The following is a 115,343-nucleotide window of genomic DNA, read 5'->3' as shown; positions in this document are numbered from 1 at the left end:
GAAGAGTGTTCCTTTTCAATTGAATGAGGGACAGCAACTGGCATTTGATAGAGTAAAAGAAGAATCTATCGATCCACATAACTCAAAAGTATATTTATTAGAAGGCGTTACTGGTTCTGGGAAAACGGAGGTTTATTTGCAATGGATTAGTGAAGTTATTGCAAAAGGGCAAAGTGCGATGATGCTTGTTCCTGAAATTGCTTTAACACCTCAGATGGTCGAACGATTTAAGTCTCGCTTTGGAGATAGGGTTGCTGTTCTACATAGTGGACTGAGCACAGGCGAAAAATTTGATGAATGGAGAAAAATCAAGAATAAAGAAGCAGATATTGTTGTTGGAGCACGTTCTTCTATTTTTGCTCCATTAGAAAATATTGGCATTATTATTTTAGATGAGGAACATGAAACCTCTTATAAACAGGATGAATCTCCTAGATATCACGCAAGAGATATCGCAATTTGGAGGGGTGAATTCCATCACTGTCCTGTAGTGTTAGGGAGTGCAACTCCTAGTTTAGAATCAAGAGCTCGAGCGCAAAAAGGAGTCTATACTCTTCTGAAACTAACCAAAAGAGCTAAAGAACAAATTCTTCCAGAAGTGCATTTAATTGATATGAGAAATGAATTTATTCATCAGAAAGGATCGTTTTCTCAAACCTTATTAAAAGCAATCGAAAATCGATTGGAAAAGAAAGAGCAAACGGTTTTGCTATTAAATCGAAGAGGCTATTCCTCTTTTGTATTATGCAGGGATTGCGGTTATGTTTTAGAATGTCCAAACTGCGATATTTCGTTAACACTTCATATGGATACGAAAACAATGAAGTGTCATTATTGTGGACATGAAGAGAGAATCCCAACTTTTTGTCCTAAGTGTCAAAGTCGACAAATTCGTTACTTTGGAACTGGAACTCAGAAAGTTCAAGAGGAATTGCAAGAGGTATTCCCAGACGCTCGTATTGTAAGAATGGATGTGGATACGACAAGACGTAAAGGACAGCATGAAGCGATTCTGAAACAGTTTGAGAATCAAGAAGCAGATATTTTAATTGGAACCCAAATGATTGCGAAAGGCCTAGACTATCCAAACGTAACGCTCGTTGGAGTGATTAATGCAGATACGGCACTAAATATACCTGATTTTAGAAGTTCGGAAAAAACATTCCAACTGCTCACACAAGTTTCAGGTCGTGCAGGACGTGGGGAGAAACCGGGTGAAGTATTTATTCAAACCTATAATCCAACACATTACGCGATTCAATTAGCACAAGGACATCATTATGAACGATTCTTCGAAACAGAAATGCGAATGCGTCATATGGCTAACTATCCACCATATTTCTTTACGACGATGATTACGTTTTCTAGTGAAGAAGAAGGAGTGGCGTTGAAGAAAGCTATCGAAGTTCATAAGTCATTGATGGCAAATGTGTCACCAAAAGCAGTTGTGTTAGGTCCAACTGCTAAATCGATTGCGAGAATGAACAACCGTTATTATTTCCAAATCATTGTGAAATACAAAAATGAGCCGCAGCTGCAAGAGTTTTTGGAGCAATTGATGATTGAAACGCAAGAGATTGGTTCGAAGAAAATACTTATGACAATTGATATGGAACCACAACATTTCTTATAGAGGTGAACAATGAAGAAAGTTATTTTTATGGGAACGCCGGAATTTTCTACAGGCGTTTTGAAACGATTAATTGAAGAGAAAACAGTTGAAGTGATTGCTGTTGTGACACAACCAGACCGTGCAGTTGGACGTAAGAAAATCATTACTCCGACTCCTGTGAAGGTAGTTGCATTAGAGCATGATATTCCTGTCTACCAACCAGAAAAATTAAGTGGATCACAGGAATTGGAAGAGTTAATGCAACTAGATGCAGATTTAATTGTAACGGCTGCATATGGTCAATTCTTGCCAACGAAGTTTTTAAACTTCCCACGTTTTGGTGCGGTGAACGTTCATGCGTCACTCTTACCAAAATATCGTGGTGGAGCTCCGATTCATTATGCGATTATGAATGGTGACAAAGAAACTGGCGTAACGATTATGCGCATGGTTGCGAAGATGGATGCCGGTGCGATTATTTCGCAACGTGCGATTCCAATTACTGGTGAAGATGACGTTGCAAGTATGTTTGAAAAATTAAGTGTCGTTGGAGCAGACTTACTAATCGAAACATTACCAGAGATATTTGCCGGAACGATTACTGAAGTGGAGCAAGATGAAGCATTAGTATCATTCTCTCCAAATATTTCAAGAGAGCAAGAGCAAATCGATTGGAATAAAACAGCGACTGAAGTAGATTGCTTTGTACGAGGCTTACGTCCATGGCCAACTTCATTTACGGTTTTAAATGGAAATCGTGTGAAGATGTGGGGAGTTTCTTTAACGGATAAACAAACCGCTAAAACTCCTGGAAGCTTATTTATAGATGGTGGACGTCTATATGTGGCTTGTGGTGGCGGAACAGTGCTTGAAATTACACGTCTTCAACCAGCAGGAAAAGCTCAAATGGACGCGAAGGCGTTTATCAATGGATTTTCTGAATGGTTGAAGAATGATGCGATTTTTGAGGGATTAAACCATGAGTAATGTACGTGATATTTGCGTAGAATTATTAACAAATGTAGAAAAAAATCAAGCGTACTCGACTGTCGCGTTTCAAAATGTGTTGCAAAAACATAAATTGGATGTAAGAGATAGAGGACTATTAACGGAATTGTTTTACGGTACGATTCAACGTAAATTGACATTAGACTTCTATTTAAAACCATTTATCGAGAAACAAAAGAAAATGGAACTATGGGTGCTAAGTTTACTGCGAATGACTGTATATCAAATGGCGTATCTTGACCGAGTCCCTGATCATGCTGCTATTTTTGAAGCTGTACAAATTGCTAAAAAACGTGGTCATCAAGGGATTGCGAAATTCGTCAATGGTGTTCTTAGAAATGTTCAACGTTCTGGATTCGATGGAGTTTCTTCTATTAAAGATGAACGTGAACGTTTGAGTGTTGAATTTAGCATGCCACGCTGGATTGTAGAATTATTATTTGAACAATACGGAGAAGTGGCAAGAGAGATTTTCCCAAGTTTAAATATTGCGCCGCATTTAAGTGCGCGTATTCAAAATCCAGAGATGTCAGTTGAAGAAGTGCAAACTCTTCTAAGAGAAGAAGGGGTAATGGTTCAAGAAAGTAAGTTATCTCCTCGAGCAGTGATTGTCAAAGAAGGAGATTTACTAGGGTCGAAAGCATTCAAAGATGGTATCGTTACGGTTCAAGACGAGTCATCCTCATTAGTGGCTCAAGTAGGAAAACTTCAACATGGAGATAAAGTGCTCGATACTTGTGCAGCTCCTGGAGGAAAAACTACTCATTTTGCAAGTTATCTTGTGGCTGAAGAGGGTGGACTTGTTGAGGCGTTGGATTTGCATGAGAATAAATTACGCAAAATTCATCAAAATGCAAAACGCCTTGGGGTAGAAGACAGAATTCATACTCATGCACTCGATGCTAGAAAAGTAGGAGAACTTTTTGAAAAAGAAAGTTTTGATGCAGTATTTGTAGATGCCCCATGTTCTGGTTTAGGCCTCATGCGCCGGAAACCAGATATAAAATACACAAAAAATAGTGAAGATTTAACAAAATTACAAATAATACAGTTGGAAATTTTAGCGTCAGTTGCTACAATGGTAAAGAACAGTGGAAAATTGATTTATTCAACTTGCACGATTAATAAAAGTGAGAATGAGGAAGTCGTTCTTAAATTTTTAGCCAATCATCCGGATTTTGAATTACAACCAATAGAAGAGTTTGGGTGTACTAATGAAAATCCGATGCTTACCATATTGCCACATGAATATCACACAGATGGTTTTTTCATTGCAAGAATGGTAAGAAAATAGATTCGCAACAGGAGGGAAAATATGGAGATAGCCATCAAGAGTGACGTTGGGCAAAGACGTACCTTAAACGAAGATGCTGCCGGATATTTTTTGAATACTCAAAATATGCCACTTATCGTTGTTTGCGATGGGATTGGCGGGCATAATGCTGGGGATGTAGCTAGTGCTATGGCATTATCTCATTTGGGAAAACGTTGGGAAGAAGAAAGTATTACGGATACAGAAGCGGCCTACCAATGGCTGGTTAAAAATATTCAGGCTGAAAATGATCGTGTCTTTCAGAAAGCAAACCAATATCGTGAATTGGATGGGATGGGGACGACAATTGTTGCAGCAGTAATCATTGATTCTGAATTATTAGTAGCAAATGTTGGAGACAGTCGAGCTTATTTATATCGCAATTTTCAAATTAAGCAATTAACGGAAGATCATACACTCGTACAAGAATTAGTGAAATCTGGAGAGATTACTGAAGAGGAAGCAAAAAGACATCCTCAAAGAAATATTGTTACTCAGTCTTTGGGAATTACTTTGAATGTCCAAATAGATTTTGTACGTGTGACTTTAAAAAATGAGGATACGATTTTACTTTGTTCAGACGGATTGTCTAACATGTTAGAAGATCAATATATAAAAGAAATATTAGGTAATTATTCTGATGTAAATACACAAGCTCAAAAAGCGGTCTTAGCTGCTAACGAAGCAGGCGGACGGGATAATATTACCGTAGCGATTGCTAAATATTTGGTGAGAGAGGAGGTAGCATAATGTTTGAATCGGGGAAGACAATCGGAGGTCGATATAAGATTCAGTCTCATGTGGGAACTGGTGGTATGGCCACAGTTTACTTGGCAAGAGATTTAATTTTAGAGCGACCTGTTGCTGTGAAAGTACTTAGATTTGATTTTCACTCAAATGAAGCAGCAATGAGACGTTTTCAAAGAGAGGCACAATCAGCAACTCAATTAGTTCATCCTAATATTGTAGGAGTCTATGATGTAGGAGAAGAAAATGGAACCCATTATATTGTGATGGAATACGTCGAAGGAACCGATTTGAAAGAATATATTCGAGAAAGAGGGCCTCTACCACCACGAGAAGCAGTACGTATTATGACACAAATTGTTTCTGCTATAGAGGTGGCTCATCAAAATAGAATTATTCATCGCGACATTAAACCTCAAAATATTTTGATTGATAAACATGGTGATGTTAAAATTACGGATTTTGGGATTGCGATTGCATTATCGGAGACTTCACTTACTCAAACAAATACGTTATTAGGATCTGTTCATTATTTATCTCCGGAACAAGCTAGAGGCGGAATGGCTACGATTCGAAGTGATATATATGCTCTTGGAATAGTTCTGTATGAATTGTTAGTTGGTGAGGTTCCTTTTGAAGGGGAGTCTGCTGTATCAATTGCCCTAAAGCATTTTCAAGAACCACTTCCACGAATTTCATTAATGTTACCAACAGTTCCTCAAAGCTTAGAAAATGTCGTTCTTAAAGCAACTGCAAAAGAACCTTTGGACCGTTATAATAGTTGTGAAGAGATGCTGGAGGATTTACAAACGTGTTTAAATCCTGAAAGGCTTAATGAACCGATGTTTAAACCCACTACATTGAATCAGGAAACAAAAGTTTTACAACCGATTGCTACAGAAGCCATACCTCGAAAAATCCCAACTTCGAGTAAAGAAGTTCCTGAAATTCAATTTGATGAAGAAAAGAAGCCTATTACTCAAGAGCCGAAGAAAAAAAGAAAAAAATGGCCTTGGATTTTACTACTTCTTATAACCCTTATTGGGGCAGCTGCCATTTTTGCATATATTCAATCTGCGCCAAAAGAGGTTACTATTCCAGATTTGAGTAAGTACACGGAAGCTGAAGCAAAAGTAAAATTAGCAGATTTGAATCTGGAAATCTCTGATGTTCAAAAAGTTAAATCAGATACCGTGGAAGAAGGAAAAGTGGTCGAAACTAATCCTAAAGCCGGAAGTAAAGTTAGAGAAAAATCAAAAGTAGTTTTAAAAGTTAGTGCCGGGAAAGATACGGTGACGATAGGAAACTACGTTGGTAATACATTCGATAAAGCAAAAGATGAACTTCAAAAATTAGGGATTGCTGTAGAGAAGAAAGAAATCTATTCTGATACAGTCGAAGCTGGTAAAGTTACAGAACAAAGTATCGCAAAGGATCAAAAGGTTGTTGCGAAGGAAACAAAGATGATTTTGACAGTTTCGAAAGGCAAAGAACCAGTGACCTTAGTCAACTTAAAAGGCTACACTCGTTCAGGAGTTCAAGAATACGCTAAACAGAATGGACTAAAACTTCAAATTACTGAAGAAAATAGTAATGAGACAGAAGATACAGTTATTAAACAGTCTCCAGCAGAAGGAGCCACTTTAAAACAAGGAGATACATTAACGGTTGTTATTTCAAAAGGAAAAGGGGAAAGAGTCGTTAGTCGTAAGTTTACGATTCCTTATGAAGAAAAGAAACAAGCGAATAATGGAAATGGAAACCATACTTCAACTCAAGAGAAACAACCGAATACGGTCGAAGTATTTATTCAGGATGCTAATAATAATATAAATACGGCTTATCGATCGTTCAAAATAACGGAAACAACAACAATTAGTATTGATTTCACCTTTAATAATCAAGTGAATAGTGGTAAATACATCATTAAAAAAGATGGAGTAACGATTGATACCGGTGTTGTTCAGTAAGAGGTTATCATAGAGACAGAGTCTACGTTTTTAATAGTTAGACTCTGTTTTCTTTTCTAATAAAAATATATTAAAAAATTCATGTCCATTTTAGTTGCAAACCAAATCTGAATATGATAAATTAATATCACTGTGAAGCGAACGTTCGCTTTTAAAACAGTTCCAAAAAACTTTGAAAAAGTTGAATAAAAACTGTTGACAGTAAAAATGTCCTATGATAGGATATAGAAGTTGTTGCAAAACAACGATTGACCTTTGAAAACTGAACAAAGAAGACGAACCAAATGTGTAGGGACTTCATTCAATTGAATGAAGAAACAACAATTTCTTATCTCTTAAAGAGATACAATAAGTCAGTAATTAAAATGAGCTTTTCAAAGCTCATGAAAATTCAAATTTTTCATGAGAGTTTGATCCTGGCTCAGGACGAACGCTGGCGGCGTGCCTAATACATGCAAGTCGAACGAGAGCGACCGGTGCTTGCACTGGTCAATCTAGTGGCGAACGGGTGAGTAACACGTGGGTAACCTGCCCATCAGAGGGGGATAACATCCGGAAACGGATGCTAAAACCGCATAGGTCTTCGAATCGCATGGTTTGAAGAGGAAAAGAGGCGCAAGCTTCTGCTGATGGATGGACCCGCGGTGCATTAGCTAGTTGGTGAGGTAACGGCTCACCAAGGCCGTGATGCATAGCCGACCTGAGAGGGTGATCGGCCACATTGGGACTGAGACACGGCCCAAACTCCTACGGGAGGCAGCAGTAGGGAATCTTCCGCAATGGACGCAAGTCTGACGGAGCAACGCCGCGTGAGTGAAGAAGGTTTTCGGATCGTAAAACTCTGTTGTTAGAGAAGAACAAGTGCTAGAGTAACTGTTAGCGCCTTGACGGTATCTAACCAGAAAGCCACGGCTAACTACGTGCCAGCAGCCGCGGTAATACGTAGGTGGCAAGCGTTGTCCGGATTTATTGGGCGTAAAGCGAGCGCAGGCGGTTCCTTAAGTCTGATGTGAAAGCCCCCGGCTCAACCGGGGAGGGTCATTGGAAACTGGGGAACTTGAGTGCAGAAGAGGAGAGTGGAATTCCATGTGTAGCGGTGAAATGCGTAGATATATGGAGGAACACCAGTGGCGAAGGCGACTCTCTGGTCTGTAACTGACGCTGAGGCTCGAAAGCGTGGGTAGCAAACAGGATTAGATACCCTGGTAGTCCACGCCGTAAACGATGAGTGCTAAGTGTTGGAGGGTTTCCGCCCTTCAGTGCTGCAGTTAACGCATTAAGCACTCCGCCTGGGGAGTACGACCGCAAGGTTGAAACTCAAAGGAATTGACGGGGACCCGCACAAGCGGTGGAGCATGTGGTTTAATTCGAAGCAACGCGAAGAACCTTACCAAGTCTTGACATCCTTTGACCACTCTAGAGATAGAGCTTTCCCTTCGGGGACAAAGTGACAGGTGGTGCATGGTTGTCGTCAGCTCGTGTCGTGAGATGTTGGGTTAAGTCCCGCAACGAGCGCAACCCTTATTACTAGTTGCCAGCATTCGGTTGGGCACTCTAGTGAGACTGCCGGTGACAAACCGGAGGAAGGTGGGGATGACGTCAAATCATCATGCCCCTTATGACTTGGGCTACACACGTGCTACAATGGATGGTACAACGAGCAGCGAACTCGCGAGGGTAAGCGAATCTCTTAAAGCCATTCTCAGTTCGGATTGTAGGCTGCAACTCGCCTACATGAAGCCGGAATCGCTAGTAATCGCGGATCAGCACGCCGCGGTGAATACGTTCCCGGGTCTTGTACACACCGCCCGTCACACCACGAGAGTTTGTAACACCCAAAGTCGGTGAGGTAACCATTTGGAGCCAGCCGCCTAAGGTGGGATAGATGATTGGGGTGAAGTCGTAACAAGGTAGCCGTATCGGAAGGTGCGGCTGGATCACCTCCTTTCTAAGGATAAACCTCAGTGCCGTAAGGTATTGAAGGTAATACGGAACCCTACAGGGTTTAGACTTCTTTGTTTAGTTTTGAGAGGTTCATCTCTCAATTTTGTTCTTTGAAAACTGAATACTATATCACAACAAATAACCAATTAATTTACCGAGAGTTAGAGTAAGATCTAACGAAAAGAGTTTTTTAACAAAACGCAACGCTATGCGACATTTAACCAACGGTTAAGTGAATAAGGGCGCACGGTGGATGCCTTGGTACTAGGAGCCGAAGAAGGACGGAACTAACACCGATATGCTTTGGGGAGCTGTAAGTAAGCTAAGATCCAAAGATTTCCGAATGGGGGAACCCAGCACCTTTCATAGGGTGTTACCAATGAGTGAATACATAGCTCATTAGGAGGTACACGCAGGGAACTGAAACATCTCATTACCTGCAGGAAGAGAAAGAAAAATCGATTCCCTGAGTAGCGGCGAGCGAAACGGGAGGAGCCCAAACCAACGAGCTTGCTTGTTGGGGTTGTAGGACTAGAACGTGAGAAGACATCAAGATAGCAGAAGTGGTCTGGAAAGGCCCATCACAGAAGGTGACAATCCTGTACGCGACATCTTGACGAACTCTACTAGCATCCTGAGTACGGCGGGACACGAGGAATCCCGTCGGAATCCGCCAGGACCATCTGGCAAGGCTAAATACTACCTAGTGACCGATAGTGAACCAGTACCGTGAGGGAAAGGTGAAAAGAACCCCGGGAGGGGAGTGAAAGAGTACCTGAAACCGTGTGCTTACAAGTAGTCAGAGCCCGTTAATGGGTGATGGCGTGCCTTTTGTAGAATGAACCGGCGAGTTACGTTTACATGCGAGGTTAAGATGAAGAGTCGGAGCCGTAGCGAAAGCGAGTCTGAATAGGGCGCATGAAGTATGTGGACGTAGACCCGAAACCAAGTGATCTACCCATGTCCAGGTTGAAGGTGCGGTAAAACGCACTGGAGGACCGAACCAGGGCACGTTGAAAAGTGCTTGGATGAGGTGTGGGTAGCGGAGAAATTCCAATCGAACTTGGAGATAGCTGGTTCTCTCCGAAATAGCTTTAGGGCTAGCCTCGGAAGTGAGAATCGTGGAGGTAGAGCACTGTTTGGACTAGGGGCCCATCTCGGGTTACCGAATTCAGATAAACTCCGAATGCCATGTATTTATATCCGGGAGTCAGACTGCGAGTGATAAGATCCGTAGTCGAAAGGGAAACAGCCCAGACCACCAGCTAAGGTCCCAAAATATCTGTTAAGTGGAAAAGGATGTGGGGTTGCACAGACAACTAGGATGTTGGCTTAGAAGCAGCCATCATTCAAAGAGTGCGTAATAGCTCACTAGTCGAGTGACCCTGCGCCGAAAATGTAACGGGGCTAAACAGATTACCGAAGCTGTGGATTGGACCTTATGGTCCAGTGGTAGGAGAGCGTTCTAAGGGCGGAGAAGCATGATCGTAAGGACATGTGGAGCGCTTAGAAGTGAGAATGCCGGTATGAGTAGCGAAAGACGGGTGAGAATCCCGTCCACCGAATAACTAAGGTTTCCTGGGGAAGGCTCGTCCTCCCAGGGTTAGTCGGGACCTAAGGCGAGGCCGATAGGCGTAGTCGATGGACAACAGGTTGATATTCCTGTACTTCTATAAATCGTTTGAGCAATGGAGGGACGCAGGAGGCTAAGAAAAGCGTACGACTGGAAGTGTACGCCCAAGCAGTGAGTCGGCTGATGAGTCAAATGCTTATCACAGATGCGACAAGCTGTAACGGGGAGGGAAGTTTAGTACCGAAGTTTCTGATGTCACACTGCCGAGAAAAGCTTCTAGCAAGATTTATAGGACCCGTACCGCAAACCGACACAGGTAGTTGAGGAGAGAATCCTAAGGTGAGCGAGCGAACTCTCGTTAAGGAACTCGGCAAAATGACCCCGTAACTTCGGGAGAAGGGGTGCTGGTAGCAATACCAGCCGCAGTGAATAGGCCCAGGCGACTGTTTATCAAAAACACAGGTCTCTGCAAAATCGAAAGATGACGTATAGGGGCTGACGCCTGCCCGGTGCTGGAAGGTTAAGAGGAGAGGTTAGCGCAAGCGAAGCTTTGAATTGAAGCCCCAGTAAACGGCGGCCGTAACTATAACGGTCCTAAGGTAGCGAAATTCCTTGTCGGGTAAGTTCCGACCCGCACGAAAGGCGTAACGATCTGGGCACTGTCTCAACGAGAGACTCGGTGAAATTATAGTACCTGTGAAGATGCAGGTTACCCGCGACAGGACGGAAAGACCCCATGGAGCTTTACTGTAGTTTGATATTGAGTGTTTGTGTCACATGTACAGGATAGGTAGGAGCTGAAGAATCCGGGACGCCAGTTTCGGAGGAGGCAACGGTGGGATACTACCCTTGTGACATGACCACTCTAACCCGCACCCCTTACCGGGGTGGGAGACAGTGTCAGACGGGCAGTTTGACTGGGGCGGTCGCCTCCTAAAGTGTAACGGAGGCGCCCAAAGGTTCCCTCAGAATGGTTGGAAATCATTCGAAGAGTGTAAAGGCAGAAGGGAGCTTGACTGCGAGACCTACAAGTCGAGCAGGGACGAAAGTCGGGCTTAGTGATCCGGTGGTTCCGTATGGAAGGGCCATCGCTCAACGGATAAAAGCTACCCTGGGGATAACAGGCTTATCTCCCCCAAGAGTTCACATCGACGGGGAGGTTTGGCACCTCGATGTCGGCTCATCGCATCCTGGGGCTGAAGTCGGTCCCAAGGGTTGGGCTGTTCGCCCATTAAAGCGGTACGCGAGCTGGGTTCAGAACGTCGTGAGACAGTTCGGTCCCTATCCGTCGCGGGCGTTGGAAATTTGAGAGGAGCTGTCCTTAGTACGAGAGGACCGGGATGGACACACCGCTGGTGTACCAGTTGTTCTGCCAAGAGCATCGCTGGGTAGCTATGTGTGGACGGGATAAACGCTGAAAGCATCTAAGCGTGAAGCCCCCCTCGAGATGAGATTTCCCATCACATCAAGTGAGTAAGACCCCTGAGAGACGATCAGGTAGATAGGCTAGAAGTGGAAGTGCCGCGAGGCATGGAGTGGACTAGTACTAATCGGTCGAGGACTTAACCACGAGTTGTATAGCTGGTAGATTGATGGAGTTGGATATAGATTCAGTTTTGAAAGAACGAAAGTTTTTTCAGAAATAAAGTGTGGTGACGATGGCAAGAAGGATACACCTGTTCCCATCTCGAACACAGAAGTTAAGCTTCTTAGCGCCGATAGTAGTTGGGGGTTTCTCCCTGCGAGGGTAGGACGTTGCCACGCTTTATTAATTTTCCGCCATAGCTCAGTTGGTAGTAGCGCATGACTGTTAATCATGATGTCGTAGGTTCGAGTCCTACTGGCGGAGTTCATTCATATAAATGTTTGGAAACTCGGAGAGTTGTCCGAGCTGGCCGAAGGAGCACGATTGGAAATCGTGTAGACGGTTAACCCTGTCTCAAGGGTTCGAATCCCTTACTCTCCATTTGTATGATTGTTTTTGTTACTATGGCCCGTTGGTCAAGCGGTTAAGACACCGCCCTTTCACGGCGGTAACACGGGTTCGAGTCCCGTACGGGTCATTATTTTTTTATGGAGGATTACCCAAGTCCGGCTGAAGGGAACGGTCTTGAAAACCGTCAGGCGTGTAAAAGCGTGCAAGGGTTCGAATCCCTTATCCTCCTTAATATTATCGCGGGGTGGAGCAGTTGGCAGCTCGTCGGGCTCATAACCCGAAGGTCGTAGGTTCGAGTCCTACTCCCGCAATTAGGTTCCGTGGTGTAGGGGTTAACATGCCTGCCTGTCACGCAGGAGATCGCGGGTTCGATTCCCGTCGGGACCGTTAGATGAATATAATATTCGCTAGGCTCGGTAGCTCAGTTGGTAGAGCACTTGATTGAAGCTCAAGGTGTCGGCAGTTCGATTCTGTCCCGAGCCATATGGAGGGGTAGCGAAGTGGCTAAACGCGGCGGACTGTAAATCCGCTCCTTCGGGTTCGGCAGTTCGAATCTGCCCCCCTCCATTTTTTGGAGTTGAATTTCAAACTATTTAGGGGTATAGTTTAAAGGTAGAACAGCGGTCTCCAAAACCGTTAGTGTGGGTTCGATTCCTGCTACCCCTGTTACTTTAATATTATGGCGACCGTGGCGAAGTGGTTAACGCATCGGTTTGTGGCACCGACATTCGGGGGTTCGATTCCCCTCGGTCGCCTATCTTGGGGTATAGCCAAGCGGTAAGGCAACGGACTTTGACTCCGTCATTCGTTGGTTCGAATCCAGCTACCCCAGTTTTTTTATAGTTTGATGGCGGTATAGCCAAGTGGTAAGGCAGAGGTCTGCAAAACCTTCATCACCGGTTCAAATCCGGTTACCGCCTTCCTGATATGCCGGCGTGGCGGAATTGGCAGACGCGCTGGACTCAAAATCCAGTGCCCGCGAGGGCGTGCCGGTTCGACCCCGGCCGCCGGTATATGTGTAAAGACAAGGTTTCTAAGACCTTGTCTTTTTTTGTTTTAATGATGAGTATAACCATTTAAACTCATTTTGTATAGTGGCATAAGTTGATGTGAAGTCTGCTTTGTTTTACTATTGAATCAGATATTCTAATTTTGAGAAGGGTAGTTTACCAGTTCTATGTTCGAAATAACATACTATACATTTATTTCGTTACTTCTTTATTTTATAATCCTTTTTTTCTCGCAAGTGCTATATTCTGTTTTGAAAAGAAAGAAGACTTCATTAGAACTTTTAAAGATTATAAGAGATCTTTTTAAAACAATTGTTTTCATAGTGCTACTAATATATGCAAATATTTTGAATTTATTGTCTTTATCAGTAAACTTTGTATCTCTTTTCTTTTTCGGATTGTTTACTCTCTTATTTATTTTTTTATTTACAAAAAAGGATAATAGTCATTATCCTTTGCATACAAAAGTTTCAGCGATTCTTCTTTCACCTATTATTGAAGAAGTGATTTGTAGAGAAATTGCTTATAATTCTGATTATGTTTTGGTTTCTTATATACTGGGAACGATCATCTTTATCTTTTTCCATTTTGCTTTTGACTTTAAGAGCATCATTTATTTTCTATGTATGTCGAGTTTGCTTTTCCTTTTAAGGGAACAATCTGGTTCAGTTCTAAATTCTATTCTTCTTCATATGATGATGAATATAACCGTTATTTATAGAAAATAATCATCTTAGATATGTTTTTAATTTATGAAACACGAAAGCCCAACGAAAAAGTATCGTTGGGCTTTTTAGACTGTACTATTTTTTATTAAAGGCATTTAGTAATTTAAAACAGAGGGCTAGATTGAGAAGAATAATAAGTAGTGTGAGGATGGAAGAAAAGTAGAGTTGGAAAGGGTTTTGTAATAGTTGATGAATCCATATTGAACAACATAATCCTGTTACGATTCCACTCAAAAGACCAGGTACATATCTTTTTAGATAAAGACTTTGGAGTACATGGATTACAATGTGATAGTTATATGCGATGATGATTGTTTGATAAATTGTAAAATCACCCACATAAAAACTATAGGCTAGAAAAGCTAAAAGAATTAGAAATTCCTCTAAGACGATTAGGTTAAACTTAAAAGGAGAATAGAGTTCCTTGAAATTTTTAAATTTTGGATGTTCAACCATAGAGGACATAAATGAGGGCATAAGAAGAATCTCTTCCATTTCGTGAATCATAAATAAGCTAGGAAAAAGTAAATAGAACGCGATTGAATCCATAATGTGAACCTTCTTTATTAAAAGTTTGTTTTATGTTGAATATTATACCAAGAAATGGAACCTGTTATGAAATATTGACATTTTCTACTACTTAAAATGGTTAATTTATCAGCTATTAGTGACACTATTGTTTGTATCGTTTATAATAGAAGAGATAGTAGAAATATTTATATTTCAAATTTAAGGAGGTAAGTATGCGAGTCGGTATATTTACAGATACGTACTTTCCACAAGTGAGTGGGGTTGCTACTTCAATTCGAGTACTAAAAGAAGATTTAGAAAGACAAGGGCATAAGGTCATTATTTTTACAACTACTGATCCAAAAGTGACTGAGCCAGAAGAAAATATTGTACGATTAGGTAGTGTTCCTTTTTTTGCGTTCAAGGATCGTCGAGTTGCGATTCAAGGGCTGGGGAAGGCTTATCGAATTGCGAAAGAAAATGAATTGGATATCATTCATACGCAAACTGAGTTTAGCCTTGGGTTAGCAGGCAAACTAATTGCTGCTATGTTGAAGATTCCAACGATTCATACGTACCATACAATGTATGAAAAATATTTACACTACATTGCAAAAGGTAAAGTGCTACGTCCAAGTCATGTGGCGTATATCTCTAAAGCGTTTTGTAATCAAACAAGTGGAGTAGTTGCTCCTAGTCAAATGACAAAAGATAAGCTACTTGAATATGGAGTGCTTCAGGAAGTTCGAGTGATTCCAACTGGAGTCGTTGTTCCTCCGCAAGAACCAGATATAGCGAAAACTTTAAGAAGTGAGCTGGGGTATTCAGATGATGAAGTGGTATTACTATCACTCAGTCGTTTGTCTCAAGAGAAGAATATCGCTGCAGTGATTGCTGCGTTACCAGCTATCATAGCAAGTAAGCCAAATGTACGCTTATGTATTGCTGGTGGCGGACCTGAAAGAGAGAAGCTCGAAGCGCAAGTGGCGGAACTTGGCATGAACGATTTTGTTCAATTTGTGGGCGAAATAAAAAACGAAATGGTCTATAAGTATTATCAAATGGCAGATCTTTACGTGAATGCTTCTGAATCAGAAAGTCAAGGATTAACGTACCTAGAGGCACTTGTTAACCGTGTTCCAGTAATCGCTAAGAAGAATGATTATTTAAGCAGCCTTATTACAGCAGATGCTTTAGGAATGTTATTTGAAACAGACGCAGATATTGCGAATTGTGTCTTAGAGTATATAGAAACTCAACTAGGTAATGAAGCGGAAGTATCAGTATTACAAGACCAATTATTATCGGAAATTTCTTCTGAAACATTTGGAGAAAGAATTGTAGATTTCTACGAAGCTGCGATTAACGGCTATCAATGGAATCAAGAACATTCGCATAACATTATGAATCTGATGAAATTTTTACGTTTATCAACAAGTGAGTTAAAGGATGAAGAAAATGAAAATTAATACAGTAGGCTTTGTTGGCACTGGCGTGATGGGGAAATCCATGATTCGCCATTTGCTAAAAAAATATAATGTTGTAGTGTACAATCGTACGAAAGAAAGAGCATTAGACCTTCTTGAAGAAGGAGCGATTTGGGCTGATACACCTACTGAAGTTGCTAATCAATCGGATGTGGTTTTAACAATTGTAGGCTATCCAAAAGATGTAGAAGAAGTGTACTTCGGTGAACAAGGAATCTTCAAGTCTACGAAGGAGCATCTTGTTGTAGTAGATCTTACAACAAGTACCCCAACTCTTGCTAAACGCATCGCAGAAGAAGCTACTAGTCGTTCGTGGGAGGCTCTAGACGCACCTGTTTCAGGTGGAGATCTTGGTGCAAAAAACGGAACTCTTTCTATAATGGTTGGTGGGACAGAGGAAACATTAGAAAAAGTATATCCAGTATTGGATTGCTTCTCTAAGACGATTACGTTGCAAGGAACTGCAGGTGCTGGGCAACATACAAAAATGGCTAATCAAATTATGATTGCAGGAACGATGACAGGTTTAACAGAGATGCTCGTTTATGCAAAAGCTGCAGGACTTGATTTGGATAAGGTATTACAAACAGTTGGTGCAGGAAGTGCGGCCAACTGGTCACTCTCAAATTATGGACCTCGCATTTTAAAAGAAGATTATTCTCCAGGATTCTTTGCAAAACATTTCCTTAAAGATTTAGGAATTGCACTTGATGAAGCAGAGAGAATGCGTCTATTTTTACCAGCTACTTTACAAGCAAAAAAACTCTACGAAACGCTCTGTGATGATGGCTTTGCAGATGATGGTACCCAAGCTTTAATCAAATTATATTGGAATTTACCAACTGAATAAAATTCTCTTAAAAGAATGGTTATTCTTACTATCAAAGATGGGTTTTATGGTAGAATAATGGAAGAAAGTTTGAAAGGGGTAGTAATTATATGAAACCTTCACAATTGGTGGCAATTGTTCAACGTCTGCAAACAATGGCAGCACAAGATTCTGAGATTGAGGTGCGTCGTTTTGAAAAGGATGGCGTTGAGAAAGCTATCGTTACTTTTAATCATGAAGCAAATAGTTTTGAATTAGAAGACGTAGAAACAAATCAAACATTCCAATTTGATGATATTGATTTAGTGACAATTGAAATCTTTGAAATGTTACAAGATTAAAAATTAACTGTGAGTAAAGCCACGGCGCAGAGTGTCTGTGCTGTGGCTTTTCAATATAAAAGGTAAGGATGAACAAATGAAAATTGCATTATTAGGATTTGGCACTGTTGGTAGCGGTGTTTATAATATTTTGAAAACAAATGTAGCAAAATTAGAGCGAGTACTTCCAGAGAAAATCGAGATTAAGACGGCTTTAGTTCGTGAACCAGAGTTGATGCAACAAACAGATGTTGTATTTACAAACAATATTAACGATATCACTAAGGATCCAGAAATCGAATTAGTAGTTGAAGTGATGGGCGGAATCACAACCGCATATGATTATGTGAAAGCCTGCTTATTAGCGAAAAAATCAGTTGTAACAGCCAATAAAAATTTAATTGCTGTTCATGGAGTTGAATTGACAACACTCGCTAAATTAGAAGATGTGTACTTGTACTATGAATCAAGTGTTGGCGGTGGAATTCCAGTTCTTCGTCCGATGGTGCAACATTTTGAAACGAATGATGTGGAATCGATTGTTGGTATCGTCAACGGGACAACAAACTTCATTTTAAGTTCTATGGAAAAAGAAGGACTCAGCTACGAAGAAGCATTAAAGATTGCTCAAGAAAAAGGCTTTGCTGAAGCGGATCCAACAAGCGACGTGGAAGGGCATGATGCAGCTTATAAATTAATGATTTTGACTCGTTTAGCTTTTGGCGTAAATGTTGCTTTTGATGAAGTAGCTAAAACCGGAATTTCTGGAGTCACAACTTCTCATATGAAGATGGCTTCTGAGAATGGGTATGCAATCAAACTTCTAGCAAAAGCTCTTAGCGATGGCGAAAAAGTTTCGCTTGAGGTAGCACCAACTTTTGTACCAGCAAATCATTTACTAGCGCAAGTTCATTATGAAAACAATGCGATTTCTGTAACAGGAAATGCAGTCGATGAAGTTTTATTCTACGGAAAAGGAGCAGGCTCCCTTCCAACAGCAACAAGTGTCTTAGCAGACGTAGTGGAAGTACTTCGTCGCAAAGGTAACGGTAGTGCGGTGGAAACTTTTGGCCGTGTAGAAAGCCCATTAGTGGAATTCAGTCCAGAGGCTGCGACAAGTTCTTATTTCGTATATGGAAAAGGAAACTTGGAAGAAGCTCCGTTCAATGGAGAAATTGTATCAAACAGCCAAGGTGAATTCGGAGTTCGCTATACAGCTTTAACAGCTAGTGAGTTAGCTAAAGTAAAAGAAGCTTTTGCTCAACTAAATGAAGTCGCTATTTATCCAATCTTGGAGGAAGCATAATGGCATTAACAATTAAAGTTCCAGCAACTTCAGCCAATATCGGACTAGGATTCGATTCACTTGGGATTGCAGTGAATTTATATTTGACGCTTCACGTAGAAGAACCTTCTAGCGAATGGGTAATTACACATCCGTTTGGAGAAGAAATTCCCACAAATGAAGAAAACTTAATTATCGAGACTGCTTTAAAAGTTTGCCCAACATTAGCACCGCATAAACTCGTATGCGAAAGCGAGATTCCTTTAACAAGAGGCCTTGGAAGTAGTTCGAGCGCGATTGTTGCCGGAATCGAATTAGCCAATGTATTAGGCAACTTACAGTTAACTAACGACGAAAAAGTCAAATGGGCAACCCTTTTCGAAGGGCATCCTGACAATGTGGCACCAGCTATCTTAGGAGGCGTCGTTGTCGCTACTTATGATACTCACACGAAAGAAGTGTTGACGGTTCATAAAAATGTAGAAGCATCGATTGCAATGGTCGCTGTGATTCCAAACGTTCAATTATCAACGAAGAAGAGCCGTGGCGTACTGCCAAGTTCGCTAGCATACGGTGAGGCAGTAGAAGCAAGTAGCCGTAGTAATGTATTAGTAGCTGGATTGATGGTCGAAGATTGGAAAGTCATTTCATCAATTGTAGAAAAAGATTTGTTCCATGAAACGTATCGTTCAACGCTTGTTCCTTGGATGGAAGAGGTTCGTACGATTACAAAAAATGAAGGTCTTGATACATGCGGGACTTACTTAAGTGGGGCAGGCCCAACGGTGATGACGTTTGTTCATAAAGAACAAGTCGATCGTTTTGTAAAAACATTAGAAAAGTATTTAGAAACAACGCTGAAAGATTGCACAATTCGTGTGCTTGAAATTGATGCGCAAGGCGTTTACGTAAAGTAGAAGGAGAACTATGGCACTATTCAAACCAACGTGGTTTAAAAAGACCTTTCAAGAGATTACCGTTCCTTTCTTACAGGAGAATGGAATCGAAGTTGTCTTAACCGATTTAGATAATACACTGATTGGCTGGGACGAAAAAGAAATCGATGAAAACTTACTTGACTGGGTACGTTCATTAAAAGAAGCAGGCATCAAGATTGTTCTTGTATCGAATAATAATGAACATCGTATCAAAGATGCTGCTGAAAAGTTGGATGTCCCATATGTGTATCCTGGCTTGAAACCACTGCACAAAGGGTTCAAAGAGGCACAACAATTACTGGAGTTTGATAAATCAAAAACAGTCATGGTTGGCGACCAATTATTGACAGATATTCTAGGGGCGAATACTTTTGGAGTTAGAACCATTATCGTAAAACCTAGAAAAGAGAGCGATGCTTGGAAAACAAAAATCAATCGTTTCTTTGAAAAAGGAATTTTTGTAGTAACACAAGGTGCGTCCTATCATAAGAAATGGGAGGAGGATTAATCATGGAACAGTATGTATGTATTGGATGTGGAGCAACAATCCAAACGGAAGATCCAAAAGGAACGGGATACACACCTCAAAGTGCATTAAATAAAATGCTGGAAAGTGAATGCCCTCTCTATTGCCAACGTTGTTTTAGACTCCGTAATTATAATGAGTTGCAACCGGCATCTTTAACAGACGATGATTTCTTGAAGATGTTAAGTAGTATCGCCGATGAAGATGCGCTAGTTGTGTTTGTGGTTGATTTATTCGACTTATACGGAAGTATGATCTCAGGATTGAAACGCTTTGTGGGCGATAATCCAATTTTATTTGTAGCCAACAAGGTGGACTTATATCCAAAATCGGTAAACCGTAATCGTCTGAAAGCATGGATTGAACGCCATGCAAAAGAGTACGGCATTAAACCAGTCGATACCCTTCTTGTGAGCGGTCATAAACGGATTCAAATTGACGAATTGCTAGAGAAGATTAACGAATACCGTAAAGGTAAGGATGCGTATGTCGTAGGAGTAACGAATGTAGGAAAATCAACACTCATTAATAAGTTGATTCAAAGTATTGGTGAAACAGGAGAAGTGATTACAACCTCTCAATATCCAGGAACAACGCTTGGACAAATTGATATTCCATTTGATGAACATTCTTCATTAGTGGATACACCGGGGATTATTCACCGTCATCAAATTACTCACTACTTAGCGGAAAAAGAAATGAAGAAAGTCTTACCGCAAAAAGAGTTACAACCAAAGACATTCCAATTAAATAGCGAGCAAACGATTTTTATCGGTGGTTTGATTCGTGTCGATTACGAACAAGGAGAACGAAACTCATTTACCTTCTATACACCGCAAACAATCGATTTGCATCGCACGAAGTTGGAGAAGGCGACTGAGTTTTATGCAAAACATGCAGGAACACTTCTAACGCCGCCAACAGGAGACAATATGAAATTGTATCCAAAACTAGTGAAGAAGACATTTACGATTAAAGAGAAAACGGACTTAGTGATTGCAGGGCTTGGCTGGGTAACGATTCAAAAACCAGGTACGGTATCTGTATGGAGTCCAAAAGAAGTTGACGTGATTCAACGTCAATCTATTATTTAGAGAAAGGAGAGCTTTCATGGAATTAAAAGGGAAAGAAAGACAGTTCTTCAAAAAAGAAGCACATTCGTTGAAGCCAATTTTCCAAATCGGGAAAGGCGGACTTAGCGAAGAGATGATTCATCAAATTCAAAACGCTGTTGAGAAACGCGAATTGATTAAAGTGACTTTATTGCAAAATACATTAGAGGAGCCCCAAGAAGCTGCCGAAACAATTGCAGAAGCGACTGGGAGTACCATTATTCAAGTGATTGGCCATACGATTGTGTTATATAAAGAAGCACGAAATCCAAAACATAGAGATCTTTCAGTACGATTTGCAGAATTCAAAAAAAGAGGTCGATAGACAATGGTTGCTGAACTCAATATTTTTTCTGAGACATTAAACAAAACTGAAAAATTCGGTGAAGAAATGCCGGTAGAACGCGTAGGGCTTATCGGAGGTAGTTTCAATCCGCCACATATTGCACATTTAATTATGGCTGAACAAGCACGTGTGCAATTAGGCTTAGACAAGGTGTACTTTTTACCAAGTCATATTCCGCCACATGTGGATGAGAAAAAGACCATTGATGCAAGTACCCGTGTGGAAATGACACGCCTTGCGATTCAAGATAATATTTATTTTGATATTGAGACAATTGAACTCGAGCGTAATGAGAAGAGTTATACGTATGACACGATTCAACTCTTAAAGAGACAAAATCCGAATACGGAATATTACTTTATTATTGGTGGAGATATGGTGGATTATTTACCGACATGGCATAGAGTGGATGAATTAGTTCATGAAGTACAATTTGTCGGGGTTGAACGTCCAGGATATGAAAAAGAAACGCCATATCCAGTCCTATGGATTACAGCACCGAAGATGGATATTAGTTCAACACAAATTCGAAAAAATGTCTTATTCCAACAAAGCATTAAATATTTGGTGCCAGAATTAGTGGAAGCCTATATTGCCGAAAAGGGGTTGTATTTAGAATGAGCGAAGTAAAGAGCTTTGAACCTTATACAACGATGACAAGAGAAGAGTTGTTGTCTCATGTCCAGTCAAATATGAGCGACAAGAGATATCAACACTGCCTGCGTGTCGAACGAAAAATATTGGAATTAGCAAAGCTTTACGGCGTCGATGAGAAGGCTGCTGCGTTTGTGGGATTAGCGCATGATTATGCTAAAGAAATCCCAGTGGAAAAACAGCAAGCTCTTGCCAAAGAAATTGGACTTCCTGAAATGTATCATCATGAAGGTTCTGAAATTCTACACGGGCCGATTGGAGCGTATTTGATTTCAAACCTATGCGGAGTAAAGGCTGAAGAATTACTTGATGCCATTCGTGAGCATACAATTGGAGGGCTTCAAATGAGTCTTCTTTCTAAGTGTCTCTTTGTGGCAGATGCAATCGAAGACGGAAGAGATTATCCAGGTGTGGATGTTGCAAGAGAAATCGCTGCGAAGAATATTGATGATGCGGTCTTTTATTTATTGAAGCATACATTGGAATTTTTATTGGAAAAAGAAGTTAGTATTTTTCCAAAAACAATAGAAGTTTATAATCATTATTTGAAACAAAGAAAAGGAGAATAGAATGGAACATACCAGTAAAAAATTATTACAAGTTGTTTTAGATGCTTGTGAAGACAAGTTAGCACAAGAAGTGGTTGCACTAGATGTAGCAAGTCTTACACCAGTTGCAGAATATTTCGTGATTACACACGGTAAAAACGAAAAACAAGTACAAGCGATTGTCGATGCTGTAGAAGAAGCGGTTGAAAAAGAAGGCTTCGAAGTAAGAAGTATCGAAGGTAAAGATGGTGGTAAATGGATCTTGATGGACTTAAATGATGTCATTGTCCATGTATTCTATTATGCTGATCGCGAATTCTATAATTTAGAAAAATTATGGAGCGATGCACCAATCGTGAATATTGTGAGTGAAAACTAATGAACTATCAAAAATTTGCTCATGTATATGACCAAGTGATGGATCAACAACTCTACGATGAATGGACGGACTATGCAGTTCGTTCTTTTTCGCATAGTGCCAAAAGACCGGTTCGTAAAGTGATGGAACTTGCTTGCGGGACAGGAGAAGTATCTATGCGTCTTGACGATAAAGGATACGAAGTCATTGGCGTTGATTTATCCAAAAATATGTTAGAGATTGCTGAAAAGAAAGCGCAAGGTAGACATATCAAATGGCTTCAAGCGGATATGCGAGTATTGGAAGAGGTACCGACAACCGATGCAGTAACGCTGTTTTCAGATTCACTCTGTTATTTAACAGACTTTGAAGATGTCGTTTCGGTATTTGAAGCGGTATACGACCACTTAGAAGAGGGTGGAATTTTCCTCTTCGATGTTCATTCACTGCATCAAATGCAAGAAGTTTTCCCAGGATACCAATATCATTTTGTGGAAGATGATTTTGCGTTTCTATGGCAAAGCTATGAGTTAGACGAGCCAGGTAGCGTGGAACACGTCATCGATATGTATATTAAACAAGAAGATGGCAACTTGTATGAGCATTTCCAAGAAGTGCATGAAGAGCAAACTTTCCCTATTGAAATGGTTAAAGCCGCACTAGAGATGGTGGGTTTTACCGATATTATGGTGACGGCTGACTTTGGAAGAAGCCAAGTCCAAGAAACGAGTCCGCGTTGGTTCTTCCAAGCGGTGAAATGAGGCTTATGTATGAAAGTATGTGGAGTAATTGCTGAATTTAATCCATTTCATCAAGGCCATGCTTATCTGTTAGAACAAGCACGCGAAAAAACGGGTGCGGATGTTATTGTTGTCGTGATGAGCGGTAACTGGGTGCAACGTGGTGAACCTGCTATCGAACAGAAATGGAGTCGTGCAGAAGTCGCGCTTCAAAACGGGGCGGATGTTGTGATTGAGATGCCGACTGCGGTCAGCTGCCAAGCAACAGACCTCTTCGCAAGAGGCGCAGTAGAAATCTTGCAAAAGGTAGGGTGCCACTTCTTAGCTTTTGGTTGTGAAAGTGGAGATGCGGCTTTTTTTGAAGTAGCGGTATCTCAACGAAATACCATTGAAAAAGAAATTAGTCGTTTTGTAGAAGAGAACCGTTCACTAACTTTTGCTAGCCAATTAACACAGCTCGCTGTGAAAGAGTTTGGAGAAGCCAGTGCACTCGCAGAAGCCTTACAGTCTCCAAATCAACAGTTGGGACTAGCTTACGCCGTTGAAAATGCTAAGAGTGAACATCCAATGCAGATCGTTCCAATTACAAGAGTAGGAAGTGGACATTTGGATGATGCGTTAGACAAAACTGCTTTTGCCAGTGGAACAGCCTTACGAAAAGCGCTGAAGGGGAATCGCGTTGAGAAAGTATTACGAGAACAATTGTCTTATGTACAGTTTGATGAAGAAGAGTACAAAAACGATTGGAGTTCTTATTGGGCAATCTTGAAGAGTATCGTCTTAAGAAGTACTGACGAAGAACTACGTGCCATTTATCAAATGGAAGAAGGAATCGAGAATCGCTTGAAGGAAGCTGTTCGAACAACCTTGACTATTGAGGAGTGTCTCCAACATCTCAAAAACAAACGGTGGAGCTGGGCAAGGTTGCAACGACTCCTTGTTTATGTTTTACTTGGAATAACCAAAATGGAAATGGAAGACTATTGGAATGCACCGATTCATCAAGGTAAAGTTCTGGGGTTTACATTAAAGGGCCAAAAGTGGTTGAAGAATATGCGGGAAGTAGAGTCGTTCAATTTAATAACTAATTACGCAGCCTATAAAGATGAACGCCAAGAAAGTTGGGATTTATTGTATGATTTTTGGAATCCATCCAAGCAAATTTCTGCTACGGTCTTTAAGCCGATTCAAGTGAATAAGGAGATAGGATTTTAATCTCTGTATTTTCAAGCTTGTAAAGTAAAAAGCTTTGACAAACTTTCAATAAACTAGTATAATTCAGTATGTTGCTTTAGGGGTGAAAATTGTGAAAATATCAGTTAAACAACTTCAGGATTCTCAAGGGACTCCAACTTACTTTGATACAGAAATTAATGTGGAAGAGGCTTTAAAACAACGAGATGATTCCATTCTTGCTGTTTCGCCAGCATACATCAAAGGATTTCTTGTTTATCAAAGCCAATCAGTTGTAGCGCAATTTACTTGCGATGTTGATATCACACTTCCTTCATCCAGGTCTTTAGAGCCAGTGGTAGTTCCACTCCACATAGATATTGTGGAAAGATACATTCCGTCCCATCTCTCGGTTGATGAGAAAGAGCTAACAGAAATTGTAATGCCTCTTGATGGTGATTGGGTTGACCTTGAACCCGCTGTGGAAGATCATATTTTACTTTCAATTCCTTTACAAGTCTTATCGCAAGAGGAATTGAGTGAAGATAAAATGCCTTCAGGAAATGATTGGGAGGTTGTAACGCAAGAAGCTCTTGAAGAGCGACGCAAACAACAAAAAGAACAATCGGTTGATCCAAGGCTAGCGTCTTTACAGTCTTTCTTCGAAAAGGATGAGACTGAGAAGTAAAAAGCATTATGTAAAGAAGATTGATTAGGAGGTGTACAAAAATGGCAGTACCAAAACGTAAAACATCAAAAGCGAGAAAAGCAAAACGTCGTACTCACTTCAAATTAGAAGTTCCAGGATTGAGCGCATGCCCATCATGTGGAGCATTAAGAAAGAGCCATCACGTTTGTCCTGAGTGTGGTTCATACGACGGAAAAGAAGTTGTTTCTAAAGAAGCATAATCATAAACGTTACAAAACCTTAGACAGTTGTCTAAGGTTTTTTCTTTTTATAGTTAAGAAGCAAGATGTATCAAAAATGATCTGTATCATTTTTGATACATTTAAAAATATTATGAGTTTTAAGAAATCTATTGTAAACTAGTAGTAATGGAGGTGGGTCAATGTTATTTTTTGAAATCGTACTTTGGTTAGTATTTATTTTAAGTTTTGTGGGCTTCACGGTCGTTTTTGGAAATCGAATCTTCTATAATGAGACTCGCTTCATAACTATTCGTGAAATTATGACACCAATGCTGTTGTTGGTATTACATACCACAAGTGTGAATGTTTATGGTTATTCTTGGTTTAGTTATGCTACATTAGGTTTTGCTCTTATTGGGTTAGCATTACTATATTTCAAATTAAAAAGAGGGAAACTAGTTCTTAGACCTTTCCTCCACCAATTATTTTCTATTTCGTTTTTATTTTTTGGATTGCTTGTCCTATTAGTACAAGTTGGAAGATTCTTCAAATAATTGTATAAAATCAATAGTTCTAAGCTCTTTACGCGGAAAGTGTAAAGAGCTTTTTTTTGCATTAAAACAGCCTATATGGGGAGAGAAAACTTTTTTTAAACTTTTTTAGTAAAAAAGTGGTGAAAAGTGGTGGATTGTGGTAAACTATGGTTACTATATTATTGGAATGGAGGAGTCTGCATGTTAATCGGTGAATATCAACATACAATTGATGCAAAAGGACGTATGATCGTGCCTGCTAAATTTCGTGAAGATTTAGGATTCACCTTTATCGTGACACGTGGACTTGATGGCTGTTTATACGGTTATCCTCTCGAACAATGGGAGCTCATTCAAAATAAATTGAGAGACTTACCACAGTCTAAAAAAGATGCACGTGCTTTTACACGTTTTATGAACTCTGCTGCGATTGAAGTAGAATTTGACAAGCAAGGTCGTGTGAATATCTCTCAAACGTTACGCGCGTATGCGGGATTAGAAAAGAATTGTCGTGTTATCGGAAACAATGATCGTATTGAGATTTGGAATGAAGAACGTTGGCAAGAATATATTGCTGAAACAGAAGAGAATTTTGAGGAATTGGCCGAAAATATGATTGATTTTGGCTTTTAGAAAGGGAAGGGACCATGTTTAAACATATCACTGTATTGCTACATGAAACGGTAGATGCATTATCCATTAAGCCAGACGGAATCTACGTAGACTGTACACTGGGTGGTGCGGGACATAGTCAATACTTACTTAGCCAATTAACGACAGGGCATCTTTATTGCTTTGATCAAGATATGCAAGCCATTCAACATGCAAAGGCTCGTCTTGCTAAAGAAGTTTCTGAAGGAAAAGTAACTTTTATTCACGCAAACTTCCGTCAATTAAAGATAGAACTTGGTAAACTAGGTGTTTCTAAAGTGGACGGAATCCTATACGATTTAGGAGTGTCTTCACCACAACTTGATCAGATTGAACGAGGATTTAGTTATCATCAAAATGCAAAGCTCGATATGCGAATGGATCAAAGTGCTCCGTTAACGGCAGAAGAGATTGTAAATGAATGGAGCTATGACGAATTAGTTCGTATTTTCTATCGTTATGGAGAAGAGAAGTTCTCGAAACAAATTGCTCGTAATATTGAACGTATTCGTGCTCAACACAGAATTGAAACAACTGGAGAATTAGTGGATATCATTCGAGATAGTATTCCTGCTGCTGCAAGAAGAAAAGGAGGACATCCTGCAAAAAGAATTTTCCAAGCGATTCGTATTGCTGTGAATGATGAATTAGCAGCGATAGAAGATTCCTTGGAGCAAGCCTTCGAAGTAGTTTCAGTTGGCGGAAGAATTAGTGTTATCTCTTTTCACTCATTGGAAGATAGAATCGTGAAAACAATGTTTAAACAACAAAGTACGGTTGAAAAAGCTCCGAAGAACTTACCGATTTTACCAACGGAAGAAGAAAAAGCTCCGTTTCAATTGGTGAATAAAAAACCAATTTTACCAAGTTTAGAAGAAATAACAGAAAACTCTCGTTCGCAAAGTGCGAAGTTAAGAGTCATTGAGAAAATTAAAGGATAATTTAGAAAGAAGGGATTACTAGTGGCATTAGCAGAAAAATATGTAGACACGTTGAATGTGAGCGTACCTAAGCAAACGCCTCTAGTTCGTAAGGGTCAAGAGGTTACTTCAATTCCTGAAGAAAAACAAAAAGCAAACTTAATGCAAGTTTTAATTCTTTCAGGAGTGGTTTTAGCGTTCTTAGCAACAATGACAATTGTCGCTAGCATGATTGTTGCTAATAAAAATAGACAATTACAGGACATTGAATCACAAACAACACTTATTCAACGTGAAAATAATACTTTACTTCAATCAACACAAGAATTGTCTCAATACGACCGTGTCAATCGTATCGCAAATGAACAAGGCTTGAAGATGAATGAAGATAATGTTAGGAATGTTGGACGATGAAAAAAACGAATAACAATAACATTGCGAGAAATAGGCGTCGAGCGAGCTTTATTTTAATGGGACTCGCTAGTGTCTTATTTCTCATTTTTTCTGTACGTTTCTTTAGAATTATGGTTTTAGGGAATATTCATAATGTAGATTTACGAGCAGAAATTAATGATAAAATTCATCAAAAAAGAACTTTAGCGGCTAAACGTGGAACAATCTATGATGCCAGTGGAAGTCCTATTGCGGTAGATGCAACGAATTATTCTATTTATGCAGTCTTGACCAATCAATGGAGTAAAAATGCAGAAACCCCAGATTATGTAACGGATATTAATAAAACAGCCGAGGCGTTGTCGAAACATATTTCTCTTTCTAAAGAGGAGATTGTAAAGATTTTAAATCAGAAGGATGTTTCTCAAGTCGAATTTGGAAATGCTGGAAAAAATCTTTCGGTTCAAGTGAAAGATAAGATTGAAGCGGAGAAGCTTCCAGGAATTAAGTTTTCAGAGAGTCCAGCGAGATATTATCCAAATGGGATTTTTGCTTCTCATTTAATCGGATATACGGATTCTGTTGAGGAAACAGTTGACCACAAGACGACTATTTCTTTAGTTGGAAAGACTGGATTAGAAGGCCTTTATAATGAACAACTAACTGGAACGGCAGGAGAAGTAGAATATACGGTTGATGGGAATGGATATGTGATTTCAGATACTGAGAAAGTGACCAAACAACCAAAAGACGGAAAAGATATTACTTTAACATTGGATAAGAGACTTCAAACTTACCTAGAATCTTTAGTCAGCGCGGCAGATAAGCAGTATCAACCTGTTCAGATGACTGCAATGCTAGTGGATCCAAAAAGTGGAAATATTGTAGCGGCTACACAACGCCCAACTTATAACTCTACGACGAAAGAGGGAATTGATGTTCAGTGGAACAACCTTCTAACAGATCAAGCTTATGAGCCTGGATCAACCATGAAAGTTTTAGCTTTAGCTGCAGCAATTAATGAAGGGGTCTTTGATCCAAATGAAAGATATCAATCAGGAAGTGTAAAGATTTATACGGACTTAGTTAGGGATTATAATAAAGTAGGGTGGGGAAATATAACTTATTTAGAAGGCTTAGCCCATTCTAGTAACGTGGCCTTTGTTCATGTTATTCAAAAGATAGGTGCCGAAAAATGGAAACAATATTTAGAAGCATTTGGATTTAGTAAATCTACTAATTCAGGATTTGCAAATGAAATATCTGGTTCAAATCCATTTAATTCCTACTTACAACAATTATCTACTGGTTTTGGACAAGGGATTACGGTTACGGTGTATCAAATGATGCAAGCTTTTACTGCGATTGCTAATGGTGGACAAATGCAAAAATTACGTTTAGTGGATCATTTTACAGAGCCTAATACCGATAAAGAAACACCAAATCCAGTAAACTCATTAGGAAAAGTCATTTCACCAGAGGCGGCTAAAAAAACACTCGAATATTTATATCAAGCAACTCGAATGAAAAATGGGACGGCTTATGAATTTAATATCGACGGAGAAGAAATAGCAGCTAAGACAGGGACTGCTGAAATTATTAATCCAGAGACAGGTAAATACTATTCAAATGGAAATAACTATATTTTTTCTGTAGTTGGATTTGCCCCTTATAATGATCCAAAATATATTTTATATGTTACCGTTAAACAACCTCGGGTGGCTGTAACTGGAAATACAATTCTTAAAGAAATTTTCAATCCATTAATGAAGAGAAGTTTAGAATATTCAAGACTCTCTGAGTAAAAAGAAGGAGGAAGAACATGTTTGCGAAAGAACTAGCGGATTTATTAGTCATTAAACGAGTGGAAGGCTCTTTAGAAAATATCGTTGTAGATAAATTAGCTCAAGATTCGCGTAAAGTTGTGCCCAATACAATGTTTTTCTGTATCGAAGGAGTAACAGTAGATGGTCACCTTTTTGCAGGAAAAGCAAAGGAGTTAGGAGCTAATGTATTTGTTGCTTCCAAACCGATTAAAGAACAAGTTGGAGATTCCCCTGTGATTTATGTAAAAGATGTGACTCGAGTAATGACGCTATTTGCGAATCATTTCTATGGTTATCCTTCAGAGAATCTAAATATGATTGGGGTTACAGGAACAAATGGAAAAACGACTGTAACCCATATGGTGGACTATTTATTAGAAGAATTAGGAAAACCAACAGCATTGATTGGAACGATGTATCGTAAAATCGGTGAGGAACGCATTGAAACAAGAAATACAACACCAGAAATATTAACCGTGCATGAAACATTGCAAAAGGTTAAGGAAATTGGTGGAGATACCTGTATTATGGAGGTTTCTTCTCATGCTCTTCAATTGGGGCGTGTATGGGGGATTGACTATAATGTGGCGGTATTTACAAACCTTACGCATGAACATTTAGATTTGCATAAAACAATGGAAAATTATGCGCATGCTAAGAGCTTACTATTCTCACAATTAGGAAATCATTCTAAAAACGAGAAGCCACGGGTAGCTATCCTAAATCGTGACCAAGAATATTTTGGGCAATTTGCATATTCTACATCAGCTGAAATTATTTCCTATGGCTTTAGTGAAGAAGCAGATATTCGAGCTACTGAAATTGAGAGCAATGGAGCGATGACAACTTTTGTAGTAACCGTGAATGGTGAAAAAATTCCTGTAATGGTTCCAATGATTGGATTATTTAATGTTTACAATGTGTTGGCGGCGTTTGGAGTAGCGATGGTTAATGGAATTCCTTTACGAAAGGCGATTGAAAAAATTGCCAAGTTCCCTGGTGTAGGTGGACGAATGCAATTAATCCAAAAAGGCCAGCCATTCCAAGTCATTATTGACTTCGCTCACACCCCAGATGGGTTAGAAAACGTGTTGTCAACGCTCGAAGAAGTAAAAATAAATCGTGTAATCACAATTATGGGACATAGTGGAGGAAATCGGGATTCAAGTATGAGGCCAGAACTTGGAGAGATTGCTTTTGAAAAATCGGATTATGTGATTTTAACGGCAGACAATCCTAGACAGGAGTCTTTAGAAAAAATTTACTCTGAAATCGTATCAGGTAGAAAAAACGAAAATACTCCATATGAATGTGTAGATGATAGAAAACAAGCAATAGAACGAGCCTTAGAACTCGCGCAAGAAGGAGATATCTTGTTATTTGCGGGTAAAGGTGTTGAACCTTACCAAGTGATTGGCGAAGAATATATTCCTTACAATGAAGTTGAGACGGTGGTTCAAGCGCTTGAAAAACTAGGGTACAAGAACTAGGGTAGAAAAAGGAGAGTATTATGATTGAAATCATTTTAGCAGTCGGGTTATCGTTTCTAGCAACGGTAATTGCCGAACCACATTTTATTCAATTTATGAAAATGAAACAGTTAGGACAAACGACTTTAGATGAAGGGCCATCTTGGCATAAAGCTAAAAGCGGAACACCAACGATGGGTGGACTAGTTTTTCTTTGTATGATTAGTTTATCTAGTTTAATTATGGGGGCCGTTTTTGGTCATTTCAATTTTGTATTATTAAGTGGAGTTATCGGCTTTGCTTTCTTTGGTTCTATCGGATTTCTTGACGATTATATTAAAGTGTTTAAGAAACAAAATGAAGGATTAAAGAGTCACGAAAAATTTGCTCTTCAATTATTGGGAGCTGCAATTTTTGTGGCACTGTATCTTTTTAGTGGAAACCAACCTCTTATTTACCTTCCGTTGTTTGGAGAAGTAAATAGTATTATTGTTTTTGCGTTATTCACAATTATTTGGATTGCAGGTTTTTCAAATGCAGTGAATTTAACAGATGGTTTAGATGGATTAGCCACTTCAACAAATATTATTGCATATGCAACTTACGGAATTATCGCAACTCATGCAGGTCAAAATTCAATTGCTGTATTTTGTTTCTGTGTAGTAGGGGGATTAGCAGGCTTCTTATTATTCAACTGGAAACCGGCGAAAGTCTTCATGGGTGATGTTGGTTCATTAGCTCTTGGAGCAGGACTTGCAATTATTTCTATTATGCTTCATAAAGAATGGACCTTACTTCTTGTTGGGATTATTTTCGTTTTTGAAACTCTTAGCGTTATCCTGCAAGTAGGGTCGTTTAAATTAACAGGAAAACGAATTTTTAAAATGAGTCCTATTCATCATCATTTTGAAATGAGTGGATGGAAAGAAGTGAAAATCGTTTCAGTCTTTAGTGCTGTCGGTTTCGTTGCGGGGCTAATTGTTGCAATTATTTTCTAAGAGAATTAACATATTTTAACGGAGAGCTGGCCATTTTTGTCCAGCCTTTCTCCATATACATATTAAAAAGAGAAAATTGGAGGAATCATTGTGCGGAATACACATGCATTTGAAAATAAAAAAGTACTAGTCATTGGACTTGCTAAAAGTGGAGTGAATGTAGCGAAATTGCTATACCATTTAGGAGCAGATGTGACGGTGAACGACCGAACACCACTTGAAGAAAGTGTTGACGCACAAGGGTTAGTTGCTGAAGGGGTTAAAGTGGTTTCTGGGGGGCATCCACTAGAGTTACTTGATGGAGACGTGGATTTCGTTGTTAAAAACCCAGGGATTCCTTATTCAAATCCTTTAGTAGCCAAAGCTGTTGATAAAGGGTTACCAGTTTATACTGAAATTGAAATTGCACAACGTGTCATGGAAGGAACCGTTCTTGGGATTACAGGTTCTAATGGAAAAACCACGACAACTACATTAACAAACTTAATGCTACATGAATCCTTCCCTGAAAGAAGAACTTTTGCTTGCGGAAATATCGGAGTCCCTTTATCGCAACTGGCAGAAGATTCAAAAGAAACAGATATTTATGTCACTGAATTATCAAGTTTTCAATTAATGGGAATTGAAGCGTTTCGACCTAAAGTAGCGTGTATCGTGAATATCTTTAGTGCGCATTTGGACTATCATGGATCTCGCGAAGAGTATGTAAAAGCGAAATTACAAATCACTAAAAATCAAACAGAAGAGGATTTCCTTGTTTACAATGCGGATTTCCCAGAATTATATGAGTTTATTAAAGGCCATACAAAAGCAACCTTAGTACCTTTCAGCCGCAAATCGGTCTTGGAACACGGCGCTTATACGGATGAAACTTCGATTTACTTTAATGGGGAAGCCGTAATGCCAATTGAAGCCATTCAAGTACCTGGCGTTCAAAATGTGGAAAACGTGTTGGCCGCAGTCGCGATTTGCAAATTACAAGGAGCAACCAATGAAGGAATCGAAAAAGCAGTTCGTTCATTCCATGGAGTAAAACACCGTACACAATATGTGAAAACCATTGAAGGTCGTAAATTCTACAACGATTCAAAAGCAACAAATATCATTGCGACACAAACAGCCTTAAGAAGTTTTACAAATCAATCTGTTGTATTGATTGCTGGTGGACTAGATCGTGGGAATGGTTTTGAAGAATTAGAATCATCACTTGGAAATGTCCGTGAAATGGTCGTTTACGGAGAAACAAAAGAGAAGTTGAAAGCGACTGCTGAAAAATTATCGATTCCAGTAACTGTAGTAGAAACATTAGAAGAAGCTGTGCCAAAAGCGTATGCAGCTAGTCGTGAGGGAGAAATTGTATTGCTTTCACCTGCATGCGCAAGTTGGGATCAATTCGCTAACTTTGAAGTTCGCGGTGATTGTTTCATTGAAGCAGTAGAGAAACTGTAATATATAGGAGAAAAAAGATGAGAGTATTAGTTTCAGGAGGAGGAACGGGTGGACATATTTATCCAGCACTTTCCTTAATGAATTATTTGAAAGAACAGGACCCTTCAACAGAGTTTCTTTATGTAGGGACTGAACGCGGATTAGAAAGTACCATCGTTCCAAAAGCGGGATATGATTTTAAAACGATTAAGATTCAAGGAATCGTTCGTTCATTATCGTTAGAAAACTTTAAGACATTATGGTATTTCTGTACAAGCTATTTTAAAGCAAAAGAAATCGTAAAAGAGTTCAAACCAGATATTGTAATTGGTACTGGAGGATATGTATGCGCGCCAGTATTATACGCAGCAGCAAACATGGGAATTCCAACGATTATTCATGAGCAAAACAGTTTAGCAGGAATCACCAATAAATTCTTAGCAAGAAAAGTGTCTAAGATTGCAATTTGCTTCGATGCGGTTCGTAAAGATTTTGCAAAATACGAAGATAAAGTTGTCATGACAGGAAATCCTCGTGGACAAGAGCTAGCAAATGCTGTTCGTGATGATGCTTATCTAGATTTACTTGGAATCAAAAAAGAAAAACCGATTGTATTAATCTTTGGGGGAAGCCGAGGCTCATTACGAATGAACGAATCATTCTTAGAAGCTTTAGAGGAATTAGAAGCAAAAGATTATCAAGTGGTCATGGTGACCGGGCAAGTGCATTATGACAAAATCAACAATCATATTACAAGTTTGAAAAAACCATTGCAAAATGTCACAGTTTTACCATATATTAATAATATGGTGCAAATGTTCCAAAACACAGATTTAGTAGTTTGTCGTAGTGGAGCAACAACATTGATTGAATTAACAGCTCTAGGATTACCAAGCGTTTTAATTCCAAGTCCGTATGTGACTGAAAATCACCAAGAAGCCAATGCAATGTCATTAGTAGAAAAAGATGCAGCGACTATGATTTTAGAGAAAGATTTAAATGGACAAAGTTTAGTTGCAGAAATTGATCGTATAATGGAAGATGAACCAAAACGTCTACAAATGGCCAGCAATTCCAAAGCTTTGGGTATTACCGATGCTTCAACGAGACTTGAAACAATTATTCATTCTCTAGTGAAATAAAGATAGAAGGAGGAGAATATGTTTAATCGAAAGACACCAAAAAAAGCTCCTCCGCGTGAATTAACACCTTGGGAGTTAGCGCAGCAAAACTCACCTACTTCTAGAGTAGAAGAGACAGTTCCAAAAGAGGATGTACGACCTCCAAAAAGAGAACCCAAACCTAAAAAGAAAAAGCCTGAATCAAAAGGAATTACGAATGCAACACTGTTAAAAGGAATTTTTATTGTGTGTTTAGCTTGGAGTATTTATTTTATTTCTCCACTATCAAAAGTTTCTGAGATTGAGGTAGTAGGATTAAGCCAAGTTCCTGCTGAACTAGTTCAAGAGAAAGATGGAATTGTCAAAGGGCAAAGTATTTGGACGATTTTAGCCAATCGTACACGTACCGCAACACTTTTAAAAGCTGCCAGTCCAAAAATTAAAGATGCTTCTATTGAATTAGTAGCATGGAATAAAATACGTTTGAATATTGAAGAAAATCCTGCTATTGGTTATTTTAAAACGGAAGAGAAAACATTTGAACTTCTTGCTGATGGTCAAACAATCGAAGTGGAAGCAACTCTTTCTACAGAAGAATATCCAGAATTAGTAGATTTTACTGAAGAAACTCAATATAAAACTCTAGCGAAACAATTAGAAAAAGTTTCTAGTAGTATTATTCGAGAGATAAAAGAAATTCAATATCCAAACGATATTAAAAATCACCAAAAAATTTATTTGAAGATGAAAGATGGAAATCGAGTCATCGGAAATTTGAAGGATATTGGGGATAAATTAGTGTATTATCCATCAATTGCAAAACAGTTGAATGGTAAAAAGGGAACCGTTGATATGGAAGTGGGAATATACTTTACACCGGATACAACGATTCGATAAAAAAGTCTTAAAACTCGCTCATATGTTTTTTGTAGTGAACGTAATTGTGTTAAAATATAAGGAGTATCACTAACAAAATTAACATTAAAAAATGAATTATGAATAATCGTATAGGAGGTTTCAATAAACGTGAAAAATCAGGGAATTTATGTGAGTTTAGATATTGGAACCACTTCAATAAAAGTTGTAGTAGCTGAGTATGTCAGAGGACAATTAAATATTATTGGAGTCGGCAATGAAAAATCAGAAGGATTGAGCCGTGGAGTCATCGTAGATATTGATGAAACAGTTGAATCCATTCGAAAAGCAGTACGACAAGCAGAACAAAAATCAAATATTCAAATCAAGGACGTTATCGTTGGAATTCCAAGTAATCAAATTTCAATCGAACCTTGTCATGGAATGATTGCTGTATCAAGTGAAAATAGAGAAATTACAGATGTGGATGTATATAATGTGATTTCCGCTGCAAAAGTTCGTTCAGTTGCACCTGAACGCGAAATTATTTCTGTTATTCCAGAAGAGTTCATCGTGGATGGATTTGACGGGATTAAAGATCCTCGTGGAATGATTGGCGTTCGCTTAGAATTATTTGCGAGCATGATTACAGGACCTAAGACGATTGTTCATAATATTAAACGTTGTATTGACAAAGCCGGATTAAATATTGAAGAAATGGTGATTCAACCATTAGCGATTAGTCAAGTAGCATTAACTCCAGGTGAAAGAGAATTTGGAACAATTTTAATTGACATGGGTGGTGGACAAACTAGTGCTTCTGTTATGCATGACAATCAGTTGAAATTTTCATTTGTGGATCAAGAGGGTGGAGATTTCGTATCAAAAGACATCTCAATCATCTTGAATGCAAGCTTTGAAAATGCTGAACGCATTAAACGTGAATATGGATATGCAATCTCATCAGAAACGAGTGCAGATGAATTTTTCCCAGTTGAAACGATTGGAAAGAAAGATCCAATAAAAGTAGATGAACATTACTTATCAGAAATTATTGAAGCTCGTGTCGTTCAAACTTTTGAAACGGTAAAACGTGCTCTAGACCAAGTGGAAGCATTAAAACTTCCAGGAGGAATCGTGTTAACGGGTGGAGCTTCTTCACTTGCAGGAGTTCAAGAGTTAGCACAAGAAATTTTTGGAGTACAAGTGAAAACTTATATTCCTGAGCAAATGGGAATGAGAAATCCTATTTATGCAACTAGTATGGGGTTAATTCAATATGCTGCAAGCTTAGATGATGTTCACCGTATCGCACAAAAAGGGAAACCTGGTGTAGAACAACGTCCAGTACAAAGCACTCCAAAAAGTGCACCTGTACAAGTTCAACCAACAGCTCCAGTTCAACAACCACAAGATGTTGAACAAGAAGCAAGTGGTGAAGAACAAGGGTTTGGAGCAAAAGTGAAGAACTTCTTTAAAATGTTTATTGACGAAAATTAAGAAGAGAACCAAGGAGGAAATATAATGGATTTCGAATTCGATACAAATTTAGATGGCGCAGTTATTAAAGTCATTGGTGTTGGTGGTGCTGGTAACAACGCTGTTAACCGTATGATTGCAGAAGGAGTACAAGGTGTAGAGTTCATCGTAGCAAACACTGATACTCAAGCTTTAAGAAACTCAGAAGCTGAAACTAAAATTCAATTAGGACCAAAATTAACAAAAGGTTTAGGTGCTGGATCATTACCTGATATCGGTCTAAAAGCTGCAGAAGAAAGTGAAGAACAAATTCGCGAAGCTTTAGTTGGCGCAGACTTAATCTTCGTTACTGCTGGTATGGGTGGAGGTACTGGTACAGGTGCTGCACCAGTTGTTGCTCGTATTGCGAAAGAGTTAGGCGCATTAACAGTGGGGGTTGTTACACGTCCATTTAGCTTTGAAGGACCAAAACGTGGTCGCTTCGCTGCAGAAGGTGTTGCACAATTAAAAGCAAACGTAGATACATTAGTAACGATTTCAAATAACCGCTTATTAGAAATCGTTGATAAAAAGACTCCTATGTTAGAAGCTTTCCGTGAAGCTGATAATGTATTACGTCAAGGGGTACAAGGAATCTCTGATTTAATTACTGCACCTGGTTACGTTAACTTGGACTTCGCTGATGTGAAGACAGTGATGAAAGATCAAGGTTCAGCATTAATGGGGATTGGTGTTGCTAGTGGTGAAAACCGTACGGCAGAAGCTACGAAGAAAGCTATTTCTTCACCATTATTAGAAGTATCTATCGATGGAGCAGAACAAATCCTATTAAACATCACTGGTGGTGCAGACTTAACATTATTTGAAGCACAAGACGCTTCTGATATCGTTGCAGCAGCTTCAACAAGTGAAGTAAACATTATCTTCGGTACTTCAATCAATGAAAACCTAGGAGATGAAGTCATTGTTACTGTTATCGCAACAGGAATTGACGAGGAGCGTAAACATGAAAAAAAGTCAGTAACTCGCGCTAACCGTTCTCCATTTACAAGCAGTACTTCAACTCGTAAAGATTTAGGGAATAACCCTCAAACTTTCCAAGAGAAACAAGTACCTTCAAAACCACAAGTTGTTGAAGAAAAGAAAGCAGAAAAAGACTTGTTTGGTGACTGGGATATCCGTCGTGAAACTACAGTGCGTGATACTTCTTCATCAACTGATGCAGATTCACCATTTGCGCAAAGCAATTTTGTAGAAGCTCCTTCTGAGCCAAAACAAGCTGAAAATGATGGATTAGATACTCCGCCATTTTTCAGAAAAAGAAATAGAAATTAATGAGTATCATTAAACAGAATGTAAGTCGTATTATGAACTTGGTTGCATCTTCTTGTAACCAAGTTCATAGACTATCTACGGAAGTTTGTCCTATTGTTGTGACGAAAAATCGATCTCAGGATGAAGTTCAAGAGATGTATGATTTGGGTTTTCGACATTTTGCGGAGAATCGTGTTGAAAAACTACTTGAACGGCAGGAACAATTTCCCCAAGAGGATATTATCTGGCATTTAATCGGTCCTTTGCAAAAGCGGAAAGTAAAACAAGTTATTAATCACATTGATTTATTCCACGCTCTTGATAGACTCTCTATTATGAGTGAGATTGATAAACGTCTCGAGCAACCTTTGGACTGTCTGTTAGAAATAAATGTCTCTGGTGAAGAAACGAAACATGGTTTTTCACCTGAAGAGGCTTTTAGCGCATATAAAGAGAGTAAACAGTATGAAAAAATTCATGTTGCTGGGCTAATGACGATGGCGCCTTTTGAAGCAAGCGATGAAGAAATTCGCTTCTTTTTTTCGCGTTTAGCACAACTAGCTAAAAAGATTGAAGAAAAGGAAAAATTATCACAACCGCTCCAGTTAAGTATGGGGATGAGTGGAGATTTTCCAATCGCTATCCAGTGTGGCGCAACATATATTCGAATTGGCACAAGCTGGTTTGAAACGGAGGAAGAATAATGGGATTCATGAATCGTGTTAAAAACTTTTTAAGTCCTGAAGATGACTACTATGAAGAAGATGATCAGTTTGAATATGTGGAAGAGACTGAGGAAAATACTCAGACTCCACTTTGTTCTAGATCGAACGCTTCGAATGTCGTTCCTTTCCAAAGCCCAGGAGTAAAGAAAACATCTAAAATTTATGTGATGGAGCCTAGCGTTTATTCTGAAGCGGAACGCATAGCAGATGCTCTCTTAAAAGGGGAAGCAGTACTCATTAACTTTAAACGGATGGAACCAAAAGATGCAAAACGTGTCATTGATTTTGTAGTAGGAGTGGCGTATGCTATTAATGGTGATGTTCAAAAAGTAAGAGATGAAATTTTTATCTGCTCACCGGCGAATTTTCAAGTACAAGGAAACTTTGACGAGGAAGCAGGAGATGCTTTTCGACGTCCTGAGTTTTAGAGGAGAATGATGATGGCAAGTTTACTAATTGAATGGTCTACTTATATTGCGTCAGTTTATACATTATTTTTAATTGCATATGGGTTAAATATTTATTGGAATCTGTATCTTCCGATGTTTATTGAAGAATTGTTAGATAAAGCATGTAGACCTTTTGTAAGTCTTTTTAAAGATGTGAGAATTGGTAATTATAGTTTAGCATTGGTGACGGCTATGGTCGTTGTATTTTTTATCAATTTAGTGTTTGTTAGTTTCATACGTTTGATTTTTTAATAAGGTGAAGAATTATGGGCAGTGGAGTTGAGCAACATTTTAGAAAAGAGGAAATCTCTTTTCTAAAGCAAGTGGAAGAATGGGTAGAAGAAGTACGTTTGCAGTACGCGCCTGTATTGACGAATTATCTTGATCCACGCCAACAGTTTATTGTGGAGGCGATCGTGGGTCAGTATGATGATGTTCGTTACTACTTTGATGGCGGGTATATTGATGCTGAACGAAAACGTTGTATGATTTGTCCGGATTATTATGAGCCAACTTTAGAGGATTTCGAAAATGCTCTTTTTCATATTCAATATCCGAAGAAATTCGCAACACTGGGGCATGGTAAGATTCTTGGGTCACTGATGAGCCTTGGGTTTGACCGTAGTCTGATTGGCGATATTATTTCTAACGGAGAAGACTGGCAATTATTCTGTGCTCAAAATATGAAAGAATATATCAAACAACAGCTAGAAAAAATTGGGAAAGTTGCTGTAAGGCTTGAAGAAGTCGACTATACGAAATTAATTGTTCCAGTGGATCATTGGACAAATATTCAAACAGTTGTAAGTTCTCTTCGTTTAGATACAGTGATTGCTTCCGTATTTAATGTGTCAAGACAGCGTTCAAAAGAAATGATAGAAAGTGGTAAAGTAAAGGTGAATTGGACCGAAGAGAATCGCCCGGACTTTTTGCTGGAAATTTTAGATATTGTATCCATTCGCGGATATGGACGCCTTCAAATTCAAAAAATCGAAGGGCGAACAAAAAAAGATAAAATTAAAATCGAACTTGGTCTTTTAGAAAAAAATAAAAAATAAAGGGGAGTTATTTATGTCAATTACACCAAACGATATTCATAATAAAGATTTTTCAACAAAATTCAAAGGCTTCGATCCAGAAGAAGTTAATGAGTTTTTGGATGAAGTAAAAAAAGAATTAGAACATTTAATTCGTGAAAATAAAGATTTAGAAAAACGTGTGAAATTTAATGAAGAAAAAGTAGAATACTTTACTTCTATTCAAGAAACTTTGAATAAATCTATTATTGTAGCTCAAGAAGCAGCAGACAGACTACGTGAAAATGCGCGTAAAGATGCGGAAATCATTATTTTTGAAGCAGAAAAAACAGCTGAGGAATTATTAAAAGAGGCAGCTGAAAAAGCGACTCAAATTAATCGTGAAACAGACGCAATTAAGAAGGAAACGCGTATTTTCCGTCAACGTCTTCAAATCTTAAGTCAAACACAATTAGAAATGATTAAAAATGAAGAGTGGGATATGGTGTTAAATACACCTTCACAAATTGAAGTGACACCACCGACAATTGATTCAATTATCGAAAAACGTGCTAAAAGAACTGAGCACCTTACTGAAGAAGAACAACAATAATCAATTTAGAAGGGGACCAAAAGGAGGTCTCCTTTTTCGATAGAAAGAGAGAAAACGATGGAAATTTGGTTTAGTGAAACAGCTAAAGATAAACTATTAAAATTAATGAATGAAAAAGGATTAACAGATGTTTTTTTCGTTATGGATTATGCTGATGGAGATAGTCCTTTCTACGACGAAGGCGGAGGGTGTCATTGCCAAGTTAATGAGAAGTATCATTTAGTCATTTTAAAGAAAGAAGAGGAGTCTACTTTACATCGAAAGTTCGACAAGTTATTAGAGACTAATTTGGGAAAAGTTTATGTCTCTAGTCGCTATGAAATGATGTTTGACCAGAAAAATGTAGTCGATTATAGTGTGGATAAATATGGGTTTTACTTAAAGAGTGAGGCAGGTATCTTATCCATGAGACTCAATATTGATTTTATAGCGTAAAAAGATGAGCATTTGCTCATCTTTTTTTGTATTTAAGGATTTTTTTACTTTAAAAGGCTTGTACCTTCATTGAATACATAGTATACTGTTTTTGTTCACGAAAACAAAAGAGGTGAATTTTATGAACAAAGTTAATTTAGATTTGTTGAAATTAATCAAAAAGAACGCTATTCATAATCAACGAGAATTGGCAGATTTATCAGGTTATTCTCTGGGACTGGTGAATCGTGAAATTAAAAAATTAAGAGAATTAAAGCTAGTCGATGAAGAATTTCGAATGACTAGTAAGGCAAAAACGTTATTCAAAAAAAATAAACCTAAAAATGCAGTAATCTTGGCAGCTGGCTTTGGGATGCGAATGGTTCCCATCAATACAGAAACGCCAAAAGGACTTCTAGAAGTCAAAAATGAACCACTTATTGAGCGATTGATTAAACAATTACAAGAAGTGGGAGTATCAGATATCACTGTGGTCGTAGGCTTTATGAAAGAACAGTACGAGTATTTAATTGATGATTTTCAAGTAAAATTAGCAGTGAATCCAGATTATGCTACGAAAAATAATTTTTATTCATTACAACGAGTTGCTGGAATCTTAGGAAACACGTATATTGTCCCTTGTGACTTGTGGTGTGAGGAGAGTCCCTTTGAAGAGGATGAATTATACTCTTGGTATTTAATGGGACATGAGGAAGTGGAACAAAGCTATTTTAGAGTGAATAAAAAGCAAGAAATCATCACGAGTGAGAAAAGAAGAAAAGGAAACCGCCCATACGGAATTTGCTATCTTGCTGAAAAAGAAGCTAAAGTGGTGACCAAACAATTAAATATAGCTGCTGAAGAAAAAAGGCATGAAAAATCTTTCTGGGAAGTTACTTTAGAGGATAAAGATAAAAAGTACATTGTATATCCAAAAATGATTGATGATAAAAAGATTGCTGAAATTAATACTTACGAGCAGTTACGTGAAATCGACCATTCCTCCAGTCATTTAGAAACAGATGCTTTAATCAACATTTCAAAAGCATTAGGAGTACCTTTAGAGGAAATTGTAAATATTGAAGTATTAAAAAAAGGAATGACGAATCGTAGCTTCTTATTTACTTGTAAAGAACAAAAATACATTATGCGTATTCCAGGAGAAGGAACGGATCATCTCATCAATCGTAAGGAAGAAGCTGATGTATACCGCGTGTTAGAAGGCAAAAAAATCTGTGACGATGTTGTATATATGAATCCTGAGAATGGATATAAGATTACAGCCTATCTAGATGGAGCACGCTCTTGTGATAGTGAAAATAAAGAAGATTTGAAACGTTGTATGGCAAAACTTCGTGAGTTCCATGCGTCTAAACTGAAAGTCGCTCATACATTTGATCCATTTAAACAAATCGTGTTTTATCAAAGTTTATGGAACGGTCAAGCGTCTTACTATAAAGATCATGAAAAAACGCAAAATGAAATATTAAGCTTAAAGAGTTTTGTAGAAAAGTATAAAAAGGAGCCAGTTCTAAGCCATATAGATTCAGTCTACGATAATTTTCTTTTCACGAAAGAAGGAGATATTCGACTGATTGACTGGGAATATGCAGGAATGCAAGATCCACATATCGATATTGCAATGTTTTGTATTTATGCTGGATATGACCGTAAACAAGCAGACGAATTAATGGACCTTTATTTTGAAGGAAAATGCGAAAAGATAACGCGTATTAAAATTTATGCGTATATGGCCGTTAGCGGAATGCTTTGGAGCAACTGGTGCGAATATAAACGCACACTAGGTGTTGATTTTGGTGAATATTCACTCATGCAATATCGTTATGCCAAAGACTTCTATCGCATTGTGCAAGAAGAATTAGCAAAAGAGGAAAAATAATGACACATACGATTAAACGAGCAATTATAATGGCAGCGGGAAAAGGGACACGAATGCGTCCAATAACTAATGAAATCCCAAAACCATTAGTAAAAGTAAATGGGAAAAGAATGATTGATACGGTAATCGATGCCTTATATGAACAAGGAATTCAAGAGATTTACGTGGTTGTCGGTTATTTAAAGGAAAAATTTTCTGAGTTAAAAGCAGATTATCCAAATATTACCATTGTAGAAAATCCTTATTTTGATACTGCCAACAATATCTCTTCTCTTTATGCTGTCAGAGATCATTTAGAAGAAGCTATTATTTTAGATGGTGACCAATTGATTTTTAACAGTGACATCTTACATCCAGAGTTTACACGCTCAGGTTACGCTTGTATTCCTGTAGAAAATGGAACGGATGAATGGCTCATGCAAGTGAATACGGATGGAGTTGTTACCAGCTGTAGTCGTACTGGTGGAGAAAAGGGATGGCAATTATATAGCATTTCTCGTTGGACGAAAGAAGACGGACAAAAGTTAAAACATCATTTGGAAATCGAGTTTGAAGAAAAGAAACATCATGACATTTATTGGGATGATGTAGCGATGTTTTGTTACCCCACAGAATATGAAATGGGCATCTACCCAATGCAACAGGGAGATATCGTAGAAATCGATAGCTTGGAAGAATTGGTAACAATGGATGCATCGTATCAAACTTTATTAGAGGAGGCTCATTATGAATAATGAATTGGAGAAAAAATCGTTAAGAGATGAAATTGACTGGATTGCTACACTAGTACCATTATTTGGAGTATTATTTCTAGGACTATTATTTTTGATATTCCCGGATTCTAGTTCTGCAGTACTTGAAGGAGTTCGAGGTTTTCTAGGAGACCAATTCAGTATTTATTATGCCATGTTAGGAGTTGGTGTATTCCTGTGTAGTATGTATGTAGCTTTCTCTAAATATGGACGTATCGTATTAGGTGGGAATGAATCTAAAGTAGAATATTCAAATTTCCAATGGGGAGTGATGATTTTTACTTCTACGATGGCAGCAGATATTGTGTTCTATGCCATGATTGAGTGGGCACTCTATGCGCAAGAGTCTTATCTTGGAGAGCTTGGTAGCATTCAAAAATGGGCTTCGACATTCCCGTTATTCCACTGGGGACCTATTGCCTGGGGATTCTACATTATGTTAGCCGTCGCTTTTGGATTTATGTTACATAATCGAAAAGTAGAAAAACAAAAATTTTCAGAAGCTTGTCGTCCTCTTTTAGGAGATAAAGTAGACGGATGGATGGGAAAAGTCATTGACTTAATCGCTATCTTTGCCTTAATAGCAGGGACAGCAACAACGTTCTCACTAGCGACCCCACTTCTTTCAGCGGCCATGAGCCAAGTATTTGGAATTCAAAATTCGAAACTAATTACGATTGTTGTATTATTATTAATTGCAGTAGTCTATACAAGCACTGTTATGTTAGGAATGGAAGCTGTCTCAAAATTAGCAGCCATTTGTACGTACTTATTCTTTGCACTTCTTGCTTATTTCCTATTCCTAGGAGGAGAGACCGTTTATATTTTAGAAACAGGATTTAGCGCAATTGGAAATCTTGTTCAAAACTTTATCGGAATGTCCACATGGTTAGATCCACTTCGCGAGACAAGTTTCCCTCAAAAATGGACGATTTACTACTGGTCTTATTGGATGGTATGGTGTGTAGCGACGCCATTCTTTATCGGTAGTATTTCAAAAGGCCGTACTGTTAAAAATACGGTTCTAGGTGGATATGCATGGGGAATCGCAGGAACATTTACAGCATTTATTATTCTTGGGAACTACGGACTTGCGCAACAATTAAAGCATGGCTTAGATATTACAGGAATTTTAAATACAAATGCGGATTATGCTGCAGCCATTCTTAAAATTTTTGAGACAATGCCATTAGCGAATATTGGATTGCTACTTCTGGCTGTTACAATGATTGCTTTCTACGCGACGACGTTCGATGCATTAACACTCGTAGTTTCTGCTTATTCTTATAAAGAATTAACGCATACGCATGATAGTGATAAGCGTGTTCGTATGTTTTGGTCATTAGTACTGATTTTATTCCCAATCGCATTGATTTTCTCTGAAAATTCAATGTATAATCTTCAGTCGGTAGCCATTATTGCAGCCTTCCCAATTGGGATTATTATCATTATGATTATTGCAAGCTTCTTTAAAGATGCGAAGGACTATTTGAAATCGTAGTTGGCAATGACTATGAATCTATGACGGATATAGGAATAGTAGTTGTAATGGGATACCGGTGCAAGCCTTGGTCTTGCACCTTTAAAGCCTCAAAGAGGGAGTAAGGAATAAATTCCTAACTCCCTCTTATTCGTTTTAATATCCTTCCCATTACTGTTACTATTAAATCCGTAAGATTCATAGTCATTTAGCGAGAATTTTAAATAGTGCAAATTGGAATAAATTGAAAATAAAAATAACCTATTGTTTAAAGTCATTATGGCTTTAAGCAATAGGTTTTTATGTTAGTGATGGTGATGGCAATTACATTGCCCAGGTAAGCAGTTGCACGCAACAGAAGTAGGAGCGGTGGCAGCTTTCTCTTTTAAGGCATTCACTAATACTTGAATGTCATCTTGGCTTAAGGTGGCTTTATTGATTAGAGTATGGAGTAAATTTCCATTTTGTTTGTGGCATACTTGTTCAAGAAGTGCATCCGTCTCTTGGTCGAGTTGCTCTTTTTCCAAAATCGTAGCAGAATAGTGGAAGGGTTTCTTTCGATTATCGATTTGAATATAGCCTTTCTTTGTGAGGCGAATAATAAGCGTTTTTACAGTTGATTCACTCCAAGGGAATGATTTCTGCAGTTGTTCGATGATAAATCCACTTGTACTACTTGGGTTTGCCCATAATACGCGCATGACTTGGCGTTCTGATGGGCTCATTGGTTGAAATTCAGTCATAGTATAGAACTCCTTTCGCTTTTAGTCTACAATCGTCGACTGATTCTGTCAAATATGCGATAAATGACCTGAATACTAAATGTCGAAAAACATCGATTTCACCAACTATATTTTGTGTTGTCTAAAAAGAATGATACAAAATGTTGTAAAAAAATTGCAAAAAAGAACTAGACTAGATATAATTAATTTCGTGAGTTTCAAGTGAGATTGGAATGCATTTTCTTGTATTTCTATTTCGGAATGGAGATATTGTGAAAGTCGTTTATTTATCACTAACTGGAAAAACAAGACAATTCGTAAAAAAATTGGGTTGGGATTTTATTGAAATTTCTAAGAAAAATCCTACATTACAAATGAAAGAGCCTTATATCGTCATTACACCAACTTATGGAGATCAAGTGGCGAATTTTTTTTACGAATTTATTGATTTTGAAGAGAACAGAAAGCTGTTAATGGGAGTTGCTGGTTCAGGGAATCGCAATTTTAACACGAGTTTTTGTTCGAATTCCAAAGAGTTAGCGAGAAGATATGATGTTCCTTTACTTCATCGTTTTGAAAACCAAGGTACAGATAAAGATGTACAAATACTAATAGAAAAGGTGAGAGAGATTGGATAGTCCAAAATTAATGAACAAGACTCAAGAAGTTACATACTTCGCATTAAACAATGAGTTAAACCGTCCAGTTGATGGGAAAATTCCATTGCATAAAGATCGTGAAGCGGTTCGTGCATTCTTCTTAGAACACGTAAACCCAAATACAGTTTTCTTCTATACATTAGATGAAAAACTAGATTACTTAATCGAACACGATTATTTAGAAGCAGAATTTTTAGGAAAATACAACCGTAAATTCGTTAAGAAATTAATGAAAGAAACGTACAAGAAAAAATTCCGTTTCCGTTCATTCATGTCAGCGTTCAAATTCTACAAACAATATGCAATGAAGACAAACGATGGTCAACGTTACTTAGAACGTTTTGAAGATCGTATTGTATTTAACGCTCTTTTCTTAGCGGATGGCGATGAGCAATTAGCACATGATTTAGCAGAAGAAATGATTACACAACGTTACCAACCAGCAACACCAACATTCTTGAATGCCGGAAGAAAACGTCGTGGAGAACTCGTTTCATGCTTCTTAATTCAAACAACAGACGATATGAACAGTATCGGTCGTACCATCAACTCAGCTCTCCAATTATCAAGAATTGGGGGAGGAGTAGGGGTAAGCTTGTCCAACGTTCGTGCAGCAGGTGACCCAATCAAGAAAATTGAGAATGCATCAAGCGGTGTTGTTCCAATTATGAAATTATTAGAAGATAGTTTCAGTTACTCTAACCAATTAGGTCAACGTAACGGTGCCGGTGCGGTTTACTTAAACGTATTCCATCCAGATATCGTATCGTTCCTATCTACGAAAAAAGAAAATGCAGACGAAAAAGTGCGTGTGAAGACATTATCACTTGGACTTGTTGTCCCAGATAAATTCTACGAATTAATCAAAAACGACGACATTATGTACTTATTCAGCCCATACGATGTAGAACGTATTTATGGCGTACCATTCTCATATGTGGACATTACCAAAGAATATGACAACATGGTGAACAATCCTGAAATCCGTAAATCTAAATTACGTGCGCGTGACTTAGAAAACGAAATTAGTAAATTACAACAAGAATCTGGATATCCATATGTGGTGAACATCGATACAGCAAACCGTGTAAACCCAATCGATGGAAAGATTATCATGAGTAATTTATGTTCTGAAATCCTACAAGTGCAAGAACCTTCAGTGATTAACAACGCTCAAGAGTATGAACACTTAGGAACAGATATCAGCTGTAACTTAGGTTCAACAAACATCGTGAACTTAATGAAATCACCTGACTTCGACCGCTCTGTAGATGTAGCCGTTCGTGCGTTAACATTCGTAACAGACCACTCAAGTATCGATGCGGTTCCAACGGTTAAAAACGGAAACAGCAAAGCACATACTATCGGTCTTGGGGCGATGGGCTTACACACATTCTTTGCATTAAATCAAATGGAATACGGTTCACCTGAGTCTATCGAAGCCACTGATTTATACTTCAGAATGTTGAACTTCTACACATTGAAAGCAAGTAACAAGATTGCCAAAGAACGCGGTAAATCGTTCGAAGGTTTCGAACGTTCTAAATACGCAACAGGTGAATATTTCGACAGCTACATTGCTGAAGAGGTACAAATTCAATCTGATAAAGTGAAGAAAATCTTTGCGAAACTTCCAATTCCAACTGTAGAAGATTGGAAACAATTGAAAGAAGAAGTAATGAGCGGTGGATTATATCACCAAAACCGTTTAGCAATTGCGCCAACTGGTTCAATCAGCTACGTAAACGAAACAAGTGCTTCATTACACCCAATCACTCGTTTAATTGAAGAACGTCAAGAGAAGAAGACTGGTAAGACTTATTATCCAGCTCCATTCTTATCAAACGATACTTTACCATTCTACAAATCAGCATACGATATCGATATGCGTAAAGTAATCGACGTATACGCAGCAGCTCAAAAACATATTGACCAAGGGATGAGTTTGACATTATTCATGCGTTCAGAACTTCCTGAAGGATTATATGAATGGAAAGAAGGACGTACAAACAAGATGACAACCCGTGACTTAAACATTTTACGTAACTATGCGTGGAATAAAGGCATCAAGTCAATCTACTATGTACGTACATTTACAGAAAACAACGATGAAATCGGAAGTAATGCTTGCGAAAGCTGTAGCATTTAATGGGAATACGAAAGAAAGGACAAAAGCTCATGAGTACAAAACGATATTTTAATGAGATTCTTTCTCAAAATTCTACACAACCAGTAGAGTACTATAAAGCGATTGACTGGAACCAAGTGGAAGACATGATCGATAAATTAACTTGGGAAAAACTAACAGAGCAATTCTGGTTAGATACACGTATTCCAGTATCAAACGACTTAGACGACTGGAGAACTTTATCACCTGCAGAAAAAGATGTTGTGGGTAAAGTGTTCGGTGGATTAACATTATTAGATACGCTTCAATCAGAAGAAGGTGCAAGCTTAATGAAAGATTACGTGCGCACGCAACACGAAGAAGCCGTATGGAATAACATTCAATTTATGGAATCTGTTCACGCGAAAAGTTACTCAACTATCTTCAGTACTTTGCATACAAAAGCAGAAATCGAAGATATTTTCGAATGGACAAATAATAATGAATACTTACAATTCAAAGCGAAAAAGATTAATGAAATCTATCAAAGTAAAGATGCTTTGAAGATGAAAGTGGCTTCTACTATGCTTGAAACTTTCCTATTCTACAGTGGATTCTTTACACCACTTTACTACTTAGGAAACAACAAACTTGCTAACGTGGCTGAAATCATCAAGTTAATCATTCGTGACGAGTCGGTTCACGGAACTTACACTGGTTACAAGTTCCAACAAGGCTACAACGAATTGTCAGAACAAGAACAAGAAGAAATGAAGATGTGGGTATACAACTTATGCTTGGAACTTTACCAAAACGAAGTGAAGTATACACAATCTATTTATGACCAAGTTGGTTGGACTGAAAAGGTGAAAGTGTTCATTCGTTATAATGCGAATAAGGCACTTCAAAACTTAGGGTTTGATCCATTGTTCCCGGATACTGCTGAAGATGTGGATCCAATTGTAATGAACGGGATTTCAACAGGTACAAGTAACCATGACTTCTTCTCGCAAGTTGGGAATGGGTACTTACTCGGTAGTGTTGAAGCGATGGATGATGAAGACTATTCAAAATGGATGTAATTTCTATCCAAACAGGTTCCTGAAAAGGAGCCTGTTTTTTGTTGACGCAAAGGTAAAACACATAGAGCCTTCGGCTACGTTCAATAATTATAAGAATAACTGTACCGCCTCAAGCCGAGGTCTTGAGGCTACCAAGCTTCAAACACTCTCTAGAAAATGAATTTTCAAGAGAGTGTAATTCACATTGATTACGCACGTTATTCTTATGATTATTGGTATCCGAGGCTCTTTGTGATTTACAGTAAAAAGTTGGGTGCATTAGGAACATGTTTATTGAAAATAGGCCCATTTGACGGACACATCCATGTTTTCATCGGCCTCGCAAATGAACCGGAGCTTGGACAGAGTATGTGCTCCTCACCGATTGAGTCTGGGGTTGAGCTTCAAAGGGACTCTACGAAATAAATTTCGAAGATTCCCTAATTCACATCAGTTGTGGTCGCTATTGTTACCACTATAGACTCCGAAATCACTTCGTATTTTTGATTACCAAATATGGTAATTTAGGAATCAGTTTTGTGAAATAAGTTTATTGGTGTATTCATATCCAAACTTCAACACTCTTGTAAATGGAGAAGTGCAGGGATAAATTATCTGCTTCTTATAGAGTTTTTAAAACATATTGAGCTTTCGGCTACACTTAATAATTATAAGAATAACTGTATCGCCTCAAGCCAAGGTCTTGAGGCTACCAAGATTCAAACACTCTCTAGAAAATAAATTTTCAAGAGAGTGTAATTCAAATTGGTTACGCACGTTATTCTTATGATTATTGGTATCCGAGGCTCTTTATGTTTTACCTTAAAAGCAGCGTGCTTTGGAAACTGGTTTAGTGAAGTTAGCTTATTTGATTGGATACGTCCATCGTTTCAACACCCTCGTCAATGGAGAGATGCTATGACAGAGAGTGTGCTACTCACAGGATTGAGTCTCGGTCTCAAGCCTACTGAGCTTCGTGTTTTTGGACATCAAATAAGAAGTTTTAGAAACTTGTTTGGTGAAATTAGATAAATGGTGTGTTCATGTCCAAACTTCGACTCCCTCGAAATAGTGAGGTGCGGGAAGAAAGTATCTGCTCCTTATGGAACTCTTAAAACACACCGTACTTTGGGCTATGTTCAATAATTATAAGAATAACTGTATCATTTTAAGAGGAGTTCTTAAGTTTAGAAAAATGATTTAGATTTGTATTAAGTTTTATTGCAAAAAGAGGGAGAATTCAATAAAATGAGAGGAGATGTTTTAAGGGGAAAAATAATGAAAAAAATAATCAAATTAGTTTGCGTCTTGTTTTTATTGATGATGGGAGTTATCGGTACAATATCCACAGTGAACGCACAAGAATCTATTTTAAAAGTAGTTAAAGATGAAGGGTATGAGATTAGCTCTTCAGATACACCGAAAGCTTCACTAGTTGTGAGTATAGCGAATGGTGAAATACTATGGCAGGAAAATCCTGATAGGGCGGTAGATCCTGCTAGCTTAAGTAAATTAATGACGATTTTTATCGTTTATGATGCGATTAAAGAAGGGAAAATAAGCTTAAGTGATAAAGTAGTCCCAACCGCAACAGATGAAGCTATTTCTAAAATTACAGCCTTAAGTAATGTTCCGCTAACTGCTGGAGTCGAGTATCCAGTGGAGGAACTTGTAAAAATGGCACTCCTTCCTTCTTCTAACGCGGCTACGATTCTTTTGTCACATCTGGTGAATGATAATTCGGATGAATTTGTAGACTTAATGAATCAAAAGGCCAAAGAATTAGGAATGACGAATACTAAATTCGAAGGTGCTACTGGTGCGGTGGCGGAAGATTTCCAAGGTCATTATACAGTTAAAAGACATTCAATGAATCAACCCAACCAAACGACTGCTAGAGACCTAGCCAAAATGGTGATAGCATTATATAAATCACACCCAGAAATCACTCAGTATACGAGAAATAGCACACTTACGGTTATGAGTGGAACACCGTATGCACAAACGATTAAAAACACCAATCATTCGGTTCAAGGGGATTTATTAGCGTATCCTGGTATTATTGGTTTAAAAACGGGAACTAGTGAAAGAGATGGATTTAACTATATTGGGATTTATCAAAAAGACGGAGTGGAACTATTAGATATTGTTTTAGGTGTGAGTGAGTGGACTAGTGCTGCTGGAGAGTATAATCGTCATAAAATCGGAAATGCTTTGTTGAGTTATGTCTTAAAGCAATATGAGGCACAAACTTTATTCAATCCTGGGATTCAAACCATTCAAGGCCAAAAAGTGAAATTAGATCATGCAGTGAAGGTTTTTACTGAAAAAGGAAAGACTGCAACCTATCAAATTGAGGGGAATCACTTAAAAGTTGCAACACCTCAAGGGACGATTTATGAACAGGAATTAACTTTTTCTGTTGAGAAAGAGCCAGATGAAGCTGTTGAATCTACTTATGAAGAAACAACAACTGAGGCTAGTCAATGGATTCCTAAAATTATTTGGAATAAGACTGTTCATTTTATAAAGAAACTTCCACTTCTGTTTTGGGTATTCTTTTTTGGGATTGTACTTGTGTTTTACGTCCTTAGAAAATTTTTGAAAACAAGTTCCAAAAGAGACCGTCGTAGATAGAAAAATCAAATAAAATCAAGCATAAAACAGCATTATTTATTTTCTGAAAATAAATAATGCTGTTTTATTTTATTCATATTTTCAATCATAAATTTTTAGATAGGAAAAATGAATGAGAAAAGATCATAATTCACAAACAAATTATGAGTTTTCATAGTTGGAAAATGATGTAATGTATGATAAAATCTGTGGTTAGGTAGTGGTGAAAAAAGGGATGTTATCAATAAATTTCACAATATAAAAAAGATAGAGAAAAGAAAGAGGAAGGATATGTTTAGTTCAAAGAATGTTCAAATGAATGAACGCAAGAAACGTTCAAAAGTAACACGATATGCTATTAAAAAATTATCCGTAGGGACGGCTTCTGTTGTTGTTGCCTTAGGATTTATGTTCGTACAAGGTCAAACAACAGTACATGCTGATACTGTAGAAAGTACAGCGGTTTCGACACAAGAAGCTACTAAAGAAAGTCCGAAAAAAGACTCTACTGAAGCAGAAAAGGCTGTAAAAGAAGCTACACAAAAAGTAGAACCGACTGCTGAGACGACAACAACAACTTCTCAACCAAAAGAGGAAAATGAGAAAACAACGAAAGAAACTTCTGAAAAAGAAGCAGCATTACCTGACAAAGCTGAAGAAACAACGGCTGCTGCTGAAGTAAAAGAAGAAACAACAGTAGCACCAGAAAATAAACCTCGTACGCGTTCAAAACGTGAAACTCCAGCGACTTCAAGCGATAAAATCGGTGATGACGTTGTCGATGCTACATCTGAACCCAAAGTAGAAAAACCAGGTTTAACTCCACAAATCTTAGCGGATCAAGTTTTAAAACAAGTTTCTTGGTTGGATTTTGGGGATACTGCAAACTGGACTGGCACAACCAGAACAGCTGATGGTAAATTAGCACTTCAAGTCGGAGCAAGCTATACGAAAGAGGTAATGCCGGGTTATAAAGTTAAATTAACAATTAAGTCTTTAAGACCTTTCCAAGCAACAGAAATCTATAGAAAACGTATGGAGAGTCAAGGAGCTACTCCTGAAGAAAAAGCTACTTATGATCCAAATGCCAAAAATGGGTATATTAGTTCTTCTGGAAATCCAAAAGGAAGAGCAGCTTATCAAGCAGGTGAAGAAGCAAAAGTTATCGCTGAAGCACAAAATGAGTGGACAGAGATTCGTAAAGAAGGGATTGATACTGGGAAAAAGAAAACAGTTATCACTTCCGAATTTGATGGTGGGAATTTCGGTATTCAATTTGAAGTTACTGGGACATACAATGGTAAACCAGTAAAACCATCTATCGTTATGGCCGATGCAGAATCAGCAAACCCTGGTGAATTAGTAATGTTTACTACAAACGGAACAGGGTGGCAACATATTGGTGAATGGACTAAAAAAGGAGTTCCAAATACTCGTACTTACGTCCCACAAAATACAAAGGATACTTTTGATCCAGCTAAAAATTATAATGGCAGAAAGCCTGTAAATGTGGATGGGGTAAATTTACCTGGTCAAAATGCAAGTCAAATCTTAAATGCTGAGGGCGTAGGGTCAAAAGGTAAAACAGTTGCCTGGAAGTACTTTGGAAGTCCTGATTTGAAGACAGGTGGTTTAGGAACAGGAGTGTTTGGTTCAAACTATTCTGCAGGTCCGTTTTCAGTACCGCTTGTAATGACTCGAGGAGCTTCAGAAGTTGGAATTTATGTCATGGCTGCAGGGAAACAAGCAGCGATGATTGGATTCTTACCGTTTGATGAAAGTGATGCTCCGGAATCATATGGTCTTGCGACACACGCAGTTAACCAAGTGAATGGAGTTACTGGAGCAAAAGTAAATCAACCATACTTAGGGGATACTCGTCCGGATATGGATGAAAATCTAGATCGTTCTGATTGGAAAGGGGACGATAAAGACGGTTCTGGAGACGAAGGCATTAATCAAATCTTGCCAGCAGAATTAAAAGGCAAAACGAATGAAATGATTTCGATTGAACGTACTCGTCCTGGAAACTATACGTTAACTGTTCAAGCACATACGGGTGGAAGTCCAGAAGCCTATCTTTATGGATGGATTGATTTCAACCGCAATGGTAAATTTGATGAAAATGAACGCTCTGAAAAAACAACGATTACTTCAGATGGAAATGCAGTTTTAACGTTTAATAACGGACCCGTTTTAAATGATTTAGAATTGCATAAACTTGGGGTACGTGTTCGTATTTCAACACATGCGCCAGATATTGAAAGTCCAACTGGAATGTCTATGTCCGGAGAAGTTGAAGATTTTGAAACACAAGTTATTTTCCCACTAAAAGGTAGTAAGACAGAGACAGAAGGAGTTCAAGGGGTTACTCAAAAAGGAACCGTTGAATTCACTGCCCAAGGAAAACAAAGATATTCAAAAACAGAAGATGCTGTTATCGATGAAACCGTTGCTCCATATATCGTAGATGAAAATGGAAATAAAGTGACGCTTGATTCAGAAGGTTATTATGCAGTTTCTGGTGAAGGTAAATATAAAGTTACAGGTACAGGGAAAGATGTTGTAGTTGAATTTGTGCCTGAAGCTGGATTTGTTGGAGTTGGTAAAGGAATTACGATTCGTCGTCATGACAATAATGGAGTTGATTCAGGCTGGAATACGAAAGATAATTCCGCTGCAACGATTAGTGACCAAGCGAATACAATGGATGGTCGCTACATTCCTAAGGTGATTCCACTTTCAGACGCTGCCACTTCAGAAGAGTTGCAAGGGTTAGAACATGATAAAACCTTGAAATTTACGAATGCAGCTGGTCCAGTTACTCCTTCTAGTGAAAATCCAATGCAAATTGTAGATCCTAAGACAGGAAACCCTATTGGAAATAGTGCACCTGCGATGAAAGATGGACAAGTAGTTGGAACATACGAAATTGAACCTACAACTGGAAAAGTGAAGTTTACGCCAAATAAAGATTTTAGAGGGACACCAGAACCAATTGTAGTCCAAGTAGTTGAAGCAAATACAGGTAGAGTCCTTGCTGGAGTGAAGTACATTCCAACCGTATTACCTGTTCAACCAGTCGCTGAAGATAAAACGACAACAGGAAAACAAGGTCAAGTTCAATCTGAAACGATTACGTTTAAACAACAAGATGGAGCTGAAGAAATAATTCCAATGGTTGTGAATGCTTCAAACCCAGTGAAGTTTGTGGATCCAACAACGAATGAGCCAACAGATAAGACAGAATTACCAGCGATGAAAGATGGTAAACAAGTGGGAACGTATAAACTAAATCCAACTACAGGAGAAATTACGTTTACGCCAAATAAAGATTTTGTTGGAACACCAGAAGGAATTTCCGTTCAAGCAAAAGATGCCAACGGCACTCCAGCGACAGCGAAGTACACGCCAACCGTAACGGAAGTAACACCAAGAGGTGAAGATAAAACATCAACTGGAAAACAAGGAAAAGAACAAAAAGAAACACCGCAATTTACAGCGGGAGATCCAGAAGTTCCACTTACGATTGATGCTTCAAACCCAGTGAAGTTTATAGATCCAACAACGAAAGAACCGACAGATAAGACAGAATTACCAGCGATGAAAGATGGTAAACAAGTGGGAACGTATAAACTAAATCCAACCACAGGAGAAATTACGTTTACGCCGAATAAAGATTTTGTTGGAACACCAGAAGGAATTTCCGTTCAAGCAAAAGATGCCAACGGCACTCCAGCGACAGCGAAGTACACGCCAACCGTAACGGAAGTAACACCAAGAGGTGAAGATAAAACATCAACTGGAAAACAAGGGAAAGAACAAAAAGAAACACCGCAATTTACAGCGGGAGATCCAGAAGTTCCACTTACGATTGATGCTTCAAACCCAGTGAAGTTTATAGATCCAACAACGAAAGAACCGACAGATAAGACAGAATTACCAGCGATGAAAGATGGTAAACAAGTGGGAACGTATAAACTAAATCCGACAACTGGAGAAATTACGTTTACGCCAAATAAAGATTTTGTTGGTACACCAGAAGGAATTTCCGTTCAAGCAAAAGATGCCAACGGCACGCCTGCAACGGCGAAGTACACACCAACCGTAACGGAAGTAACACCAAGAGGTGAAGATAAAACATCAACTGGAAAACAAGGGAAAGAACAAAAAGAAACACCGCAATTTACAGCGGGAGATCCAGAAGTTCCAATGAAAATCGATGGTGATCAACCAGCGAAATTCATCGACCCAGAAACAGGAGAACCAACTGACAAGACAGAATTACCAGCGATGAAAGATGGTAAACAAGTGGGAACGTATAAACTAAATCCAACTACAGGAGAAATTACGTTTACGCCGAATAAAGACTTTGTTGGAACACCAGAAGGTGTCACTGTCCAAGCTAAAGATGCTAACGGCACTCCAGCGACGGCGAAGTACACACCAACCGTAACGGAAGTAACGCCAAGCGGTGAAGATAAAACATCAACTGGAAAACAAGGGAAAGAACAAAAAGAAACACCGCAATTTACAGCGGGAGATCCAGATGTTCCACTTACGATTGATGCTTCAAACCCAGTGAAGTTTGTAGATCCAACAACGAAAGAACCGACAGATAAGACAGAATTACCAGCGATGAAAGATGGTAAACAAGTGGGAACGTATAAACTAAATCCAACCACAGGAGAAATTACGTTTACGCCGAATAAAGACTTTGTTGGAACACCAGAAGGTGTCACTGTCCAAGCAAAAGATGCCAACGGCACTCCAGCAACAGCGAAGTACACACCAACCGTAACGGAAGTAACGCCAAGCGGTGAAGATAAAACATCAACTGGAAAACAAGGGAAAGAACAAAAAGAAACACCGCAATTTACAGCGGGAGATCCAGATGTTCCACTTACGATAGATGCTTCAAACCCAGTGAAGTTTGTAGATCCAACAACGAATGAACCAACAGACAAAACAGAATTACCAGCAATGAAAGATGGTAAACAAGTGGGAACGTACAAATTAAATCCAACTACAGGAGAAGTAACGTTCACTCCAAATAAAGACTTTGTTGGAACACCAGAAGGTGTCACTGTTCAAGCTAAAGATGCCAACGGCACTCCAGCGACAGCGAAGTACACACCAACCGTAACGGAAGTAACGCCAAGCGGTGAAGATAAAACATCAACTGGAAAACAAGGGAAAGAACAAAAAGAAACACCGCAATTTACAGCGGGAGATCCAGAAGTTCCAATGAAAATCGATGATGATCAACCAGCGAAATTCATCGACCCAGAAACAGGAGAACCAACTGACAAGACAGAATTACCAGCAATGAAAGATGGTAAACAAGTAGGAACGTACAAATTAAATCCAACTACAGGAGAAGTAACGTTCACTCCAAATAAAGACTTTGTTGGAACACCAGAAGGTGTCACTGTTCAAGCTAAAGATGCCAACGGCACTCCAGCGACAGCGAAGTACACGCCAACCGTAACGGAAGTAACACCAAGAGGTGAAGATAAAACATCAACTGGAAAACAAGGGAAAAAACAAAAAGAAACACCGCAATTCACAGCGGGAGATCCAGAAGTTCCACTTACGATTGATGCTTCAAACCCAGTGAAGTTTATAGATCCAACAACGAATGAACCAACAGACAAAACAGAATTACCAGCAATGAAAGATGGTAAACAAGTCGGAACGTACAAATTAAATCCAACTACAGGAGAAGTAACGTTCACTCCAAATAAAGACTTTGTTGGAACACCAGAAGGTGTCACTGTACAAGCTAAAGATGCCAACGGCACTCCAGCTACAGCGAAGTACACACCAACTGTGACGAAAGTAACACCAATAGGTGAAGATAGAACATCGACTGGAAAACAAGGGAAAGAACAAAAGGAAACACCGCAATTTACAGCAGGAGATCCCGAAGTTCCAATGAAAATCGATGGTGACCAACCAGCGAAATTCATTGACCCAGAAACAGGAGACCCAACAGATAAGACAGAATTACCAGCGATGAAAGATGGCAAAGAAGTGGGAACGTACAAATTAAATCCAACTACCGGAGAAGTAACGTTCACGCCGAATAAAGATTTTGTTGGAACACCAGAAGGTGTCACTGTACAAGCTAAAGATGCCAACGGCACTCCGGCAACAGCGAAGTACACACCAACCGTAACGGAAGTAACGCCAAGAGGTGAAGATAAAACATCGAGTGGAAAACAAGGGAAAGAACAAAAGGAAACACTGCAATTTACAGCGGGAGATCCAGACGTTCCAATGAAAATCGATGGTGATCAACCAGCGAAATTCATCGACCCAGAAACAGGAGAACCAACAGACAAGACAGAATTACCAGCGATGAAAGATGGTAAACAAGTCGGAACGTATAAATTAAATCCAAAGACAGGAGAAGTAACGTTCACTCCGAATAAAGACTTTGTTGGAACACCAGAAGGTGTCACTGTCCAAGCTAAAGATGCCAATGGTACTCCAGTAACTGCGAAATATACGCCAACTGTAACTTCTGTTACTCCTTCTTCTAAGGATGAAGTGACAACGGATGTTCAAGGCAAAACGCAAACTGCAAAACCTAAGTTTGAAGCAGGGGATCCAGAGGTCCCTCTAGATGATTCAGTTCCAGCAACCTTTGAAGATGGAACAACGACTAAAGTGATTCCTGGAGTTGGAACCTTCACTGTTGCTCCAGACGGAATGATTACTTTTGTTCCGGAAGCTGGCTTTACAGGGGTAGCTCCAACCGTAACGATTCAACGTGTAGACGTAAATGGAACAGTAGTAAAAGCAAATTACACTGCAACGGTTACGCCAGCACCAGTTATGCCAATTGAACAACATCCACAGGCTTCTCAACCAGAATTACCAAATACTGGTACTGGTGATGAATTTGGATTGTTTAGTGCAGCAGCATTAAGTATTCTAGCTTCTGTTGGATTAGTAGCGTCTTCTCGTAAAAAAGACGACGAACAAGAAGCATAACCAATCAATCAAATGAAGCGTGAGACTAGAAAAGATAGTCTCGCGCTTTTTGTTTGCCGTTGCAAAACTTTCTTTATAAGAGTAGACTGAAAGAGTACACGCGCAAAAGGAGTGATAATATGAAGAAAATCGAACAAAAAGATCTATTTGAATTAAAAAACGTAGCTCAACCGGTTGTGGCTGGAGGGGACATCTTCTTTACAGAAACGAAGATGAATGAAAAGAAGAATACTTATGAAACAGCTATTTATAAGTACACTAACGAAGGAAAAGTACCTTACGGAGATGATGGAACGGTCAATTCATCGCTTCAAGTATCGCCGGATGGGAAGTGGATTAGTTTTGTCAGTAATGAAGGAGAAGATAAAACTCCTCAATTGAAGATTCAAGCTGTAACAGGTGGGAAAGCCATCGCTCTGACACAGGAGAAAAAAGGTGTTTCCGTATATGTTTGGGGAAAGGATAGTCAGTCTATATATTATCAAACGACTAAAGCTGATGAAGAAGAAAAGAAAGAAGAATTCCCTCAACCGATCATCGTTGAAAAAACAACGTATCGATTCGATGGAGGAAGCTTCTTACCGAATAAAGAAACAACCCAAATTAAACAGGTAGAAGTAGCTACTAAAGAAGTGAAGACACTTTTTGAAACTGAAGATTCTATATTGTTCAGGGATGTGTTACATGATGGAGGAAGCCTTGTTGTAGACCGTGATTTATCTAATATTCGTTGGACATTAGATAGTGCAGAGGCTTGCTATGTGGATGTGGCCACTGGGGATATTCATCCTATTCTTGAAGCTGGAACAGATGAGTCTTACCGCTATATGTTGGATTCAAAAGAAGGAGTTATTTTAGCTTATAATTCAGGGGAACACGGTTTTGTTACACAAGTAGACATCGTATTCAATAAAGAAGGTCAACCAGGTTCAGAAGGAAGTATTTTAAATTTAACGTCTGGATTAGATGTGGAATGGGGAGACTGGCTAGTTGCTGACTTCCAACAATCGGTTACTGGAGTTGAACCTCAATGGATGGATGAGGAAAGCTTCCTTGTAAGTGCGAGTGTGGAAGGGAAAATCGTCTTATACCGTCTCTTCTTAGATGGAAGAAATGAAGTTCTTTTTGATAAAGAGGTTCATATTACAGGAGCCAAAATCATCTCAGAAAAAGAGCTGGTTATCACTTATTCAACGACGACACTTCCAAGCGCGTTAGCAAAATTGGATTTAACCACTGGAGAAATTACAAACCTTTATAATCCAAATGAAGCATACTTGGCGGAACATATCGTTACAACGCCTGAACGCTTTACGTATAAAGGTTACGACAACTGGGATATCCACGGATGGTATATGCCACCAGTCGAAAAGAAAGATAAGCACGCGGCAATTCTCTATGTACATGGTGGACCGCAAGTGGCTTACGGAGAAAGTTTCTTCCATGAAATGCAAGCACTTGCTGCTAAAGGCTACGGAGTCATCATGATTAACCCACGCGGAAGTAATACTTACGGACAGAACTTCGTGAAGAGTATTCTTGGCGACTACGGGAACCATGATTTCGACGACTTAATGATGGGGGTAGACTATATCTTAGAAACACATCCTGAAGTCGATGCGGACCAATTATATGTTGCTGGAGGAAGTTATGGCGGATTCATGACAAACTGGATTGTAACGCATACGGACCGCTTCCGTGCAGCCGTCACACAACGTTCTATCAGCAACTGGATTAGCTTCTACGGCACAAGTGATATTGGACCATTCTTCGTGGAAAAACAATTGCTTGATGACATTCATAATCCTAAACGCCTATGGGAAATGTCACCAGTAGCTCATGCCAAAAACGCAAAAACTCCATTGCTTGTTTTACACGGACAAAGTGACTTACGTTGCCCACAAGAGCAAGGGGAGCAAATGTATATGGCCATGCGTAAAAACAATGTGCCTACAAAAATGATTCTCTTCCCACAGTCTAGTCATGGACTCTCTCGTCAAGGATTACCAAATCTTCGTCAAGAACGTCTAAAAGCTATTACGGACTGGTTTGAGGAGTATTCAAAATAACCATTGAATAGAAAAAGAGTCGTATTTCATATCGAAATACGACTCTTTATTTTATTGAAATAGTTGTTGTTCGAGTGCACGACGTTGGACTTTCATCGTGGCAGTTCGTGGGAATTCGTCAAACGGTAGGATAATCGGTTCGTTTAAGTGGGGAAGGTTCACGAGTGTTTTCCACCATGCATCCCATAGGAATTCGCCATCACCTTTCACCGCCACAACTGGTTGAGGATAGCCATTTGGATCTTTTACAATGACGATTTCTTCAATCCAATCGTGAGTATCGAGCAAGAAGTCTTCGATGGCAAGCGTACTTGGTAGAGATTCGACTAAATCAACTTGACGGTCTTGCAAGATGAGTTCTCCCGATTCGTTGATATATCCATAGTCACCAGTATCCCACCAGTCGCCGTAGACATTCGCATTGAATCGGTCTTCCTCTTTATAGTAAGTCACAGCACGTCCTTTGGAAAACAAATGGATATTTCCTGGAGTGTTTACTGGAAGAGGAGTCCCGTGTTCATTTGCAATTCGCGCTTTTGTGAAATCAAGATAACCAACGCCCATATTTCGAACATCTGTAGTAGGAAGACTTTCAAGGGTATGTTTCCGCACAATCGCTGGCCCACATTCACTTTGACCGTAGATTTGTAAGTAAATACCATTGCCTTCTTTATTGGTTCGTAAGAAAGTAGCCATTATTTCTTTATTAATTGCGTCAAAAGTAGAGTGATAGTAACGTGTATTTTCAAATAAATGAGGTTTCTCTTTTGCAAGGTGAGCCCACTGGACAAAATTATTCGGATGTGTCTCAATTGCAAGAGGAGAGTGATGCTGTAAAACCTTCTCTACATTTTGAACACTTGGATCAGCAATATAGAAATAAGGATAGCCAAGATTCATGAGCGAAGACATACCAATATTAAAGCGGGAATGAACGGGTGAAATATGGAAAGCCAATAAATCAACACGGTCCATTTTCTCCATGATGCTTTGTTGGAAGGCAATTCGCCACCCCATACTAATTGCAGAATGAGCAATGAGTTTGGGCACGCCAGTCGTTCCACTAGTATGCGTCATGTAACTAATCTCGGTGTCTGGTAGTGGATTAAAATCAACATCCGCTTCATCGGCCTGGAGGACATCACTAACTGAGAACGCACGTTTTTTCACCTCTTCAGGTAAAGGGGTAATTCTTTCAGCAGTAACGTCGTCAAACAGAATCCATGGCTTTTCTAAGCGCTCAGAGAAAATCTCAATAACTTCACTAGAAAGATGAAATGAAGTCATCACTGGAATAGCGCCAAGATAGCATACACTAACTGCAAGCCAGTACGTATCTACAGAGGAACTCTTATAGAGGAGAACTTTATCGCCTTGTCGAACCCCAAGAGTTGCTAATTGACGGGCGCGCTTGACAATCGATGCATGAGTGGCTTCATACGTTGTTTGGGTACCTAATTCTGGAAAAGCAGATGTTTTAGTATCTACAAAAATAGAGCAGTCAGGAAATTTTTCGCAAGCTTCTTTATAGTTTTTATAGAGTTGCAGTGGTTTAAATGACATAACAAAACTCCTTTCATTGATATTTATTATATCAGTCACAAAAAGGGAAAACAATGTGACTAAAAATATTGACAAAAGCAAGCTAGAAAGGTATATTATTAAAAGTTAATCGATAGGTTGCCAGTAAAGAGATATGTATTGACAGATTCTCTATTATTTGGTAGACTATTGGAGTTGAGAAAACAAGCAGAAGCATCCCGCTTCTCGCCTAAGTTGACAAGGGTCCTTGGGCTGATAGGAAATGTTCAAGTTTTAAAAAGACATTGGCAGCGGGAGTATTCGATTACTTCCGTTGCTTTTTTGCTTTTTTTCTCTCAAATATTCTTGGAGGTGAATATCATAGCAAAAGATATGATGGTCAATGATGGAATTCGCGCTCGTGAGTTACGTGTTATTGACAATAACGGTGAACAAATTGGTGTTCAAACGAAAAATGATGCTTTACGTTTAGCAGAACAAGCTGGACTTGATCTAGTATTAGTTTCGCCAAACGCAAAACCGCCAGTTGCCAGAATCATGGATTATGGTAAATATCGTTTTGAACAGCAGAAAAAAGAACGAGAAGCTCGCAAAAACCAAAAAGTCATCAATATCAAAGAAGTGCGTCTAAGCCCTACAATTGATGAGAACGACTTTAATACGAAGTTAAAAGCGGCGATCAAGTTCCTTGAAAAAGGTGATAAAGTCAAAGCAAGCATTCGCTTCAAAGGTCGTGCCATTACTCATAAAGAGATTGGCCAAAAAGTTCTCGAGCGTTTAGCAGAACAAGTTTCTGAAATCGCAACAGTTGAACAAAAGGCTAAAATGGACGGACGAAGCATGTTCTTGATGTTAGCACCTAAGAATGATAAGTAAAAAAGTAACAGGAGGAAAGTCTCATGCCAAAACAAAAAACACACCGTGGTTCAGCTAAACGTTTCAAACGTACAGGTGGTGGAGGATTAAAACGTTCTCAAGCCTTCACAAGCCACCGTTTCCATGGCAAAACTAAAAAACAACGTCGTCACTTGCGTAAACAAACAATGGTTCACGCTACTGACATCAAACGTATTAAACAACAATTAAGTCAAATGCGTTAATTCAGCACGCAAACTATTACATTTTCAAGCCAGTCGCAAGAGACTGATAGACCAAGGAGGAATTAATTATGCCACGTGTTAAAGGTGGAACAGTTACTCGTCGTCGTCGTAACCGCGTTTTAAAATTAGCAAAAGGTTACTACGGAGCGAAATCAAAATTATTTAAAACAGCTAAACAAGCAGTCATGAAATCATATATGTATGCTTACCGTGACCGTCGTCAAAAGAAACGTGACTTCCGTAAATTATGGATCGCACGTATCAATGCGGCAGCTCGTTTAAACGGATTAAGCTACAGCAAATTAATGCACGGCTTAAAATTAGCTGGTATCGAAATGAACCGCAAAATGTTAGCTGACTTAGCAGTTAACGATGCAGCTGCATTCACAGTATTAGCAGACAAAGCTAAAGAAGCATTAGCAAAATAATTTTATTTTCTAGATAATAGATCCACATTTGAGCCCCGTTAAACTCAATGTGAAGAATACCAAGAAAGAAATTGGAGGAAACAATCGTGCGTACAACATACATGGCTAAAGCTAGCACTACAGAACGTAACTGGGTTGTTATCGACGCTACTGATGTGCCATTAGGACGTCTTTCAGCTGTTGCAGCAAGCATTTTACGTGGAAAAAACAAACCAACATTTACACCTAACGTTGATACAGGTGATTTCGTAATCATCATCAACGCTGACAAAGTTGCCTTAACAGGTAAAAAAGCAACTGATAAAGTTTACTATCACCACTCAAACCACCCTGGTGGATTGACTGCTCGTACAGCTGGTGAATTACGTGCTAACAACTCTCGTAAATTAGTTGAATTATCAATCAAAGGCATGTTACCTAAGAACTCATTAGGTCGTCGTCAATTTACTAAATTACATGTTTACGGTGGAGCTGAACATCCACATGCTGCACAACAACCAGTAGCAGTAGACATCCAATCACTAATCTAAGGAGGAAAAAGCATTGGCTCAAGCACAATACCGCGGCACTGGACGCCGTAAAAACTCAACTGCCCGTGTTATCTTAGTACCAGGGACAGGAAACATTACAATTAACAAAAAATCAATCGAAGAATATATCCCATTTGCTTACTTACACGAAGTAATCAAACAACCTTTAAACTTAACTGAAACTTTAGGTTCATACGACGTTTTAGTGAACGTTAACGGTGGTGGATTCACAGGTCAATCAGGAGCTATCCGTCACGGAATCGCTCGTGCATTATTAACAGTTGACCCTGACTTCCGTGGAGTGTTAAAAGCTGCTGGCTTATTAACACGTGACCCACGTATGAAAGAACGTAAAAAACCAGGTCTTAAGAAAGCTCGTAAAGCGAGTCAGTTCTCAAAACGTTAATTTTTTACAAGTATTTATTACAAACTCAAAGCACTCTGTATATACAGGGTGCTTTTTTTGTTGAGAACTGACGAACGCAATTCACATGGGTGTTGTTGCTTTAGCAACTTACAGCCATGGGTGCGACGGGCGGAGCCCTAGCCTCAAAACGTTAATCAACACGATTATATCAACGTTTACAGACATTCAAGAATTTTCTCTTGGATGTCTTTTTTTGTTCAAAAAACTAAAGTTCACCCCAAAATTCACCCCAAGTTCACCCTATTGCTTTTTGAGACTTCTAAAGGCTATTTCTCCTGCTGTTTGATTTACTGTTTCTGTAGTATTAACATAAGTCTTCGTTATTTGGATGTCACTATGAGTAAGTGCTTCTGAAATAGCATTTAATGATGTTCCAGCCCGTCTTGCCAAAGTTGCTCCAGTGTGTCTTAATTTGTGAGGAGATGCTGGAGGAAGTTCCGGATGTCTTCTTCGAATAGTATTCATTCGATGATTAAGATAATCAATATGAAGTGGAACGTTAATACCGTTTTTTCTATTGTTGTATGTGAAAACGAATTGCTTTTCATTCTGTCTGATTCCAAATAGCTTTAGTTGCTTTTTTTGTTCTATTTTCCATAAAAAAGATTGATGAAATTCTAAAAAATGACAATAAAAGATTGATTTTTTGACTATGGTTGCGATCTGGTGATTCTTCTTGACTAAGGAAGTCTCTGCGATGGCTATTTTTCTACAGTCTTTACAGCGGAAACGGCGTTTTCTCAATCGAATGAGAGTCTTGTAGCCAGCACAATCGAGGTAGGGGATTTTGGATTCTTTTTGAAAGGCATATTTAGTCATTTGTCCTTGAAGTTGTGACATTTAGAGGGAGGATAATCGAGCTTAGCAATGACTTCTTTATGCGTTCCAGCATCAAGATAAACTAAGATAATAATGTTTTTGTCATTAATTCCAAGTATGTTTGTGATAAAATTTAATTGTTCCATAAGATTCTTTCTAATGAGGGTTTGGTCACTTTTTCATTATAGGTCTTATGAGGCTTTTTTCTACAACAAAATAGACTCCATAATTCCTACAGTGGTTTTACCCACTACAGAAATTATAGAGCCTGAAACCAACGTTTCTGGGCTTTTTTCTTGCTTAAACTATTCTTCTGGCTGAATTTTGTCTGATTGAAAAAAGATTAGAAAATATCTTTTGATTTAATACTTGTATTCTCTTTTTTAATGTGATATAATTATAACGTAGAGGTGAGATATTTATAACAAATGCTACAGTCACCAATCTTTTCTTACAAGAAAATCTGCCATTAGGCACAAGCCTAAAAATTTTACTGTTCAATGTGAACTATTTCTAACAAAGGAGGAATACATCATGTTTAAATCACAAAAAATAGGGCTCATCATTTCGACACTAATGACTAATCTTTTCGTTATTAGCTACGTTTTTCTAGCTACAAACCTCAGTCTTTTGGCTAAAATATTGATTAGCCTTACACCAATTATCGGTAGTGCCATTGGATTTTCTGCCTTCTACTTTAAAGACAGGAAAGAAGAATAAGATGAAACACATCAAAAAATGGTTAATTTGGACTTGGTTACCTGTTATGCTACTACTGTGGCTATTAACTCCGCCAAGTAATTCCCCCTGGGTAAAACACACTGTTTTTCTAGTCACGATTACCATGCAAGGACTTATTTTCTGGCTTGTTTCCAAGGCACAATCTCAAGAAGACGAGGAAAAGTATTTTGGACTGACAGAGAAGTTGTATGGTATGACCTTATTTTCCGCTATGGCCATTTACACTAAAGGTATCTGGATAATCACACCAGCTACTAGTCCTATCTGGCTGAAACACCTTTTTCTAGGTTCTGGCTTGTTTGTCCTCATTCTTTGCTTTCTCTATTTTGCATTAAAAAAAGTTGATGAACAAGCAGACGAGCGTTTCTATATGAACTTGGCAAAGGCAGCCTGCACAACCCTGGTACTGATAGTTCTATCTCTGATAGTGTTGAGCATAGTAACATTTTTCCTTCCCTTCACCCTAAGAACAGGCATGGTTTTGATTTTTACTGCATCCATGATTGTGTTTTTTGACCTGTTTTTCCTCATATTTGAAAAGAGGGGTTAGATATGGGAAAAATTCTAACAAACTTAAAAGCCATCCGAGAAGACTCCCGCATGACCCAGCAAGAATTGGCGGATAAGATTGGTGTACGACGGGAAACTATTCTCCACTTGGAGAATAATCGATATAACCCTTCGCTTGAAATGGCGCTTAAAATCGCACGTGTCTTTGGCATGTCCGTTGAAGATATTTTCCGCTTAAATGAGGAGGTCTAGTCATGAAAAAACAAATTTGTACCCACTGCGGTGCTGACCAATTTGTCGTAAAAAAACAACTGAAAGGTTATGCAGGATTAGTCAGTGAAGAGGCTAAATTCGTTTCAGGAGGTATTGCCCTCTATCATGAAATTTGTCAAAATTGTGGTACTGTTCATAGAAGTTTTGTGAAGGATGTTGAAAAATTATAAGCGATTCTAATTGTGGTTTTAAATATGCTAAAAAGGCCTAGAAAATCGGCTCTTTGTCAACTGTAGTGGGTTGATAAAAAGTTACAACCTGGAGAGGACCAAATTGGTTCTCTCCTTTTTGATATTCAAAGCAATGAGAATTCTCGTTTTAAAATTTTCAAAGTTCCGGAAGCCAAAAGCATTTCGCTTAATGACTTTGATGAGGATATTTGTGGCCTCAAGTTTTGCGTTTGAGTAGGGAAGTACAAGTGCATTAATAATCTTATCCTGATCTCTCAAAAAGGTCCTAAAAATGGTCTGGAAGATTGGATTGACAGAAGAAATAGTTTCCTTGATTAATTCAAAGAAATAATCAGCGTGCTTCTCTTGAAAATGAAACAGTAAGAGTTGATAGAGTTCATAGTGATCTCTAAGATCTTGAGAGTAAGAGAGAAGTTTTTCGAGAATCTCTTTATTGGTTAAATGCGACTGAAATATTGGACGATAAAATCGTTTACTGCTCAGCGTATAGTTATCCTGTTGAATGAGTTTCCAGTAACGTTTCAGTGCTTTATATTCGTGCGATCTTCTATCAAACTGATTCATAATTTGGATGCGTACGCGATTCATTGCTCGACTGAGATGCTGGATAATATGAAAGCAATCGAGAACGATTTTAGCATTTGGAAAAAATTTTCTAGCAATATCGTAGTAGGAACTAAACATGTCTATGGTAATGACTTTCACGCGACTTCTTACCTGTCTAGAATACCGAAGGAAATGATTGCGAATAGTTGCTTGAGTCCGTCCATCTAAGATAGCTAGGATCTTTCTTGTATCGTAGTCCTGTGCAATAAAGCTCATCTTTCCTTTCTTGAAGCTATATTCATCCCAACTCAAGTGTTCTGGAAGGTGAACTGCACCCCAAAAGTTAGATTTTTTGTGTCTAACTTTTGGGGTGCAGTTCAATATTTGAGATGGGGGACTAGTCTATTTTATGGTGTTAATTGGTGTCAATTTTATCCAAATTGTATGATATTTATCTTAATTAGCATTGCTAATTTGTATGATTAGTTTCTTTTTCTCGAAACTTTTAGGAAAGAGTACATGCCTGGGGTTTGATGAGTTCAGAAATCTATAAAAAAACTTAAAGTGTCATCAATAATAGTATTTTAAGTATAAAAGAGCTTATTAGAAAATTGTTCTCGTAGATTCATTACAACATATGCGTATACGATTGTAATTTATATAAAAATGTTTTGTAGACAATTCATTTCAGTAGTACAATATTAGTAAGAAGGAGGTTGTACTATGACTGCACATGATATTTTAAACAATCCTTTCCTTAATAAGGGAACTGCCTTTACCTTAGAGGAGCGAAAGGAACTAGGCCTTATTGGTTTACTGCCACCTTATATTCAAACGATTGAAGAACAAGCGGCGCAAACTTATGCACAAATGCAAACAAAAGCCAATGATTTGGAAAAACGTCTTTTCTTAATGGAAATTTTTAATACCAACCGGACTCTTTTCTATTACCTTTTTTCTCAACATTTAGAAGAATTCAATCCAATTGTATATGACCCAACCATTGCAGATACGATTGAAGGCTATAGTGATCTCTTTGTAGATCCACAATATGCGGGATATCTTGATATTAATCATCCTGAAAATATTGAAGCCACTTTGAAAAATGCTGCCGGGAGTCGCGAGATTCGACTCATTGTTGTAACAGATGCAGAAGGAATCCTTGGAATTGGAGACTGGGGAACAAATGGTGTCGATATTTCTGTTGGGAAATTGATGGTCTATACGGGTGCTGCTGGAATCGATCCTTCGATGGTCCTTCCTTTAGTCATTGATGCAGGGACTAACCGTGAAGAACTTCGTAACAATCCTAATTACTTAGGAAATCGTCACGAACGGGTCCGCGGAGATCGTTACTACGACTTCATTGACCAATTCGTTCAAACAGCAGAACGTCTCTTTCCTAAACTCTACCTTCACTGGGAAGACTTCGGTCGCTTGAATGCTGCGAATATTCTTGAAAAGTACCGGAAACAAATTCCGACCTTTAATGATGATATTCAAGGTACAGGAATCGTTACCTTGGGTGGAATCTTTGGTTCGCTGGATATTAGTGGTGAAAAATTAACAGATCAAGTTTATCTCTGCTATGGTGGTGGTACTGCGGGTGCAGGAATTGCCTCTCGTGTTCTTCGTGAAATGGTGAGTGAAGGTCTCTCCGAAGAAGAAGCTTATAAACGTTTCTTTATGGTTGATAAACAAGGTCTTCTCTTTGATGACATGGATGACTTGACACCAGAGCAAAAACCATTTGCTAAGAAACGTGCTGACTTTAGTAACGCAGACAAGTTGACTGACTTGCTTGAAGTAGTGAAGACTGTGAAGCCAACCATTCTTGTAGGAACTTCAACTCAACCTAATACCTTCACTAAAGAAATAGTAGAAGCTATGTGCGAAAACACAGAACGTCCAATGATCTTCCCCTTGTCAAATCCAACCAAATTGGCAGAAGCTAGTGCCAAAGATTTGATTGAATGGTCAGATGGAAAAGCTTTTGTCGCAACAGGAATTCCTGCTGATACGGTTTCTTATAAAGGTGTAGACTATGTGATTGGTCAAGCAAATAATGCCTTGATTTACCCAGGTCTTGGTCTAGGTATGCTGGCTTCTGAAGCAAGTCTTTTGACGGATGAAATGATTGGAGCAGCGGCTCATTCATTGAGTGGGATTGTCAATCCAGGCCAACCAGGAGCTCCTGTATTGCCACCATTCAAGTATGTAGCAGATGTTTCTATTAAAGTAGCTGAAGCAGTCGCTAAAAAAGCACAAGAGCAAGGTCTTGCGCGTGCTAAGGAAACAGATATGGCCAAAGCAGTTCGTGATTTGAAGTGGTATCCAGAGTATAAATAATTCATTTCTGCTGTCTACCGATAGAGCAGAAAAAACCAGCAACTTTTTTTATGAAGTTGCTGGTTTTGTTTATATCATTTTTATAAAGAAGTAATAAAAGTTAAACCGCCTAATATCACACCAGCTGCATTGGGAATGATAAGGATCCAGTCTTTTTTAGGTTCTTTTGTCCAACCATAGATTACCCAAATTAAACAAGAAGCAGCTGCGAATAGTGGTTGGAATGGTTGAGCTTTTGCTCCTTGTAAGTTAGCGATAATTTGTGGAATATATGCAATAAAGACAAGGACACCAACAAAAGCTCCAATAGATCCGACAAAGCGATTAATTTTTTGTTTAGACATACAATCCCTCCTGAGGTTTTATTATATCAGTAAGGAAAAGATACAGCCAATATTAAGATAAGAAGGAAGAGGATAGAATTGAAAGTTTTGCGTTAAGAAATTTCCCTATTTTAGATACATCTATTCTTATTTTATTGAAATCGAAATCAGAAGAAACTCTTCTGACGGTTGCTATTAAGTGATTTTAAGCTGTCCTAAAAACAAGACTGTTCAAACCAGGTCTTAAGAAACCTCGTAAAGCTAGTCAATTCACATGGGTGTTGTTGCTTTAGCAACTTACAGCCATGGGTGCGACGGGCGGGAGCCCTAGCCTCAAAATGTTAATATCGTTCTATTGCGAAGACGTATTCAAAGCATCCCATAGTTGAAGTATTTTTTCTTATAATCATATTCAAAAACACTATTCTAGAAAGGTACTTTAGAATTCGATTTTAATGATTATTATTTTTTATATATCGTCTATACGATTTTATTTTACAAAAAAAAATTAGTTTATATAGCATAGTATTTGATAAATCAAAATAGAACCATTATAATGTTATGGAATAAATTATGATTATATTTTGATAATCTATATCATTTTGGAGGATGTATGAAATTGAAACAAACTTACGGTTATCGTAAAAGTAAAATTTGTAAATCACTGTGTGGTGCAGTTCTAGGAGTAGTAGCAACAATCTCTGTAGCAGGACAAAATGTCTTTGCTGACGAAGCAACAACTGTGAGTGGAGTAGATACTTCTACTGCGACGGGAAATCCCGCAACGAATCTACCAGAGGCTCAAGCAAATCCTAGTAATGAAGCTATTGAAAGTCAAGCACAGGCTGGTCAAACAACGGGTTCAATCCCAGTTGAAGTACCAACAACAGATGTTGATCAAGCTGTTGAAAATGCTAAAAATGCTGGTGTAAAAGTTGAAAAAGATGAGACTGTTGACAAAGGAACAGTAAAAACTGCTGAAGAAGCTGATCAAAAAGAGACAGAAATCAAAGACGATTATGCAAAGCAAACAGAAGAAATCAAGAAAGTAACTGAACAATACAAGGCTGACGTAGCTTCTAATCAAAAAGAGACTGATCGTATCAATGCGGAAAATAAGGCAATAAAAGATCAGTATGAAAAAGATATGGCTGCACACAAGGCTGAGGTCGAACGTATTACCAATGCTAATGCAGCTGCCAAAGCGGAGTATGATGCAAAATTAGCACAGTATCAAAAAGATTTAGCTGATGTCCAAAAAGCTAATGCAGATGCTCAAGCTTCCTATGAGGCTGCCAAAGAAGCCTATGATAAAGAGTTAGCGGCTATTCAAAAAGCAAATGCTGACAATGATGCGGACTACCAAGCTAAATTAGATGCTTATAATGCTGAATTGGCACGTGTGAAAAAGGAAAATGCAGATGCTAAAGCTGCTTATGAGAAAGCTCTTGCTGAAAATACCGCTAAAAATAATGAAATCAAAGCTGAGAACGAAGCAATCAAACAACGTAACGCACAAGCTAAGGCTGACTATGCAGCTAAGTTACTCAAGTATCAGTCCGCTCTTGCTAAATATCAAAAAGATTTAGCAGATTATCCAAGAAAATTGCAAGAGTATAAAGACGAACAAGCTGCCATCAAGGCTGCTCTTGCAGAACTTCAAAATCATAAAAACGAAGATGGTAACTTGACAGAGCCGTCTGCTCAAAATTTAGTTTATGATTCAGAGCCAAATGCCCAGTTATCATTGACAACTAATGGAAAAATGCTGAAAGCTTCTGCAGTTGATGAGGCCTTCAGTCATGATACAGCTCAATATTCTAAAAAAGTTCTTCAGCCTGATAATCTTAATGTTAGTTACCTTCAACAAGCCGATGACGTGGCTTCATCCATGGAACTTTACGGCAATTTCGGGGATAAGGCTGGCTGGACAACCACTGTCGGCAATAGCACAGAGGTAAAATTTGCATCTGTCCTCTTGGAACGCGGACAAAGCGTGACAGCTACCTATACAAATCTTGAAAAATCTTACTATAATGGTAAAAAGATTTCTAAGGTCGTCTTCAAGTATACACTTGATCCTGATTCAAAATTCAAAAATGTTGACAAGGCTTGGTTAGGTATCTTTACCGATCCAACTCTAGGTGTCTTTGCCTCTGCTTATAGTGGTGTAGCTGAAAAGGACACGTCCATCTTTATTAAAAATGAATTCACCTTCTATGATGAAGATGGTAAACCGATTGATTTTGACAATGCTCTTCTATCCGTTGCTTCCCTCAACCGTGAGCATAACTCCATTGAGATGGCAAAGGACTATACTGGAACTTTTGTTAAGATTTCAGGTTCTTCCATTGGAGAAAAGGATGGCAAGATTTACGCAACGGATACCCTCAACTTCAGGAAAGGTCAGGGTGGTGCCCGCTGGACGATGTATAAGCGAGGCGGTGAAGACGGATCAGGTTGGGACAGTTCTGATGCACCTAACTCTTGGTATGGAGCTGGTGCCATTCGTATGTCTGGTCCAAACAATAGCGTAACAGTAGGGGCTATCTCTTCTACTTTAGTAATGCCTGAATCTCAAATGCCAGTTGTTCCTGGAAGAGATAATACGGAAGCTAAAAGACCAAACATTTGGTATTCACTAAACGGTAAGATTCGTGCGGTCAATGTGCCTAGGGTTACCAAGGAAAAACCAGAACCACCAGTAGCGCCAACAGCTCCAGTAGAACCAACTTATGAAGTAGAAAGTCCGTTGAAACCAACTCCGGTTGAACCAACGTATAAGGCTGATCCAAAGCCACCTACTAAGACGCCAAATAAGCCAGAGCCAACTCCACCGACTCCGCCGACCCCACAATCGGAGCCTAATAAACCAGTTGAGCCAACTTATAAAGAGGTTCCAACGCCACCAGCTGATCCTGTTTATCAAAATCTTCCAACACCACCAGCTGTGCCAACTGTTCATTTCCATTACTTTAAATTAGCAGTTCAACCTCAAGTAAATAAGGAAATCAGAAATAAGGATGATATTGACATCGATAGAACCTTAGTGGCTAAGCAATCTGTTGTGAAATTTCAATTGAAAACAAATGATTTGCCTGCTGGTCGTGATGAGACAACTTCCTTTGTCTTGGTTGACCCGCTACCATCTGGTTACCAATTTGATATGGAGGCGACTAAAGATGCCAGTCCGGGATTTGATGTCACTTATGTTGAAGCAAGTCATACGGTAATTTTCAAAGCGACAGCTGAAACCTTGGATAAGTTCAATGCTGACTTGACCAAGTCTGTGCCAACGCTTTACCCGACAGTAGTAGGGAAGGTTCTTAATGATGGGGCAACCTATACTAATAACTTCACCTTGACTATTAATGAAGCTTACGGTATCAAATCTAATATTGTTCGTGTCACCACACCAGGTAAACCGAATGATCCTGATAATCCAAACAACAATTATATTAAACCACACAAGATTAACAAGAATGAAAATGGTGTTGTAATTGATAATAAGAATGTTCTTGCAGGATCAATGAACTACTATAACTTGACTTGGGATTTAGATCAGTACAAGGGAGACAAGTCTTCCGCTGAAACTATCGCAAAAGGGTTCTTCTATGTGGATGATTATCCAGAAGAAGCACTGGACGCGAATCTAGATTTGGTTAAAATTAAGGATGCCAATGATAGAGAAGTCACTGGGATTACAGTCAAAAACGTTAAGGATATCTCAGAATTAGATCCTCATATCCAAGATTTGTTGAAAAAAGCTGGTATCAAACCAAAGGGTGCCTTCCAATTATTCTTAGCAGATAATCCACAATCCTTCTATGATACTTATGTGTCTAAGGGTATTGACTTGACCATTATTAGCCCAATGAGGGTTAAGGATGAGATGGGCAAGATTGGTGGTAAATATGAAAATAAAGTCTACCAAATTGATTTTGGTAACGGTTATGAGTCTAATGTTGTTGTCAATAATGTGCCTAAGGTAGATCCTAAGAAGGATGTCACTTTTACTTTGGATTCTACTGACAACAGCAGTGTGGATGGTCAAACCATTGGGTTGAAAAAGATTTTCAATTATCGTTTAGTTGGTGGTCTCATTCCAGACAACCACTCAAATGAACTCTTTGAGTACAACTTCTATGATGATTATGATCAAACAGGAGATCAATACACTGGTCAATATAAGGTCTTTGCTAAAGTTGATTTTACTCTTAAAGACGGAAAAGTCATCAAGGCGGGTACCGAACTGACTCAATACACAACATCAGAAGTTGATGAGGTTAAGGGAGCTATTGCCATTAAGTTCAATGAAGACTTCTTGCGTTCTGTTTCAATTGATTCAGCCTTTCAAGCTGAAAGCTATATCCAAATGAACCGTATTGCGGTTGGCACTTTTGAAAATACTTATATCAATACTGTCAATGGAGTAACTTACACTTCAAATACGGTTAAGACAACAACTCCTAATGATCCATCGACTCCAAAAGCTAACGGTTCTCAACCAAGTTCTAGCCAAGAAGCTCTCCCAAATACAGGCGTTACAGACAATGCCTATATGCCATTGGTCGGTCTTATCAGTGCAATGACAAGTTTTGGCTTACTTAGATGGAAACCTAAAAACAATGATAGTAAAAAGAAAAGCAAATAGCACAAAAAGTGTACTAACTCTCAAAAGTTAGACGATTAATTTAAGCAAAGGATTTAGTTCTGTATTTTATAGAACTAAGTCCTTTTTGTTTTAGCTAAACCTTTTTGTTATTAAAATAATCCTGTTTCTAAAATGATAATAGTTCTTAAAGCCGTAGACATTTCTTTTGAGTACTTTGCAGTTTATAGAGTGCTTTTTTCGTTGAGAAGAAATGGACGGATGTGGCTGCAAGAATAAAAATATAGAGAGCAACTCATGACGAAAACAATAGTTAGGAACCGATTTATATTGAATTTTTGTAGACAGTTTTAGGATAAGGTTTGAAAAAAAGGTTGTAAAAATTTAATTCCATGATACTATAGGAAAAAGGAGGAGAAATATGTCAGAACAAAAAAAATCCATTACGATGAAAGATGTTGCCATTGAGGCAGGCGTAAGTGTTGGTACTGTTTCTCGTGTTATTAATAAGGAAAGTGGAATTAAAGAAGTAACGCTTAAAAAAGTTGAACAAGCGATTAAAACTTTAAATTACGTTCCAGATTTATACGCTAGAGGAATGAAGAGAAATCGTACTGAGACTATCGCACTGATTGTGCCTAGTATTTGGCATCCGTTCTTTTCAGAGTTTGCGATGCATGTAGAAAATGAAGTATATAAAAGACAAAACAAGCTGCTTTTATGCTCGATTAATGGGACAGATAGAGAACAAGATTATCTTGATATGTTGCGTCATAATAAAGTAGATGGGATAGTGGCAATTACTTATAGTCCAATCGAAAACTACTTAACTTCAGGAATCCCGTTTGTGAGTATTGACCGTATGTATTCGAATATTGAGATTGCTTGTGTGTCTTCGGATAATGAAGCAGGAGGTCGTGAAGCAGCAAAACAACTAATCCGTAGAGGGTGTAAGCATTTAGCCTTTGTGGGCGGGCATAATACTACTATCAATGAAACTAAACGTCGTAGAATAGCTTTCGAAAATTATGTTCGGGAACACCAGTATCCTTTCAGCGTCTTTGACTTAGATGAGACAGAAGAAGATTATAATGTTAAATTGGAAAAATTTTTATCAAAGAATCCTGATGTGGATGGGATTTTTACAATTAATGACTTATTTGCCCTAGACGTCATCAAAATCTTACAAAATAAGGGAAAGAAGATTCCTGAAGATGTACAAATTATTGGTTATGACGGTATTAAGATGGCAGGGGATAAAGATTATTTATTGTCAACGATTGCCCAACCTTTGGAGGAAATGGCTAGGGAAGCTGTTCGAATCTTATTTGATATTATTGATGGAAAAGCTGTTAATATGCAGACAATGTTACCGATAACATTTATCGAAGGAAATACAACAAAATTTGTTGACAGAAAACGCTAACACTGTTAAAATTAACTCAAATTTAAAAACATTATTTTTTAATTCAAAATTGAAACGTTTCAAATAAAAAAGAAGTTGCGCTGTGCGCTCCTTTTTCTAGGCAAGAATTGAAACGTTTCAAAAAAGGAGATTGTTATGATTAAAACAGTAAAACAAGTGACCTTATGGGAACGAATTAAAAAACAAAAACTTTTGTTATTAATGACAGTTCCTGGATTGGTATTAACATTCGTCTTTAAGTACATTCCTATGTATGGTGTTTTAATAGCTTTTAAAGATTACAATCCTTTAAAAGGTATTTTAGGAAGTGAATGGGTTGGATTCGATGAATTCATTAAATTCTTATCTTCTCCTAACTTTGGAATATTGTTATCGAACACTCTAAAATTGAGCGTTTATGGCTTGTTGCTTGGATTCTTGCCTCCAATCATACTTGCAATTATGTTAAATCAGTTGTTAAGTGAGAAAGCTAAGAAACGCATTCAATTGATTTTATATGCTCCAAACTTTATCTCAGTCGTAGTAATTGTCGGGATGATTTTCCTCTTCTTCTCAGTAGGAGGTCCAATCAATGGTTTCCTTTCGATGTTTGGAATAAAAATCGATTTTCTAACAGATCCTGATTTCTTCCGTCCGTTGTACATTTTAAGCGGTATATGGCAAGGAATGGGGTGGGCTTCTACTCTATATACAGCCACATTGGTGAATGTAGATCCATCATTAATTGAAGCTGCTCGATTAGACGGGGCGAATATCTTCCAACGAATTTGGCATATCGACATCCCAGCGTTAAAACCAATCATGGTCATTCAGTTCATTTTAGCTGCGGGTGGAATTATGAACGTTGGTTATGAGAAAGCATTCTTGATGCAAACATCTCTTAACTTACCGGCATCTGAAATCATTTCAACTTATGTATATAAGATTGGTCTTGTGTCGGGAGATTACTCATACTCAACTGCTGTAGGGTTATTCAATGCAGTTATTAACGTAGTTTTACTAATCTCAGTAAATCAAATTGTAAAACGTATGAATAATGGTGAAGGGATTTAGGTGAAAGATATGAAAAAATCATATATGGATACGCAATTTGATAGACGAATTTTAGTATTAAATAAGATTATCATTGCTTTTATTGTTTTAATCACCTTGGTTCCAATGATTTATATTATTGTAGCGTCATTTATGGATCCAAAGGTCTTAGCGACTAGAGGGATTAGTTTTAACCCTGAAGACTGGACAGTAGAAGGGTATAAACGAGTTTTTAGTGACCAGTCCATTTTAAGAGGGTTTCTGAACTCTCTCTTATACTCATTTGGATTTGCAACTTTAACGGTTCTTCTTTCTGTATTTACAGCATATCCTCTTTCTAAGAGAAATTTAGTAGGGCGTAAATGGATTAACTATTTCTTAATTGTCACAATGTTTTTCGGTGGTGGATTAGTTCCAACGTACTTATTAGTTAAAGACTTGGGAATGTTGAATACACCTTGGGCAATCATCGTACCTGGTGCGGTGAATGTATGGAACATTATTCTTGCTCGTGCGTATTTCCAAGGATTACCAGAAGAGTTAGAGGAAGCAGCCGTAATTGATGGAGCAAATGATATACAGATTTTCTTCAAGATTATGCTTCCATTAGCAAAACCAATTATGTTTGTACTTTTCTTATACGCTTTTGTTGGTCAATGGAATTCATACTTCGATGCAATGATCTATATTAAGGATCCAAACTTAGAACCATTACAACTAGTTCTTCGTAAAATCCTGATTCAAAGTCAGCCTGGCCAAGATATGATTGGTGCACAAGCTGCTTTAAATGAAATGAAGCGATTAGCAGAATTAATTAAATACGCAACGATTGTTATCTCAAGCTTGCCATTAATCGTTATGTATCCATTCTTCCAAAAATACTTTGATAAAGGTATTATGGCCGGCTCACTTAAAGGGTAATAAATATAAAAAAATAAAATACTAAAGGAGTTTTATTATGAAATTCAATAGATTTACCAAATCAGCATTAATTTTGGCAGCCAGTTTAACTGTCCTAGCAGCTTGTGGCTCAAGCAATAAAGCCTCAAGTCCAGATTATAAATTGCAAGATGTGTCTTTCCCTCTAAAGGAAACTAAGACATTGAAATTTATGACAGCAAGTTCACCATTAGCACCAAAAGATCCAAATGAAAAACTAATTTTACAACGTTTGGAAAAAGAAACGGGTGTTCATATCGAGTGGACAAACTACCAATCTGATTTTGGTGAAAAGAGAAACTTAGATATCTCAAGTGGAGACCTTCCAGATGCTATTCATAATGATGGTGCATCAGATGTTGAATTAATGAACTGGGCTAAGAAAGGTGTGATTATCCCTGTTGAAGATTTAATCGACAAATACATGCCAAACCTTAAGAAAATTCTAGAAGAAAAACCAGAGTACAAATCATTAATGACGGCTCCTGACGGACATATTTATGCCTTCCCATGGATTGAAGAATTAGGAGACGGTAAAGAGTCTATCCACAGTGTAAATGACATGGCATGGATTAATAAAGATTGGTTGAAGAAACTAGGGCTTAAAATGCCAGAAACGACTGATGAATTAATTGCTGTGTTAGAAGCCTTTAAAAACGGAGACCCTAACGGAAACGGTGAAGCTGATGAAATTCCATTCGCATTCATCAACGGAAACGGAAACGAAGACTTCAAGATGTTGTTTGGAGCATTCGGTGTAGGAGATAACGATGATCATATCGTTGTTGGAAATGACGGAAAAATTGACTTTACAGCTGATAATGATGATTACAAAGAAGCCGTTAAATTCATCCGTACATTACAAGAAAAAGGCTTAATCGATAAAGAAGCTTTCGAAAATGATTGGAATAGTTATATTGCAAAAGGACATGACCAAAAATTTGGTGTTTACTTCACATGGGATAAAAGTAATGTAACTGGTAGCAACGATAGTTACGATGTATTACCAGTTCTTGCTGGACCAAGTGGTAAGAAACATGTTACTCGTACAAACGGTATGGGATTCAACCGCGATAAAATGGTTATTACTAGTGCAAACAAAAACCTTGAGTTAACTGCTAAATGGATTGATGCACAATATGCACCACTTCAATCTGTACAAAACAACTGGGGAACTTACGGGGATCCGAACCAACAAAATATCTTTGAATTTGACCAAGCAACAAACAGCTTAAAACACCTACCATTAAACGGAACTGCTCCTGCTGAACTTCGTCAAAAAACAGAAGTTGGTGGACCTCTTGCAATCCTAGATTCTTACTATGGAAAAGTGACTACAATGCCAGACGATGCTAAATGGCGTTTAGACTTAATCAAAGAGTACTATGTTCCTTATATGAGCAACAACAACATTTATCCACGTGTATTCATGACACAAGAAGACTTAGATAAACTTGCTCACATCGAAGCAGATATGAAAGATTACATCTATCGCAAACGTGCTGAATGGATTGTAAACGGAAATATCGATCAAGAGTGGGATGCTTATAAACAAGAACTTGAAAAATATGGGCTTTCTGAATACTTAGCAATCAAACAAAAATATTACGATCAATATCAAGCAAATAAAAAGTAGAGGTTAAATATGAGTGGTAAAAAGTATACTGTAGAAGAAGCGAATCTTTTCATTGAGAAAAATAAGCATTTAGTAAATACTCAGTACAAGCCAGAAGAGCATTTTACCGCTGAAATAGGATGGATTAATGATCCAAATGGATTCGTTTGTTTTAGAGGAGAATATCATCTCTTTTATCAATTCTATCCGTACGATAGTGCATGGGGTCCAATGCACTGGGGACATGCAAAGAGTAAGGACTTGATTCATTGGGAGCATTTGCCTGTAGCACTTGCTCCTGATCATGACTATGATCGAAATGGATGTTTCTCTGGTTCAGCGATTGTAAAAGATGATCGCCTCTGGATTATGTACACAGGACATATTGATGAAGCGGGAAGGATTCGACAATTACAAAATATAGCCTATTCGGATGACGGGATTCATTTTACAAAGATTTCAGGAAATCCGGTGATGACAGGTGCCGATTTACCGGAAGAATTGATTGTATCGGAATTCCGGGATCCAAAACTCTTCGAGAAAGATGGACGCTACTATTCCGTAGTCGCTAGTAAGCATAAAGACAATGTCGGCTGTGTGGTGCTACTTGGTTCAGACAACTTAGTCGATTGGAAATTTGAGTCTATCTTCTTAAAAGGAAAAGAGCATCAAGGATTTATGTGGGAATGTCCTGATTACTTTGAGTTAGATGGGAAAGGATGTTTAATCGTTTCTCCAATGCGCTATAAACGCGACGGAGATTCGTTCCATAATATTAATTCATCCGTTTTTCTTACAGGTAGAGTAGATTGGGAAGAAAAGAAATTTATTCCTGAAACAGTAGAAGAGATTGATCACGGTCAAGACTTCTATGCTCCACAAACATTAGTAGATGATAAGGGACGTCGTATTATGATTGCTTGGATGCAGACATGGGGACGTACGATTCACTCTCATGTTCAACAACATAAGTGGGCAGGTGCAATGACTTTACCAAGAATTCTTCACTTTAAGGATGCAAAGCTCATTCAAACACCTATCCATCATGGACAGTATCAAATTCAAATTGAAGGCGACTGTCAGTATCGCATTGGAAATGAGACTGACTATCTTGAGTTTGGATATGATAGTACAGCACAACAGGTATATATTGACCGTAGTACTCTTGCTCAAAAAATTGTTGGGGAAGAAGAACAGGACACAAGTAGACGGTATGTAACGATAGAGGCTAAAGAACTTGAAGTCTTCTTAGACAAAAACTCCATTGAGATTTTTGTAAACCATGGTGAGGCAACTCTGACAGCTACTTTTTATCTAACAGTAACTGCTGTATTATCTAAAATGTAGAAATCATGGTTATTTTCTCTTAAAGTATCAAAAGCAACGGATGACATCCGTTGCTTTTGTTTTATTTTAAAACTCATGAATCAAACGGGAATGTGGTATAATCACTACAAATAGTTTCTAAGGAAGTGTCGATAATGAAAATTATTGTAGATCGTGACTCCGTCTCTGCAGGAGATGACATGTATGGACATGAAGAGACATTTGACGTATGCGAATCCATGACGGTTGCGGATTTTTTTAATTTTGTGAACAGCAATGGATACTTAGCCCACATAATCGGGAACGATGTGGCGTGGATTCTTCAAAATCAGACTGGTAAAATCGGAGCCTATTATACAAAAACGGGAGAAATCACTCATCCAGAAGTAAAGCTGAAGGATAAAATTGACGAAGCAAATGGTGATATTCAGTTTGATGTGCGTTATTATAGCAATCCGGAATTAGCGAGAAAACAAAACTAGGAAAACTAAGATGAATCAAGAAGCTTTTTTAAATCAAATCAATCAAGAGGGATTTTCGTTTTCGATTGATATTACTCGCTGGGGATTTTCAGATTTTAAATCAGTCGTGCGCAGACGCAGAGTCTCTGAATCAGAGTTATACCAGATGTTTTTGGAGTATTGTGAAGAGTTGGAGCGAACTCTTCAAGAGGCAGCGGATTATCGTCGTATGATGTTCAATAAATATCCTGTGAGCCCAGTACATGATAAATATAAAACACGTTTCGATGCTGTGTCTCCAAACGAACGCGAATTCCGGTTCGAATTTGTGTTTGGTAATGATAATCATTTGAAAGTTTATCATTTATACGAAACCGTCAACGGACGTAGGAAAAAGACATTCATGGATGTTATCGGATCCGTAATCGACTCATTGTAAAAGAAATAGGAGGAAAAGAAATGGAACCAACAGCACTAAAATGGGTATTCTACCGAGAAGTGGATGTCCCACGTGATATCGAAGAAATTCTTGTGACAGGAGAGGTAGCAGACCGCGCCTTCAAAACCGTACGAGATGTGGCAGTATTCACCAACAAACGCCTGATTGTAAAAGACGTTCAAGGGTTAACTGGAACAAAAGTAGAGATGTATTCCTTACCTTATAGCGCGGTAAATACGTGGTCTACAGAAAATGCGGGAATCCTCGATTACACCGCAGAAGTGGAACTATGGACTAGAGCTGGCCATATTAAGATTGAATTGAAACGTGGTATCGATATTCGCGAATTCGAACGGTTACTAGCAGAGTATATTCTCTAAAACACATGGGTTGTCTGTTGCTTGTGGGACAGATTCCTTTAGCGGTAAGCTCAATGCATTGCTTTTCAATGAGGACAATGCTAGAATGAGTCATGTAATTAAATATTTAAGATCTTGGGAGTCTCGTTAGGGAGGCTGAGAGTGTGATATACAGACCAATATTATCTGATCAACTTCATGGTTGCGTAGAGAGTATCTTACAAAGTCGACAGTACCACTGTGTACATATCTATACAGGTGAACCCCCTTTCAGGATTGAAAAGATCTGAAGGGGGTTTTTTATGTCTCAACATGTTTCGTACGGGAATTGCCGTGTGGGTGTTCCAGGCTCACATCTAGCAATAACCGGCGCAAGGTTTAATTTGGCACCGATGTCAGATGATTTTATCGACATCATTCTTGGGGCCATCAGGCAAGTGGATTTGTCCAATGTATGGGCAAAGACGGATCATACTTCTACCATCTATCGTGGGGGAAGTGTAGAAGTTTTCGATGCGTTAAAAGCTTGTTTTATTGGTAGTTATCGTCCGGGAGTTCACTGCTCGCTGGAAGCCACTCTTTCAAAAGGATGCCCTGGGGATGTAGATGAGGATACACCTTTATCGTTTGATGGGAGTCGAATCAATGAAGATCGTTCTCAAGCGACTCATTTTCCTGTTATTGGGAAATTCGCAGTCTATCCGATGGGGTCCGATAATTATATGAAGACCATCGAGAAAGTGGTGAATCTAGGGATTGATCAAGGAACGATTACTGGAACAGGGCATTATGTTACTTTTCTAGGAGGGGACGTTCACGAGGTGTTTGATTATTTGGAACAAGTTTTTAAGATTTTAGAGCAAGATGTGAGTCATTTTGTGATTCAAGTGACATTATTATGCAATGTACCAGGGGGAGAAATTGATGAATAAAAATAAATTAGAACTAAAGGATTACTTATTTATTAGCTTAATTTGTGTATTGTTTGGGGTGTTTTATTTACTCGCAGTTTATGCAGGAGGCGCGCTTTCTGCCACACTAGCACCGATGGGACTCGGGATGCTAGGATATGAGCCATTTTACGGAATCTGGTTTATGGCTCCAGTATTCACGCTTTACTTTATTCGAAAACCAGGGATTGGTATTATTACAGAAATTATTGCAGCCGTGATTGAAGTGTTGCTTGGGAACATGTTCGGTATTATCGTTGTGGTTAGTGCCTTTATCCAAGGGCTAGGAGTAGAAATGGCCTTCATGACGAAGAAATACGGCGATATTACTTATGGAACCACAATGTTAGGGGCCGTTATTACGACCGTCTTTACATTCCTTTGGACAGGATTCCGTAGTAATTATTTAGCATTAGATTGGAAGCTGGTTGCCGCTATTTTTGTGATTCGTTTAGTTTCTGCCCTAATCTTTACAGGATACTTAAGCAAACTCTTATGCGACCAAATGGTAAAAACAGGAGTGGTCAAAGTTCGTGGCTAATCCTGAAATTGTCCTCCAATTGAAAAATGCGACTTTAAGCGTTCAAAATCGAGTGCTGTTCTCCAATCTGTCCATGCAAATCCATTCGGGAGAAATTGTATTAGTCATTGGAAGAAGTGGAGTTGGGAAAAGTAGCCTTATGAATGTGATTAATGGAGTCTATCCAAATGGGGACACAGAAGTTCAATGTGAAGGATTAGAAATTTTAGGACATTCTCTTCTAACGTTAAATCACTTGGAGAGAACGAAATATGTACGCTCTATTTTTCAAAATGCAAGACTCTCGTTTGCGATGGAGACACCGTACGAAGAAATGATTTTCATATTAGAAAATTTTTGTTTCCCCATTGAAACGATGGAGCAGAGAGTGCACGCTCAGGCAAAAAAATACAAGTTGGAAGAATTGTTACACCGAAAGTTTGCAAGTCTTTCAGGGGGAGAACTTCAAAAAGTGGCCTTTGCTTGTGCCAGCTTAGTAGATGCACCGCTTTATCTAATGGATGAGCCATTTGCAAATATCGATGAAGAAAGCATTCCGTACTTTATCGAGCAAATAAAACGGTTGAGCAAGGAAGGAAAAGCGATTTGTATCATTGACCACCGATTGGATTTTTGGGAGTGGGTCAATCGGTGGTATCTCTTAGAAGATGGTGGAGAATTGAAACAAATCGAACTTCCTCTAAAGGAGAAAGATAAGATTCTCCTAGAAGAGAGTGGAAATCTGTGTTCATTACCATTCAACAGTAAGAAAGAGATAGAAAATGCCAAACTACTATTGAAAGTCGAAGATGTTTCGGTGTTTGTAGAAAAAGACAAACCGCTTCTTAAGCATATTCATCTTGAACTTCATGAAGGGGAGATGATGGCTCTTATTGGACCGAGTGGAAGTGGGAAAACAAGTTTCTTCAAAGCTCTTTTAAAGCAACTCCCTTATTTAGGAAACATTGAACTGCAAGGCCACTCTTTATCGAAGGTGAAGAAGAAGGAGTTATTTCAAAAAGTTGGACTTGTTTTTCAAGATCCGACCCTTCAATTTGTGGCTGCGAAAGTTTTAGAAGAACTGAAAGTCACTTTTCCAGGCGAAGCAGAAAGTCGTCTCGAATCGCTGTTAGAAGAATATTCCTTAAAGCAAACTAAGGAATTATCTCCTTGGCTTCTGAGTCAAGGGCAACAGCGCAGGCTCGCTTTTTTAACGATGACTGGAGAGGGGAAAGTCCTACTATTAGTGGATGAACCGACTTACGGGCAAGACATGAAAAATGCGATAGCTATTATGAATGCATTGCAGCAATTATGCCAAGAGGGAGTAGCTTGTCTATTTACTAGTCATGACCGTAGACTAGTGCGTCAATACGCGCAGAAGGTGATGCACATTCGTCACCGGACCATGGAGGTAGAGACGAATGAAGATGAGAATTAATCCAAGCGTACAATTAGGAGTTTCGTTTTTACTTTCCATGGTTATCCTTTTTACAAAATCATGGAAACTGAATGGAATGATGATGCTAGCATCCATCGTAATAATAGTGTTGTTCAGACAACAACCTTGGGGACGCGTTGTAAAACTCGGACTGGGGTTACTGATGATTACCTTGACGTATTTTCTGTCAGTCTATTTTTATCCAAATGAGAATCTATTGGTTCAAACGGGACCAGGTGGCGTATTTTCTGTAGCTTTGGAATTAAGTAGTCGAATTCTTGCGCTTGGTCTTGTAGGAATTAGTCTATCAACATCCATTGAGAAAAATGAATTTGTTGCCAGTCTCATCCAGCAATTGAAAGTTCCGGTGGCGATTGCTTACAGTATTCTTGTAGCCATCAATTTTCTGACACTGATTCAAACAGAATATGAGCAGTCGAAATTAGCGTTACAAATCAGAGGGATTTCTGGGAGTGGAGTTTACTTAAAAGCCCTCACAACCATGATGATTCGTTTGATGCGACAATCCGAGTATACTGCCATGGCGATGGAACTGCGTGGATTTTCCCCAGATAGAGTGCAAAAAATTCAACTGGAAATTTCCATTTTAGATTTAATTTACAGTAGTTTGATGGTATCTTTTATCGTTATCGTCATATGGCTACAACAATAAAACCAAAGAGTCACAATTGTGGCTCTTTTTCTATTTGTAGAAGAAGATTGACCCTCCGAAATGTAAGCGCTATAATTAAAGTGTACAAATCTATGTACGAAAATAAATCAAACGGAGGAAGTTTGCTTCATCTGTTGGAAAAGGGGTATGACAATGAGAAACACAAAAGTTCGTGCAATCCAATATGGTTGCGGTAAAATGGCCAAGGTCCTTTTCAAGTATATGGTGGATCATGGTGTGGAAATTGTTGGTGCAATCGATAATAATCCAGAAGTTGTTGGACTCGATGTCGGTGATTTTGCCGAATTAGGGTTTAAAACAGGAGTTGTAATTTCAGATAATGCAGAAGAAGTGTTCAATAGTTGTGATGCAGATATTGCTATTGTGACCATTTTATCCTATATGCCAGAGATGTATCCGTTCTTTGAAACAGCAGCGCGTCATGGGGTGAATGTGATTACGACTTGTGAAGAAGCCATTTATCCTTGGAATACCTCTCCATCTGAAACGAATCGTTTAGACCGTTTGGCAAAAGAAAATGGGCTGACCATTACTGGTTCAGGAATGCAAGATATTTACTGGATTAATATGCCTTGTCTTGCGATGGCAGGAGTCAACCGTATTGATAAAATTAAAGGGGTCGTGAGCTATAATGTCGAAGACTATGGTTTAGCCTTAGCAGAAGCTCATGGTGCAGGATATACGAAAGAACGCTTTGATGCAGAAATTGCGACTGCTGAAAGTTTCCCTTCTTACATGTGGAATGCTGCCGAAGCTATCTGTTCGAAGATGAATTGGACGATTAAAGACATCAGTCAAAAGAGTGTTCCATATGTGTTAGACGAAGATGTGTATTCTGAAACACTTGGTCGAACCATTCCTGCTGGGGAAGTGACGGGAATGTCTGCAGTGACCACTCTCCATACGCATCAAGGAGTAGAAATTGAAGTGGAATGTATTGGTAAAGTTTACCGCGAAGATGACGGAGATATGTGTGATTGGGAAATCACTGGAGAACCAAACTTAGTGTTCTCTGTTCAAAAACCAGATACAGTCGCACATACTTGTGCAACGATTGTCAACCGCATTCCAACAATCTTAGATGCTTCTCCTGGATTTGTAACGAGCGAAAAATTAAGAGAAGCTTCTTATCCAACGTATCCATTGCATACGTATGTAGAAAATCCCTTTTTTGAGTATTAGGAAAAATGATCAATTTGAATACTAAAAATAGCCACTACAATTGTAGTGGCTATTTTCATTTAGAATTCAGACTTATTTATTGAAGTTGTTTTTAATTCCTTCAACTGCGCCTTCAACGCTTTCTTTTACGTTATCAATGACTTCTTTTGCTTTTCCTAAACCTTTTTCTACAGCACCTTCTGATTCAAGGCTTTTATCGCCTGTAACTTTACCCGCTAATTCTTTAGCGGCACCTGTTGCTTGTTGTAATTTATCTTCTAATGACATATGAAGACCCCCTTTACTGTTTGACTCATTATAGCATCAAAAAAAGGTTTCACCTAAGTTTCTGCTTGAGGAACTATTTTGTAGAGCATTATTATTTTGAAACAGAATCTTTGACAGAATAAAGTTAGAGGTATATAGTTCTATATAGAACTAATTTGAAAGAAGGGTATTCATGAAAGCAAAAATGAAGGGTGGTTACTTAGTCCACCATGTAGGGTTGCTCAATGGGAGAACCTATCAAAAAATATTAAAGAAACAGCCTTCAGCCCAATTTAGAAGTGAGCAATCTAAAATTTTATCTTCACTTTGGAACTATGAAAATGAGTGTATGACTTTTACAGACTTAAGTCAAAAGACGGGGCTTGCCATTAATACCTTAACGAGTATGATTAAAAAATTAGAAGAACAAGGACTTGTTAGTTTAGAAGCTTGCAAGATTGATAAACGGAAGCGTTATGTCAGTCTAACAGAACTCGGAAAAGCTCAAAAAGAGATTGGAGACGAAGTGAGTTATGAATTAGGAGAACAATTTTATAAAGGGTTTTCGATCCAGGAAATTTTTGAGTTCGAAAGCTATTTAGAAAGAATTATTCAAAATTTGAAAGAATACGAAGAATAAGAAAGAATAGGAGAAACTAAATGTTAGAGTATAAAAACGTCGCCTTACGTTATGATGAAAAGCTCGTTTTAAAAGACGTAAACCTTACGATTAACGATGGCGAATTTATGGTGTTAGTGGGTCCATCCGGTTCTGGGAAGACAACGATGTTGAAGATGATTAACCAGTTGATTGAACCGACTGATGGAAATATTTATTTAAATGAAAAACGAATCAAGGAACATGACCAACGAAAATTACGCTTAGAGACAGGGTATGTCCTTCAACAAATCGCGTTGTTCCCGAACTTAACGGTAGCAGAAAATATCGCCCTTATCCCTGAAATGAAAGGGTGGAAGAAGGAGCAAATCACAGCCAAAACGAAAGAACTGCTTGAGAAGGTAGGGCTTCCTTTTGACGATTATGCCAAACGCCTTCCAAGCGAACTCTCTGGTGGGGAACAACAACGCGTAGGGATTGTCAGGGCGATGATTGCTGAACCGATGACGCTACTCATGGACGAACCGTTCTCAGCACTCGATGCGATTTCTCGTAAGCAACTACAAGAACTGACGAAGTTACTTCATCATGAGTTTAAAATGACGACCATTTTCGTTACGCATGATACCGATGAAGCGTTGAAACTAGCTGACCGTATTGCTGTCCTAAAAGACGGAGAAATCCAGCAAGTCGCATCACCTTCTGAAATTCTCGCACATCCTGCAACCGCATTTGTAGCGGAACTTTTTAAAGGAGGTGTGCGTCATGAATAATTTGATTACGACGTTTCAAGACCGTTTTAGCGACTGGACAGTAGCACTAGGACAACATCTACAACTTTCCTTATTAGCGCTACTGATTTCGATTCTGATTGCTGTTCCTTTGGCGGTTCTGTTAAGTTCTCGTAAGCGTGCAGCAGGCTTTGTTCTTCAAGTGGCTGGGATTTTCCAAACGATTCCGTCCCTAGCACTATTAGGGCTCTTCATTCCATTTATGGGGATTGGAACGGTTCCGGCGCTTACAACCCTTGTGATTTACGCCTTATTCCCAATTTTGCAAAATACGATTACAGGTCTACAAGGAATTGATCCAAGTCTGGAAGAAGCCGCAGTGGCCTTTGGGATGACTAAATGGGAACGATTGAAGAAGTTTGAAATTCCGATTGCAATGCCTGTCATCATGTCTGGGATTCGAACCTCTGCCGTATTTATTATCGGGACAGCGACACTTGCTGCGTTAATTGGGGCTGGGGGACTCGGATCGTTTATTCTCCTAGGGATTGACCGTAATAACGCTAGTCTCATTATCATTGGTGCAGTCTCTTCAGCCGTCTTGGCGATTGCGTTTAGCACCTTATTAAAATGGATGGAGCATGCCAAATTAAAAACGATTTTCGCAACCTTTGTGCTTCTATTTGCAGGACTAGGGGCTTCATTTGTATCAGGAATGATGCCTTCGATGGGACAACAAACCTTAATCATTGCAGGGAAATTAGGGCCTGAACCTGAGATTTTAGCGAATATGTATAAACTCTTAATTGAAGAAAACACAAAGCTGAAAGTGGAAGTAAAACCAAACTTCGGGAAGACAACATTCCTGTATGAAGCATTAAAATCAGGGGATATTGATATTTACCCAGAATTTACAGGAACTGTTACAGAAAGCTTGTTGAAGCCTGCCCCAAGCATTTCTCATGATCCGCAAGAAGTCTTTGAAGCAGCAAGAGATGGAATTCTAAAACAAGATGGCTTAGCCTTTCTAAAACCGATGGCATATCAAAATACCTATGCCGTTGCCGTTACTAGAGCGGTTGCTGAAAAGTATGGATTAAAAACGATCTCCGACTTGAAGAAAGTGGAAGGACAATTGAAAGCAGGCTTTACGCTTGAATTTAATGACCGTGAAGATGGCAATCGCGGACTTCAAAGTAAATATGGATTAAACCTCAATGTCGCAACGATGGAACCAAGCCTTCGTTACCAAGCGATTCAATCAGGAGACATCCAAATTACGGACGCGTACTCAACGGACGCTGAAATTACACGTTATGATTTAGTCGTATTAGAAGACGACAAACAATTATTCCCACCTTATCAAGGAGCGCCTTTAATGAAGGAAGCATTATTAAAACAACATCCTGAGTTAGAAGGTGTATTGAATGTATTGGCAGGAAAAATTACTGAAAGTCAAATGAGTCAAATGAACTATGAGGTTGGAGTAGAAGGGAAGTCTGCTGAAACGGTTGCCCGCGAGTTCCTTCAAAGTCAAGGCTTCATTAAGTAGGAAATACAATCAATGTAGAACTTCACTTTAAGAACAAGGCAGATAAATCCAGTAAATACTCATTCACTGTTCAGCCTCCATTTTAGAAGAAAAGCATTAAAACAAAAAAAGAATGTAGTGAAACTACATTCTTTTTTTTGCTTTAATCAACCCTATAAAGAAATAGATTATTCCGCTACTTTTTTGAAACGCATTGTGAAGTAGGCAGTAACCTTTTGATCATTATCCAGTATTTTTTGTTGTTCGAGTGTTAGTGTTAAAATGCCATCTTCAATGGAATATTTATAGGACACTGGTTTTACGAATTTTTCGACTGAAAAGGTCGCCAGACTTAGGAAGTTTGGTGCGTACTTGAATTCCATCGTACCGGTACCCTCATTGATTGTAATCCCTGTTAAGGTCTCTTGGACTTCATTCTTTTCATCATTAAATCCATAGGTGAGGTAGCCTTTTTGATTGTTCCATTTCTCTAGACTCTGTTTCAAAACATTATATTGATTTTTAATATATTCTTCTTTCGTTCCTTTGACACTTGTTAGATTCTTGGACTTCGCGTAGTCATAGAAGTTGCCCATAGCCGCTTCGATGGAGGTAGTATAATCATATACCGCAGAATTCCCTGTAATCGTCAGTGTCGGTTTTACGTCCTTGAAGGCATCCGAATAAATGAGTCGGCGTGGAATTTCTTCCTTATCCTGAAAATCTAGGTATCCTAAGCCGCGTTCAAGTGTACTTCTGAAATCGATTTGTTCCCATTTTCCTTCGAGAGAGTTTGAAGAATTGGCAGTTGTTGTTGTAGTCGTTGTAGCAGTTTGATTTCCACAGCCGGCAAGCATTAAAAGAGAGCAGCCAGCAATGAATAATGGTTTTAAATATTGTTTAAACATGGTCGCGTCTCCTTTCTATTTCTTTTCTGCACTTGGTACGCGTTTGAAGTTCAGTTCGAAATGAACTGGAAGATTATCCTTCGTCTTCATATCGGCGTAGATGGTCAAGATACCGTCTTTTACTTCATAGTTGTAAGTTACTGAATCAAATCTGTGATCTTTGTCCGCTGTCGTTAGAGGGAAGGAGTCAAGAATGATGATCCCTTCGTCAAATGTGACAGTTTTTGCTTTTTCATCGACAGTTCCTGTAGCTTCGTAGCTATACGTTCCGGTCGATGTATCCATTGATGCTTTATATTTCTTGAAGTTTTTCACGAAATCTACTTGTCCATTAATATAACGGCTGACAAATGCATCCTCTGTCATTTCTTTCTTGTCCCTTGAAATCTCGTAGAATGCTTTTGCAAATTTTTTCGAATCGTATTGATAGCTTAGCTTTGCAGTTGTGCCATCAATGGATAATTTCATCTTGAAGTCTTTAAAAGCTTCAATGAATTTCGCAAAAGTATAGCTTTTCATTCCTCGTGGGAAAAAGGCCTTTTGCAATGAATCAAGCTCGTAAACGGATTCCCATTCACCCGCTAAATTATTTGGATCTTTCTGTTCTTGTTGCGATTTTTGTGCATTATTGGTATTTTGATCTGATGTTTGGTTCTGTCCACAACCAGCAATCACGAAAACTGCGAGAAGAGAGAATAGACCAAGAAACAGTTTCTTAGTTTGTCTAATCATCGTTAGACCTCCTTCAAAAAGATTGTTGTATTATGCTTATATTATACTTCTAATGTTTTTGTTTTGCAATGCTTTTCACGATAATTACTACCTTTCCTCGTAACTTCACCGATTATTCAAACTGAGAAGCACAAAATTGTCTCTAACAATGGAACAAATAGTTGAGATTCTCAAGAGCTTTTATGTGCAAAAAAGTTAGCCGTATCTATTAAAATACGAAGGTCCTTTGGAGTATAGTCATGATAGCCGCGAAGAACAAGGAAGATGAATTAGAGCGGGTTAAAGTTTCCAACTTTTACCCGCTCTTTGAAGCTTGCTAGGGTTGAGACCTTAGGCTCAAACCGGTGTAGCAGTTATCATGACTATACTGAACCAAAGGTTCCGAAGTATTTTAATAGAGTATAAGATCTTATTTTTCTTTGCACAAAAAAGCCCCTTGAGAAATTCTCAAAGGGTAGTGGAATGACTAATTGCTCGTTGCATCAGACACTTTTTTGAATTTTGCAGAGATAACCGAATTTAGATTATTCTTGCCATCTCGTTGCTCAATCGTCAACGTTAAAATATCTCCATCAATAGAATATTTATACGTAGTTTCTTTATTGACAGGTCCAATGGACATGATTGCAAGCTGCACAATATTGATAGCTTCTGGGAAGACAATCGTTTGATTTGCTGTATCTAATTTACCATTTTTCAAAACAGAATGAATTGTGTTATTATCTTTATCAAATTCATAAGTTGTATTTGGGTAGTCTTTAGCAGCTCCTTGTAGAGTAGTCGATAATCTAATAAATTGATTTTTAATATATTCGTCTTTCGTTTGAGTTACTTTAGCCGCATCTTTTTGTTTTAAGTAATCGTAGAACATTCCAAAACCTTCTGTTAAAGATACAGTGTAGTCGAATTCAACAGATGTACCTGTAATGTTCAACGTTGGTTTCAAATCTTTCAATGCCTCAGGATAGATCAGTTTGATAGCCGAATCATCATTTTTGAAATCTTTATAGGCTAAGCTACGTTGAAGAGCTGGTCTGAAGTCGATGGCTTGCCATTTTCCTTCAATTGGAACTGGGTCTTTTTGAGTAGTGCTACCTTTACGTTTGAAGTGTAGTTCATAGTGAACTGGAAGATTATCCTTTGGCCCTTTTCCGTCAATCGTGATATAAAGCATATCATCTTTTAGTTCGTAATGATATGTGTTTGGCGAAACGCGGTTTTCACCAAATGAGAAGAAGAATGAGTTCGTTACGGTAATTCCTTCATCAAAGGTCATCGTTTTAGCGTCTTGATCAATAGAACCCGTTGCTTCGTAGCTATACACACCAGTTTCTTTATTCATGCTAACTTTGTATTTCTTAAACTCGCCTGCAAACTCTTCATGAGAGTCATAGAGTAGTTTTTTATATTCTTCTTCAGTTTTTCCTTCAGCTTTTTTTGAGAAAGTGTAGAAAGCTTTAATAAAGTTATCAATGTTATAATCGTATTTAATCGTTGCCGTATTGTTTTCAATCTTCATGTCCATTTTGAAGTCTTTTACTGAATCAAGTAAGCGTGCAAAGTTGATTGCTTTAAGAGTATAGGCTCCGATGGAATACGATAAAGCATCGACTGCATCGACTAATTCCCAATCACCATCAATAGTCTCTACTTTTGGTGCTTCTGTTTGAGCGGCACTTTGAGAGTTGCTTTGGTCTTGAGAACAAGAAGCCAGTACGAAGACTGAGAATAGAGCAACAAATGCTAAAAATAATTTCTTATAATGTCTAAACATCTTTAGACCTCCTTAATAGAGTAATTCTAATATAATTAAATTATAACGATTACCATTTTTACTTGCAATGGTTTTCACGAATTTTACAAGCTTGCCCCGTAATTTCACCGATTATTCAAAATGAGAAGAGGAATAGTTTTATTTGACCGGTTCACTAAACGATAGAGACTCTAAAGGACTTTTTAGTGTAAAATTGCTTTCAGCTTCTATAAAAATACGAAGGAGCTTCGGGGTATAGGAATGGGAGTAAGACAGAAGAAACAGTGTTTTTCTGTTTCTTCGTAGTCTTACCCCCGCAAGGACAAATAGGATTCCAAACTACTTGATAGTGAAGGTCAATCCATTTGTCTACTGCGTCTACATTGTTTAAGTTAACAATATGAAAATTGCAAGCTTGCTAGGGTTGAGACCTAAGGCTCAACCCGGTGTAGCAGTTATCATAACTATTACGACCCAAAGGTTCTATAGTATTTTAATAGTGCACTTAATAAATCAGTTTTGAACTTTCTTAAATTTCAATTCGTAGTAAATATTATAGATTTTGCTAGAATCAGGCTTTTCAAAAGTAATTGTCAAGACATCACCGTCTAATGAGTAGTGATAAGTTGTTTCTAAATACGCTTGTGATGCTTCTGAAAAAATGACGAAATCTGCAATAGCCATTGGATTTGGGAAAGTGATGGTTTTATTTTTTGTATCCACCTTTCCGTTTGGTACCACAGTATGGACACTGTAATTTGCCTCATCAATTTCAATTTTAGAATTCAAACTTACCGATAAATCTGTTTTAAGTCGATTAAAGTAGAAGTTGATGTATTTTTCTCTTGAATCTTTATTTTCTGTCTTAGTGGTTTGATAATAATAGTTGTAATCGGCATTATAGGCGTCTGTTAGATGAACCAAAACGTCATAAGTAGCGCTATTCCCTGAAATCGTTAAGGTTGGTTTTAAATCCTTTAACGCATTCACATAAATTAATTGGAAAGCTTTTTTATTTTTTTTATTCACACGATAGAAGAGCCCCCGTAATAAGGCTTCTCTAGTATTCATCAGTTCCCATTTTCCGTCTAAAGAAACTGTCTGTTTAGAAGTTGGTTCTGTCGTATTGTTTTCTGAACCAGAGACACGTTCGAATTTTAATTCAACATGAGCCGGTAGCTGTGTTTCTTTTTCGGTTCCGTCCATAGAGATAATTAGTAGATTATCTTTTAAATCGTATTTATATGTGACTGGATCATATGCCTCCGTAAATGTCACCGGGAAGTACATAATGAAGTTTAAAGGTTCTTCGAAGTTCAGGGTTTTATCTTTAGAATTGACGGTCCCTGGAGCGTAGAAAGTAAAGGCACCCGTTGCTGTATCAGTTGTGACTTTGTTTGTCTTGTAAGGGTCTGCTAATTCTTTAATTTTTGGAAATAGTTTTTCCTTAAAAGCTTCAAGTGATATATCTTGTTTAGAGATTTTATAATAGTCCTCTGCAAAACGATTTAAGTCAGTAGAGTAGCTAACTTCCACATTTTCGCCATTAACCTTCAAGCGCATGTCTAAGTCGTCAAAAGTCGTTAATAACTTTCCAAATGTATCAACATTCAATTTGTATATAGAATAAACAGACTGCATTGAATTATGAATGTCTGTTAATTTCCATTCGCCCTCAATATCTGTTGTTATTTTCGTTTCTTCTGTTTTAGCAGCTGCCGAACTATCGGAGTTATTTGAGCCTTGAGAGCACCCTGCAATAACGAATACTGAAAAGATTGATAGCAGAGCGAACAAGTATTTCTTTCCAAGTCTACCCATTGTGAACCTCCTAAAAAGAGTCTTGTATATGCCTTTATCATACGTTTATTGCTATAAGTTTGCAATGGTTTTCACGAAAATTACAACCTTGCTTCGTCATCCCATTATTATTTAACAGGTGAAAAGGAAAGTTCTTCAGCACAGATGGAGCAGAATTTGAGATTCTTAAAAAGGATTGTGTAAGGAAGAAATTTTTTAAGTCTATTAAAATACGAAGGAGCTTCGGGGGATAGGAATGGGAGTAAGACAGAAGAAACAGTGTTTTTCTGTTTCTTCGTAGTCTTACCCCCGCAAGGACAAATAGGATTGACCAAACTACTTGATAGTGAAGGTCAATCCATTTGTCTACTGCGTCTACATTGTTTAAGTTAACAATATGAAAATTGCAAGCTTGCTAGGGTTGAGACCTAAGGCTCAACCCGGTGTAGCAGTTATCATAACTATTACGAACCAAAGGTTCTAAAGTATTTTAATAGTGCACTTAATAAATTATTTTTGCACTTTCTTAAATTTCATCGGATAAACCAAACGAATTCCATTTTCTTTAAAGACCTTTTCAGCGTACATCGTAAGAATATCGCCGTTGACCTCATAGTGATACGTAATTGGGACTTCTTTTGAAGAAATATAAAGTGGAAGAATACCAAATAGATTTGGAACGTCCGGGAAGACAATCGTTTTTGCGTTTGTGTCTAAAACGCCACCTTCTTGTTTCCCTTTATAGATATAAGTTTCGTCGTTGTAAGTACCAGATAAGTCTTCCGATTTTTTAATATTTTTTTGAGCATTTGCAGCAAGAACTCTAGCAGCTTCTGCCTTGTCCTTAGCGATATCTTTATGTGCTTCAGCAAAGAACTCGAAGTATTTATTCATATCAGCCGTGTACGTAAGAGTTACCTTTGTTCCTTCGATTGTTAACGTAGGAGAGACATCTTCGAAAGCCTCTGTTACTTTCAATCGTGTATATGCGTCCTTGTAAGTATATAAAAATGTACGTTCTATTGTATCTCTAAAGTCGATTGCTTGCCATTCACCTTCAAGAGCGACTGGTTCAGGGGCTTCTGTTGTTGTTTCAGCAGTCGTTTGTTCTGGCTTTTGTTCAGCACATCCTGCAACGAATAGAAGAGTAAGAAGCGACATTGTCCATAGCGAAATTTTTTTCATCATTTTCATCATTCATCACTCCTTCTATTTGTTCTCTTCTGTGTAGTTGAAACGAAGACGCATCACAAGTTTCAAACCTTTATCGTTTTTGCCCTCAGCAGAAAGGGTCATTTGTTTTCCCTCCACTGTATAGTTATACGTCATAGCCTCCAGTGGGTTAGAAGTAGGTCCTAAGATGATTCTACTTAGGAATGTTGGAGTTTCTGGGAAAGTAATCGTGTGATTGTCCGGATCAATAGTTCCTGTTAGCGTATAGTCATAAGCGTAGTTTGCTTCGTCGACTGTGATTTTGGTATGTTGAAGAGTCGCTACATAGGCTTTTAAATCTTCTGTTTTCTTTTGGACATATGTTTTGAAATCAGGTGTCGTAAGGTTTTGTCCTTTATATTGATCTTCGTAAATTCTGAGATAGTCAAAACGATACTTCAATTCAACCGTCTTGTCTTTAATCGTCATCGTCATATTGACATTATCTAAGTCATCCAACATAAGTGCTGCTGCGCGGGATTCCACATTAGTAGCAAGGAATACCTTTTGCAACGTCAATTGTTGTTCTGTCCATTGCCATGTTCCTTGTGGATTCTTTGTAAAATCAACAGGTTCCTTTTGTGGTTGGCATCCAGCAATCAAAAGAACGCTAAGAAACGCTAAAAATCCTAAAAGTAGTTTCTTTGTTTTATAAAACATGAATTTTCCTCCTAAACGATGTTACTTCTATTTTATCATTATTAAGAATAAATAAAAAGTGAAGTTTTGAACGAGTGAGCGTTTAGAAATTTTGGGAGTTGATTTCTTTAAAACGAAGGACATATTAGGGAAGCCGGTTAGAATAGACAGGAAATAAAAAATAAGGTTGGCAAGGATTGCCAACCTTATGTAGATTTTACTCAACTTTATAAAAGAATTCTCTAGGATCACCACTTGAACCTTGTCCTGCCCAAATACGATTGACGGTTTGGTCTGATGGATCTTCTTTTGGAACCATTGTAAATTTAGTTCCAGCAGGTAGGAAGATGATTGAATAGCCACTAGTATTCGTGTTAACAGCAACGGTTAAATATCCTCGGTCCATCTTTGGTTTCCCCAATTTTTCAGTGGTACTCACAAGACCGTTTTTATCGAAGGTTAAGGTTTGACCTTTTCCGTTTTTCCATATTCCAGCGATACTTGAATAATCACCGTTTTGAATGGCGTCAAGATCCATAGAAGTGGATGTTGATTTGGAAGAAGCAGTGTTTTTTGTTAAAGTATTCCATGTTAAATTTTGTAAGTTGAATTCTTTCGGGTATTTCTTCACATCTTCTAGATTATTTGTTTTAGAGACTTCTTCAAGCTCTTTCCCTTCTTTATTTAATTTAAATAAAATAAATTCTTGATTAATCTGAGTGCTCAATAATAGTGATCGGTCTTCGCGAAGGGTGAGAGTTGTGCGTTCATTTCCAATACCTTCCATTTGATTAGAAACATTAGTTAATTTTGCAAGCGATCCACCAGTGTTCGAATAAATATCAAGTAGAGTGTATCCATTGCGACTATCTTTTAGTGCAATCAGAAGTTCATCAGTTCCGTCTTGATTCAAATCGGAAAAGGCATATGAAATTCCTTTAAACTTTGGTTCAACGTCGCCTTTTGGAACGGCTTGAAGAGCGGAACGATTGATTGTCGTTCCATCTGGTTCTCCTCCTGCTAGGACTTTTGCGTAAGCTTGAAGAACTTCATCGAAAGAGTGCAACGTTAAGCTGGATTCCTTGGAAGCAGTGGTTGTCTGAGAAGCTGTCGTTGTTTCTAGGGTAGTCGTTTCTGAAGTTGTTGTTTCTTTACTAGTATCTGTAGTCGTTTGGCATGCGCCTAAAACGAAAGAACAAGATAATAGAGTGAAAATGAGTTTTCTATTTTTCATAATCGTTCTCCTTACTGAAAGAATAAATCTGTTTTCATTATACAGAAGAAGAGAGTAGAAGTCTAAAAAAATTTAGGAAGAAGATAGGCAAATGAAGCAAAACACACAAAAAGCTCCTTGGAAAAATCCAAAGGAGCTTTCATTTTTATGGAAGAAACGATTGAGTTTAGCGTCCAAACCAAACGCTCATATCTACTAGACCTAAGCCTTTTACATACTCTGTAGAAGTGTATTGCCATCCACAGCTTGGTTGGCTATATGGAAGCTGGTATCTGAGTTGTGGAGTATAAGCCGCCACCCAGTCGACATAATTTAAGATATCCGGATGATTCAAGCGATTTTGTAAGAGATATTGATAACTGTAAATACGTACGTTCGTGTAGCCAGCTTTCGCCATCGTATTTTGATAAGCCTTCCAGATTTTCACCCATGTAGCGGTATCTGTTGGGGCCACTTTAGAACCATTTTCATAACGCCAATCTTCAATATCGTAATAGATTGGGTAGGTTGGTTTGATATTGTATCTTTTGATGAGTTCTAATGTGAGATTAGCATCTTTGACACCATCTTCGTCGTTAGAAGCGTATGTGTAAAGGTAAATGCCGTATGGAACGCCTAGGCGGTTTAGTTCACGAATATTATTGGCGAGATGTTTATCTTCAGCACCTGTATATCCGATACGAACAATCACTGCATCGATACCATTTTCACGGATGATGCTTTCCCAGTTGGAGATGTGACCTTGGTGTTCACTCACGTCCATGACTTTCTTTGTATGCTCGTCCCCAAGACGTTGAGAGGCACCATTATAGAAATAACGTTTGCCATTCTTTTCGACCCAGCCGATGTCGACTGCTTTTTTACTGAGGACATTACCGTTATCGTCAAAGACATATTCATAATGATCGATGATATGTTTTCCTGTTGCCATTTTACCATTATCGAAGACGTAGTACTTGCCATCAATCCATTGTTGACGGGCTACTTTCCCGTTAGAGAGGAAGTAGTACCAGTACTGGCCAACTTTCACCCATTTATTTTTTGCGTAGCGACCATCGGATTCAAGATAGTAGGAAGAACCGTATTTTTGGTCGTAAATCATTTGGTTTTTCGCAATTTTTCCATCTGCTTTGAGATAGTAATCGCCAACCCATTCTCTTTGAGCCATTTGGCCGTCGTTTTTGAAGAAGTACCATTCTTGATTTAACTCAAGCCATTTATTATGGACATATAGACCGCCTTCTTGAATGTAGAACCAATTATTATAGCCTTTATCGAAAATCCATTCTTTATCAGCCATTGTACCGTCGTCTTTGACGTAGTAAGAACCGACCCATTTATTCTTGTCCATTTCTCCCGCTTTTTGGAAGTGATACCATTTCCCATTTAGTTGCATCCACTTATCAGAGGCGTATTTTCCGGTTTCCTCGAGATAGTAGGTCGCTTTATAGTTGGAGTCGTAAATGAACTCGGACTTAGCCATATAACCGCCTGACTTCAAGTAGAAGGTACCTTTCCATTCATTACGGGCATAAGTACCACCAGGTTTGATATAGAACCAGCTATTGTAGGTTGTATCAAATACCCATTCATCATCGGCCATTTCACCGCTAGCTTTATGATAGTAGTTCCAGTTAAATTCATTGGCGTACATGGTGCCATCTTGATGGAACATATACCATTTTCCATTGATTTGTTTCCAAGCGTTTTGAACGGCTTTTCCGTCTTCTTGGGCGTAGTACCATTTTTGATTGAACGTCACCCAACGATTTGTAACGAGTGCGCCATTATCGCCCATCAGGTAGCCATTTACAAGAGTATTCTTCTGCATTCTACCTGCACGGTCGAAGTAGTACCATTTGCCATCGAATTGTTTCCAAGCATCTTTGAGATATTTTCCAGATTCAGTAACGTAGTAGCGTTCTCCTTGAATTGTCATCCATTGATTCGTTCCCATGACCCCTTCGTGATCAAAGGCGTACCCATCAAAGGTTGTATTTTTAAGCATTTTTCCTTCTTCATCGAAGTAATACCATTTTTGGTCAACCTGCTTCCATTGTCGGGTGATGGGCACCTTATTGATATGGTAATAAGTAACGCCATCTCTTGTTACAAAGCCTGTATAAGTGGACTTTTCAACTTCTTTTGTTTGTGTTTCTTCATTGGATACTTCACGTTTTCTACGAGTACGAACCTGTTCAGTTGTCGTGGTGGTTGTCTCTTCTTGAGTAGTAGGGGCGACAGTAGTTACTTCGCTTGTCGTCACTTCTGATGATTTCTCGTCTGTGGTTGTTTGTGCGAAGATTGCTTGCGTTGATAGCATCATCATTGCACTAGTAATAAACGTCAGTCTTGTATATTTTTTCATTTTTTCCTCCCTTTTTTCATGTGATACCATTTCAATATAACAAATGAGAGTGGAAGGTTCAAATAAACCTAAGCGCTTCCTTGCAATCTTAATAATTAGTCTTTTTTGATGAAAAAAAGGGAAGGAAAGAACAAAAAAGCCTCACCCGGTGGATGAGACTTTTGATGAAATTGATGCATTATTTAGCAGTTTTGTAGAAGTTTTGAATGCCACTCACAATTCCAGCAACAAGCTTATCTTGATAAGCACTGTCACTGATTTTCTTGCTTTCAGGGCTATCCATATAGCCAAGTTCTAATAACACAGCGGGTTTTGCAGTTTCACGAAGAACGGCAAAACTTGCACCACGAATGCCACGGTCATTAGCCCCTGATTTTTCAATAATCGAAGCGTGTAGATTCTCAGCTAGACGTTTACTTTCACTCATGCGAAGTGGATTGTCATGAGCTTCCTTATTAATACGAGGTGGAAGATCTTCATCGGCTTCATAAATATAAGTTTCAACACCACTGCGACTTTGTCCACGAACACTAGAAGCGTTGAAGTGGATACTAATGAAGAAGTCCGCATCGGTTTTATTTGCCATTTGAGAACGTTCTGTTACGAAGTCGACAAATTCATCTTTATCCCTAGAAGTAAGAACCGTATACCCAAGTCTTTCTAATTCACTACGTAGTTTACGATAAATTTGCAGAGTCAAATCTTTTTCGCGAAGCCCATTATAGACTGCGCCAGGATCTTTCCCGCCGTGCCCTGGATCAAGGAAGATGACATTTTTGTATTGTCCGTAATTCACGGCTTCAGGAACTTCAGCGACCCAAAGACCATTGGCTTGGAAAACATGCTTTTTACCATCGATGGTAAAGAGATTGCGCGCATAAGAACCGCCTTCTTGTAAGTAGAACCATCCGCCATATGAGCCGTCGTAAATCCATTCTTTCTCGGCCATCGAACCATCTTCTTTTACATAGTAAGCGCCGACCCATTTATTCTTGTCCATTTGACCAGCATTTTGGAAATGATACCATTTGTTTTGAATATGAAGCCAACGATTGCTAGCGTACTTACCACTGTCTTCAAGGTAATAAGTCGCTTTATAGGAAGGATCATAAATGAATTCAGACTTCGCCATGTATCCACCTGACTTCAAGTAGTAGGCGCCTTTCCATTCATTTTGGGCGTATGTTCCATTGGCTTTGAAATAGAACCAGCTGTTATAGGTTGGATCAAAAATCCATTCGTTTTTTGCCAATTCTCCACTAGCTTTATGGTAGTAATTCCAGTTGAATTCATTTGCATACATCGTGCCATCTTCATGGAACATGTACCATTTCCCATCGATTTGCTTCCAAGCATTGCGAACGGCTTTTCCTCCGGAAGTGATGTAGTACCATTTTTGACCAAGAGATGCCCATCCTTCTTTTACGAGCATTCCTTGATTATCGACCAAGTAGCCGTCTGGTGTGAGGCCGTTTCTGACCATTTTTCCATCCGCGCCAAAATAGAAGTAACGATCTTCCGCCCATTTCCAAGTGGAAGTAACCGGTTTGTCCTTAACATGATAGTAGATGTCTCCATCAGCTCTCAAAATACCCGTATAAGGTGGATGTTCCCCTGGTTTGTAGAAATAAATATCATTTTTAGCATCGGTTGGAAGGGAGACGGGAGCTTCCGTAGTTTTCTCTGTCGTTGTTTCTTCTTGCTGAGTGGTTGCTAGCTGCGTTGTTTCTTCACTCGTTGTTGGAAGAGTAGTCGTTGTATCTGTGACAGTCTCCGCTAATACCAACTGAGGAAGAAAAAGGGAAAGAGCAGCAGTTAAAAAAGTGAGTTTTGTTGCTTTTTTCATAGGTTCCTCCTAAATCTTTTTTTACGTCATCAGTGTATCAAAAAGGGGGAAGGGGTGCAATGTTTTAACACTTTGTTCATAAAAAATTCAAAGTTGGTTTGATGGAAAAATGGACATAAAAAAACCAACTACCGGAGTAGTTGGTTTGAAACTGTATTCTTATTCTCTCATGGAGCCATCTGCAGTGACGTAGTAAGAACCAATCCATTTGTTCGTATCTAATTCTCCGCCACGACCGAAGTGATACCATTTGCCGTTTAATTCCATCCACTTATCAGAAGCGTATTTTCCGTTTTCCTCAAGATAATAGCTTGCTTTATAAGAAGGGTCATAAATGAACTCTGACTTAGCCATATAACCGCCTGACTTCAAATAGTAGGCGCCTTTCCATTCATTTCTGGCGTAAATGCCTCCTGGTTTGATATAGAACCAGCTGTTATAATACGAATCGAAAAACCATTCATTATCGGCCATTTCACCACTAGATTTGAGATAATAATTCGAGTTGAATTCATTTGCATACATTGTGCCATCTGCATGGAACATGTACCATTTCCCATCGATTTGCTTCCAAGCATTGCGAACGGCTTTGCCTCCGGAAGTGATGTAGTACCATTTTTGACCAAGAGATGCCCATCCTTCATTTACGAGCATTCCTTGATTATCGACCAAGTAGCCGTCTGGTGTGAGGCCGTTTCTGACCATTTTTCCATCCGCGCCAAAGTAGAAGTAACGATTTTCTGCCCATTTCCAAGTAGAAGTAACTGGTTTGTCCTTCTCATGATAGTATATGTTGCCGTCAGCTCTCAAAATACCCGTATAAGGTGGACGTTCACCTTGCTTGTAATAATAAATATCATTTTTAGCATCGGTAGGAAGTTCAACAGGCGCCTCTGTGGTCTTCTCTGTCGTCGTTTCTTCTTGCTGAGTTGTTGCTAGCTGCGTTGTTTCTTCACTTGTTGTAGGAAGAGTAGTCGTTGTGTCTGTGACAGTCTCCGCTAATACCAACTGAGGAAGAAAGAGGGAAAGAGCAGCAGTTAAAAAAGTGAGTTTTGTTGCTTTTTTCATAGGTTCCTCCTAAATTTTTTTTTTACGACATCAGTGTACCATAAAAAAGGGGGGGTGCAATGTTTTAACACTTTGTTCATAAAAAATTCAAAGTGAGATTGATGGGAAAATGGACATAAACAAACCAACTACAGGAGTAGTTGGTTTGAAACTGTATTCTTATTCTCTCATGGAACCATCTGCAGTGACGTAGTAAGAACCAATCCATTTGTTCGTATCTAATTCTCCACCACGACGGAAGTGATACCATTTGCCATTGATTTTTTCCCACTTATCAGTGATGTAGGATCCATTGCTGTCAAAGTAATACCAGCTAGAATAGTTCTTGTCGTATACCCATTCGTTTACAGCCATTGAACCGCTACCTTTGACGTAGTAAGAACCGACCCATTGATTTGTATCTAGTTCTCCGCTACGACGGAAGTGATACCATAAACCGTTGATTTTTTCCCATTTATCACTAACGTAATGACCATTTTCTACTAAATAGTACCAACTAGAGTAGTTCTTGTCATAAATCCATTCGCTCTTAGCCATTTCGCCATTCTCTTTAAGATAGTAGGCCCCTTGCCAATTGTTACGAACCATCTTTCCATTATGATCGGCATAATACCATTTGCCATCCTTTTCAACCCAGGCATTTTTACGGATGATGCCGTTATGCCCAACAAGGTATCCATAGGCTTCAGGATTTGGTTCTAAATGACCTTTAGCATTAAAGTACAGGAATTCCCCTTCATTAACGGTTTCCACTAATGAGTTATAAACAATTCTTCCATTTTCGTCTGCGTAAAAAGTATGTTCTCCAACTTTAACAGTGTCTTTTTGTGCCATTTCTCCTGTATCTTGGAGAAGGTAACCGTCAACGATTGCACTTTTTTGCATGATGCCTTCTTCGTTGAAATAGTACCATTTTTCGTCAATTTTTCTCCATTGAGAAGTAATTGGAACATTATTCACGTGATAATAGGTCACACCATCTCTAGAAGTAAAACCAGTAAAAGGCTTTTCTTTTGGTTGATATTCTTCCACGACTTCATTCTCGTGGTTGTCCGCATCGTTTTCTACAGGAGCTACCGTTGTGGCTTCTGTCGTTTCAACTGGTGCATTTTCTGCGTAGACTGCTTGAGCAGATAAAAGAAACATTGCTGCAGTCATAAAAGTAAGTGTTGTAATTTTTTTCATATTTTCCTCCCTGTTTTCAAAAATGAACGTTCTTACTATATCAAAAATTCTTTTGAAGTTCAAACTATATTAACAAACTTCACGAAAAGTTTACTTTTTCCTTCAGCAATCATCGCTCTTTTTTATGCTATAATCGGATTTATGAAAAATAAAGACATTACAAAACAACCAAAACAAAAAATTCTAAAAGGAACCTTAATGACACTCTTTGCAGGGATTGCCTGGGGGATGAGTGGAGCGAGTGGTCAGTACTTGATGGCGCACGGAATTGGTGTGCTTGCCCTGACAGATTTACGACTCATTATCTCTGGGACGCTACTGCTTCTTATGAGTTATCTTTTCAACCGAGAGCAGCTATGCTCGTTCTTTAAGGAGAAGAGCAATTACGTTAAAATCATTATTTTTGCCTTTGTAGGATTATTCTTAAATCAATTTTCGTATTTACAAGCGATCGCCTTGAGTAATGCTGGAACGGCAACGGTCTTGCAATATCTCTGTCCGGTCATTATTCTCGTGTACATCTGCTTGAAAAATCGTACGGCACCGACTGCGTCTGAAGTGACCTCAATTGTTCTTGCGATGGCGGGAACCTTCTTAATTGCGACACATGGTCAGTGGAATCAACTTAGCGTCACACCACTAGGGCTATTCTGGGGTATCTTCAGTGCGTTCACCTATGCCATCTATATTATGCTTCCGATTAAACTCATCCAAACGTATGGAAGTCTAACGGTGATTGGCGTAGGAATGGTGATTGCAGGAGTCATTCTTTTCCCAATGAGTGGACTCACGACCCTTCAACTAGAATATAGTGTTGATATTCTGGCTGCGTTAACGGGAATTATCCTTATCGGAACGGTCATTTCTTATACGATGTTCCTAAAAGGGACGAGTTACATCGGTCCGGTGAAAAGTAGTTTGATTGCTGCGGTTGAACCTATTTCTGCCGTCTTCTTTGCTTTTCTCATTATGAACGAGCATTTTTATGCCATCGATTTTGTCGGAATGGCGATGATACTAGGAGCGGTGGTCTTGATTTCAGTACGTGACCTTCTCAAAGAACGCCGGAAAGTGGAACAAGGCATTATTGAATAAGAAAGAATCAAACCGCAATTGGATCCAATCCAGTTGCGGTTTTTGCTTGCGATAAAAGTAGTAAGAAAACTTTAAAAATGAGACCGTTCTCATGAAACTTTCATCTTTTTCAAATAAATCGTTTGTGCTATACTATGTACCATCAATTAACAGATGGAGGTCCTTAATTTGTCTTATTCACTCGAAATTTTACCAAGTTTATTACACGGAGCAGTGACGACATTAGAAGTGTTCGCACTCGTGCTTATCTTCTCAATTCCGCTGGGCATTCTCATTGCCTTTGCGATGCAACTCAAATGGAAGCCACTCAACTGGCTCATTCATATTTACATCTGGGTGATGCGCGGGACTCCTCTGTTACTCCAACTCATCTTTATTTATTACGTCTTGCCAAGTGTCGGCATTCGTCTAGACAGACTCCCGGCAGCGCTCATTGCTTTCACGCTCAACTATGCGGCGTACTTTGCAGAGATTTTCCGCGGGGGGATTGATACGATTCCAAAAGGGCAGTATGAAGCGGCGAAGGTGTTGAAATTCACTCCAGGAGCGACGATTCGCTATATTGTTCTTCCTCAGGTGACGAAGATTGTCTTGCCAAGTGTCTTCAATGAAATCATGAGCCTTGTCAAAGATACGTCCCTTGTTTACGCGCTTGGAATCTCAGACCTGATTCTGGCGAGCCGTACCGCAGCTAACCGCGATGCCAGCCTCGTTCCGATGTTTTTAGCTGGTGCGATTTATCTGATTGTTATCGGGGTTGTGACGCTTGTGGCCAAACGCATTGAAAAGAAATTTAGTTATTATAAATAGGAGGACAAGAAAATGTTAGAATTACGCAATATTAGTAAACGATTCGGCGATAAACAAATCTTGTCCGATTTCAACTTAACCATTCACGAAGGAAACATCTTGGCCATCGTCGGACCGTCAGGAGGCGGGAAAACAACCTTACTTCGGATGTTAGCTGGGCTAGAAACCATCGACTCTGGAGAAGTGTTCTATAACGGCGAACCGCTCGCACTTGATGAACTTACAAAGCGCCAATTACTTGGATTCGTATTCCAAGACTTCCAATTATTCCCACATTTATCCGTATTAGAAAACTTAACGATTTCGCCGGTGAAAATGAATGGGGTGCCTCAAGAAGAAGCGAACGCGAAGGCACGAGCACTCTTAGAACGCCTCGGTCTAGCTGGACACGAGGACGCACTCCCGTATTCACTTTCAGGCGGGCAAAAACAACGGGTGGCCTTGGCACGTGCGATGATGATTGACCCTGAAATTATTGGCTACGACGAACCAACATCAGCGCTTGATCCAGCACTTCGCCTAGAAGTAGAAAAGTTAATCCTCCAAAACAAAGAACTCGGAATGACGCAAATCGTCGTCACCCACGATTTAACCTTTGCCGAAAACATCGCGGATGAACTCTTGACGTTCGAACCGAAATAGGAGGCCGCTATGAAGAAACGAAAAGGAATTCTAGGGCTTTTGGCGCTTGTAGGGGTGGCGGTCATGACTCTTGCAGGCTGTACGCAACTGGCAAGTAACCCAAAAGTCGATAACTGGGATAAATATCAACAACAAAAGAGCATTACGGTCGGCTTCGATAATACCTTTGTTCCAATGGGCTTCGAGGAGAAGAATGGCGATTATGCAGGTTTTGATATCGAACTCGCCCAGTACGTGTCGAAGAAACTCGGCATCACGGTTCACTTCCAACCGATTGACTGGGATATGAAGGAGACGGAACTACAAAACGGGACGATTGACGCGATTTGGAATGGGTATTCTGCGACAGACGAACGTCGCGAGAAGGTCGCCTTCACGATTCCCTATATGCAAAATACGCAAATCTTAGTCGTGAAGAAAACAAGTGGCATTCACTCGGCCAGTGACATGACAGGGAAAGCCCTGGGGGCACAAAACGGATCGTCAGGGATGTTGGATTTTGAAGAACATCCAGAAGTGTTGAAGAACCGTGTCAAAGGCGGGGACGCCGACCAATACCAAAGCGTGAACGAGGCCATTATTGACTTGAAGAATGACCGTATCGACGCCTTGCTGATCGACCGTGTCTACGCGGACTACTACCTCACAACAGAAGGCATCGCCGACGAGTACGATACCATTCCTTCAGGTTTCGAGAGTGAGTCTTTTGCGGTAGGGGTACGACCTGCCGATAAGAAACTACTCGAAGCGCTGAATGAAGCCTTCAAGGAACTCTATCAAGAGGGCATCTTCCAACAAATCAGCCAGAAGTGGTTTGGTGAGGATGTCGCAACTCCGGAAGTCAAAGGGCAAGAATAATTGAATAACAGTTACTATCGCTGGACGGAAGGTGTACCTTCTGGAAGGCGATTTTTTTTGTGCTGTAAAATCTAAGGGAATTAGGATAAAAACTCAAAATGGTAGAAATAAGATTGCTAAAGCGCTCACAAAAAGGTACACTGAAGGTGTGGAAAAGTTCAAAGAAGGGAGAGAAAATCATGAAAAAATTAGAAGGAAAAGTAGCACTCATCACTGGAGCAGCCCTTGGACTCGGAAAGGGAATCGCAACGGTCTATGCCAAATACGGTGCTAAGATGTGCCTTGTCGACTTATTGCCAGAAGTCGAAGAAACGGCAAAAGAATTAGGAGAAACCTACGGCGCCCAAATCGTGACATATGTCGGAGACGTCTCCAACAAAGATCATATGAAAGAAGCAGCTAAGAAGGCAAAAGACGCCTTCGGACAAGTAAATGTGGCTTGTTGTAACGCTGGGGTATGTTGCTTAGCTCCATTTGAAGAAATGAGCGATGAAATGCGCGACTTCCATATCGATGTGAATATCAAGGGCGTATGGAATACGTGTCAGGCCGTCATCCCTTATATGCTGGAGCAAGGTGGAGGTAGCATCGTTATTGCTTCATCCGTGACAGGGGATATCGTAGCCGATGCCGGAGAAGCAGCCTATGCCATGACAAAAGCAGCGCTCGTGGGATTGACAAAATGCTTGGCCATCGAATACGCAGACCGCCATATCCGCGTGAACTGCTCACAACTGGGATATGCGCGTACACCAATGGTTGAAAAGATGGCCACCGAATCCAACCCAGACAACCCAGAAAGTGCCATTCAAGACATCGCAGTAGGCGTGCCAATGAAACGCTTGGCAGACCCACTCGAAGTCGGCGAACTCTTCGCCTTCCTTGGAAGCGACGAAGCCAGCTACCTCACAGGAAGCCAAATCGTCATCGACGGCGGTAGCACCTTACCCGAAACCATGAGCATGGGGACGAATTAGGGGAGAATAAATTTTGAAAGAAAAATAATCACCAGTTTTATCTGGTGGTTATTTTTTTATTTATGTTAATGTAGATTTCATGTACAATAAAGCTACAATAAGGGAGATAAGTATATGGGACAAGAACTGTTTAATTATGACAATACAAAATTAGAAGAAGTGCTTCAGTATTCTGAAAAAATCCTTAATCGAAAGTTCGCAGATATTATAAAAGAATATGATGAGGCGGAATATAAGACATACGAGGATTATCAAAAGCAAGAAGCCAATGTGTATGAGAAAAAAGAAATTAAGCCGTCTTCAAAAGGACAGTATGGGAATTATATAGAACGTTATTATTATGGCTACCAACCGAATAGTAATGATGCGGCTGATTTTGAAGAAATCGGAGTAGAACTCAAGGTAACTCCTTTTAAAGTTAATAAGAATGGAACTATTTCTGCAAAAGAAAGATTAGTTTTAACGATTATTAATTACCTTGAAGAGAATCTTGACGACTTCTACCAATCACATCTATGGCGAAAATGTTCAAAAATACTTTTATTATTTTATAATGGCTTAATTCCTGAACAAACACTTTATGATTATATGATTGAAAAAGTTTTCCTTTTTGAATGGTTCGAAGAAGATATGAATGTTATTCTAGATGATTATGCTCGTATTACTCAAAAAATTAAAGATGGCCGAGCACACGAATTGTCTGAATCCGATGGCAACTATTTATCAACTTGTACCAAAGGAGCCGGTAAAGGGAAAGACTGGAGAGAACAACCCTTTAGTGAGGTGATGGCAAAACAACGTGCTTGGGAATTAAAGTCTAGTTACATGACGTATTTGATTAATCATAAAATCTTTGCTAGCCATGAACAGGAGAGTGTATTAGCTACTGCAAAAGGTACAAAGAAAACTTTTACTCAACTTATTGAAGAAAAGATTTTGAAGTATAAGGGTTGGAAAGCAGAAGACTTATATGATGCTTTTGATGTTCCTGTTCGTTCGAAATCTAAAAATAGTTTGTTAATCAGAAAAATGATTGGACTTACTGGAGACCTTGAAAATACTCAAGAGTTTCAGAAAGCGAATATGAATCTTAGAGTCATTCGAGTGAATAAGGAAGACCTCCCTAAAGAAGATTCTCCATTCAAGGTTTATGATTTTATTGATTTGGCTCAAAATGATAATTGGGAAGAGTCTCATGTTTTTCAAGAAATTTGTGATAAACGCTATATGTTTGTCGTATTTAAGGAAGAGTCTCCAGGTGAGTACGTATTAAATCAAGTGAAGTTCTGGGGATTCCCTGAGCGTTTAATATATGAAGCACAACGTGTATGGAATGAAACACGTGCCATTATTAATGAAGGGGTACAGTTAACACAGTCAGATAAGGGAGTATCGACGAATTTCCCTCAGAGCCAAGTGAATCAATTTTTATTTACAAAAATTCATGCTTCAAACTCTTATTACGAGATTGAAAAAGACGTCTTTGTCGGAAAAGGAAAACTCTCAGATACGAATCCACTACCCGATGGACGAAGAATTACAAAGCATTCATTCTGGATGCCTAAGAAGTTCTTACAAGAAATTTTGCAAGGCAAGTGGGATTAGCAAATCAGTTGATCAAATATTGAATTCATGATATAGTAAGATAGAAATTTTGAATGAAAATGAAAGAGGTAATCATGTCAAAACTTAAAGTATTCTCAATGTTTGATGGCGTTGGGGGATTTATCGTTGGCCTTGATGAGGCAAACAGAAAATTAAATAAAAAATTTTTCCAAGTGACTGATACAAACCAATTTGAACCTAGTCGAAAAGCGCAAGATGCGTTTGAAGTGGGAGTGTATAACTACCCAAAAATCAATCATAGTAATGAAGACATCATGCAAGTTTCATCAGAGTATTTCGATGAGATGAAAGCGAATGGTGTGAATATGATTGTTGGCGGATTTCCATGTCAAGATTACTCAGTAGCGCGCAGTAAAAAGCACGAAATGGGTATCGAAGGTAAAAAAGGAGTTCTTTTCTGGGAGATTATTCGCGCGGTGAATCATATCAAGCCAGAATATCTTATTCTTGAAAATGTGGACCGACTATTGAAATCACCTTCTAAACAACGTGGACGTGATTTTGCGATTATGCTCGGAGCGTTCAATCAATTGGGGTATACCGTTGAATGGCGTGTGATTAATGCGGCAGATTATGGCGCACCTCAAAGACGTCGTCGAGTGTTCTTCTTTATTTATAAAAACGATTCAGCTTTTGCCAAGAAACATGGTATTAAAGATTTATCACCAGAATCATTCGAGTCGTATATTTATAAGAAAGGTCTTTTTGCAAATCAGTTTCCAGTAGAAAATAGTGCGAATAAGAATCGTGTCTATACAGAAAAGCTTAGTGAACTAGATACAATTTCTGAAGAGTATATTGTTGATATCTCGAATAATTTTACTGGAAAAGTATGGAACACAGGATTAATGAAAGATGGTATCTATTACACGATTGATACAACTCCTGTATTCGAAAAAGCAATGACTTTAGGTGAAGTAGTCCAAACGGCTAAAGAGTATTATGTCGAAGAGCATGGTGAGGAAGCTTATCATGAATACATTCAAAAGTATGTGATTCAGGACGAAGATAAGATTAAAAAATTCCAATACTTACGTGGACCAAAGAAAATTGAACGTACGACAGAAGATGGATATACGTATATCTTCTCTGAAGGTGGAATGAGTGAAACGGATGACCTATCATTACCAGGTCGCACAATGCTTACAAGCGAGGGTAGTATGAACCGTTCCACGCACTTCTTAAAAGAAGGCAATCAGTTCCGACTATTAACGCCAAACGAAGCAGAATTACTACAATGCTTCCCTTGTGATTGGACAAAATACAAGAAACAATTTGATGGAACAGTTAGTGAAGTCAACGACCGTATGCGTTATTTCTTTATGGGGAATGCGCTCGTTACTTCCATTGTGGAACGTATCGGTATAGGAATGGCGAAAATGATTTAATCCCAAACAATTATTTAGACTTACGAAGGAATATGATATAAGTCCTTCGTGAGTCTTTTTTTGACAAAAAAGTACTTGAAAAAAGCAAAATGTAACATATAAGTTACGTAACTTATATGTTACATTTAGGTCATAGGGAGGTAATAGGTATGGGAAAGAAATTTAGGGTTGATAAAGAGAAAGTGGATCGTTTAGAGACGCTTGAATATAGCGAGATGATTAAATTAGCGGCAGTCTATAAAATCTTAGAAGATGAAGGCGTGACGCCAGAATTGCTCGAAAAATGGGGATACTATTATAAAGGAAAACGCTGGTTAAAAATACCTGTATCAAGGACTAAAGAAGGGGTGGATGGTAGTGACTTCTTATTTAACACGCAAGTTTATGAAGTTCTCATCGATTTACCCTAATTTCGAAGAAGACTTACTTAGAGAGGTTTCTCTACAGAAAGTAGCTTTGAGAGCGATTCGGTTACGGGTCAATCATCAATTGACACAGGAAGAATTTGCAGCGAAGTTAGATGTAAAGAGAGCCTATTTAGCAAGATTAGAAGCAGGGCATCATAATCCAACTATTATGACGCTTGTGGAATTAGCTCGACAAAATGGATATGAGATTGAGATTAAGCTCAAAGAAAAGACATTTTAAGATTCTTATCGATTGTATTGTGATAAATACGATAAAAGTTAGAAGTTCAAATTGAAAACTGCTTTAATTCGTATTATGATAAATTTACTACGAAAAAAGGAGCCTTGAGGGTGGAAAGAATCGCAAATCCTGTAATTTACGAATTAAAGTATGAGAATAAAATGGAACGTCATTATGAAGGTGTTCAAGAAACTCATGAAAAACTAATTTTTAACTATCCGACAGTTTATATTGTTCATCATCCTGAAAAAGAAAAATTTTGTGTTTATATTGGTGAAACGACAGATATCAGACGTCGTACAGAACAACATCTTAAACAGGGGAGCAAGAAACGCAAAGATTGGGAAAAATTATCAAGAAGAGATGATGCCAATATGTTTGTGATTGGGCACGAATTATTCAATAAATCTTTAACTCTTGATATTGAAAACAAGTTAATGCATTACTTAAGTAGCGTAGAAGCAGTCCAGGAAGTTTATAATCGTCGTACGAATGAGCAGAATGAGTATTATACCTCTGATCAGATGGAGCCAATTTTCTCAAA

101 protein-coding genes, 13 tRNA genes, 3 rRNA genes, 2 pseudogenes and 1 other annotated feature (2 of these 120 running past the window's edge) are annotated in these 115,343 nt (G+C 38.7%); of the genes and pseudogenes, 101 read left to right on the top strand and 18 right to left on the bottom strand.

Translation table 11 applies throughout. The features are described 5' to 3' along the window. From priA to NQ540_RS09765, 22 genes are all read left to right on the top strand, one after another. Positions 1 to 1,633: the 3' portion of a primosomal protein N' gene (priA, locus tag NQ540_RS06510; protein ID WP_005606602.1), read on the top strand. The gene continues 773 nt to the left of window position 1, outside the view; the window shows 1,633 of its 2,406 coding nt (coding positions 774-2,406); the start codon falls outside the window, past its left edge; its stop codon occupies positions 1,631 to 1,633. A gap of 9 nt (positions 1,634 to 1,642) precedes the next feature. Further along, complete coding sequence (fmt, locus tag NQ540_RS06505; protein WP_005606600.1) at positions 1,643 to 2,599, top strand: methionyl-tRNA formyltransferase; 957 nt, start codon at positions 1,643 to 1,645, stop codon at positions 2,597 to 2,599. Next, entirely contained in the window at positions 2,592 to 3,914 is a 1,323-nt protein-coding gene (gene rsmB / locus NQ540_RS06500; RefSeq protein WP_005606598.1) for a 16S rRNA (cytosine(967)-C(5))-methyltransferase RsmB, read from the top strand. The genes fmt and rsmB overlap by 8 nt, the downstream gene beginning before the upstream one ends. 21 nt (positions 3,915 to 3,935) lie before the next feature. Beyond that, positions 3,936 to 4,682 (top strand): Stp1/IreP family PP2C-type Ser/Thr phosphatase, encoded by a 747-nt coding sequence (locus NQ540_RS06495; protein WP_005606596.1) that lies wholly within the window; start codon positions 3,936 to 3,938, stop codon positions 4,680 to 4,682. Then, positions 4,682 to 6,649, top strand: a complete 1,968-nt coding sequence (pknB, locus tag NQ540_RS06490) for a Stk1 family PASTA domain-containing Ser/Thr kinase (protein ID WP_005606595.1) — start codon at positions 4,682 to 4,684, stop codon at positions 6,647 to 6,649. Before NQ540_RS06495 ends, pknB begins: the two co-directional genes overlap by 1 nt. 398 nt (positions 6,650 to 7,047) lie before the next feature. Continuing rightward, positions 7,048 to 8,597, top strand: a 16S ribosomal RNA gene (locus NQ540_RS06485). 222 nt (positions 8,598 to 8,819) lie between these two features. Further along, positions 8,820 to 11,736, top strand: a 23S ribosomal RNA gene (locus NQ540_RS06480). A 78-nt stretch (positions 11,737 to 11,814) separates the two neighbouring features. After that, a 5S ribosomal RNA gene (rrf, locus tag NQ540_RS06475) occupies positions 11,815 to 11,930 on the top strand. The 16S, 23S and 5S rRNA genes sit together here with 13 tRNA genes alongside, the layout of an rRNA operon. Positions 11,931 to 11,941: 11 nt before the next feature. Continuing rightward, a tRNA-Asn gene (locus NQ540_RS06470) sits at positions 11,942 to 12,015 on the top strand. 27 nt (positions 12,016 to 12,042) lie between these two features. Further along, positions 12,043 to 12,132 (top strand) — tRNA-Ser (locus NQ540_RS06465). Between the two features lie 25 nt (positions 12,133 to 12,157). Continuing rightward, positions 12,158 to 12,229 (top strand) — tRNA-Glu (locus tag NQ540_RS06460). 12 nt (positions 12,230 to 12,241) lie between these two features. Beyond that, positions 12,242 to 12,331 (top strand) — tRNA-Ser (locus NQ540_RS06455). A 9-nt stretch (positions 12,332 to 12,340) separates the two neighbouring features. Next, a tRNA-Met gene (locus tag NQ540_RS06450) sits at positions 12,341 to 12,413 on the top strand. A gap of 3 nt (positions 12,414 to 12,416) precedes the next feature. Further along, positions 12,417 to 12,489, top strand: a tRNA-Asp gene (locus NQ540_RS06445). Positions 12,490 to 12,512: 23 nt separating this feature from the next. After that, a tRNA-Phe gene (locus tag NQ540_RS06440) sits at positions 12,513 to 12,585 on the top strand. A 3-nt stretch (positions 12,586 to 12,588) separates the two neighbouring features. Then, positions 12,589 to 12,669 (top strand) — tRNA-Tyr (locus NQ540_RS06435). Between the two features lie 28 nt (positions 12,670 to 12,697). Next, a tRNA-Trp gene (locus NQ540_RS06430) sits at positions 12,698 to 12,768 on the top strand. A 16-nt stretch (positions 12,769 to 12,784) separates the two neighbouring features. Beyond that, a tRNA-His gene (locus tag NQ540_RS06425) sits at positions 12,785 to 12,857 on the top strand. 5 nt (positions 12,858 to 12,862) lie between these two features. Beyond that, a tRNA-Gln gene (locus NQ540_RS06420) sits at positions 12,863 to 12,934 on the top strand. A gap of 17 nt (positions 12,935 to 12,951) precedes the next feature. Beyond that, positions 12,952 to 13,022 (top strand) — tRNA-Cys (locus tag NQ540_RS06415). Positions 13,023 to 13,031: 9 nt separating this feature from the next. Then, positions 13,032 to 13,115, top strand: a tRNA-Leu gene (locus NQ540_RS06410). A gap of 164 nt (positions 13,116 to 13,279) precedes the next feature. Beyond that, the gene (locus NQ540_RS09765) at positions 13,280 to 13,840 is read left to right on the top strand and encodes a CPBP family glutamic-type intramembrane protease (RefSeq protein WP_005606014.1); all 561 of its coding nucleotides are present in this window, start codon (positions 13,280 to 13,282) and stop codon (positions 13,838 to 13,840) included. A gap of 75 nt (positions 13,841 to 13,915) precedes the next feature. On the opposite strand, the gene NQ540_RS06405 is transcribed toward NQ540_RS09765, so the two are convergent. After that, positions 13,916 to 14,389, bottom strand: a complete 474-nt coding sequence (locus NQ540_RS06405; protein ID WP_005606012.1) for an HXXEE domain-containing protein — start codon at positions 14,387 to 14,389, stop codon at positions 13,916 to 13,918. Between the two features lie 194 nt (positions 14,390 to 14,583). On the opposite strand from NQ540_RS06405, the gene NQ540_RS06400 reads away from it, so the two are divergent. The 36 genes from NQ540_RS06400 (at position 14,584) to NQ540_RS06225 (ending at position 45,893) form a co-directional block, all read left to right on the top strand. Next, positions 14,584 to 15,819 (top strand): glycosyltransferase family 4 protein, encoded by a 1,236-nt coding sequence (locus NQ540_RS06400; protein ID WP_005606010.1) that lies wholly within the window; start codon positions 14,584 to 14,586, stop codon positions 15,817 to 15,819. Beyond that, on the top strand, positions 15,800 to 16,687 hold the full coding sequence (locus NQ540_RS06395; RefSeq protein WP_005606009.1) for an NAD(P)-dependent oxidoreductase: 888 nt from the start codon (positions 15,800 to 15,802) through the stop codon (positions 16,685 to 16,687). Before NQ540_RS06400 ends, NQ540_RS06395 begins: the two co-directional genes overlap by 20 nt. An 89-nt stretch (positions 16,688 to 16,776) precedes the next feature. Further along, complete coding sequence (locus NQ540_RS06390; RefSeq protein ID WP_005606007.1) at positions 16,777 to 17,007, top strand: YkuJ family protein; 231 nt, start codon at positions 16,777 to 16,779, stop codon at positions 17,005 to 17,007. 76 nt (positions 17,008 to 17,083) lie between these two features. Beyond that, the gene (locus tag NQ540_RS06385; protein WP_156780422.1) at positions 17,084 to 18,292 is read left to right on the top strand and encodes a homoserine dehydrogenase; all 1,209 of its coding nucleotides are present in this window, start codon (positions 17,084 to 17,086) and stop codon (positions 18,290 to 18,292) included. Next, positions 18,292 to 19,188: a homoserine kinase gene (gene thrB, locus NQ540_RS06380; protein ID WP_005606004.1), complete on the top strand. Its 897-nt coding sequence runs from the start codon at positions 18,292 to 18,294 to the stop codon at positions 19,186 to 19,188. Before NQ540_RS06385 ends, thrB begins: the two co-directional genes overlap by 1 nt. Positions 19,189 to 19,198: 10 nt before the next feature. Next, positions 19,199 to 19,717: a YqeG family HAD IIIA-type phosphatase gene (locus NQ540_RS06375; protein ID WP_005606002.1), complete on the top strand. Its 519-nt coding sequence runs from the start codon at positions 19,199 to 19,201 to the stop codon at positions 19,715 to 19,717. Positions 19,718 to 19,719: 2 nt separating this feature from the next. Further along, on the top strand, positions 19,720 to 20,829 hold the full coding sequence (gene yqeH, locus NQ540_RS06370; RefSeq protein WP_371829329.1) for a ribosome biogenesis GTPase YqeH: 1,110 nt from the start codon (positions 19,720 to 19,722) through the stop codon (positions 20,827 to 20,829). A gap of 16 nt (positions 20,830 to 20,845) precedes the next feature. Next, positions 20,846 to 21,172: a ribosome assembly RNA-binding protein YhbY gene (yhbY, locus tag NQ540_RS06365; RefSeq protein ID WP_005605998.1), complete on the top strand. Its 327-nt coding sequence runs from the start codon at positions 20,846 to 20,848 to the stop codon at positions 21,170 to 21,172. Positions 21,173 to 21,175: 3 nt separating this feature from the next. Next, a complete protein-coding gene (locus tag NQ540_RS06360) occupies positions 21,176 to 21,814 on the top strand; it encodes a nicotinate-nucleotide adenylyltransferase (protein ID WP_005605997.1) in 639 nt (212 codons plus the stop codon). After that, positions 21,811 to 22,416, top strand: a complete 606-nt coding sequence (gene yqeK / locus NQ540_RS06355; protein WP_005605995.1) for a bis(5'-nucleosyl)-tetraphosphatase (symmetrical) YqeK — start codon at positions 21,811 to 21,813, stop codon at positions 22,414 to 22,416. Before NQ540_RS06360 ends, yqeK begins: the two co-directional genes overlap by 4 nt. A 1-nt stretch (position 22,417) precedes the next feature. Then, entirely contained in the window at positions 22,418 to 22,774 is a 357-nt protein-coding gene (rsfS, locus tag NQ540_RS06350) for a ribosome silencing factor (protein WP_005605994.1), read from the top strand. Then, positions 22,774 to 23,514 (top strand): class I SAM-dependent DNA methyltransferase, encoded by a 741-nt coding sequence (locus NQ540_RS06345; protein WP_005605993.1) that lies wholly within the window; start codon positions 22,774 to 22,776, stop codon positions 23,512 to 23,514. Before rsfS ends, NQ540_RS06345 begins: the two co-directional genes overlap by 1 nt. 9 nt (positions 23,515 to 23,523) lie before the next feature. Then, complete coding sequence (locus NQ540_RS06340) at positions 23,524 to 24,708, top strand: nucleotidyltransferase (RefSeq protein ID WP_005605992.1); 1,185 nt, start codon at positions 23,524 to 23,526, stop codon at positions 24,706 to 24,708. Positions 24,709 to 24,799: 91 nt separating this feature from the next. After that, entirely contained in the window at positions 24,800 to 25,354 is a 555-nt protein-coding gene (locus tag NQ540_RS06335; RefSeq protein ID WP_039848829.1) for a YceD family protein, read from the top strand. A gap of 41 nt (positions 25,355 to 25,395) precedes the next feature. Then, positions 25,396 to 25,575 (top strand): 50S ribosomal protein L32, encoded by a 180-nt coding sequence (gene rpmF, locus NQ540_RS06330; protein WP_005605990.1) that lies wholly within the window; start codon positions 25,396 to 25,398, stop codon positions 25,573 to 25,575. A gap of 161 nt (positions 25,576 to 25,736) precedes the next feature. After that, positions 25,737 to 26,090, top strand: a complete 354-nt coding sequence (locus tag NQ540_RS06325; protein WP_005605989.1) for a hypothetical protein — start codon at positions 25,737 to 25,739, stop codon at positions 26,088 to 26,090. A 180-nt stretch (positions 26,091 to 26,270) separates the two neighbouring features. Continuing rightward, on the top strand, positions 26,271 to 26,702 hold the full coding sequence (gene mraZ, locus NQ540_RS06320; RefSeq protein WP_039848828.1) for a division/cell wall cluster transcriptional repressor MraZ: 432 nt from the start codon (positions 26,271 to 26,273) through the stop codon (positions 26,700 to 26,702). A 14-nt stretch (positions 26,703 to 26,716) separates the two neighbouring features. Continuing rightward, positions 26,717 to 27,661, top strand: coding sequence for a 16S rRNA (cytosine(1402)-N(4))-methyltransferase RsmH (rsmH, locus tag NQ540_RS06315; RefSeq protein WP_005605987.1), 945 nt, complete (start codon positions 26,717 to 26,719; stop codon positions 27,659 to 27,661). A 21-nt stretch (positions 27,662 to 27,682) separates the two neighbouring features. Then, on the top strand, positions 27,683 to 28,054 hold the full coding sequence (gene ftsL, locus NQ540_RS06310) for a cell division protein FtsL (RefSeq protein WP_005605986.1): 372 nt from the start codon (positions 27,683 to 27,685) through the stop codon (positions 28,052 to 28,054). After that, complete coding sequence (locus tag NQ540_RS06305; RefSeq protein WP_005605984.1) at positions 28,051 to 29,838, top strand: peptidoglycan D,D-transpeptidase FtsI family protein; 1,788 nt, start codon at positions 28,051 to 28,053, stop codon at positions 29,836 to 29,838. Before ftsL ends, NQ540_RS06305 begins: the two co-directional genes overlap by 4 nt. 17 nt (positions 29,839 to 29,855) lie before the next feature. Further along, entirely contained in the window at positions 29,856 to 31,349 is a 1,494-nt protein-coding gene (locus NQ540_RS06300) for a UDP-N-acetylmuramoyl-L-alanyl-D-glutamate--2,6-diaminopimelate ligase (RefSeq protein ID WP_005605982.1), read from the top strand. 20 nt (positions 31,350 to 31,369) lie between these two features. Further along, positions 31,370 to 32,326 (top strand): phospho-N-acetylmuramoyl-pentapeptide-transferase, encoded by a 957-nt coding sequence (gene mraY, locus NQ540_RS06295; RefSeq protein ID WP_005605980.1) that lies wholly within the window; start codon positions 31,370 to 31,372, stop codon positions 32,324 to 32,326. A gap of 90 nt (positions 32,327 to 32,416) precedes the next feature. Beyond that, a complete protein-coding gene (gene murD, locus NQ540_RS06290; RefSeq protein WP_005605978.1) occupies positions 32,417 to 33,775 on the top strand; it encodes a UDP-N-acetylmuramoyl-L-alanine--D-glutamate ligase in 1,359 nt (452 codons plus the stop codon). Between the two features lie 17 nt (positions 33,776 to 33,792). Next, entirely contained in the window at positions 33,793 to 34,896 is a 1,104-nt protein-coding gene (murG, locus tag NQ540_RS06285) for an undecaprenyldiphospho-muramoylpentapeptide beta-N-acetylglucosaminyltransferase (RefSeq protein WP_005605976.1), read from the top strand. Between the two features lie 18 nt (positions 34,897 to 34,914). After that, positions 34,915 to 35,772 carry a cell division protein FtsQ/DivIB gene (locus tag NQ540_RS06280; protein WP_005605974.1) on the top strand — a complete coding sequence of 286 codons (858 nt, stop codon included), beginning with the start codon at positions 34,915 to 34,917 and terminating at the stop codon, positions 35,770 to 35,772. 129 nt (positions 35,773 to 35,901) lie between these two features. Next, positions 35,902 to 37,230 carry a cell division protein FtsA gene (ftsA, locus tag NQ540_RS06275; RefSeq protein WP_005605973.1) on the top strand — a complete coding sequence of 443 codons (1,329 nt, stop codon included), beginning with the start codon at positions 35,902 to 35,904 and terminating at the stop codon, positions 37,228 to 37,230. Positions 37,231 to 37,254: 24 nt separating this feature from the next. Continuing rightward, positions 37,255 to 38,544, top strand: a complete 1,290-nt coding sequence (gene ftsZ / locus NQ540_RS06270) for a cell division protein FtsZ (protein WP_005605971.1) — start codon at positions 37,255 to 37,257, stop codon at positions 38,542 to 38,544. Then, positions 38,544 to 39,227 carry a YggS family pyridoxal phosphate-dependent enzyme gene (locus tag NQ540_RS06265; protein ID WP_005605969.1) on the top strand — a complete coding sequence of 228 codons (684 nt, stop codon included), beginning with the start codon at positions 38,544 to 38,546 and terminating at the stop codon, positions 39,225 to 39,227. The genes ftsZ and NQ540_RS06265 overlap by 1 nt, the downstream gene beginning before the upstream one ends. After that, the gene (locus tag NQ540_RS06260; protein WP_005605967.1) at positions 39,227 to 39,676 is read left to right on the top strand and encodes a cell division protein SepF; all 450 of its coding nucleotides are present in this window, start codon (positions 39,227 to 39,229) and stop codon (positions 39,674 to 39,676) included. The genes NQ540_RS06265 and NQ540_RS06260 overlap by 1 nt, the downstream gene beginning before the upstream one ends. Before the next feature lie 12 nt (positions 39,677 to 39,688). Then, positions 39,689 to 39,949, top strand: coding sequence for a hypothetical protein (locus NQ540_RS06255; protein WP_039848827.1), 261 nt, complete (start codon positions 39,689 to 39,691; stop codon positions 39,947 to 39,949). A gap of 14 nt (positions 39,950 to 39,963) precedes the next feature. Next, the gene (locus NQ540_RS06250) at positions 39,964 to 40,755 is read left to right on the top strand and encodes a YlmH family RNA-binding protein (protein ID WP_005605963.1); all 792 of its coding nucleotides are present in this window, start codon (positions 39,964 to 39,966) and stop codon (positions 40,753 to 40,755) included. A gap of 13 nt (positions 40,756 to 40,768) precedes the next feature. Further along, positions 40,769 to 41,326 (top strand): DivIVA domain-containing protein, encoded by a 558-nt coding sequence (locus tag NQ540_RS06245; protein WP_005605962.1) that lies wholly within the window; start codon positions 40,769 to 40,771, stop codon positions 41,324 to 41,326. A gap of 57 nt (positions 41,327 to 41,383) precedes the next feature. Further along, a complete protein-coding gene (locus tag NQ540_RS06240; protein WP_005605961.1) occupies positions 41,384 to 41,761 on the top strand; it encodes an iron-sulfur cluster biosynthesis family protein in 378 nt (125 codons plus the stop codon). A gap of 121 nt (positions 41,762 to 41,882) precedes the next feature. After that, entirely contained in the window at positions 41,883 to 43,640 is a 1,758-nt protein-coding gene (locus NQ540_RS06235) for a phosphotransferase (RefSeq protein ID WP_005605959.1), read from the top strand. Then, positions 43,640 to 44,374, top strand: a complete 735-nt coding sequence (locus NQ540_RS06230; RefSeq protein ID WP_005605957.1) for a sugar phosphate nucleotidyltransferase — start codon at positions 43,640 to 43,642, stop codon at positions 44,372 to 44,374. Before NQ540_RS06235 ends, NQ540_RS06230 begins: the two co-directional genes overlap by 1 nt. Beyond that, positions 44,367 to 45,893: a BCCT family transporter gene (locus tag NQ540_RS06225; protein ID WP_005605955.1), complete on the top strand. Its 1,527-nt coding sequence runs from the start codon at positions 44,367 to 44,369 to the stop codon at positions 45,891 to 45,893. Before NQ540_RS06230 ends, NQ540_RS06225 begins: the two co-directional genes overlap by 8 nt. 284 nt (positions 45,894 to 46,177) lie before the next feature. Here the strand turns inward: NQ540_RS06225 and NQ540_RS06220 are convergent, their stop codons facing one another. Beyond that, positions 46,178 to 46,615 (bottom strand): CopY/TcrY family copper transport repressor, encoded by a 438-nt coding sequence (locus NQ540_RS06220; RefSeq protein ID WP_005605952.1) that lies wholly within the window; start codon positions 46,613 to 46,615, stop codon positions 46,178 to 46,180. A gap of 251 nt (positions 46,616 to 46,866) precedes the next feature. On the opposite strand from NQ540_RS06220, the gene nrdI reads away from it, so the two are divergent. From nrdI to NQ540_RS06190, 6 genes are all read left to right on the top strand, one after another. Continuing rightward, entirely contained in the window at positions 46,867 to 47,232 is a 366-nt protein-coding gene (gene nrdI / locus NQ540_RS06215; RefSeq protein ID WP_039848917.1) for a class Ib ribonucleoside-diphosphate reductase assembly flavoprotein NrdI, read from the top strand. A 10-nt stretch (positions 47,233 to 47,242) separates the two neighbouring features. Continuing rightward, positions 47,243 to 49,402, top strand: coding sequence for a class 1b ribonucleoside-diphosphate reductase subunit alpha (gene nrdE, locus NQ540_RS06210; RefSeq protein ID WP_005605945.1), 2,160 nt, complete (start codon positions 47,243 to 47,245; stop codon positions 49,400 to 49,402). Between the two features lie 29 nt (positions 49,403 to 49,431). After that, positions 49,432 to 50,442 carry a class 1b ribonucleoside-diphosphate reductase subunit beta gene (gene nrdF / locus NQ540_RS06205; RefSeq protein ID WP_049555052.1) on the top strand — a complete coding sequence of 337 codons (1,011 nt, stop codon included), beginning with the start codon at positions 49,432 to 49,434 and terminating at the stop codon, positions 50,440 to 50,442. Between the two features lie 1,257 nt (positions 50,443 to 51,699). Next, a complete protein-coding gene (locus NQ540_RS06200) occupies positions 51,700 to 53,058 on the top strand; it encodes a serine hydrolase (RefSeq protein ID WP_050755089.1) in 1,359 nt (452 codons plus the stop codon). A gap of 270 nt (positions 53,059 to 53,328) precedes the next feature. Next, on the top strand, positions 53,329 to 60,039 hold the full coding sequence (locus NQ540_RS06195; RefSeq protein WP_223429371.1) for a CshA/CshB family fibrillar adhesin-related protein: 6,711 nt from the start codon (positions 53,329 to 53,331) through the stop codon (positions 60,037 to 60,039). A 119-nt stretch (positions 60,040 to 60,158) separates the two neighbouring features. Beyond that, on the top strand, positions 60,159 to 62,108 hold the full coding sequence (locus NQ540_RS06190) for a S9 family peptidase (protein WP_005605924.1): 1,950 nt from the start codon (positions 60,159 to 60,161) through the stop codon (positions 62,106 to 62,108). 51 nt (positions 62,109 to 62,159) lie between these two features. Here the strand turns inward: NQ540_RS06190 and NQ540_RS06185 are convergent, their stop codons facing one another. Next, a complete protein-coding gene (locus NQ540_RS06185) occupies positions 62,160 to 63,671 on the bottom strand; it encodes an AMP-binding protein (protein WP_039848826.1) in 1,512 nt (503 codons plus the stop codon). A 178-nt stretch (positions 63,672 to 63,849) separates the two neighbouring features. Next, positions 63,850 to 63,978 (top strand) — a sequence feature (ribosomal protein L20 leader region). A 44-nt stretch (positions 63,979 to 64,022) separates the two neighbouring features. On the opposite strand from NQ540_RS06185, the gene infC reads away from it, so the two are divergent. From infC to rpsI, 5 genes are all read left to right on the top strand, one after another. Continuing rightward, complete coding sequence (gene infC, locus NQ540_RS06180) at positions 64,023 to 64,526, top strand: translation initiation factor IF-3 (protein ID WP_005605919.1); 504 nt, start codon at positions 64,023 to 64,025, stop codon at positions 64,524 to 64,526. A gap of 23 nt (positions 64,527 to 64,549) precedes the next feature. Next, a complete protein-coding gene (gene rpmI, locus NQ540_RS06175) occupies positions 64,550 to 64,750 on the top strand; it encodes a 50S ribosomal protein L35 (protein ID WP_005605917.1) in 201 nt (66 codons plus the stop codon). A 68-nt stretch (positions 64,751 to 64,818) separates the two neighbouring features. Next, a complete protein-coding gene (rplT, locus tag NQ540_RS06170; RefSeq protein WP_005605911.1) occupies positions 64,819 to 65,178 on the top strand; it encodes a 50S ribosomal protein L20 in 360 nt (119 codons plus the stop codon). An 86-nt stretch (positions 65,179 to 65,264) separates the two neighbouring features. Further along, positions 65,265 to 65,708: a 50S ribosomal protein L13 gene (rplM, locus tag NQ540_RS06165; RefSeq protein ID WP_039848825.1), complete on the top strand. Its 444-nt coding sequence runs from the start codon at positions 65,265 to 65,267 to the stop codon at positions 65,706 to 65,708. A 13-nt stretch (positions 65,709 to 65,721) separates the two neighbouring features. Beyond that, on the top strand, positions 65,722 to 66,114 hold the full coding sequence (gene rpsI / locus NQ540_RS06160) for a 30S ribosomal protein S9 (protein ID WP_005605904.1): 393 nt from the start codon (positions 65,722 to 65,724) through the stop codon (positions 66,112 to 66,114). Positions 66,115 to 66,375: 261 nt separating this feature from the next. Here the strand turns inward: rpsI and NQ540_RS09725 are convergent. After that, positions 66,376 to 67,100, bottom strand: a pseudogene (locus NQ540_RS09725) (tyrosine-type recombinase/integrase). Between the two features lie 388 nt (positions 67,101 to 67,488). On the opposite strand from NQ540_RS09725, the gene NQ540_RS06145 reads away from it, so the two are divergent. Genes NQ540_RS06145 through NQ540_RS06130 form a run of 4 tightly spaced genes read left to right on the top strand, consistent with a single transcriptional unit; the run spans position 67,489 to position 68,648 of the window. After that, positions 67,489 to 67,674: a hypothetical protein gene (locus NQ540_RS06145; protein WP_039848823.1), complete on the top strand. Its 186-nt coding sequence runs from the start codon at positions 67,489 to 67,491 to the stop codon at positions 67,672 to 67,674. Position 67,675: 1 nt separating this feature from the next. Beyond that, on the top strand, positions 67,676 to 68,245 hold the full coding sequence (locus tag NQ540_RS06140) for a hypothetical protein (RefSeq protein WP_039848822.1): 570 nt from the start codon (positions 67,676 to 67,678) through the stop codon (positions 68,243 to 68,245). Between the two features lie 2 nt (positions 68,246 to 68,247). Continuing rightward, positions 68,248 to 68,457, top strand: a complete 210-nt coding sequence (locus tag NQ540_RS06135; RefSeq protein WP_005605896.1) for a helix-turn-helix transcriptional regulator — start codon at positions 68,248 to 68,250, stop codon at positions 68,455 to 68,457. Between the two features lie 2 nt (positions 68,458 to 68,459). Then, positions 68,460 to 68,648 carry a hypothetical protein gene (locus NQ540_RS06130; RefSeq protein WP_005605894.1) on the top strand — a complete coding sequence of 63 codons (189 nt, stop codon included), beginning with the start codon at positions 68,460 to 68,462 and terminating at the stop codon, positions 68,646 to 68,648. Between the two features lie 81 nt (positions 68,649 to 68,729). Here NQ540_RS06130 and NQ540_RS06125 read toward each other — a convergent pair. Next, positions 68,730 to 69,539: pseudogene (locus tag NQ540_RS06125) on the bottom strand (ISL3 family transposase); the annotation flags it as partial. Between the two features lie 399 nt (positions 69,540 to 69,938). Between NQ540_RS06125 and NQ540_RS06120 the strand changes: the two are divergent. Further along, positions 69,939 to 71,564 (top strand): malolactic enzyme, encoded by a 1,626-nt coding sequence (locus tag NQ540_RS06120; protein WP_005605890.1) that lies wholly within the window; start codon positions 69,939 to 69,941, stop codon positions 71,562 to 71,564. Positions 71,565 to 71,644: 80 nt separating this feature from the next. Here the strand turns inward: NQ540_RS06120 and NQ540_RS06115 are convergent, their stop codons facing one another. Continuing rightward, a complete protein-coding gene (locus NQ540_RS06115; protein WP_005605887.1) occupies positions 71,645 to 71,908 on the bottom strand; it encodes a SemiSWEET family transporter in 264 nt (87 codons plus the stop codon). Between the two features lie 592 nt (positions 71,909 to 72,500). On the opposite strand from NQ540_RS06115, the gene NQ540_RS06110 reads away from it, so the two are divergent. From NQ540_RS06110 to NQ540_RS06045, 14 genes are all read left to right on the top strand, one after another. After that, a complete protein-coding gene (locus NQ540_RS06110) occupies positions 72,501 to 76,541 on the top strand; it encodes a GbpC/Spa domain-containing protein (RefSeq protein WP_005605884.1) in 4,041 nt (1,346 codons plus the stop codon). Between the two features lie 379 nt (positions 76,542 to 76,920). Next, positions 76,921 to 77,925: a LacI family DNA-binding transcriptional regulator gene (locus NQ540_RS06105; protein ID WP_005605883.1), complete on the top strand. Its 1,005-nt coding sequence runs from the start codon at positions 76,921 to 76,923 to the stop codon at positions 77,923 to 77,925. A gap of 135 nt (positions 77,926 to 78,060) precedes the next feature. Continuing rightward, the gene (locus NQ540_RS06100; RefSeq protein WP_005605880.1) at positions 78,061 to 78,978 is read left to right on the top strand and encodes an ABC transporter permease; all 918 of its coding nucleotides are present in this window, start codon (positions 78,061 to 78,063) and stop codon (positions 78,976 to 78,978) included. Positions 78,979 to 78,987: 9 nt separating this feature from the next. Continuing rightward, entirely contained in the window at positions 78,988 to 79,878 is an 891-nt protein-coding gene (locus NQ540_RS06095) for a carbohydrate ABC transporter permease (RefSeq protein WP_039848907.1), read from the top strand. 37 nt (positions 79,879 to 79,915) lie between these two features. Further along, a complete protein-coding gene (locus NQ540_RS06090; RefSeq protein ID WP_005605874.1) occupies positions 79,916 to 81,532 on the top strand; it encodes an ABC transporter substrate-binding protein in 1,617 nt (538 codons plus the stop codon). 9 nt (positions 81,533 to 81,541) lie between these two features. Further along, positions 81,542 to 82,858, top strand: a complete 1,317-nt coding sequence (locus NQ540_RS06085) for a glycoside hydrolase family 32 protein (protein ID WP_005605872.1) — start codon at positions 81,542 to 81,544, stop codon at positions 82,856 to 82,858. 134 nt (positions 82,859 to 82,992) lie between these two features. Continuing rightward, on the top strand, positions 82,993 to 83,319 hold the full coding sequence (locus NQ540_RS06080; RefSeq protein WP_005605869.1) for a hypothetical protein: 327 nt from the start codon (positions 82,993 to 82,995) through the stop codon (positions 83,317 to 83,319). 10 nt (positions 83,320 to 83,329) lie between these two features. Continuing rightward, positions 83,330 to 83,737: a hypothetical protein gene (locus tag NQ540_RS06075; RefSeq protein ID WP_005605866.1), complete on the top strand. Its 408-nt coding sequence runs from the start codon at positions 83,330 to 83,332 to the stop codon at positions 83,735 to 83,737. Between the two features lie 20 nt (positions 83,738 to 83,757). Then, positions 83,758 to 84,117: a PH domain-containing protein gene (locus tag NQ540_RS06070; protein WP_005605863.1), complete on the top strand. Its 360-nt coding sequence runs from the start codon at positions 83,758 to 83,760 to the stop codon at positions 84,115 to 84,117. Between the two features lie 281 nt (positions 84,118 to 84,398). Next, a complete protein-coding gene (locus NQ540_RS06065) occupies positions 84,399 to 85,028 on the top strand; it encodes a YkoF family thiamine/hydroxymethylpyrimidine-binding protein (RefSeq protein WP_005605861.1) in 630 nt (209 codons plus the stop codon). Next, positions 85,021 to 85,587 carry an ECF transporter S component gene (locus NQ540_RS06060; protein ID WP_005605859.1) on the top strand — a complete coding sequence of 189 codons (567 nt, stop codon included), beginning with the start codon at positions 85,021 to 85,023 and terminating at the stop codon, positions 85,585 to 85,587. The genes NQ540_RS06065 and NQ540_RS06060 overlap by 8 nt, the downstream gene beginning before the upstream one ends. Beyond that, the gene (locus NQ540_RS06055; protein WP_005605856.1) at positions 85,580 to 87,007 is read left to right on the top strand and encodes an ABC transporter ATP-binding protein; all 1,428 of its coding nucleotides are present in this window, start codon (positions 85,580 to 85,582) and stop codon (positions 87,005 to 87,007) included. The genes NQ540_RS06060 and NQ540_RS06055 overlap by 8 nt, the downstream gene beginning before the upstream one ends. Then, positions 86,991 to 87,680 (top strand): energy-coupling factor transporter transmembrane component T family protein, encoded by a 690-nt coding sequence (locus NQ540_RS06050; RefSeq protein WP_005605852.1) that lies wholly within the window; start codon positions 86,991 to 86,993, stop codon positions 87,678 to 87,680. Before NQ540_RS06055 ends, NQ540_RS06050 begins: the two co-directional genes overlap by 17 nt. A 153-nt stretch (positions 87,681 to 87,833) precedes the next feature. Beyond that, the gene (locus NQ540_RS06045; RefSeq protein ID WP_039848820.1) at positions 87,834 to 88,883 is read left to right on the top strand and encodes an NAD(P)H-dependent amine dehydrogenase family protein; all 1,050 of its coding nucleotides are present in this window, start codon (positions 87,834 to 87,836) and stop codon (positions 88,881 to 88,883) included. Between the two features lie 72 nt (positions 88,884 to 88,955). On the opposite strand, the gene NQ540_RS06040 is transcribed toward NQ540_RS06045, so the two are convergent. Continuing rightward, a complete protein-coding gene (locus tag NQ540_RS06040) occupies positions 88,956 to 89,150 on the bottom strand; it encodes a CsbD family protein (protein ID WP_005605849.1) in 195 nt (64 codons plus the stop codon). A 172-nt stretch (positions 89,151 to 89,322) separates the two neighbouring features. Here NQ540_RS06040 and NQ540_RS06035 point away from each other — a divergent pair, with 172 nt between their 5' ends. Genes NQ540_RS06035 through NQ540_RS06025 form a run of 3 tightly spaced genes read left to right on the top strand, consistent with a single transcriptional unit; the run spans position 89,323 to position 92,031 of the window. Next, positions 89,323 to 89,769: a MarR family winged helix-turn-helix transcriptional regulator gene (locus tag NQ540_RS06035; protein WP_005605848.1), complete on the top strand. Its 447-nt coding sequence runs from the start codon at positions 89,323 to 89,325 to the stop codon at positions 89,767 to 89,769. Positions 89,770 to 89,789: 20 nt separating this feature from the next. Further along, positions 89,790 to 90,521 carry an ATP-binding cassette domain-containing protein gene (locus NQ540_RS06030; RefSeq protein WP_005605847.1) on the top strand — a complete coding sequence of 244 codons (732 nt, stop codon included), beginning with the start codon at positions 89,790 to 89,792 and terminating at the stop codon, positions 90,519 to 90,521. Continuing rightward, entirely contained in the window at positions 90,514 to 92,031 is a 1,518-nt protein-coding gene (locus NQ540_RS06025) for an ABC transporter permease/substrate-binding protein (protein ID WP_005605846.1), read from the top strand. The genes NQ540_RS06030 and NQ540_RS06025 overlap by 8 nt, the downstream gene beginning before the upstream one ends. Before the next feature lie 167 nt (positions 92,032 to 92,198). Here the strand turns inward: NQ540_RS06025 and NQ540_RS06020 are convergent, their stop codons facing one another. The 11 genes from NQ540_RS06020 to NQ540_RS05970 form a co-directional block, all read right to left on the bottom strand. Then, on the bottom strand, positions 92,199 to 92,918 hold the full coding sequence (locus tag NQ540_RS06020) for a hypothetical protein (RefSeq protein WP_005605845.1): 720 nt from the start codon (positions 92,916 to 92,918) through the stop codon (positions 92,199 to 92,201). Positions 92,919 to 92,933: 15 nt separating this feature from the next. Further along, positions 92,934 to 93,650, bottom strand: coding sequence for a hypothetical protein (locus NQ540_RS06015; RefSeq protein ID WP_005605844.1), 717 nt, complete (start codon positions 93,648 to 93,650; stop codon positions 92,934 to 92,936). Positions 93,651 to 94,116: 466 nt separating this feature from the next. After that, positions 94,117 to 95,424: a hypothetical protein gene (locus NQ540_RS06010; protein WP_005605842.1), complete on the bottom strand. Its 1,308-nt coding sequence runs from the start codon at positions 95,422 to 95,424 to the stop codon at positions 94,117 to 94,119. 492 nt (positions 95,425 to 95,916) lie between these two features. Beyond that, positions 95,917 to 97,224 carry a hypothetical protein gene (locus tag NQ540_RS06005; protein WP_005605840.1) on the bottom strand — a complete coding sequence of 436 codons (1,308 nt, stop codon included), beginning with the start codon at positions 97,222 to 97,224 and terminating at the stop codon, positions 95,917 to 95,919. A 489-nt stretch (positions 97,225 to 97,713) separates the two neighbouring features. Then, positions 97,714 to 98,400, bottom strand: a complete 687-nt coding sequence (locus NQ540_RS06000) for a hypothetical protein (RefSeq protein WP_005605839.1) — start codon at positions 98,398 to 98,400, stop codon at positions 97,714 to 97,716. 12 nt (positions 98,401 to 98,412) lie between these two features. After that, positions 98,413 to 99,075, bottom strand: coding sequence for a hypothetical protein (locus NQ540_RS05995; RefSeq protein ID WP_005605837.1), 663 nt, complete (start codon positions 99,073 to 99,075; stop codon positions 98,413 to 98,415). Positions 99,076 to 99,271: 196 nt separating this feature from the next. Continuing rightward, a complete protein-coding gene (locus NQ540_RS05990) occupies positions 99,272 to 100,288 on the bottom strand; it encodes a DUF6287 domain-containing protein (protein ID WP_005605836.1) in 1,017 nt (338 codons plus the stop codon). Positions 100,289 to 100,454: 166 nt separating this feature from the next. After that, on the bottom strand, positions 100,455 to 102,656 hold the full coding sequence (locus NQ540_RS05985) for a GH25 family lysozyme (RefSeq protein ID WP_050755088.1): 2,202 nt from the start codon (positions 102,654 to 102,656) through the stop codon (positions 100,455 to 100,457). A 178-nt stretch (positions 102,657 to 102,834) separates the two neighbouring features. Further along, positions 102,835 to 104,502, bottom strand: a complete 1,668-nt coding sequence (locus tag NQ540_RS05980; RefSeq protein WP_005605832.1) for an N-acetylmuramoyl-L-alanine amidase — start codon at positions 104,500 to 104,502, stop codon at positions 102,835 to 102,837. A gap of 159 nt (positions 104,503 to 104,661) precedes the next feature. Further along, the gene (locus NQ540_RS05975) at positions 104,662 to 105,570 is read right to left on the bottom strand and encodes a hypothetical protein (RefSeq protein ID WP_005605830.1); all 909 of its coding nucleotides are present in this window, start codon (positions 105,568 to 105,570) and stop codon (positions 104,662 to 104,664) included. A 159-nt stretch (positions 105,571 to 105,729) separates the two neighbouring features. Further along, positions 105,730 to 106,755, bottom strand: coding sequence for a 1,4-beta-N-acetylmuramidase (locus tag NQ540_RS05970; RefSeq protein ID WP_005605828.1), 1,026 nt, complete (start codon positions 106,753 to 106,755; stop codon positions 105,730 to 105,732). 141 nt (positions 106,756 to 106,896) lie between these two features. On the opposite strand from NQ540_RS05970, the gene NQ540_RS05965 reads away from it, so the two are divergent. The 10 genes from NQ540_RS05965 to NQ540_RS05920 form a co-directional block, all read left to right on the top strand. Next, positions 106,897 to 107,850 (top strand): DMT family transporter, encoded by a 954-nt coding sequence (locus tag NQ540_RS05965; protein WP_005605826.1) that lies wholly within the window; start codon positions 106,897 to 106,899, stop codon positions 107,848 to 107,850. A gap of 168 nt (positions 107,851 to 108,018) precedes the next feature. Then, complete coding sequence (locus tag NQ540_RS05960) at positions 108,019 to 108,660, top strand: amino acid ABC transporter permease (protein ID WP_039848818.1); 642 nt, start codon at positions 108,019 to 108,021, stop codon at positions 108,658 to 108,660. Positions 108,661 to 108,672: 12 nt separating this feature from the next. After that, positions 108,673 to 109,302 (top strand): amino acid ABC transporter ATP-binding protein, encoded by a 630-nt coding sequence (locus NQ540_RS05955; RefSeq protein ID WP_005605823.1) that lies wholly within the window; start codon positions 108,673 to 108,675, stop codon positions 109,300 to 109,302. A gap of 9 nt (positions 109,303 to 109,311) precedes the next feature. Continuing rightward, a complete protein-coding gene (locus NQ540_RS05950) occupies positions 109,312 to 110,160 on the top strand; it encodes an amino acid ABC transporter substrate-binding protein (RefSeq protein ID WP_005605820.1) in 849 nt (282 codons plus the stop codon). Positions 110,161 to 110,339: 179 nt separating this feature from the next. Next, on the top strand, positions 110,340 to 111,137 hold the full coding sequence (gene ucpA / locus NQ540_RS05945; protein ID WP_039848817.1) for an SDR family oxidoreductase UcpA: 798 nt from the start codon (positions 110,340 to 110,342) through the stop codon (positions 111,135 to 111,137). A 114-nt stretch (positions 111,138 to 111,251) separates the two neighbouring features. Further along, entirely contained in the window at positions 111,252 to 112,742 is a 1,491-nt protein-coding gene (locus NQ540_RS05940) for a Sau3AI family type II restriction endonuclease (protein ID WP_005605818.1), read from the top strand. A gap of 74 nt (positions 112,743 to 112,816) precedes the next feature. After that, positions 112,817 to 114,151 (top strand): DNA (cytosine-5-)-methyltransferase, encoded by a 1,335-nt coding sequence (dcm, locus tag NQ540_RS05935; RefSeq protein WP_039848816.1) that lies wholly within the window; start codon positions 112,817 to 112,819, stop codon positions 114,149 to 114,151. 149 nt (positions 114,152 to 114,300) lie between these two features. Further along, positions 114,301 to 114,561, top strand: a complete 261-nt coding sequence (locus tag NQ540_RS05930; protein WP_039848815.1) for a hypothetical protein — start codon at positions 114,301 to 114,303, stop codon at positions 114,559 to 114,561. Beyond that, the gene (locus tag NQ540_RS05925) at positions 114,503 to 114,799 is read left to right on the top strand and encodes a helix-turn-helix domain-containing protein (RefSeq protein WP_083278697.1); all 297 of its coding nucleotides are present in this window, start codon (positions 114,503 to 114,505) and stop codon (positions 114,797 to 114,799) included. Before NQ540_RS05930 ends, NQ540_RS05925 begins: the two co-directional genes overlap by 59 nt. Before the next feature lie 110 nt (positions 114,800 to 114,909). Then, positions 114,910 to 115,343, top strand: the 5' end (the start) of a protein-coding gene (locus NQ540_RS05920) for a DUF2075 domain-containing protein (RefSeq protein WP_005605813.1). 1,321 nt of this gene lie beyond the right edge of the window; 434 of the gene's 1,755 nt are visible here — the first part of the coding sequence; its start codon is at positions 114,910 to 114,912; its stop codon lies off the right edge, out of view.

This window comes from Granulicatella adiacens ATCC 49175, assembly GCF_025150565.1.
Classification (GTDB): domain Bacteria; phylum Bacillota; class Bacilli; order Lactobacillales; family Aerococcaceae; genus Granulicatella; species Granulicatella adiacens.
Note: the sequence above shows the minus strand (reverse complement) of the source record. Positions and strands in the feature narration are given on the sequence as shown.

Coding starts and splice junctions, on each gene's coding strand:
- NQ540_RS06325 (WP_005605989.1), top strand. CDS start 25,737: ATGTTATTTTTTGAAATCGTACTTTGGTTAGTATTTATTTTAAGTTTT.
- NQ540_RS06145 (WP_039848823.1), top strand. CDS start 67,489: ATGTTTAAATCACAAAAAATAGGGCTCATCATTTCGACACTAATGACT.
- NQ540_RS06190 (WP_005605924.1), top strand. CDS start 60,159: ATGAAGAAAATCGAACAAAAAGATCTATTTGAATTAAAAAACGTAGCT.
- ucpA (WP_039848817.1), top strand. CDS start 110,340: ATGAAAAAATTAGAAGGAAAAGTAGCACTCATCACTGGAGCAGCCCTT.
- NQ540_RS06250 (WP_005605963.1), top strand. CDS start 39,964: ATGGGCAGTGGAGTTGAGCAACATTTTAGAAAAGAGGAAATCTCTTTT.
- rsmB (WP_005606598.1), top strand. CDS start 2,592: ATGAGTAATGTACGTGATATTTGCGTAGAATTATTAACAAATGTAGAA.
- NQ540_RS06390 (WP_005606007.1), top strand. CDS start 16,777: ATGAAACCTTCACAATTGGTGGCAATTGTTCAACGTCTGCAAACAATG.
- NQ540_RS06130 (WP_005605894.1), top strand. CDS start 68,460: ATGAAAAAACAAATTTGTACCCACTGCGGTGCTGACCAATTTGTCGTA.
- NQ540_RS06115 (WP_005605887.1), bottom strand. CDS start 71,908: ATGTCTAAACAAAAAATTAATCGCTTTGTCGGATCTATTGGAGCTTTT.
- NQ540_RS05985 (WP_050755088.1), bottom strand. CDS start 102,656: ATGAAAAAATATACAAGACTGACGTTTATTACTAGTGCAATGATGATG.
- NQ540_RS05965 (WP_005605826.1), top strand. CDS start 106,897: ATGAAAAATAAAGACATTACAAAACAACCAAAACAAAAAATTCTAAAA.
- NQ540_RS06245 (WP_005605962.1), top strand. CDS start 40,769: ATGTCAATTACACCAAACGATATTCATAATAAAGATTTTTCAACAAAA.
- thrB (WP_005606004.1), top strand. CDS start 18,292: ATGGCATTAACAATTAAAGTTCCAGCAACTTCAGCCAATATCGGACTA.
- NQ540_RS05950 (WP_005605820.1), top strand. CDS start 109,312: ATGAAGAAACGAAAAGGAATTCTAGGGCTTTTGGCGCTTGTAGGGGTG.
- NQ540_RS06090 (WP_005605874.1), top strand. CDS start 79,916: ATGAAATTCAATAGATTTACCAAATCAGCATTAATTTTGGCAGCCAGT.
- NQ540_RS06345 (WP_005605993.1), top strand. CDS start 22,774: ATGAACTATCAAAAATTTGCTCATGTATATGACCAAGTGATGGATCAA.
- rsfS (WP_005605994.1), top strand. CDS start 22,418: ATGGAACATACCAGTAAAAAATTATTACAAGTTGTTTTAGATGCTTGT.
- dcm (WP_039848816.1), top strand. CDS start 112,817: ATGTCAAAACTTAAAGTATTCTCAATGTTTGATGGCGTTGGGGGATTT.
- NQ540_RS05930 (WP_039848815.1), top strand. CDS start 114,301: ATGGGAAAGAAATTTAGGGTTGATAAAGAGAAAGTGGATCGTTTAGAG.
- yqeK (WP_005605995.1), top strand. CDS start 21,811: ATGAGCGAAGTAAAGAGCTTTGAACCTTATACAACGATGACAAGAGAA.
- NQ540_RS06280 (WP_005605974.1), top strand. CDS start 34,915: ATGTTTAATCGAAAGACACCAAAAAAAGCTCCTCCGCGTGAATTAACA.
- NQ540_RS05970 (WP_005605828.1), bottom strand. CDS start 106,755: ATGAAAAAAATTACAACACTTACTTTTATGACTGCAGCAATGTTTCTT.
- NQ540_RS05975 (WP_005605830.1), bottom strand. CDS start 105,570: ATGAAAAAAGCAACAAAACTCACTTTTTTAACTGCTGCTCTTTCCCTC.
- NQ540_RS06300 (WP_005605982.1), top strand. CDS start 29,856: ATGTTTGCGAAAGAACTAGCGGATTTATTAGTCATTAAACGAGTGGAA.
- NQ540_RS06400 (WP_005606010.1), top strand. CDS start 14,584: ATGCGAGTCGGTATATTTACAGATACGTACTTTCCACAAGTGAGTGGG.
- fmt (WP_005606600.1), top strand. CDS start 1,643: ATGAAGAAAGTTATTTTTATGGGAACGCCGGAATTTTCTACAGGCGTT.
- NQ540_RS06385 (WP_156780422.1), top strand. CDS start 17,084: ATGAAAATTGCATTATTAGGATTTGGCACTGTTGGTAGCGGTGTTTAT.
- yqeH (WP_371829329.1), top strand. CDS start 19,720: ATGGAACAGTATGTATGTATTGGATGTGGAGCAACAATCCAAACGGAA.
- NQ540_RS06110 (WP_005605884.1), top strand. CDS start 72,501: ATGAAATTGAAACAAACTTACGGTTATCGTAAAAGTAAAATTTGTAAA.
- NQ540_RS06005 (WP_005605840.1), bottom strand. CDS start 97,224: ATGGGTAGACTTGGAAAGAAATACTTGTTCGCTCTGCTATCAATCTTT.
- NQ540_RS06020 (WP_005605845.1), bottom strand. CDS start 92,918: ATGTTTAAACAATATTTAAAACCATTATTCATTGCTGGCTGCTCTCTT.
- NQ540_RS06185 (WP_039848826.1), bottom strand. CDS start 63,671: ATGTCATTTAAACCACTGCAACTCTATAAAAACTATAAAGAAGCTTGC.
- yhbY (WP_005605998.1), top strand. CDS start 20,846: ATGGAATTAAAAGGGAAAGAAAGACAGTTCTTCAAAAAAGAAGCACAT.
- NQ540_RS06495 (WP_005606596.1), top strand. CDS start 3,936: ATGGAGATAGCCATCAAGAGTGACGTTGGGCAAAGACGTACCTTAAAC.
- NQ540_RS06405 (WP_005606012.1), bottom strand. CDS start 14,389: ATGGATTCAATCGCGTTCTATTTACTTTTTCCTAGCTTATTTATGATT.
- NQ540_RS06360 (WP_005605997.1), top strand. CDS start 21,176: ATGGTTGCTGAACTCAATATTTTTTCTGAGACATTAAACAAAACTGAA.
- NQ540_RS06030 (WP_005605847.1), top strand. CDS start 89,790: ATGTTAGAGTATAAAAACGTCGCCTTACGTTATGATGAAAAGCTCGTT.
- NQ540_RS06260 (WP_005605967.1), top strand. CDS start 39,227: ATGGGATTCATGAATCGTGTTAAAAACTTTTTAAGTCCTGAAGATGAC.
- NQ540_RS05980 (WP_005605832.1), bottom strand. CDS start 104,502: ATGAAAAAAGCAACAAAACTCACTTTTTTAACTGCTGCTCTTTCCCTT.
- NQ540_RS06200 (WP_050755089.1), top strand. CDS start 51,700: ATGAAAAAAATAATCAAATTAGTTTGCGTCTTGTTTTTATTGATGATG.
- NQ540_RS06100 (WP_005605880.1), top strand. CDS start 78,061: ATGATTAAAACAGTAAAACAAGTGACCTTATGGGAACGAATTAAAAAA.
- mraY (WP_005605980.1), top strand. CDS start 31,370: ATGATTGAAATCATTTTAGCAGTCGGGTTATCGTTTCTAGCAACGGTA.
- murG (WP_005605976.1), top strand. CDS start 33,793: ATGAGAGTATTAGTTTCAGGAGGAGGAACGGGTGGACATATTTATCCA.
- pknB (WP_005606595.1), top strand. CDS start 4,682: ATGTTTGAATCGGGGAAGACAATCGGAGGTCGATATAAGATTCAGTCT.
- NQ540_RS06375 (WP_005606002.1), top strand. CDS start 19,199: ATGGCACTATTCAAACCAACGTGGTTTAAAAAGACCTTTCAAGAGATT.
- NQ540_RS06395 (WP_005606009.1), top strand. CDS start 15,800: ATGAAGAAAATGAAAATTAATACAGTAGGCTTTGTTGGCACTGGCGTG.
- NQ540_RS06080 (WP_005605869.1), top strand. CDS start 82,993: ATGAAAATTATTGTAGATCGTGACTCCGTCTCTGCAGGAGATGACATG.
- NQ540_RS06120 (WP_005605890.1), top strand. CDS start 69,939: ATGACTGCACATGATATTTTAAACAATCCTTTCCTTAATAAGGGAACT.
- nrdF (WP_049555052.1), top strand. CDS start 49,432: ATGAGTACAAAACGATATTTTAATGAGATTCTTTCTCAAAATTCTACA.
- NQ540_RS06195 (WP_223429371.1), top strand. CDS start 53,329: ATGTTTAGTTCAAAGAATGTTCAAATGAATGAACGCAAGAAACGTTCA.
- NQ540_RS06050 (WP_005605852.1), top strand. CDS start 86,991: ATGAAGATGAGAATTAATCCAAGCGTACAATTAGGAGTTTCGTTTTTA.
- NQ540_RS05940 (WP_005605818.1), top strand. CDS start 111,252: ATGGGACAAGAACTGTTTAATTATGACAATACAAAATTAGAAGAAGTG.
- mraZ (WP_039848828.1), top strand. CDS start 26,271: ATGTTAATCGGTGAATATCAACATACAATTGATGCAAAAGGACGTATG.
- NQ540_RS06085 (WP_005605872.1), top strand. CDS start 81,542: ATGAGTGGTAAAAAGTATACTGTAGAAGAAGCGAATCTTTTCATTGAG.
- NQ540_RS06305 (WP_005605984.1), top strand. CDS start 28,051: ATGAAAAAAACGAATAACAATAACATTGCGAGAAATAGGCGTCGAGCG.
- NQ540_RS06095 (WP_039848907.1), top strand. CDS start 78,988: ATGAAAAAATCATATATGGATACGCAATTTGATAGACGAATTTTAGTA.
- ftsZ (WP_005605971.1), top strand. CDS start 37,255: ATGGATTTCGAATTCGATACAAATTTAGATGGCGCAGTTATTAAAGTC.
- NQ540_RS06010 (WP_005605842.1), bottom strand. CDS start 95,424: ATGTTTAGACATTATAAGAAATTATTTTTAGCATTTGTTGCTCTATTC.
- rplT (WP_005605911.1), top strand. CDS start 64,819: ATGCCACGTGTTAAAGGTGGAACAGTTACTCGTCGTCGTCGTAACCGC.
- NQ540_RS06230 (WP_005605957.1), top strand. CDS start 43,640: ATGACACATACGATTAAACGAGCAATTATAATGGCAGCGGGAAAAGGG.
- NQ540_RS06235 (WP_005605959.1), top strand. CDS start 41,883: ATGAACAAAGTTAATTTAGATTTGTTGAAATTAATCAAAAAGAACGCT.
- NQ540_RS06105 (WP_005605883.1), top strand. CDS start 76,921: ATGTCAGAACAAAAAAAATCCATTACGATGAAAGATGTTGCCATTGAG.
- rpmI (WP_005605917.1), top strand. CDS start 64,550: ATGCCAAAACAAAAAACACACCGTGGTTCAGCTAAACGTTTCAAACGT.
- NQ540_RS05925 (WP_083278697.1), top strand. CDS start 114,503: ATGGTAGTGACTTCTTATTTAACACGCAAGTTTATGAAGTTCTCATCG.
- nrdE (WP_005605945.1), top strand. CDS start 47,243: ATGAACAAGACTCAAGAAGTTACATACTTCGCATTAAACAATGAGTTA.
- NQ540_RS09765 (WP_005606014.1), top strand. CDS start 13,280: ATGTTCGAAATAACATACTATACATTTATTTCGTTACTTCTTTATTTT.
- infC (WP_005605919.1), top strand. CDS start 64,023: ATGATGGTCAATGATGGAATTCGCGCTCGTGAGTTACGTGTTATTGAC.
- NQ540_RS05990 (WP_005605836.1), bottom strand. CDS start 100,288: ATGAAAAATAGAAAACTCATTTTCACTCTATTATCTTGTTCTTTCGTT.
- NQ540_RS06035 (WP_005605848.1), top strand. CDS start 89,323: ATGAAAGCAAAAATGAAGGGTGGTTACTTAGTCCACCATGTAGGGTTG.
- NQ540_RS06265 (WP_005605969.1), top strand. CDS start 38,544: ATGAGTATCATTAAACAGAATGTAAGTCGTATTATGAACTTGGTTGCA.
- NQ540_RS06135 (WP_005605896.1), top strand. CDS start 68,248: ATGGGAAAAATTCTAACAAACTTAAAAGCCATCCGAGAAGACTCCCGC.
- NQ540_RS05995 (WP_005605837.1), bottom strand. CDS start 99,075: ATGTTTTATAAAACAAAGAAACTACTTTTAGGATTTTTAGCGTTTCTT.
- NQ540_RS06225 (WP_005605955.1), top strand. CDS start 44,367: ATGAATAATGAATTGGAGAAAAAATCGTTAAGAGATGAAATTGACTGG.
- NQ540_RS06070 (WP_005605863.1), top strand. CDS start 83,758: ATGGAACCAACAGCACTAAAATGGGTATTCTACCGAGAAGTGGATGTC.
- NQ540_RS06000 (WP_005605839.1), bottom strand. CDS start 98,400: ATGATGAAAATGATGAAAAAAATTTCGCTATGGACAATGTCGCTTCTT.
- NQ540_RS06240 (WP_005605961.1), top strand. CDS start 41,384: ATGGAAATTTGGTTTAGTGAAACAGCTAAAGATAAACTATTAAAATTA.
- NQ540_RS06060 (WP_005605859.1), top strand. CDS start 85,021: ATGAATAAAAATAAATTAGAACTAAAGGATTACTTATTTATTAGCTTA.
- NQ540_RS06015 (WP_005605844.1), bottom strand. CDS start 93,650: ATGATTAGACAAACTAAGAAACTGTTTCTTGGTCTATTCTCTCTTCTC.
- NQ540_RS06075 (WP_005605866.1), top strand. CDS start 83,330: ATGAATCAAGAAGCTTTTTTAAATCAAATCAATCAAGAGGGATTTTCG.
- NQ540_RS06340 (WP_005605992.1), top strand. CDS start 23,524: ATGAAAGTATGTGGAGTAATTGCTGAATTTAATCCATTTCATCAAGGC.
- NQ540_RS06025 (WP_005605846.1), top strand. CDS start 90,514: ATGAATAATTTGATTACGACGTTTCAAGACCGTTTTAGCGACTGGACA.
- NQ540_RS06065 (WP_005605861.1), top strand. CDS start 84,399: ATGTCTCAACATGTTTCGTACGGGAATTGCCGTGTGGGTGTTCCAGGC.
- NQ540_RS05955 (WP_005605823.1), top strand. CDS start 108,673: ATGTTAGAATTACGCAATATTAGTAAACGATTCGGCGATAAACAAATC.
- NQ540_RS06255 (WP_039848827.1), top strand. CDS start 39,689: ATGGCAAGTTTACTAATTGAATGGTCTACTTATATTGCGTCAGTTTAT.
- NQ540_RS06140 (WP_039848822.1), top strand. CDS start 67,676: ATGAAACACATCAAAAAATGGTTAATTTGGACTTGGTTACCTGTTATG.
- rpmF (WP_005605990.1), top strand. CDS start 25,396: ATGGCAGTACCAAAACGTAAAACATCAAAAGCGAGAAAAGCAAAACGT.
- NQ540_RS06220 (WP_005605952.1), bottom strand. CDS start 46,615: ATGACTGAATTTCAACCAATGAGCCCATCAGAACGCCAAGTCATGCGC.
- NQ540_RS06040 (WP_005605849.1), bottom strand. CDS start 89,150: ATGTCATTAGAAGATAAATTACAACAAGCAACAGGTGCCGCTAAAGAA.
- rsmH (WP_005605987.1), top strand. CDS start 26,717: ATGTTTAAACATATCACTGTATTGCTACATGAAACGGTAGATGCATTA.
- NQ540_RS06045 (WP_039848820.1), top strand. CDS start 87,834: ATGAGAAACACAAAAGTTCGTGCAATCCAATATGGTTGCGGTAAAATG.